Genomic DNA, 109,292 nt, shown 5'->3' with positions numbered 1-109,292 from the left:
GCGTATACCGGAATTATCCTCCCTATCCTCCCTATCCTCTACTCCTTCCCTTTTTATCCAACGAATACAGCGAACTGGAAGGAAGGGGGATCAGGGAGGATAGCTTGATGAACGTCACTTATCCTCCCGTTCCTCCCTAATCCCAGATGACCAACCACAAGACCTAGATCCCGGCTTATCAAGGCCACCACATATTGAGAAAGCCCTGCCCATGTCTCAGCATTTCAGCCTCCTCGGTCTCACCGCGCGCCCCGTCACCGGGAAGGATCGCCTCTCGGAGGAGGTGGATCGGGTGCAGGCGCTGCTTGATGGCGCTCAGCCGCCTGCGGATTGCAGCCCGGAGATCCCCGTCGCGCCCGGCCGGGGGCCGATGCGGGTGCTGCGCCAGTACGAGACGGTGATGACGCCCTCGGGGCTGCGCACCCGGCGCGCCACGGCCGAAGGCTTCCACCCGGCCGCGACCGTCGATGCTTTCGACCGGATGGAACTGCAGGCGCGGCGCCGCGATCCCGAGGGCCCCGCGCTCTTTACAGTCGCTCAGGTCGAGGCGGGCCGCGTCTATGCCGCGCTGGCCGAGCGGGTCGAGGCCGCGGGCGTCAAGTGCTCCTCGATCGAGGGGCAGGCAAAGGCGGGCGATGGCTCGTCGTCCTGGATTGATGCGGTGATCCACGACATCCAGCGCTATCGTCGGATGCTGCGCGCGATCGGCGGCGAGGTGGTGCTCGCACCCCAGCGCCGCCGGGCGGATGATCCCCGCCGTACCATCCGCGCTCGCCAGCTGGTCGACGCGGTGTGCGTGCAGAGCATGACGATCAACGAGCTTCGCAGGCAGTACGGATGGGCTGACACACAAAGGACGCGTGGCCCCCTTAGGGAGGCGCTGTGCGGGGCACTGGATCGCCTCTATGCCCTCTGACAGCAAAAAGGGGCTTTTCGATTAAGCCGACCGGATGTAGCCCTTAGGGCATCATCACCAAGTGCGCCCGGCGGGACCCGAGACCCGACCGGGCGTTTCCTTTTCCGAACATCGAAGGGCGAGCCCATGGGCCGACTGAAGCAGCTGGGGCAGCCGCTTCGGTCCTTGAAGCCGCGGCTCTCCTACGTCGAGCGTCCAAGTGAAAGCCGGGAGCGCGATGCGCGCCATGCCTGGCGCAGCTGGTACAAGACGGCGCGCTGGCAGGCGCTGCGATGGGAGGTGCTGGTCGAGGCCGCGTTCACCTGCATCCGGTGCAAGCGGGTCGAGAGCGACACCTCGCTGCTGGTCGCGGACCACAAGGTCGCGCATCGCGGTGACCCCGCGCTGTTCTGGGATCGCCGGAACCTGCAGTGCCTGTGCAAATGGTGTCACGACAGCGCGAAACAGCGCGAAGAACGGCGCGGTTCCGGCCAATCCGCGTCAAATCGGACGAAAGGGGAGGGGGGTGTCGAAACCTGGAAGGGCCGCGATCTCTAGACCGGCGCCTAATCTCACGTGGAGGTTTTTTTCGTGGCTGACGAGATTTTCGACCTGTTCGGCAATCCTGCTCGGCCCGGCAAGGGCCAGCGTGGTCGACCGCCATATGAGGCCACCGAAAAAGATCGTAACAAAGTCAAGCTGTTGCTGGCTCTCGGGTGGTCCAACACCCGCGTGGCGGCGGCGATCCCGGTCTCCGAGGCGACGCTGAAGCGGTATTTTAGAGCCGAGCTGAAGGAACGCGATCAGATGCGCGACCGCCTCGATGCCCGACGCTTCGAGATCGTCATGGAGCAGGCGAACGCCGGCAATGTCGGCGCGCTGAAAGAGCTGAGCAAGATGATCGAGCGATCCGACCTGATGCGCGCGGGCCAGCGGATGGACAAGCCCGCGGGCGGGAAGGCCAAAGCAAAGGTCGCGCGCCTTGGCAAGAAAGAGCAGGCGCAGCTCGATGCCGAAGCCGCGGGCGCCGGTGATGACGACGAATGGGGAGACGACCTGCAGTTCCCCAGCATGGTGAACTGAGGCCGGCATGGCGCACCATGTCGGCGATGCCTGGGACACCGCGCTCCCGGACTGGGAACAGCGGATCCGCAACCGCGAGAGCCTGATCCCCAATCTGCCGCTGTTCGACGTGATGGCACAGAAGGCGCTGCGGATATTCAAACGGCTGCGGGTGCCCGACATCATCGGCACTCCGACCTATGGCGAAGCCTGCGAGCAGTGGGTGTTCGACCTGGTCGCGGCGATCTTCGGCAGCTACGACCCCGAGACAAAAAGACGGGCCCTGCGGGAGTTCTTCCTCCTGATCCCGAAGAAGAACGGGAAGTCGTCGATCGCCGCGGCCATCATCGTCACGGCCGCGATCATGAACGAGCGGCCAGAGGCCGAGCTGCTGCTGATCGCGCCGACCAAGACCATCGCCGAGATTGCCTTCAAGCAGGCGAAGGGGATCATCCGCCTCGACGCTGCGCTGACCAAGACGTTCCATGTGCGCGATCACCTGCGCAAGATCGTCCATCGGGTGAGCCGTGCCGAGATCGCCGTGAAGGCGGCAGACACCGACGCGATCACAGGCGGCAAGGCGACGTTCACGCTGATCGACGAGACGCACGAGTTCGCGAAGAAGTCGAGCGCGGCGGCAGTCTTCGTCGAGATCCGGGGCGCGCTGGCCGCGCGGCCCGACGGGTTTCTGATGCAGATCACGACCCAGTCGAAGGAGCCACCGGCCGGTGTCTTCAAGCAGGAGCTCGACAAGGCTCGCGCGGTGCGCGACGGCGATCTGCGGCTGCCGCTTCTGGCGGTGCTCTACGAACTGCCCGAAAGCATGGCGAAGAGGGGCGGTTGGAAGAAGCCCGCGACTTGGGGGCTGGTGAACCCGAACCTCGGCGTCTCGGTCGATCCGCAGTTCCTGGCAGACCAGCTGCTGGTCGCGGAGCGCGACGGCCCCGCGGCGATGGCGCTCCTCGCTTCGCAGCACTTCAACGTCGAGGTGGGTGTCGGGCTCAAGACCGACAGCTGGGTCGGCGCCCGGCATTGGGGCAGCGCGGGCGAAGAAGGCCTGACCCTCGACGAGCTGATCGCGCGCAGCGAGGTCGCGGTCGCAGGCGTCGATGGCGGCGGTCTCGATGACCTTCTCGGTCTCGCGGTGATCGGCCGGGACCGCGAGACCAAGAAATGGCTGCATTGGGCGCATGCCTGGGCGCATCCCGAGGTGCTCGAGCTGCGCAAGGAGATCGCGCCGCGGCTGCATGATTTCGAGACGGCAGGGGACCTGACGATCCTGACCGGCGAGGATCCGACGCAGGATGTCGTCGATCTCGCGAACTACGTGGAACGGCTCTTCAAGGCGGACCTCTTGCCGGACAATGGCGCCGTGGGTCTCGACCCGGCGGGGATCTCGGCGATCGTCGATGAGCTCGTCGGTCGCGGCATCGATGACGATCTGCTGGTCGCGATCCCGCAGGGCTACCGGCTGTCCCCGGCGATCTGGGGAATGGAGCGCAAGCTGAAGAACGGGACGCTCCGGCACGGGGGCCAGCCCATGATGGACTGGGTTCTCGGAAACGCGAAGACCGAACAGAGAGGCAATGCCGTGATCATCACCAAGGAAACCGCGGGCAAGGCGAAGATCGATCCGCTGATCGCGTCGCTGAACGCGTTCCTGCTGATGGCGCGCAATCCGCAAGCAACGGCCCTGCGCCTCGATGACTTCCTGTCCCAGCCCGTGATGGTGGTCTGAGGTGAAGATAGTCGATCGGCCCACCTCGATCCCGGCGGTGCCCCGGGTCCGCAACAACCTGGTCGGGGGTGACTTGGGCAAAGAGCGGCGCCTGCGGGCCGATCAGGCAGGGGGCTGGGCTGCGGTCCATGGGCGTGAAAGCAATGCTGGGCGGCAGGTCTCGGTCGAGAGCGCGATGGAGCTGTCGGCAGTCTGGGCCTGCATCCGTCAGACGGCGCAGACGATCTCCGCGCTGCCGCTCAGCGTCTACGAAAAGCGCGAGGGTGGCAGCCGCCAACCGGTCGATGACCGGCTGTCCGAGATCCTCACCGTCACGCCGAATGCACGGCAGACCGCGATGGAGCACTGGGAAGGGCAGATTGCCTGGCTCCTGGCGAATGGCAATTGCTATGCGGAACGGATCCACACCGGGCGGCATCTCTCGGCGCTCGATCCCATGCCTGCTGCCCTGGTCGAGCCGATCCTCGTCGGTGGTGAACTGCGGTACCGCGTCATGGATCGCGGCCGTGAGGAAACGCTGCCGGCCGAGAAGGTTTTCCACGTCCGGGGCTTCGGCTTCGGCGGTCTGAAGGGACTGTCGGCGATCCGTTACGGGGTCCAGAGCATGGGTGCGGGCCTCGCGGCGGAGGAGGCCGCAGCCAAGCTCTTCGCCAACGGTATGCAGGGCTCGGGTTTCCTGAAGGCAAAGCAGACGCTGTCGCCGGACCAACGGGTGCAGCTGCAGGCGATGCTCTCGAATTACGCCGGATCCTCGAACGCCGGCAAAATGATGGTGCTCGAGGCCGGGCTCGAATGGCTTCCCGCGACCCTCAATCCTGAGGACGCGCAGATGCTCGAGACGCGCCAGTTCACGATCGAGGACATCTGTCGGTGGTTCGGTGTTCCTCCGATCGTCATCGGTCATTCGGCCAAGGGGCAGACGATGTGGGGCACGGGGGTCGAGCAGATCCTGATCAGCTGGATGAGCCAAGGCCTCAATCCGCTGATGCGCCGGATCGAGGCCCGCATTCGCCGCGATCTCATCCGTCCCGTGCAGCGGAACGCCTACGCGGAATGGAACCGCGAAGGCATCCTGCAGATGGAGAGCAAGGCCAAGAGCGAGTTCCTTCTCGGCTTGGTGAATGGCGGAATCATGACGCCGAACGAAGCCCGCGAGAAACTGAACCTGCCGCGCATCGAGGGCGGAGACAGCCTGCTGGTGCAGGGCGCGATGATCACGCTCGACGAACTGCTGTCGCGCGTCAACGCCCCGCAGCCGCCCAGAACCTAGGAGAGACCGATGTCCATCCGATCCCTGCGAGCGGCTCCGACCGCACGCCCCGTCAACCTGCGCACCAACATGCCGGTCGGCGCCTTCGAGCGCTGGGTCGAAAACCTTGAAGCGCGAGAGGAGGCGCCCGAGGCCTCGATCTCGATCCTCGACGTCATCGGCGAGGATTTCTGGGGCGACGGTGTCACCGTGAAACGGATCTCGGCGGCGCTGCGCTCGATCGGCACGCGCGACGTGACGGTCAACATCAACAGCCCTGGCGGTGATTTCTTCGAAGGCCTGGCGATCTACAACGCGCTGCGCGAGCACCCGGCCAAGGTCACGGTCAACATTCTCGGCCTTGCGGCCTCGGCGGCCTCATTCATCGCGATGGCGGGTGATGAGATCCGCATCCCCAAGGCCGGGTTCATGATGCTGCACAATACGCAGGTGATCGCCGCCGGCGACCGCCACGCGCTGCGCGAGGTGGCCGACTGGCAAGAGACGATGGACGAGGTGCTCGCGGAGATCTACGCAGATCGATCCGGTACCGAGCTCAGCGCGATCTCGACGATGCTGGATGGGCGCGGCGATGGCACTTGGCTGTCGGGCAAGCGCGCGATCGAGGCCGGGCTCGTGGACGGCTATCTGGCCGAGGATGCGGCGCGCGAAAGCCAGACCGCGCCGGAAGCCCGGGCCACCAACGCGATCCGCCGGCTGGAGGCCTCGCTCTCGCGCGGGGGCCACAGCCGCGGCGAAAGCCGGAAACTGATCAACGACCTCAAAGCGGCCATGCACGACGCTGGCCGGTCGAGCGGCATGCAGGACGCTGCCGCGAGCGAAGGCCTTGCTGGCCTTCTGGACTTGGCGCGCAATACGAAAGGGACTTTTCATGCCGCTGGATAACACCGAGACCCAGCTCCGCGAGCTGACGAATGAACTCAAGCGGGTCGGCGACAATGTCAGCCGTACCGCTGAAAACGCCATGGCGGAAGCCCGTCGTTCGGGGGAGGTCTCGGATGAGACCAAGGCCACCGCCGACCGGCTGCTGACCGAACAGGGCAAGCTGAGCACCAGCGTGAACGCCCTGACGTCGCAACTCGAGGGGTTGCAGACCCAGAACCTCGAGATCGAACAGCGCCTCGCGGCGCGCGGCGATGGCGGGCGCCGGGATGCCCGTCAGACCCTCGGACAGGCCGTCACTGCCAACGAGGCGGTGAAGGCCTACAGCGGGACCGGCACGGTCAAGATGGAGGTGCAGAACGCCATTACCACGGCTTCGGGTTCGGCAGGTGCGCTTGGCGACCCCTACCGCGATCCCGAGGTGGTCGGCCTGCCGATGCAGGACCGTCGCATCCGCGATCTGATCCCCTCGGTGCCGATTACCGATTCCAGCGCGAACTACGCGCGCCAGACCAGCCGGACCAATGCCGCTGCACCCGTGGCCGAAGGCGGGCTGAAGCCCGAAAGCGCGCTGGCCTGGGGCCCCGAGGATGCCATCGTGCGGACCATCGCGCACTGGATCCCGGTCTCGCGCCAGGCAATGGCGGACCTGCCGCAGCTGCAGGGGCTGATCGACACCGAGCTGCGCTATGGTCTCGACCTTGTCGAGGATGCCCAGCTTCTCGCTGGCGACGGTCTCGGCCAGAACCTGTCCGGCCTGATCACCAATGCCACCGCCTACAGTGGCGCGGCCGAAGCGAAGATCTCCAACCCGACGCTGATCGACAAGCTTCGGGTGGCGATGCTCGAGGCCACGCTCAACCTCTATCCGGCGGACGGCATGGTGCTGAACCCCGAAGACTGGATGGTGATCGAGACCAGCAAGGACGCGCAGAACCGCTACATCTTCGCGAACCCGCTGAACTTCTCCGGCCCCGTGCTCTGGGGGCGACCGGTGGTGAGCACCATGGCGATGAGCGTCGACAAGTTCCTCGTCGGTGCCTTCCGCGTCGCGGCGACGATCTACGACCGCGCCGATACCGAGGTGCTGATCTCGACCGAGGATCGCGACAACTTCGTCAAGAACATGATCACCGTGCTGGCCGAGAAACGCCTGGCGCTCGGGGTGAAGCGGCCCGGCTCGCTGATCTATGGCGACTTCGGCCTGGTGGTCTGATCCGGCACGCATGACCTGACCGGGGCGGACAAGCCCGCCCCGGCGCATTTCGATACGGAGGCATGAGGATGTCCAAGACAATGATCACCCCGCTGATGCTGCAGGTGGGTGCCTATGGCCGCGCCGAGCCTCACGTGCCGGTGTCGATCGACAGCGATCTCGCCAAGAAGCTCGTCGAGACCGGCCGCTGGGTCGAGGGCAAATCGAAGGTCGCCAGACAGCGTGAGGCCGTCGCCGCAAGGATCGCCGAGGAAAAGGCTGCGATCGAGCAGGCCGAAGCCGACCAAGCTGCGGCAGCTGAGACGGCGGCGGCCGAGAAGGCCGAGGCCGATCGGGCGGCGGCTGAAAAGGCGGCCCTTGAGAAGCAGAAGGCCACCAAGCCCGGCAACGGCGCGGCGGCAAGCTGAGGCTCGTGGCATGACCCTGTCGACGATTACCCCACCGACCGAAGAGCCGATCGATCTGGACCTGGTCAAGACGCATGTGCGGGTCGACGGGGCGGAAGAAGATGCGTTGCTGCAGGGATATATTGCTGCAGCCCGCGCCTCGGTCGAAGCCTATACGCGGCGCAGTCTGGTCACGCGGGTGGTCGAGTTGCGCCGCGATGACCTACGTTCCCAGATTTTGCTGCCAACGGCGCCTGTGCAGTCGGTCGATGCCATATCGATCGAGGGTGTCGACGGGGTCGATACGGGCCTCGCCGATGGCAGCTGGCGGCTTCTTGATCACATGACGCCGGCTCAGCTGGTGCCGGCAACCGGAACCTACTGGCCGCACGCGATGGCTGGGGTCGAGGGAGGCGTGAAGATCCGGATGACCGTGGGCTATGGCGCTGCTCAGGATGTTCCCGGAGATCTTCGCACGGCGCTGCTGCTCTACGTGGCGCATCTCTATCAGAACCGGGAGGGCGAATTGCCGACCGGTGACCGGATGCCATTGACGGTCTCGGCGCTCTTGGCGCCCCACATCCTCTGGGTCTGACATGGGTGCCGCGAAACTCGATCGGCGCGTGCAGTTCCGGCGCGCGACCTTTGCCGACAACGGCTTCAATTCGTCTCGCGACTGGAACGCGGCCGACCCGGCCGCCGACAATCTCGGATCACGGATCTGGGCCCAGAAGACCGACCTGAGCGACGGCGAGCGCTGGCGCGCTGGCGAGGTTGCGGCGCATGTCACGACGCGCTTCGTCGTGCGCTATTCGAGCTTCACCGTTTCGATCACCCCGGCGGATCGGATCGTCTGCGAGGGCGATGTGTACGAGATCACCGGGATCAAGGAAGGCGAGGGGCGTCGGCAGTGGCTAGAAATCACCTGCGCGAGGATGGTCTGACATGGGGACGTCGGTAAAGCTCTCGGGCTTTCGCGAGCTTGAACGCGAGCTGCAGAAGCTCTCGAAATCCGCGGGCAAAACCACGCTGCGGCGCTCGCTGAAGAAAGCCGCCAAACCGATGGCCGAGGCGATGCGTGATCGCGCGCCGCGTGGCGACACCGCATCGGACGATCTGGCCGAGTCGATCGCCATCTCGACCAAGCTCTCGAAGCGTCAGGCCTCGCGGCACCGGCGCATGTTTCGCAACAACCGCGCCTCGGTCGAGATGTTCGTCGGGCCCGGTCCCTTGCCTCAGGCGATCTACACGGAATTCGGAACGGAGCCGCACGTCAACAAGGGGAAATACGCCGGGTCGCAGCACCCCGGCACTGCACCCCAGCCCTACGTGCGCCCTGCCTGGGACGGGGGTCACGACGCCCTGCTCAAGCGGCTGAAGGAGGATCTCTGGGCCGAGATCCGAAAGTCGATCAAGCGTGCCGAAGCGCGCGCCGCGAAGGCGAAGGGCTGACATGGAACAAGCATTCCGCGCGCTGCTTCTGGCCAACGCCGGGGTGACGGCGCTGGCCGGATCGCGCGTCGACTTCGGCGAGGCCTCCGACACCTCCGGCCCGTACGTGGTGTTGTGGGTGATCGGCGATGCCGGGGGCCACACGCTCACCGGGTCCGATGGGCTGTCACGCGGCCGCATCCAGGCCGATTGCTACGCCCTCGGTTATCCCGAGGCCAAGCGTCTGTCGCGCGCCGTACGTAGCGCTCTCGATGCGCATCGCGGCGGCGGCTTTCGCGGCATTTTTCACGACGCGACCCGCGAGGATCGCGAGGGGGGCGGCAACGAGACCAAACGCCCCTACCGCATTTCCCTAGATTTCCTGATCCATTGGAGGGCTGACCATGCCTGAGACTCCCGAAACCAAGGCCGATATCGGTTTCGGTGCCGAATTCGGCATCGAAGGCGCGACCGCCGGAACCTATGAACCCGTGGCCGAGGTCACTGCGATCACCCCGCCATCGCGGTCGCGTGAAGCGATCGAAGCGACCCACCTCAACAGCCCCGACCAATATGCCGAGTTCATCGCCGGTATCATGCGTGGCGGTGAGGCAGGGTTCACCATGAACTTCGTGCCGAGCGCGACCGACACGCTGGTCACCGCCTTCGAAGCCGGGAAGGGCAAATACCAGATCACCTTTCCGAACGGCGTGAAGCTGCAGTTCGCCGGCGTCTTCACCAATTACGAGATCGACGAGATCACGAACGAAAAGATGAGCGCGACCTGTACTTTCCAGCAGTCGGGCAAGGCGAAGCTCGAAGCTGCGGGGGCGCCGGCATAATGGCAAACAGGTTCCTGGGAGAGGCCACGACAAAAGTCGATGGTGAGAGCTACACCTTGCGCTGCGACTTCAACGCGATGGCGCATTTCGAAGAGGAAACCGACATGCCCGCGCTGGAAGCCTTCGAGGCATTCGAGGCGGGCAAGCTGCGTGTGAAGAACATGATCGCGATGATGTGGGCGTTCCTGCAGCACCATCATCCCGATGCCGACATGAAGCTGGCCGGTGTGATCCTGTCCGAGGATGTCGGGGTCCTGCAGCGCGTGGTGGCGGCGGCTTCGCCGACAGAAGCGGAGGCTGGGGACGCGGGAAACGGGCGGGCCCCGCGTCGGCGCAAGGCGAAGGCGGCGGGCTAGACTACCTCGCAATGCTCTCTGAGTACGTCGCGGCCGGGTTCGATCCGGCCGCGTTCTGGGGCCTGACCCCGCGGCTGTATCTCGTGCAGATGCGTGGCGCGGGTGAGCGGCTCAAGCGCGAGCACGAGGGCCGTGCCTGGCTTGCCTGGCACAGCGCGGCGCTTGATCGCGCCAAGAAGCTGCCCGCGTTGCGGCGCTTCGTCACCGGCCGCGCGGCGCGGCCCCAACGGCAATCCCGCGAGACCCTGCAGGCCATGTGCGATGCGCTGGCCGCTGCTTGGGGTGCGAAGAAAGGATAGAGCATGGCGCAATCTGTCATCGGCGCGCTGCGCGTCAATCTCGGCCTCGACAGCGCGCAGTTCGAGCGGGGCGCGAAGAAGGTGCCCAAGACGGTGCAGAACATGCGCAAACAGTTCATGGCTTTGGGGGCCATTGGCGTCGCGACCTTCGCCTCGCTCTCGGCCGCCGCGCTCAAGGGGGCAGCCGATATCGACCGTGCCGCGAAATCGGCCCGGCGGCTCGATGGCTCGATCGGAGCATTCCGGGCGCTCGAGGTCACCGCTGGCGAGGCCGGCGTCTCGGTCGAAAAGCTCGCCGACGACATCCAGACGATGAACCGCCAGTTGGCGAACATCGGCACCTCGGGCAATGCGGATCGCGCCCTCGACCGGCTCGGCATTTCGGCCGAAAGCCTGCAGGGGCTCGACACCGACGAGAAGGTCGCGCGCATTGCCGATCGGGTGAAGGAGCTCGGGCTGTCGGCGGGCCAGGCGACGACCGTGCTGCAGGATCTCGGCATCCGCAATCGCGAGATGGCGCTGCTGATGATCCAGGGCGGTGATGCGATCCGCAATGCCCGCGCCGACATCGACAGCTATGGCCTCGCGCTCGGCGGCGTCGACGCGGGCAAGATCGAGGCGGCGAATGACCAGATCGCCCGGCTTGGCCTGATCGGCCAATATGCCGGTCAGCAGCTGGCGCTGGCGCTCGTGCCGGCCATGGGCCAGATGGCGCAAGCCATGACGGACAGTCTGCGCGAAGGCGGAACGCTGCGCGCGGTGATCGACGGGCTGGTCGGCAATCTCGACCGGCTGGCCGTCTACTTCGGCATCGCGGCGACGGCGCTCGGCGTGCGCTATGTGAGCGCCCTCGTCGCCGCCCGGGCGATGACCATTGCGGTCAACATCTCGACGCTGGGGCTGGTGGGCTCGCTGAAGCTGCTGCGCGGCGCGATCATGCGGACAGGCTTCGGCGTGCTGGTTATCGCCGCCGGCGAATTGGTGATGTGGTTCGGCCGGCTTGTGAAGTCGACGGGGGGCTGGGGCGCCGCGCTGTCACTTTTGGGCGACGTCGCGAGTGGGGTTTGGAAGGGTATCGGCACGAGCGCGAGTGCGCTGGTACCAGCGCTCGGCGCGGTTTGGGGCAACATCAAATCGGGATTCCTCGGGATGCTCGAAAGTCTGGCGACGAAATGGGCCGACTTTCTGCACAAGATGGGCGCTGGCTTGCGGAACGTGCCCGGCATGGAGGATGCCGCCAATGCGGTTGGAGATCAGGCTATCATGGCCGGATCGCAGGTCTATGAATTGCGGCATGCTGCCGATGAGGCCAAAGCCTCTGCTGATACACTAGCCGCCACGGCAAAAAACCGTGTCGCGCAGGGCTTTGATGAAGCCCGCGCCGCTGCCGCCAAGTTGTCGGCTATGGTTGCCGAAGCTGGCGACGAAGCCCTCAACGGCGCCGCAGCGGGCGATGCGTTGGCAGCTTCCCTTGAAGGGGCAGGCGAGGGCTTCGGCGACAGTGGCAATCTGCCCGATGTCGAAGGGGGCGGTGCTGGTGCAGGCGGCAGCAGCGCTGCGGCCAACAAGGCCAAGCAGGAGGCGGAGAAGCGCGCCCAGGTGCTGAAGGATCTGCGCGCCGAGCACGACAAGCTGCGTGCCACGATCAACATGACCGACCTGCAGGCGAAGATCTGGAACGACACGCAGGAGGCGGGCGTCACCGCGACGAGCGCGCAGGGGCAAGAGATTGCCCGTCTCAACACCGCGATCGACGACATGACGCAAGCCAAGGATCGCGCGTCGCAGATGGCCGACACCCTGAAGCAGTCGGCGGGCTCCGCCTTCTCCTCGATCGTCACCGGTGCCTCAAGCGCGAAGGACGCGATCGCGAGTCTCGCGCAGAGCCTTGCGAGCATGTTCGCCGACCAGGCCTTCAACTCGATTTGGGGCGCGCTGGCCCCCTCGATCCCCGGCGCGGTGCCGCAGGTGTCGCTCGGCTCCAACGCCAGCGGCACGAGCAACTGGCGCGGTGGCCTGACGCGGGTGCACGAGCTCGGCGGCGAGATCATGAACCTGCCGCGCGGCACACAGATCATCCCGCACGACATCAGTAAGCGGATGGCTGACGGCGCGGCAAACGGCGTGGCGAACATCCGGCTGTTCCTCGACAGCAAGATGCTGCAGGCCGAGATCCTCGGCACCGCCGGGCCGGTCGCGGTGCAGCTGATCGAGTCGAACAACGAGCAGCTCGCTCAAAACCAGCGGCGGTCCTGAGCGTGGCACTGATCACGCTGCCCGGTGGCATGCGGTTCGCGCAGCGCACGCATTGGCGCCTGCAAACCCGCACCCCGTCATCGGGGATGGGTCTCGACGGCCGCCAGCAGTTCCTGACCCGAGAGGCGCGGAGCTGGTCCTGTAGCTACCAGGTGGAAGGCGGATGGGACGTCTCGGCCGATGGGGCATGGGGCGGCTGGCTCGCGTTTCTCGACGATCTGCGCGGGCCGCTGAACAGCTTCCTGCTGCCGGTGCCGAATGGCCGCACGCCCTGGGCCGCGCCGGGCGAAGTAGTGTTCGTAACCGACTGGAACGGCGATTTCTATTACGAGAGCGGGTCCGGCTTCGTCATGGGCGAGGGCGATCCCACCGTCGCGGCGGATGCGCCCGCTGGGGCGACGATCCTGCAGCTATCGGGTTCGGCAGGCGAGTTCCTGCGCCGCGACGCCATGTTCTCGATCTCCGGCTGGCTGCACCGAGTGGCCGAAAACACCGACGGCACAGTGCGGTTCAACCCGCCGCTGCGCGCCCCCGTCACGGCCGGGACCACGGTCAAGGTCGGCGCGCCCCGCGTGCGGGTGCGCCTGCCCTCCGACGAGGCGGCCGAGTCGGCGCACGCGTTCAGCCAGCTGCGCGGGCTCTACACGCTCGACGTGGTCGAGGCCTTCGAGCGATGAGCCTCTTTCTTGCGGGCCAGCCCGATCCGGAGGCGGTCGAGGCGGCGCTGAAGGCCGAGACGGTGTCGCTGCTGCTGCTGCTCGAGCTGCAATTCGCGTCGGGCACCAAGTATCTCAGCAACTCCAACGTGCCGTTCGTCGATGCCGAATGGGGCCACGAGTGGCAGGGCATGGGTGACATGGTCTCGATCGCTGAGATCTCCGGCGGCGCCGAGGAAATGGCGCCGCTGGTCGAGTACCAGCTGGCGCTGCCCTACGAGCTGCTCGCCCCCGACGAGCGGGGCGTGAGTGGCAAGGGCCGGATTCCGGCGCTGATCGGCAGCCCAGGCGAGTACCTGAACCGTGCGGCGATCCTCTGGGGGCAGATCCTCGATCGCAGAGCCACCGACGCGCATGGCAGGCCGCTGCCGGTCGGCGTGCCCTTCGCGATCCACACCGGGCTGATGGACCGGGTGAAGGCGAGCTTCGGGCCGCTGCAGGCGCGGCTGACGCTGCCGGTCGAGGGGCCGCTGAGCCGCAAGGGCGCGCCGGTCTACGGCATGCTGACCCCGCGCGACCAGGCGCGGCGGCACCCCGGCGACCAGGGCCTGCGCTTCGTGCCCGAGGTGATCAACACGGATGTGACATGGACGACCTGGTGAGCGACTTCATCCGCCGCACCGGCGGCGATCCCTGGCGCTGGGGCCAGACCGATTGCGCGCTCTGGCCGGCGTCGCTGGTGGCCGAGATCACCGGCCGCGATCCGGCGGCGGAGCTGCGCGGCACCTACGACACCGCCTTCGGCTGTCGGCAGGTGCTCTTGCGCGCGGGCGGGCTGGCCGGGCTGTCGCGGCGGCTGATGGCGGGGTTCCGCACCGGCGAGACCGAGACCGGCGTCGCGGTGGCGCGGCTCGAGGGGCAGGTGCTGTGCGGCGTGCTGCGGCGCGGCCGGCTGGTGGTCAAGACCGATGGCGGGGTGCGCATGACCCGCGACTTCACGCTGCTGACCGGATGGGGTTTCGACTGATGCCGCAGGCGCTCGCCTTCGTCTTTCCCGCGACCTTCGCGGCCGGCGGCACCGCCGCGCTGTTCACCTCGGCCGGGACGCTCACCGCGCTCGGCGTGGTGACCAGCATCGGCACCTCGATCGCGCTATCGATGGCAGTGCGCCCCGACGCGCCGGCGCAGACCACGCCCGACAACATCAAGCTGCAGCGGGTGCAGGCAGTAGGGCCGCGCATTCGCCACTACGGCCGGGTGCGGGGCGGCGGGCAGGTGGTGTTCCGCCGCGCGCAGGAGGGGTTCATGCTCGAGGTGATCGCGCATGGCCATGGCGAGATCGACGGGGTCGAGGGCTACTTTCTCGACAAGACCGAGGTCTCGATCGACGCGGGCGGCTACGTCACCGATGACCAGTACGTGGTGAAGTCGAACGGCGCCGAGAAGGTGTCGCGGGTGCGGATCCTGACCCGGCGCGGGCTGGTGCCGTCGAACCATTACCAACCGGTCGAAACCCGATGGCCCGAATTCGACGCGGCGCACCGGCTCGACGGCATCTGGACCACGATGCTGATCTCGCGCCAGGTTGCGGCCGAGGATTTCCGCTCCGTCTATCCGAACGGCCGCCCGCCCGAGATCGAGATCGTGGCCCGCACCTCCAAGCTGCGCGACCCGCGCAGCGGCGCGATCGCCTATTCCGACAATGCGGCGCTGGCGCTGGCCGACCTGATCGAGCACCCGGACGGCTTCAACCTCGCGGGCATGGTCGACGACGCGATGCTGGCGGGCGCGGCCGATGATGCCGACGACGCGATCCCGCTAGCGGCGGGCGGCACCGAGCCGCGCTATCGCCTGGCGGGCAGCTACGCGCTGTCAGAAAAGCCCGGCGAGGTGCTGCGGCGCATGCTCGATGCCTGCAACGGCGACGTGCAGCTGCTGCCCTCGGGCAAGATCGGCGTGCATGTCGGCAAGTGGCGCGAACCGGCGGTGACCATCGGTGAAGCCGAGATCATCGATCTGCAAAGCTGGGAGGCGGGGCAGGATCGGCTCGACCGCTACACCGAACTGCCCTGGGTCTACACCGATCCGGGCTTGGGCTATCAGCAGACCACGGGCGAGGCCTGGGTCGACGCGGCGCGCGAGGCCGACAACGGCCAGATCGCGGTCGGGCCGCAGCTCGACCTGTCCTTTGCGCCGAGCGCGGGGCAGGGCGGGCGCTGCGCCAAGCACCGGATCGAGGCCGACAACCCGCGGCACCTGCTGACGCTGGCATGCAAGCCGTCGGCGATGCGGGCGGTCTACGAGCGTTACGTATCGATCGACATGCCTGAGCTGCCGGCGGTGGTCTGGCGGATCCAGCGCTACCGGATCGATCTGGCCAGCGGTCAGGTGGTGCTGCAGCTGCGCAGCTTCGACCCGGCGGCGTTGTCCTGGTCGGTGGCCGAGGAACCGGCGCCGGTGGCGCTGCCCGAGCCCGACACCTCCGCAGGCCTGCCGGTCCCGGCGAACTTCGCCGCCGCCGGCGCCGGGCGCCGCACCGCGCAGAACGCCTTCACCGCGGGGATCGGCCTGCAATGGGACGCGCCGGAATCGGACGCGCTGTCGCCGGTGGCGCAATACGCCCCCGCAGGCAGCGATGCCTGGGAGGCCTGGCCGCTGCCCGGCTCGGCCACCTCGGCGCTGATTTCGCCGCTCGATGACGGGGCCGACTATGACATCCGGCTGGCCTTCGAGACCTCCGACGAGCGCCGCGGGACCTGGGCGGTGATTACCGGCGTGACCGCCTCGGCCGATGCCAGCGCTCCGGCCGCGCCGACCGATCTGGCGGTGAGCGACGAGGGCGGCGGCTCCGCCCGCGTCTCGCTCGTCACGAGCACGAGCCCCGGCCTGTGGAAGACCATCGTCTACCGCGACGGGGTGGAGGTCGGCACCTTCTTCGATGCGCCCGGTACGGCGATCGCCTTCTTCGACAGCCCCGGTGTGGGCAGCTTCAGCTGGACCGCGCGGTCCATCAACGTTTCCGGCAAGCCGAGCGCGACCGACGCCGGCCCCGTTTCTCAAACCATTACCTGACGGAGCCCAACCCATGGCGGTATTCAAAACCCCGGTCGAGGCCAGGGGCATCCTTGGCGTGGAAACTGCGATCGCGGCTCAGGCGGCGCGGGATGCTCTGCGCGCGGAGATCGGCGCGATCACGACCGGCCTCACGCCGGCGGGCGGCTGGTCGGCGGCCTCTGGGGCGTTTCCGACCGGCGCGGTGCGGGGCGCATTCTACATCGTCACCGCTGCCGGGACTGTCGACGGTCAGGCCTTCGCGCTTGGCGATTGGTTGGTGGCTCGGGTCGCCAATGCCAGCATCTCGACCTATGCGGGGAACTGGGTGCGTGCCGACTACTCCAAGATCCTGCGTCAGCGATACAGCTCGATCGGGGCGATCAAGGCGTCCCTAGAGACGCCGCGGGGGGCGGGTGCCTTCTGGGAGGGCGGCGACGTGCTGTTCGAGGAGGTGGCGACCGGGCAGCATTTCATCACGGCCGGCGGTGCCAAGCTGAAGGCCCACGCGGGGGCAGACGGGCTGAACCTGCTGGCGGCGGGCGCGGCGGGCGATGGCGTTGCGAATGACGCGGCCAAGCTGACGGCGGCGCTGGCGGCGTCGACCACGGTGATCGTCCCGGCGGGCATCTATAACCTCGGTGGCGGCACGGTGACGGTGCCCGCCGGATCGAAGCTTGTGCTCGCGGGCGGGATGCTCACCAACGGCACGCTGGCCTGCGAGGGCGCGATAATCGAGGGCTACAAGGGGCTTTCGACCAGTATCACCCTGACCGGCGCACCGGCAACCGAGCATGGCGTGCTGTTCGATTGGTTTGACCACGAAAAGGCCACCCGCGCCAGTTATGACGCCTTTATCAACGGGAGCGCGGCGACCTTCGGACCGGTGCCTGCGATCGGCACGAAAAACCGCACGATCCTGCTGATGCTGCTGCAGAACAAGCACCGGGTTCGGTTCAATGGAGGGATTTACCCGTTCGATGCCGAAATCGTGCCGGGCAACAATAGTTATTTTTTCGAAGGCCAAAGCCGCGACGAAACCCTGTTGTGGTGCCCGAACGGCAATTTTCTGCACTACACCGCTGGTTCAGCAGTCTACCCCCACATGAAGAACCTGACAGTCGAGGCGCAGGGCTCTGTCCTGCTGACCGACGCCTGGTCCGCGAACGCGATTCACGGAACGCTCTACGACCAGTGCTTCTTTATCTCCTATGGGAGTCATTGCTTCCATAACGATTACTCGACAGCCGGCGGGACCGGCTGCCCGATCTATGGCTCCAAAATTCTGAATTGCGCGGTGTACGCCTGTGCAGGAAAGGGCGGGTTTTTCGGCTGGCAGTCTGGTTCGAATGTCTATGACAACGTGCCCGACCGGCATCTGTTCTTCAACGGGCAGGGTACTGCCAAAAAGGGAGCCATGAAGGCGATCTTTTGGAATTCCAACGTCAGGGATTACACGAATTCCAACATTGCTTATGCCTATATCGACTACGTGGCTTATTACGACCGAAATTTCTACCTGTTCAATTTCCGCGCGACAAAAAATATCTTCGAGTCGAACACGGGTAGCTTTAAGGCCATCGTGAAGACATCGGGAATTCCGAACTCGAACCTGTTTCTGGATACCCGGTTCAATCAATATGTAAACGACGTCGCCAAGGAAAACGGGCATCAATACATCCTCACTGAGATTGGCAACGTCTATCTACAAGGAACGGATAGCCCGACGCCGCTTTACGGTAGCAGTATTCGCAACTATTCTGACCAATATGTTAAGTGTATCACTCCGCTTCTGGATGCCAGCCAAACGAAATACCGACTTCGCTCTTTGTGCCCGCATTCGCATGAAGGGGTGCGCTCGACATATAGCCGGCTGCTGGCTGCAACGGCAGAACATGCGGACCTGGCGGGTATGAAGGATTACTTCGACGCGGACAGCGCCAATATCTCATACGTCGAATTTTACACGTCTATGCGCGCCACTGATTCTGAAGTCGCCTACAACGGGACAACCGCGCAGCGGCCCACGGAACGGCGCTACCCCGGCTTGCAGTATTTCGACACCACCATCGGCAAGCCGATCTGGTGGAACGGGTCGGCCTGGGTGGATCACGCGGGCGCAGCGGTCTGACGCGGGGTGTGCCCGCGCTGCGGACGCGCCCTCAATTGAGCAGGGTCGCGATGATCCTTGCCCATACGGTCAGTCCAAATAGCGCGCCAGGAATGAGCCACCAACCTTCAGGTAGCTCAGCGCGCTGTTCGAGCGCGGCGTAGTTCGATCGCTCGGTCAAAATATGGCGCATTGGATAGCCCATTCGCTGCGAGGAATGCCAATGGCCTACCTGAGCCCAATGACGCTGTCATGACGGGGGCGGCCAAGAGCCGCCCTGTTTCGAAGGATGAATCAGAAACGGCGTCATGGAGAGAGACTTGGCTTTGAAATTTTTGTACCACCAGAAAGCGTCTACATGAGCATCCTCGACGAGATCTCCCGCCTCTTGGGTGCCGCGCCCGAGCACGTCTCCGCTCTGATCCTCTCCGGCGCCGGCGGCGCGCTCGTGCGCGCGCTGTCGCTCCCGGAGGAGAGCTGGACGCGCCGGGCGCTGCACGGCGTCGTGGGCGCCGTCTCCGCGATCTTCCTGGGTGGCGTGGCCGGGCACCTGATCGATGCAATGACGGGCTCGGGGATCTACGCGTACCTCGCCGCGGGCTTTCTGATGGGCGAGGGTGGCATCGCCGCCGTGCACGCGCTCCGTCGCCGCCTTCTGCCGCCGGGAGGCAAGGACAATGCCTGACCTCATGCTCACCGCGCACACGCTGTCCTCGGGAGCGCTCGTCATCGTCTGCTGGTGGCTCGCCCATCAGAACGCGCTCCTCGCCAAGCCACCGGCGCGCATCATCGCTCTCGGTTTCGCCTGGGTCAGCCTCACGGTGCTGGTCACCGCGTTCCTGCGCTTCGGCGACGAGGCGCGCGACATCTGGATCATCGCCTCGAAGGTCGGTCTGACCTTCACCTTCTGCGCCGTGTCCTGGCGCCGACACATGTGGCGCCGGCTGCGCAGACGAGCCGCCGCGCGCCGGCAGCGCCGCCGGGGCTGACCCTACCGACATCACCAATCACCGGCCCCGCCAGCGGGGTCTCTTCGCATGGGAGATCATCATGCAGATCAGCGACCGAGGCTTGCTCGAGATCGCCGAGCACGAGGGCATCGTGCCTGCGCCCTACTACGACAGCGTGGGCGTCCTGACCTACGGTATCGGGCACACCAAGAACGCGGGCGGTATCGACCCGGCGGACCTGCCGCGCGGCATGCCGGCCGATCTCGACGCGGCCATTGACCACGCGATCGAGGTCTTCCGGCAGGACATCGCGAGCTACGAGGCGCGGGTGAACGAAGCGATCAAGGTGCCGCTCGCGCAGCACCAGTTCGACGCGCTCGGATCCTTCGATCTGAACACCGGTGGGATTTACCGCGCGATCCTGACGCGGCAGATCAACGCCGGCGACCCGAAGGCTTCCGAGCACTTTTTCGGCTGGCTGCGGCCGCCGGAGATCCGCAAACGCCGCACGGCCGAGAAGCGGCTCTTCGACACCGGCGATTACGACTGGAACGGCGACGAGATCGCGATCTGGCGCGTCGATGAGCGCGGCAAGCTGCGCGGGGTGCTGAAGACGATCACCGGCGCCGAGCTGCTGGCGCGTATGCAGCGCCCGGCGGTGGCGCCGGTCGAGCCCGGGCAGGGGGACGGCTCCCCCGAAAACCTCATTGCTCAGATCCACGCCTTGACCGCCGCGCACCTCGCGCAGTCGGCGGCCTGACATCACCCATGCTCAGAAAGGAGCAACACCATGACTAACTACAAATCCGCCCTGCAGTCCCTGACCATCTGGGGCGGCTCGGCTGCCGTCGTCGCCGCCTTGGTGCAGATCATCTGGGGCGTGGCCGTCTCGCCGGCCGACCAAGTGTCGCTCGGCCAACATTTCGCGGAGATCGCCTCGGGCGTGGGTGGCATCCTGGCAATCATCGGGCGGATCCGCGCGAGCGCGAAGATCGGTGGAGGCCGCGGTTGATGCCAGCGCGTGTCATCTCGCTCGCTCATGGCCGCAACCCTGAACCCCGCTTCGTGCAGATGGGAGCAATAGGAGTCTTCCATCTCTGACGGGCTACAATGCCAAGGAGCTCAAAAACAAAACATATGCGGTTAAAAGTTACCGGCTCTGCATCAGAAAACGTCTGATTCACATGGGATCTGCTTCACATATTTGTTCACATGTCAACCCCATGGTGCTGCGCTTTCCATCTTGATAAGGGCCGCTTGGATTACGATTGTAAGATTACTCGCCACCCTTTGGAGGGCATCTTCAAGGCGAGCAACGGGATGGGACAAGACTGTGACACAGCCAAGGTGGCAACCTCTGCATGGCGCGCATGCCATTGAACGTGCACGTCTTACCGTTTCGTTCCGGGAGCCACTTCCGCGCAAGCTATCACGCAAGCTCGCCGATAAGGTTGACGAGATCCGAGAAGAGATAGGTTTCGGGGCGAGAAACGTACGTGAGCTTCACCAAATCTCTCTAGGTCCCAATGGCGCACCAATGCCGCAGGCGGCTACCCAAACCTTACAGGGTTGGGATTTCCGTCGCTTAAATCAGCGGAACGATATCATTGAAATGCTTGTTCATGAAGGGGAAAGCATTTCCTTCGAAACGGCGGATTATGGTCGTTGGGAGTTTTTCAAAGGGCGCTTCCTCCGGGTAATGAGAGACTTGTTGGTCGCTGCTAGTGATGTGATCGACATTTCACAGGTGTCGATTGAGTATATTGATAGGTTCTCTTTTGACGGTGCTCCTAATAACGCTAGCTTGTCCAGTCTTCTGGTAGAGACCGTTCTTGGTTCGCTGCCTGAGCCCGCAACGTCGGGGGGGCAGCTTTGGCATCTTCATAGAGGGTGGTTTGAGCCCTGGGGAAGGGATCAAATTCTAATAAATCAGAATTTTGACGCACAAGATGGGCAGATTGTGAACCGTGGGGCGGTGCGCAGCGTTAGAGTTATAACGAAAGCAGATCTACGGCCTTCTGAGATTGTTGAACTCGATAGCATCGATGAGACTTTAGAGGAGCTGCATAAGCGCTCAAATAAGGTCTTCGCTGAAGCGCTACACCCTGAAGTTCGGGAAGTTATTGGGTTGGAGTTGGATCAATATGCATAGTGCCTCAACAGATGTCATTCATCCCAAACATGGTTTCCACTCCCAAGTTATGAAGGTGGTATTTGCATCCACATTGAGTGTGGCGGGGTATGCTGCACATGCTTCCGAAGTTAAAAATCCACCGCAGCGACGCTTCGAAGGAATTTCATCACCCTTCAAACCGTTTGATGGGGTTAGTACGACACTGCCGGATAAAAAGTATGCCAAGGACGATTTGTCCGGATCGTTCGTGGCTATAGACGATTTTGCAAGCGTAGAGCCTGTAGGAGGCGAGTTTTCTGGACTATGGGAGCATGTTGTATCTGCGGACTGGCAGCCGTCTGCGGTCGCTAGGGTTTTTAGGCTAGGCCATAAGAGGGACGGCTGGAAAGGGCCGGGAAGTATCGGCGCTTCGGGCCAAGCGGTTGATAGTGTTTTGGCACTTATCGATAAGCTTTCTCTCGCAGGGGTAGATGCTTCGCCGCGGATTGGTCTAGATGAAGATGGATCTTTTACTGTAAGCTGGCTGGATGAAGATTTAGTAGCAGATGTGAGCGTTTTCCCTGATGGCTCTTATTCCTTCTATGCGCAGCGCGGTGAGCTAGAGGCTATGAGTGACGAAGTAAGTATTTCCGCCCCTCTAGATCCGCAACTCGCGGAAATCCTAGTCGGCTAAGAAGAATGTCAGAGAAAGGACAGGAAGCGAAAAGCGCTTCCGAAGAGACTCCTGTCTCTGAGGGAGAAGAATTGCTTGAGCCTCCCAGTGATGTCGATCTGCACCGGCTTTGCTGGGAGCCAGATGATTTCGATAATGGCGAGCCCACCACTGCTGCTTTTCCAAGATCTGATCTAAGCGGCCGCTATTTAAGTGTGGACCGTATGGACACCCTGGTTCCCCAAGCAGTGCGAAGCATTGCTGCACAGCAAAGAGAGAATGCGCAATCTGAAAGCAATGATTTCGATCGTGAGGACGCTATGTCCCTAATACTTGATTGCCAATCTATTCGAGTGGCGGTCGATAGGGATGGTGGAAGGCCGTTTGCCGTAAAGCCGCAGTGGCTTGAGGAAAATCCAGCGCACTGCGGTGTCCATAATGTAAGCGGAAAGAAAGGTAAGGGATACGTTAACCACCTTCGTTCGCTGCTACTTCTCAGAGTTATTCGCGTAGCTCGCACGGAAGATATTCTAGGCGAGCGTGAGGATGCGGCTCACTCGTCTGACAGTCCCTCAAGCTAAAACTGAGCAGTTCTATCCTGATGCACAATTTGGTTCACATTTAGGTGCACGCATGAATGTGAACGGCATATAATTCAGGATATTAGCTGTTCCCCGCAGGTGGCGTTAATCCCTCTCGCTCCGCCATTTTCCCCCTATGAGACCTTTTTGTGCATCCAGCCATGGCCGGGTCTGTCCGGGGCTGCTTTGCGCGGCATCGCCAGAGGAGCTGGCGCCATCACGCCGGTGCGGTCCCGATCGCTCGGTCGAGACGGGCGAGCTCCGAAGCCAGTTCGGGATTTTCGAGGTCGAGGCGCTCTGCCAGCGTCTTGATCCTCCAGCGCCAGTCCAGCTGTCTCAGTGCCCGGCGATGGTTCCGCCGCGCGATGGCGGGGGACCAGTCCGCCACGGCCTCGCTCAGGGCCGCGAGGTTGTGGGACAGGTCGATGCGATCGAAATCCAGGGTCGCGCCCGGCCAGAGCAGATCCTCGGCGGAGGCGTCGCCGAAGGGCTGGACCCCGGCCACAACCGCGCCGGCGGCGAGCGCGTCGGTCCATCGGCCGGTCAGGTATTCCTTGCGCGGATGGGTGTAGGGGGCGGGGGCCGCGAGGTTGGAATGCGCCATCACGTATTTCGCCTGCGCGTAGCGGACGCAGAGGTCGCGATGCCCCGATGACGGGTCGGCCGGGGCATGCGGGAGGAAGGGCGGACGCCCCGCGAAACGCAGCCCCGCCGCTTCGCAGGCCGCCTGGCTGCGCGCATCATCCTCCCAGTCCGGCGGCTGCCGTCCGACGCGCAGAAGATCGACGGGGCGCTCGGCCGCGCGCGATCCGAGATCGAGCACATCCGCGCCCCAGCCGAGATGAAGGCTCCGCCCCGGCGCGAGGGCATCGTAGAACGCGGCCTCCCCTTTCTGCATGTAGACGACCAGATCGAAATGCCGCATCAGCCGGGCCGAGGGCGCCCATTCGGTCCAGAAGCTGTCGACGATCCAGAGCGCGCGGAAGCGCCGGGGCCTGTCGAAGCCCTCCAGCGCCATCAGGGATTTCACGTCACCGGGCGATTTGGCCAGGTAGATCGCCCCCGGTGCCGTCCCCTTGCGCGGGGGCATGAGGGCCTGCCGGGCGGCGCGAAGCCTCGATGGGCGCCAAAGCGGCGGGCGCTGGAGGTCGAGGCCGAGCAGCTTCGCCGCGAGGTGGGCGAAATGCTCGATCGGGCCCCAGCCGCGGGATCCGTCATCGCCGAACACCAGAAGCGGGCGGGGCGACCGCACCTCATGGGGGGTGGGGGAGGTGCCGTCTTGCATCGCATGTTCCGTCCTGATCGCGCCCTTGCCGGGCCGAGGCTATTGGAAGTGCTGCGACAGATGCAATCGGCCCGGCCGGTTCCGTCCTATTCCATCATATGGCTCGGGGCGCGCCGAATCCTCGCTCCTGCAGGACGTTTCGGGGGGCGGGGCCTTTACCTGTGACGGGCCGACAGGCCGACGGCTTCGGCCCCGGCGGGGCCGCTTGCCGGTCCGGCGAGAAGCACGGTGTCGTAGACCGGCGCCCTAGTCGCCAGCAGGGTCAGGATGCCGATGCCTGCGGCAAAGAGAAACAGGTAGAGAGGCCGCAAGCCCGCATCATCCGTCATCGCCGTAACCTTTTCTTGTTCAATATCAATTCTGCCTCGGCCCCATCATTTGCCCGCGCGTGGCGGGGACGCCATCGGCGACGCGGCGTTCCGAATTTCGTGACGCTGCGTTGCCGCGCGGCTGGGTGCGGCGGCGCAAAAGGGCGGCAGGCCACGCCTGCCGGGGCGGGCCGGGCCAGCGCGTGAGGCGGTCGATGGGTGCCGGCGAAAGGGCGCGCTGGCGGCAGGCCCGCGCGCGGTCGCCTTGTCCCACGGCCCGTCTCGCAACCTGTCCCGCAGATTGTGCGCCCCGGGCTTGACCCGATGCCGCGCGGCGCGCGCGGCATGCGGGTGCGCGGGCCAGGGGCGCGGGCCGGGGCCCTTGGCGGCCTCACGCGGGGCTCAGCGAAAGATGATACGTGACGTTTCGTAAATCTACGTGATTTGCGAATATGCCATCCCCACGTAATATAATGGAAAGAAAAAGATTCGCCTGAGGGACGGAACGCGCGCCGAGAGGCGCCAACCGACGAGAGAATGGGCCGATGGATGTCTTTACCCGCTATGCCGAAAGCTATGCCAGCACCCGCACCGAGGAGCTGAGCCTGCAGGAATACCTGCTGCGATGTCGGGAGGACCCGTCCGTGCGCGCCACCGCCGCCGAGCGCATGATGCGCGCGATAGGCGAGCCGGAGCTGGTCGACACCAGCCACGACCAGCGGCTGGGACGGATCTTTCTCAACCGCACCGTCAAGATCTACCGCGCCTTCGAAAGCCTCTATGGCAACGAGGAGGTGGTCGAGCGGATCGTCGGCTTCTTCCGCCATGCCAGCCAGGGCCTCGAGGAGCGCAAGCAGATCCTTTACCTGCTGGGCCCGGTGGGCGGCGGCAAGTCGACCATCGCCGAGATCCTCAAGGCGCTGATGGAAAAGGAGCCGATCTACGTCCTCAAGGCGGGCGACCAGATCAGCCCGGTCTTCGAAAGCCCGCTGGGGCTGTTCGACCGCGAGCGGTTCGGCGATCTTCTGGAGGACAAGTACGACATTCCGCGTCGCCTGCTCACGGGGCTGATCTCCCCTTGGGCGGTCAAGCGGCTGGAGGAGTTCGGCGGCGATATCAGCCAGTTCTCGGTGGTCAGGATGCAGCCCTCGCGGCTCAGGCAGATCGGCGTCACCAAGACCGAGCCGGGCGACGAGAACAACCAGGACGTCTCCGCGCTCGTCGGCAAGCTCGACATCCGCAAGCTCGAACACATGGGCCAGGACGACCCCGACGCCTACAGCTATTCGGGCGGGCTCAACCGCACCACGCAGGGGCTTTTGGAATTCGTGGAGATGTTCAAGGCGCCGATCAAGGTGCTGCACCCGCTTTTGACCGCGACGCAGGAGGGCAGCTATACCGGCACCGAGAATATCGGCGCGATGCCCTATCAGGGCCTCATCATCGCCCACTCCAACGAGGCCGAGTGGCGCCAGTTCAAGGGCAACCGCAACAACGAGGCCTTCCTCGACCGGATCTCGGTGGTGAAGATCCCCTATTGCCTGCGCGCGACCGAGGAGGCGCGGATCTACGACAAGCTGTTGCGCGAAAGCTCGCTGGGCACCGCGCCCTGCGCGCCCGAGACGCTGCCCATTCTCGCGCGCTTTTCGGTGCTCACCCGCCTGCAGGCGCATGAGAACTCCACGCTCTATGCCAAGCTTCGGACCTATGACGGCGAGACGCTCAAGCACACCGATCCCAAGGCGCGCAGCTTGCAGGAATACCGAGATGCCGCGGGCGCCGACGAGGGGATGACCGGCGTGTCGACCCGCTTTGCCTTCAAGGTCTTGGCCGAGACGATCAACCATGACGTCGACGAGGTCGGCGCCGATCCGGTGCATCTGATGTATGTGCTCGAACAGGCGGTGCGGCGCGAGCAGTTCCCCGAGGAGGTGGAACAGCGCTATCTCGATTTCCTGAAATCCGATCTCGCGCCGCGCTATGCCGAGTTCATCGGCGAGGAGATCCAGAAGGCCTATCTGGAAAGCTATTCCGATTACGGCCAGAACCTGTTCGACCGCTACATCGCCTATGCCGACGCCTGGATCGAGGATCAGGACTTCAAGGACCCCGATACCGGCCAGATGTTCGACCGCGACGTGCTCGAGTCGGAGCTCGCCAAGATCGAGAAGCCCGCCGGCGTGTCGAACCCCAAGGATTTCCGCAACGAGGTCGTCAAATTCGTGCTGCGCGCCCGGGCCGAGAACGAGGGGCGCAACCCCGATTGGCGCGGCTACGAAAAGCTGCGCCGGGTGATCGAGAAGCGGATGTTCTCCCGCGTCGAGGATCTTCTGCCGGTGGTCAGCTTCGGGGCCAAGCGCGACAAGGACACGGATGCCAAGCATGCCGAGTTCGTCGAGCGGATGGGCGAGCGGGGCTATACGCCGCGCCAGGTCAGGAGGCTCGTCGAATGGTACATGCGGGTGAACAAGGCCGGATGAGGCGGGGGCGGGCATGACGCATTTCATCGACCGCCGCCTCAACCCCAAGGGCCGCAGCACCCCCAACCGCCGCCGCTTCATCGGGCGCATCAAGGCGCATGTGCGCGAGGCGGTGGATGCCAGCGTGCGCAAGCGCGGCATCACCGACATGGAGGCGGGCACCGATGTCTCGGTGCCGCGCGACAGCCTCTCCGAGCCGAGCTTTCGCCACGCGGCGAAGGGCGGCACGCGCGAGGGCGTATTGCCCGGCAACCGCGAATACCGCGCGGGCGACGAGATCGCGCGCCCGCCCGCGGGCGGCGGCGGGGCCGGGCGCAAGGGCGCGCCCGATGGCGAGGGCGAGGATGATTTCGTCTTCGCGCTGTCGCGCGACGAGTTTCTCGACATCTTCTTCGAGGATCTCGAACTGCCCGACCTCGTGAAGCGCGCGCTGGCGGGCAGCGCGGTGCAGCGGCCGCGCCGGGCCGGTCTTTCGGTCACCGGATCGCCGGCCAATCTCAATGTCGGGCGCACCATGCGCCGCGCCATGGGCCGCCGCATCGCGCTGCGTCGCCCCTCGGACGCGGTGCTCGAAGAGCTGCGCGAGCGGCTCTTCGCGCTCGAAGCGGTGTTCGAGCCCGACGCCGCCCAGCGCGCGGAGATCATCCGGCTTCAGGCCGAGATCGAGGCGCTGACCGCGCATCGCAAGCGCGTGCCCTATCTCGACCCGCTCGACCTGCGCTACAGCCATTTCGAGCCGCAGCCCGAGCCGCGCGCGCAGGCGGTGATGTTCTGCCTGATGGATGTCTCGGCCTCGATGGGCGCGCGCGAGAAGGACCTCGCCAAGCGGTTCTTCGTGCTCCTGCACCTGTTTCTCACGCGGCGCTACGAGACGGTGGACCTCGTCTTCATCCGCCACACCCATCTGGCCTCCGAGGTCGACGAGGAGACCTTCTTTCATTCGCGCGAGAGCGGCGGCACCATGGTCTCGACCGCGCTGGCCGAGATGAACCGCGTGCAATCCGAGCGCTATCCCGCCTCGGAGTGGAACATCTACGCGGCCCAGGCCTCGGATGGCGACAACTACCAGGGCGACAGCCGCGATTGCCAGATCTGGCTCGAAAGCGAGCTTCTGAAGATCTGCCAGCACTTCGCCTATGTCGAGATCATCGGCGAGGCCGAGGCGCGCATACTGCGCGACGCGGCGCGCGGCACCGAGCTTTGGATGGCCTACCGCGAGGTGGCCGAACGCTGGCCCAACTTCGCGATGCGGCGCGTGGCGGGGGCGGGCGACATCTACCCGGTCTTCCGCGATCTCTTCGCCAAGCGGGGGGAGGTGGCCCATGGCTGAGCTGCTCTTCGACGGGCCCGATTGGGATTTCGACACGCTGCGGCGCACCACCGAGGCGATCGAGCAGATCGCGCGCGAGGATCTCGGCCTCGACGTCTATCCCAACCAGATCGAGATCATCTCGACCGAGCAGATGCTCGACGCCTATTCCGCCACCGGCATGCCGCTGATGTATCGCCACTGGTCCTTCGGCAAGCAGTTCATCCATCACGAGCGGCTCTATTCCAAGGGCGCGCAGGGGCTGGCCTACGAGATCGTCATCAACTCGGACCCCTGCATCTGCTACTGCCTCGAAGAGAACACCATGCCGATGCAGGCGCTGGTGATCGCCCATGCCGCCTTCGGCCACAATCATTTCTTCAAGTCGAACCACCTGTTCCGGCAATGGACCGATGCGCGCGGCATCCTCGATTATCTCGACTATGCCCGCAATTTCCTCAGCCAATGCGAGGAGCGGCACGGGCCGGCCCGGGTGGAGCACACGCTCGACGCGGCGCATGCGCTGATGAACGCCAGCGTGTTCCGCCACCGCCGCCCGGCGCAGCCCTCGCTCAGGGCCGAGGCCGAGCGCGCGGAGCGGCGGATCGAGGAAGACGAGCGCGCGGCGCATTACCTGTGGAGCCGGATCGAGGCCGAGCACCGCCCGCAGGACCACGAGACCGGCGCCACCCAGCGCCGCCATGCGCTCGGCCTGCCCGAAGAGAACCTGATCTATTTCCTCGAACGTCACAGCCCGGTGCTGGAGCCGTGGCAGCGGCAGGTGCTCAGGATCGTGCGCAACCTCGCGCAGTATTTCTATCCGCAGCGCCAGACGCAGGTGATGAACGAGGGCTGCGCCTGCTTCGTGCATTTCCACATCCTCAACAAGCTGCACGAGCAGGGGCGGATCGGCGACGGCGCGATGCTCGAAATCCTGCACAGCCATTCGAGCGTGCTGTTCCAGCCGGGCTACGATCATCCGGGCTATTCCGGCATCAACCCCTATGCGCTCGGCTTTGCCATGATGCGCGACGTGCAGCGGATCTGCGAGACGCCCGAGGCCGAGGACCGCGAATGGTTTCCCGCCATCGCCGGCTGCGGCGATTGGCGCGGCGTGCTGAAGGACGCCTGGGCCAATTACCGCGACGAAAGCTTCATCCAGCAGTTTCTCAGCCCCAAGGTGATGCGCGACCTGCGGCTCTTCGCGCTGCGCGATGCCGAAAAGGAAGAGGCGATGAAGGTCACCGCGATCCACGACGCGGGCGGCTACCACGCGCTGCGCGACACGCTGGCGCGCAGCTACGACCTGTCGAACCGCGCGCCCGACATCGAGGTGGTCGATGCCGATCTCGCGGGCGACCGGGTGCTGCGCCTGCGCCACGTGCTGCGCAACGAGGTGCCGCTCGACCCGCGCGAGCGCGACGCAACGCTGGCCTGCCTGCGCGAGCTTTGGGGCTACGAGGTCGAGATCGACGAAATGGTGGGCTAGGGCGCGCCGGAATGGATGCTTCAAGCACATATATTTTATACTTGAAATGAATCGGACCCGCTTCTAGCCTCTCCCCATCAGCTCGGGGAGGGGCCATGAGGATCGCGTGCATCGGTGGGGGACCGGCGGGGCTCTACTTTGCCATATCGGCCAAGCTGCGCGACCCGGCGCATGAGATCGTGGTGATCGAGCGCAACCGCGCCGACGACACCTTCGGCTGGGGCGTGGTGCTCTCGGACGAGACTTTGGGCAATCTCGCGGCCAATGACGCCGTCTCGGCGGAGGCGATCCGCGCGCATTTCGCCTATTGGGACGATGTCGCCGTGGTCAAGGACGGCACCCGCATCACCTCGACCGGCCATGGCTTTTGCGGCATCGGCCGCAAGCGGCTCTTGCTGCTCCTGCAGGAGCGGGCGCGCGAGCTGGGCGTCGAGCTGCGCTTCGAGACGGAGGTGGGCAGTGCCGCGGATTACGCCGCCGATTACGATCTCGTCGTTGCCGCGGACGGTCTGAACTCGCGCACCCGGACCGAGTTCGAGGAGGTGTTCCGCCCCGAGATCGACCGTCGCCGCTGCCATTTCACATGGCTCGGCACGACCCAGACCTTCGCGGACGCCTTCACCTTCATCTTCGAGAAGACGAAGCATGGCTGGGTCTGGGCCCATGCCTACCAGTTCGAGCCGGGCACCGCGACCTTCATCGTCGAATGCGCGCCCGAGACCTTTGCGGCCTGGGGCTTCGGCGAGATGAGCCAGGACGAGTCCATCGCCATCTGCGAAGAGATCTTCCGCGAGCATCTGGGCGGCCATCCCCTGATGTCGAACGCGCGTCATATCCGCGGCTCGGCCTGGATCAACTTTCCCCGCGTGCTGTGCGAGCGCTGGTACATCGACAACATCGTGCTTCTGGGCGACGCGGCCGCGACCGCGCATTTCTCGATCGGATCGGGGACGAAGCTCGCGCTCGAATCCGCGATCGCGCTCGCGGACGAGGTGGCCCGCGCGCCCGATCTCACCACCGCTTTCGAGAGCTACGAGGAGGCGCGCCGCGTCGAGGTGCTGCGCCTGCAATCGGCGGCGCGCAATTCGATGGAATGGTTCGAGGAGGTGGAACGCTATCTCGACCTCGACCCGGTGCAGTTCAACTACTCGCTGCTGACCCGCAGCCAGCGGATCAGCCACGAGAACCTGCGCCTGCGCGATGCCGAGTGGCTGAAGGGGGCGGAGCGCTGGTTCCAGTCCCGCGCCGGGCTGCCCGAGGATGCGCCGGTGCGCGCGCCGATGTTCGCGCCCTATGCCCTGCGCGGCATGAAGCTGAAGAACCGCATCGTCGTTTCGCCCATGGCGCAATACAAGGCGGTGGAGGGCGCGCCGACCGACTGGCACCTCGTGCATCTGGGCGAGCGGGCCAAGGGCGGCGCGGGGCTCGTCTATACCGAGATGACCTGCGTTTCGGCCCAAGGCCGGATCACGCCGGGCTGCCCCGGCCTCTATGCCCCCGAACACGAGGCGGCGTGGAAGCGCATCACCGATTTCGTCCATGCCGAGACGGATGCGAAGCTCTGCTGCCAGATCGGTCATTCGGGGCGCAAGGGCTCGACCCAGCTTGGCTGGGAAGAGATGGACGCGCCGCTGAAGGACGGCAACTGGGAGACCATTTCCGCCAGCCCGATCCCGTGGTCGAAGAACAACCCGGCACCGCGCGAGATGACCCGCGCCGACATGGACGAGGTGACGGCGCAGTTCGTCGCCGCGACGGAAATGGCCGACCGCGCGGGCTTCGACATGATCGAGCTGCACGCCGCGCATGGCTATCTCGTCTCCTCCTTCATCTCGCCCGTCTCGAACCGGCGCTCGGACGAATATGGCGGGTCGCTGGAGAACCGGCTGCGCTGGCCCTTGGAAGTGTTCCGCGCGATGCGCGCGGCATGGCCCGAGGACAAGCCGATGTCGGTGCGGATCTCGGCCAATGACTGGGTCGGCGCGGATGGCGTGACACCCGACGAGGCGGTCGAGATCGCGCGCGCCTTCTCGGCGGCCGGGGCCGACCTGATCGACGTCTCGGCCGGGCAGACCAGCGTGGAGGCCAAGCCCGTCTATGGCCGGATGTTCCAGACGCCGTTCTCGGACCGCATCCGCAACGAGGCGGGCATCGCCACCATGGCGGTCGGCAACATCTACGAGGCCGACCACGTCAACTCGATCCTGATGGCCGGGCGGGCCGATCTCGTCGCCATCGCGCGGCCACACCTGGCCGACCCCTACTGGACGCTGCACACCGCGACGCAGCTCGGGGACCGGGCCGAGCGCTGGCCCGACCCCTATCTCGCCGGGCGCGACCAGGCATGGCGGCTCGCCGACAAGGCCGATCAGGCCGTGGGGCCGGTCTGATGCGGCTCGAGGGACATCACGCGCTGGTCACCGGCGGCGGCACCGGGGTGGGGCGCGCCATTGCGCGCGCGCTGGCCGCCCAAGGCGCGCGCGTCACGATCACCGGGCGGCGCGAAGCGCCGCTCGAAGAGACCGCCGGGGGGCAGGCGGGGATGGGATGGATCACGGGGGACGTGACGCGCGCGGACGACATGGCGCGCGTCGTGAAGCAGGCGTCGCAAGAGCGCGGCCCCGTGACCATCGCCATCGCCAATGCCGGCGCGGCCGAGAGCAAGCCCTTCGCCAGGACCACGGCGCAGGATCTCGACGCGATGCTCGCCGTCAACCTGCACGGCGTGTTCAACCTGTGGCAGGCCGTGCTGCCGGGGATGAAAGAGGCGGGGAAGGGACGGCTCATCGCCATCGCCTCGACCGCGGGGCTCAAGGGCTACCCTTACGTCTCGGGCTATGTTGCGGCCAAGCACGCGGTGGTGGGGCTCACCCGCGCGCTGGCGCTGGAGCTGGCGAAGACGCCGATCACCGTCAACGCGATCTGCCCGGGCTTTGCCGAGACGCCGATGCTGGAAGAAAGCATCGACAACATCGTCACCAAGACCGGGAGAAGCCGCGAGGAGGCGGCAAAGGCGCTGGCCTCGGGCAATCCGCAGGGCCGCTTCGTGCGGCCCGATGAGGTGGCCGACGCGGTGCTGTGGCTCGCGGGCGATGGGGCGAGCGCGGTGACGGGGCAGGCGATTTCGGTGTCGGGAGGCGAGACATGAGCGTGGAACTGCACGCCAAGGCGGGCAAGACGCGGCTGCGGCTGTGGCTGAAGCTATTGAAGACCTCGAACGCGGTCGAGACGGCGCTGCGCGACCGGCTGCGCACCGAGTTCGGCACCACCCTGCCGCGCTTCGACGTGATGGCGGCGCTGGCGCGCAGCCCCGAGGGGCTGAAGATGACCGAGCTGTCGCGCCGCCTGCGGGTGTCGAACGGCAATGTCACCGGCATCGTCGACCGGCTCGAAGCCGAGGGCCATGCCGAGCGCCACGCGGTCGCGGGCGACAGGCGGGCGATGGAGGTCCGGCTCACCGGCCGGGGCCGCGCGCATTTCGGCACGCTGGCCACCGCGCATGAGGAATGGGTCAACGAGCTGATGGGCGCGATCCCCGAGGCCGAGGCCGCGCGGATCATGGACGGTCTCGACCATGTCGCCCGCGATCTGGAGGAGAAGCAATGAGCGCGCATTTCAAGCTGGAGCGCGAAGGCGCGGTCGCCGTGGTCCGGCTCGACCGGCCCGAGCGCAAGAACCCCTTCACCTTCCAAAGCTACGCCGCGCTGCGCGACTGGTTCCGCGATCTGACCTCGGACGACGAGACCCACGCGGTGGTCATCGCCCCCAATGGCGGCAATTTCAGCTCGGGCGGCGATGTCGAGGACATCATCGGCCCGCTGACCGAGATGGACATGAAGGGGCTTTTGGGCTTCACCCGGATGACCGGCGATCTGGTGAAGGCGATGCTGACCTGCGGCAAGCCGATCGTGGCGGCGGTGGATGGCGTGGCGGTCGGCGCGGGCGCGATCCTCGCCATGGCCTCCGACATCCGGCTCGCCACGCCGGAGGCGAAGACCGCGTTCCTGTTCAACCGGGTGGGCCTTGCGGGCTGCGACATGGGCGCCTGCGCGATGCTGCCGCGCATCATCGGTCAGGGGCGGGCGGCGGAGCTGCTCTATACCGGCCGCGCGATGAGCGCCGATGAGGGCGAGCGGTGGGGCTTTTACAACCGTCTCGTCGGCGCGCATGAGCTGGAGGCCGAGGCGCTGAAGCTGGCAAGCCGCATCGCCCAAGGCCCGCGCTTTGCCAACATGATGACCAAGACCATGCTCTTGCAGGAATGGGACATGGGGCTGGAGCGGGCGATCGAGGCCGAGGCGCAGGCGCAGGCGATCTGCATGGCAACCGAGGATTTCCGCCGCGCCTACCGCGCATTCATGGCAAAGGAAAAACCCGTCTTCGAGGGGGACTGACATGGCCGACAAGAGCTATCTCGACTGGCCCTTCCTCGAAGAGAAGCACCGCGAGCTGTCCGAGGCGCTGGAGCGCTGGGCCGGGCGGCGTCTGTCGGGCATCGACCACGCCGACACCGACGCGGCCTGCCGCGACCTCGTGGCGCGGCTGGGGCAGGGCGGCTGGCTGCAGCACGCGGCCTCCGAAAGCGGCGCGCTCGACGTGCGCAGCCTGTGCCTGATCCGCGAGACGCTGGCACGCCATGACGGGCTCGCCGATTTCGCCTTTGCCATGCAGGGGCTGGGCTCGGGCGCGATCACGCTCTTTGGCTCGGATGCGCAAAAGGCCGAATGGCTGCCCGCGGTGCGCGAGGGGCGCGCCATTTCGGCCTTTGCGCTGACCGAGCCGCAATCGGGCTCGGACGTCGCCAATATCGCCATGACGGCGCGGCGCGAGGGCGACGACTGGGTGCTCGACGGCGAGAAGACATGGATCTCGAATGGCGGCATCGCGGATTTCTACACCGTCTTCGCCCGCACCGGCGAGGGGCCGGGCGCCAAGGGGCTGTCGGCCTTCATCGTGCCCGCCGACACGGCCGGACTCGGCGTCGCCGAGCGGCTGGAGACGGTCGCGCCGCACCCGCTGGCGCGGCTGTCCTTCGATGGGGTGCGGCTGCCCGGGGACGCCATCATCGGCGAGCCGGGGCAGGGCTTTCGCATCGCCATGTCGGTGCTCGACGTGTTCCGCTCCACGGTGGCGGCGGCGGCGTTGGGTTTCGCCCGCCGCGCGATGGATGCGAGCTTGGACCGGGCCGGGAGCCGCGAATTGTTCGGCGCGCCGCTGTTCGAGATGCAGATGGTGCAGGGCCACATCGCCGAGATGGCGCTTGGCATCGATGCGGGCGCGCTGCTGACCTACCGCGCGGCGTGGATGAAGGACATGGGCGCGCCGCGGGTCAGCCGCGAGGCGGCGATGGCCAAGCTGTTCTCGACCGAAGAAGCGCAGAAGATTATCGACGCGGCGGTGCAGATCCATGGCGGCGACGGCGTGCGGTCGGGCTCTGTGCCCGAGACGCTCTACCGCGAGATCCGCGCGCTCAGGATCTACGAGGGCGCGAGCGACGTGCAGAAGATCATCATCGCCCGCGCGGCCATGGCCGCGCATGACCAGAGCGAAGCGGCGCACGGGACATAGGGACAAGGGACCGCGCTGCCGGGGAAGGGGAGAGCCCCGGCGGTGCGGATCAGGGAGGACGAAAAGATGCTGGGACCGACGGCGCATGAGGACAGCTTCTCGCGCGACAACCTGCCGCCATTCGATCAGTGGCCCGAGTTGCTGCTCGAGGGCTTCGACTATCCCGAGCGGCTCAATGCCGGGGTCGAGCTGTGCGACCGGCTGGTCGAGCAGGGGCATGGCGACCGCACCGCGCTCATCGGCAATGGCCGCAGGCGCAGCTACAAGGAGCTGATGGACTGGACCAACCGCATCGCGCGGGTGCTGGTCGAGGATTATGGCGTCAAACCCGGCAACCGGGTGCTGATCCGTTCGGCCAACAACCCGGCGATGGTCGCCTGCTGGCTGGCCGCGACCAAGGCGGGCGCGGTGGTGGTCAACACCATGCCGATGCTGCGCGCGGGCGAGCTGTGCAAGATCGTCGAGAAGGCCGAGGTGAGCCTTGCCTTGTGCGACACGCGGCTGATGGACGAGATGGTCGCCTGCGCCAAGCGCAGCCCGCATCTGGCCAAGGTGGTGAGCTTCGACGGCACCGCCAATCACGACGCGGAGCTCGACCGCGCGGCGCTCGACAAGCCGGTGACGTTCGAAGCGGTGCAGACGGGCCGCGACGACGTGGCGCTTCTGGGCTTCACCTCCGGTTCGACCGGCGTGCCCAAGGCCACGATGCATTTCCACCGCGACATCCTGATCATCGCGGATGGCTACGCGAAGGAGGTCTTGGGCGTCACCCCGGACGACGTCTTCGTCGGCTCGCCGCCCCTGGCCTTCACCTTCGGGCTCGGTGGCCTCGCGGTGTTCCCGCTGCGCTTCGGGGCGGCGGCGACGCTTCTGGAGACGGCCTCGCCGCCCAACATGGTCGAGATCATCGAGAAGTATAAGGCGACCGTCTGCTTCACCGCGCCGACCGCCTACCGCGCCATGCTGCGCGCGATGGATGAGGGCGCGGACCTGTCATCCCTGCGCTGCGCCGTTTCGGCGGGCGAGACGCTGCCCGCGCCGGTCTATCACGAATGGATGGAAAAGACCGGCAAGCCGATGCTCGACGGGATCGGCGCGACCGAGCTTCTGCACATCTTCATCACCAATCGTCTCGACGACAGCCACCCGGGCTGCACCGGGCGGCCCGTCACGGGCTACGTCGCACGCGTCGTCGATGACGAGATGAACGAGGTGCCGCGCGGGACGGTCGGGCAATTGGCGGTCAAGGGGCCGACCGGCTGCCGCTATCTCGCCGACGAGCGGCAGCGCGAGTATGTGCATGACGGCTGGAACCTCACCGGCGACGCCTTCGTGCAGGACGAGGAAGGGCGGTTTCACTTCGCCGCGCGCTCCGACGACATCATCCTCTCGGCGGGCTACAACATCGCCGCGCCCGAGGTCGAGGCGGCGCTCCTGTCGCATGACGCGGTCGCGGAATGCGCGGTGGTCGGCGCGCCCGACCCCGATCGCGGGCAGATCGTGCAGGCGCATGTGGTGCTGGCCGAGGGGGAGGAGCGCTGCGACGCGATGGTCAAGCTCTTGCAGGACCACGTGAAGGCGCAGATCGCGCCCTACAAGTATCCCCGCAGGGTCGTCTTCTGCGACGCGCTGCCCAAGACCGAGAGCGGCAAGATCCAGCGTTTCCGCCTGCGCGAGGAGGCGAAGTGACCGACGATCCCGTCATGCAGTTCGAGGACAAGATGTCCTACACGGATTATCTCGGCCTCGACGCCGTGCTGACCGCGCAGCATCCGCGCACGGACCAGCATGACGAGATGCTGTTCATCGTGCAGCATCAGGTGACCGAGCTTTGGATGCGGCTGGCGCTGCACGAGCTGGACGCGGCCCGCAACGCCATTGCCGAGGACCGGCTGCGCCCGGCCTTCAAGATGCTGACCCGCGTGGCGCGGATCTTCGAGCAGATGAACGCGGCATGGGACGTGCTGCGCACCATGACGCCGAGCGAATACACAAGCTACCGCGACGCGCTCGGGCAGTCCTCGGGCTTCCAGTCGTGGCAATACCGGCTGATCGAGTTCACCGTCGGCAACCGCAACGAGAAGATGCTCGGCCCGCATGAGCATCGCCCCGACATCGTGGAACAGCTGCGCGCCGAGCTGGCGCGGCCGAGCCTCTACGACACCGCCATCGGCTGTCTTGCGCGCGCGGGCTTCGACGTGCCCGAGGCGGCGACGCATCCCGACGACCGGGTCATGGCGGCATGGACCGAGGTTTACCGCGACCCCGAGACGCATTGGCCGCTCTACGAGCTGGCCGAGAAGCTCGTCGATTTCGAGGACTACTTCCGCCGCTGGCGCTTCAACCACGTGACCACGGTGGAGCGGGTCATCGGCTTCAAGCGGGGCACGGGGGGCACCGGCGGCGTGAGCTACCTCAAGCGGATGCTTGAAATCGAACTCTTTCCAGAGCTTTGGCACTTGCGTACCAATCTATGACCGGCACCAAGACCGGCATCCACAGGGAGACGAGAATGACCAAGTATCTGACGACGACCGCGCTGGCGCTGTCGATGATCGGCGGGGCCGCCATGGCCGAGCCGGTGAAGGTCGGCATGATCACCACGCTGTCGGGCGGTGGCGCCAGCCTCGGCATCGACACGCGCGACGGCTTCATGCTGGCGGTCGAGGAGGCGGGCAACCCCGATCTGGAGGTCCATATCGAGGACGACCAGCGGAAACCGGAGGTGGCGGTGCAGCTCTCCGACGAGCTGATCCAGTCCGAGGAGGTCGACATCCTGACCGGCATCGTCTGGTCGAACCTCGCCATGGCGGTGGTGCCGGGTGCGGTGCGTCAGGGCAAGTTCTACCTTTCGACCAACGCCGCGCCCTCGCAGCTCGCCGGCAAGGGCTGCCACGAGAACTACTTCTCGGTCTCCTACCAGAACGACAATTTGCACGAGGCGGCGGGGCAATACGCCACCGACGAAGGCTATGGCCGCATGTTCATCATGGCGCCGAACTACCCCGCCGGTCAGGACAGCCTGTCGGGCTTCAAGCGTTTCTACGAGGGCGAGGTGGCGAGCGAGGTCTACACCCAGCTCGGCCAGACCGACTACGCCGCCGAGATCGCGCAGATCCGCGACAGCGATGCCGACGCGCTGTTCTTCTTCCTGCCGGGCGGCATGGGGATTTCCTTCATGAAGCAATGGGCCGAGGCGGGGATCGACATGCCGGTCGTGGGCCCGGCGTTTTCCTTCAGCCAGGACATCCTGCCCGCCATCGGCGAGGCGGCGATCGGCGTGAAGAACACCGCGCAATGGTCGAAGGATCTCGACAACGAGGCGAACGCCCAGTTCGTCGAGGCGTTCGAGGAGAAATACGACCGTCTGCCCTCGCTCTACGCGGCGCAGGGCTACGACACGGCGCGGCTGATCCTCGCGGCGATGGAGAAGGCCGACGTCTCGGACGCCGACGCCTTCCGCGAGGCGGTCCGCTCGGCCGAGTTCGACAGCGTGCGCGGCGATTTCGCCTTCGGGCCGAACCAGCACCCGGTGCAGGACATCTATGTCCGCGAGGTGATCTCCGAGGACGGGACGCTCACCAACAAGATCGCCGCCACGGCGATGGAAGACCGCGGCGACGCCTACGCCGAAGAGTGCAAGATGTGATCCGCGGCGGCGGGCCTTCGCGCCCGCCGCACCCCCATTGAGAGGCGCCGCCGATGTCGATGATCCTGCTGATCGAACAGCTTCTGAACGGGCTCCAGTCCGGGCTGATGCTGTTTCTCATGGCCGCCGGGCTGACGCTCGTTTTCGGCGTCATGGGGCTGATCAACCTCGCGCATGGCTCGCTCTACATGGTCGGCGCATTCGCCTGCGCGGGCGTGGCGGCGGCGACCGGCTCCTTCTGGCTCGGCCTCGCCGCCTCGATCGCGGCGGCGGCGGCGGCGGGCGCGATCGTCGAGATCGCGGTGATCCGCAGGCTCTACCGGCGCGACCATCTCGACCAGGTGCTCGCCACCTTCGCGCTCATCCTCATCTTCTCGGAAGGCACGCGCTGGCTCTACGGCTCCTTCCCGCTCTATCTCAACGTGCCCGACGCGCTGTCGGGCAGCGTCACCCTGCCGGGCGGCATCCGCTATTCGCTGTTCCGCCTCGCCATCATCGGCGCGGGGCTTCTCGTCGCCGTCGGGCTGTTCCTGCTGATCGGCAAGACGCGGATCGGCGTGCAGGTCCGCGCGGGCGAGGCCGACCGCGAGATGATCGCGGCGCTCGGCGTCGACATCCGCCGGCTCTACACGCTGGTCTTCGCGCTCGGCGCGGCGCTGGCGGGCATGGCCGGCGCGCTGGTCGGCACGATCCAGTCGGTGCAGGTCGGCATGGGCGAGCCGGTGCTGATCCTCGCCTTCGTGGTGATCGTCATCGGCGGCATCGGCTCGATCAAGGGCGCGCTCGTCGGCGCGCTGCTGGTGGGGCTCACCGACACGATGGGGCGGGTGCTGCTGCCCTCGCTCTTCGATCTCTTCATGGAGACCTCGGCGGCCACGAGCGTCGGCGCGGCGCTGGCCTCGATGGCGATCTACATCCTGATGGCGCTGGTGCTGATCGTGAAGCCCGGCGGGCTGTTCGGGGCGCGGGCATGAGCGCGGCGGAAATGACAGCGATGCCCGAGGGGCGGGGAGGGCGCATGAACCGCGCGCAGATCGTCAACGCGGCGCTGGCGCTGGGGCTGTTGGGCTTCGGCCTCGGGGCCTGGGCGATGGGCGAGACCTTTCTCGTGACGCTGGCGACCAAGGTCGCGATCCTCGCCATCGCGGGGGCCGGGCTCAACCTCGTTCTGGGTTTCGGCGGGCTCGTCTCCTTCGGCCACGCCGCCTATTTCGGGCTGGGCGGCTACACCGCCGGCATCCTCGCGCATCACGCGCTGAACTACACGGCGATGTTCGAATGGCCCTTCGTCTACGAGGGCACCACCTCGATGCCGGTGATCTGGATCACCGCCATGCTCATCGGCGCGCTGGCCGCGCTCATGATCGGGGCGCTGTCGCTCAGGACCACGGGCGTCTATTTCATCATGATCACGCTCGCCTTCGGGCAGATGATCTTCTACTTCGCCATCTCCTGGCCCGCCTATGGCGGCGAGGACGGGCTGCCGATCTACGTGCGCAACGGCTTTCCGGGGCTGAACACGCTCGACCCGGTGCAGTTCTTCGGCCTCGTCTGCGCGGTGCTCTTCGCGGTGCTGGGGCTGATCGCCATGCTGGCGCATTCGCGCTTCGGCCTCGCGCTTCAGGCGGCACGGCAGAACCGGCAGCGGCTCATGGCGGTGGGCATCCGTCCGGGCGGCGTGCTGCTGGTGGCCTTCGTCATCTCGGGCGCGATCACCGCGCTCGCGGGTGCGCTTTACGCCGATCTCAACCGCTTCGTCAGCCCGTCGATGCTGTCATGGCACCTCTCGGGCGAGCTGCTGGTCTTCCTGATCCTCGGCGGCACGGGGCGGCTGTTTGCGCCGCTGGCGGGCGCCGGGCTCTACATCGCGCTCGAACATCTTCTGGGGGGCGTGAGCGATCACTGGCAGTTCTTCTTCGGGCTGCTGCTGCTCGGTGTTGTGCTGTTCGCGCGCGGCGGCGTCATCGGCTTTCTCGCGGGGGGCAAGCGCCATGGCTGATCCGATCCTCGACATTCGCGGCCTGTCCAAGAGCTTCGGCGCATTGAAGGCGACCGACGACGTGACGCTCGACCTGCGGCCGGGCGAGATCCACGCGCTGATCGGGCCGAACGGCGCGGGCAAATCGACGCTGATCAAGCAGATCTCGGGCGAGATCGCGCCCGATGCGGGCGAGGTGCGGCTGCGCGGGCGCTCGCTTTCGGGCATCGATGCGGCGGGACGCGCGCGCATGGGCATGGCGCGCAGCTTCCAGGTCTCCTCGGTCGCGCCCGAGTTCAGCGTGTTGCAGAACGTCGTGCTCGCCGCCCAAGGCGCGTCGGGCGCCACGTTCCGCTTCTTCCGCCCCGTGATGCGCGATGCGGGGCTTCTGGAGACCGCGCGCGACTGTATCGCGCAGGCGGGGCTTTCGGGGCGCGAGACAGTTCCCGCGGCGGAGCTGGCGCATGGCGAGCGGCGCAAGCTGGAGATCGCGATGGCGCTGGCGCTTCGCCCCGCCTTGTTCCTGCTCGACGAGCCGATGGCGGGGATGGGGACGGAAGGGGCGACCGCGCTGGGCGACCTGCTCGACGCTTTGCGCCACCGCGCGCCGATCCTGCTGGTGGAGCACGACATGGACGCGGTGTTCCGGCTTTCGGACCGGGTCTCGGTGCTGGTTTACGGCCGCGTCATCGCCACCGGCACGCCGGACGAGATCCGGACCGACCGGGAGGTGCAGCGGGTCTATCTGGGGGAGGAGGCATGAGCGCGCTTCTGGAAGTCGAGGATCTGCACGCGGCCTATGGCGCGAGCCAGGCGCTGTTCGGCGTGTCGCTCAGGGTCGAGGAGGGGCAGGCGCTGGCGCTGATGGGCCGCAACGGCATGGGCAAGACCACGACCATCGCCTGCATCACCCGGATGATGGCGGCGAAGGCCGGGCGCATCTCCTTCGCGGGCCGCGACCTCGGGCGGCTCCCGTCGCACAAGGCGGCACGGCTGGGGCTGGGGCTGGTGCCCGAGGGGCGGCGCGCCTTCGCGGGGCTCACGGTGCGCGAGAACCTGATGGCCGCCGCGCGCAAGGGGGAGTGGAGCTTCGAGAAGGTCTGCGAGCTGTTCCCGCGCCTTGCCGAGCGCGCGGGCCAGCGGGCCGAGACGCTTTCGGGCGGCGAGCAGCAGATGCTGGTGATCGGCCGCGCGCTGATGACCAACCCGCGGCTTTTGATCCTCGACGAGGCGACCGAGGGGCTCGCCCCCGTGGTGCGGGCCGAGATCTGGGCCGCGATCCGCGAACTCAAGGCGCGCGGTCAGTCGATTCTCGTGGTGGACAAGTCGCTGCGCGAACTGGCGACGGTGGCCGATGACTGCGTCGTTCTGGAGCGCGGGCGCGATGTCTGGCACGGGGCCCCCGCGGCGCTTTCGGGCGATCTCGCGCAGCGTTACCTCGGAGTTTGAGATGTCCTTCACCACCACGCGCAAGGTGCGGTTCGAGCATTGCGACCCGGCGGGGATCGTCTTCTACCCGCGCTATTTCGAGATGCTGAACGCCTGCATCGAGGACTGGTTCGACGCGCGGCTCGGCCACAGCTTCGGCGCGATCCACGTCACCGGCGGCCATGCCGTGCCGACGGCGCGCTGCGAGGTGCGCTTCAGCGCGCCGAGCCGGATCGAGGACAGGCTGACGCTGACGCTCCGGCCCGTGCGGCTCGGGCGCTCCAGCCTCGATCTCAAGATCGGAATTACCAGCGAGGGAGAGACGCGGCTGCAGGCCGATTTCACCCTCGTTCATGTCGCGCAGGCGACGGGCCGCCCGGTGGGCTGGCCCGAACCGCTGCGCCGCGCCATCGAGACCGAGATCGCCCGCGCGGGCGATGCATCAACGACCGAAGGAGGGCCCCCGCATGGCTCATGAGATCATCCACCCCGAGGGCTGGGCCCCGGCCAAGGGTTATGCCAATGGCGTGATGACGCCCGAGGGGCATCTCTTCATCGGCGGCCAGATCGGCTGGACCGCGGAACAGGTGTTCGAAAGCCATGATTTCATCGGCCAGATGGAGCAGGCGCTGCGCAATATCCTCGCCATCATCGAGGCGGCGGGCGGCGGGCCGGAGCACATCACCCGGCTGACATGGTTCGTGATCGACAAGGCCGAGTATCTGGCGCGGCAGAGGGAGGTCGGGCAGGCTTACCGCCGGGTTCTGGGCCGCAACTTCCCGGCGATGACGATGGTCATCGTCGCCGGGCTGGTCGAGGACGAGGCGCTGGTGGAGATCGAGGCGACGGCGGCGATCCCGCGCTAGGCGTCCGGTTCGGGGCGCAGCGGCACGCGCCCTTCGGGCGTCAGCAGCCAGATCTCGCGCCCCTCGATCACCGCCGCGGCGAGCGGGCGGCCATAGGCCGCGCCGCCGTCGAGATCGACGCGGTTGCCGAAATGGCGCGGGCGCTCCAGCGCGGTGTGGCCATGCACCACGAGCGGGCCGTGGTCGCGCGTGTCTTCGAGCCAGCCCTTGCGGATCCAGACGAGGTCGTCCTCGGTCTGGGCGCTCAGCGCCACGCCGGGGCGCAGCCCGGCATGGACGAAGAGCGCCTCGCCCCGGGCGTGAAACAGCGGCAGCGCGGCGAGGAAATCGCGATGCGCGCGCGGCACCTTCTCCACGGCCTCGCGGTGCACCTCGTAGAGGTCGCGCCCCTCGACCGGGGCGACGCCGTAGCTTTCCAGCGTGGTGTCGCCGCCCAGGCGTGGGTTGAGCCAGCCCAGATCCTCGCGCAGGCAAGGATCGTGCCAGTCGGGATCGTCGAGAAAGTTGCGGAACATCCGGTCGTGATTGCCGAGGATGACGATCCAGGGCGCGCCGTTCCCGATCCCGTCGATCAGGATCTCGATCACGCCCCGGCTGTCGGGGCCGCGATCGGTCAGGTCGCCCAGATGGATCACCGGGCTCGTCGCGTCGCCTTCGCGGATGCGGTCGGCGGCGATGAGGTCATGCGCCGCCCGAAGCTTTTCGGGGTGGCCGTGGATGTCGCCGATGGCGTAGCTGCGTGTGCTCATGCGACCGAGCCTAGCGCCGGGGTCGGCAGGGGCAAGATCAGCCGGGCAGGGCGGCGCGGTCGAGCGTGACGATGCGGTCGGCCTCGACCTGATGAGGCCCGGTGCGCGTGCCGTCGGGCCATTCGACGGTGACACGGGCGCGCGTCGCCGCCCCCAGCCCGACATGGATCGGCCCGAGCCGTCCGCCCGCATGGCCGCCGCCGATGCTTCGCTGCAGCACCTGCCGCCCGGCTTCGGTCTCGATGGTCACCACCGCGCCGATGGCGTCGCGGTTGCCGCCCGGCTGGGCAAGGTCGAGGCCGAGCCAGTGGCCGGTGCCTCGGCTCACGTTGCGCCACAGCTCGATGGCTGCGCGGCGGTTGACGACGACGAGGTCGAGCCGCCCGTCGCCGTCGAAATCCGCGAGCGCCGCGCCGCGCGCGCGTTCGGTGGTGGCAATCCCGGCTGCGATGGAGGCTTCGGCGAAGGTGCCGTCGGGCCGCTGCATCAGCAGGTTGTTGGGGTCGCGCATGGCATTGGTCGGCATCTGGTCGACATTGCCCTTGGCGATGAAGAGATCGGCGCGCCCGTCATTGTCGATATCGCCGAACTCGGCGTGCCAGCCGGTCGAGGGGCGGCCATCATCGCCCAGATGCGGACGCTGCGCGTAGGAGCCGATGGAGAAGGGGGCGGCGGTATAGGAGCCATCGGGTTGCGCCAGTTGCAAAAGCTGGTCGCCCATGGAGGTGAGCATCACCTCGTCGCGCCCGTCGCCGTCGAGATCGCGGCTGGCGATGCCCATGCCCCAGAGCGCGACGGTGGGCCAGCCATCGGCTTCGGACAAAAATCGCCGCTCGGCAATATCCCACATCTGCTCATGCCCGCCGCGCACATAGTAGTGCCGGTCGTTGGAGATGCGCAGCGCGGCCTGCCCGCGCGCATCGCGCGCCGCCAGCATGGAGAGCGCGCAGAAGCCGGGAGCGAGGGTCTCGGCCCGCCAGCCTTCATCGGTGGGCCGCAGTATCGCGTTGTCATCGCAAGCCTCGAAGGGGCCCTCGGGATCGTCGCGGTCGACGTAATTGCCGACCGCCATGACGGGCCGCCCGTCATCCTCCCACCATGCGGTGAAGGCGGTGCTCCATGCGTCGCCCGGGGGCAGGCCCATCGCCCCGGTCGCCTCCTCGAAGCGGCAATCGCCGAGGCCGCGCAGGAGCCGGTTCGGCCCGGCGCGCAAGACGAAGAGATCGGGGTGGCCATCGGCATCGGCGTCGATCGGATAGGCGCCGGTGACGCCGGTGAGATCGGGCAGGGGCACGGGCGCGAAATCGAACTCCCCGCGGTTGCGCCACAGCCGGGCCGGGCTCTCGCCGCCGGCGGCGAAGATGTCGGGCCGGGCATCGCCGTCGCAATCCATGACGGCGACGCCGCCGCCGACGAAATGGGTCCAGCCGCCGGTGTATTTATGCGCGCCGAGCGTGGCGGAGCGGTCTTCGAAGCGCGGCTCGGCCACCACGCCCCCGGCGGCGAGAAGGGCCGCGAGGCACAGCAGCGCGCCTGCCGTTTCATCTTTCCGAAAATACGCAAATCCCCCGGGCCGCGCCATGCGCCGCGCCTGCCGGTCGGGCGCGCTCATGCCGCCCGCGCCCCGGCGAGCACCGTCCCGGTCACGGCGGCCAGCGCCAGCGCGCTTGCCCCGCGGGCCCAGACGAGATCGCCCCAGGCGTGGATCTCGACCCGGGCGGGCATGCGCCCCTCGACGAGGGTCAGCGCGCTCATTTCCGCCAGCACCTCCTCGGCATAGAGATAGTCGTAGCGCATCCGTTCGCCCGACAGGATGATCAGTTCGGGGTCGAAGATCTGGATCACGTTGGACAGGCCGAGCGCGAGGTAGCGGCCCGCGCGGTCGAAGATCGAGCGGGCCGCGCGGTTGCCCGCCTTGGCCTCGGCATAGAGCGCATCGAGCATGACCTGCGGGCTTTGCGGCGCGCGGGCCAGCGCGGTCGCCGCCTCGCGCGCCAGCGCGTAATCGGCGACATAGGCTTCGAGGCAGCCGCGCTTGCCGCAGCGGCACAGCGCGCCGTCGAGCTGGACCTTGGTGTGGCCGAGCTCCAGCCCCATGCTGCGTTCGCCGCGATAGAGGCGGTTGTCGATGACGAGCCCCATGCCGAGCCCGTGCTCGATGGTGACCACCGCGAAATCCGACCGTTCGCGCCCGGCGCCGAACCACAGCTCGGCCAGGGTCAGCATGTTGGCGTCGTTGTCGATGATCACCGGCAGGCCGAAGCGGCGGCTGGCCTCGGGGCCGAGCGGCATGTCGGGGCCCAGATGCGGCGACCACAGCACCGTGCCTGTTTCGTGGTCGACCATGCCCGACAGGCCGACGCCGACGGCGAGCAGCTCTTCCCGCGCCCGGCCCGCCCGGGTCAGCACCGCCTCGATCAGCGCGCCGATCTCGTCGCAGGTCTGGTCGAGCGAGCGCCGCATCGGCGGGGCGGGGCGGGCGGCATCGGCGAGGATCGTGCCCGCGAAATCGACCAGCACGGCGGTGTTGCGTTCATCGGAGATCTTGATCCCGATGACCAGCCGCCCTTCGGCCACGAGTTCGAGCGCGACGCGGGGCCGCCCGCGCGTGGTGGTGGCGGGGCTGACGTTCTCGACCTCGCGCAGCAGCCCCATGGCGATGAGCTCCGAGGTCAGCGTGGTGACCGAGCCTGCGCTGATCCCGAGCGCGCGGCTGATCTCGGCACGGGCGACGCGGCCCTGGGCGCGGACATGTTCGAGGATCTGCTGGCGCAATGGCCGCACCTCGCGCTGGGCGCCGGGCAGCAGCGGGCCGACCCCCTGTGGCGGGGCGGTCACGGATCCGGCCGGATCGGCCTCAGGCGAGCCTGTCATAGTTCAGTCCCCGAATTATCTATCGGCGGCGTCAGCCGGATCGCGGCGAAATATCCCGCTCCCCTGCCGCTCGACGCCGATTGTTACCGATACTTCGGCCTTCATGGCAAAATATATTTTGACAGAAAAAGTAATTGTGGCATTGTGCCGGGCAACCGGCTTCTCATGGGGCCGGCATCCCGGTGGGACGGGAGCCATGTTAGGGAGGAAATACATGCGCAACGCAATTCTGGCCGCCGTCGCCCTGACGGCAGGCTTCAGCACGACCGCCTTCGCCCAGGACGAGGGGCTGACCGTCGGCGTCAGCTGGTCCAACTTCCAGGAGGAGCGCTGGAAGACCGACGAGGCCGCGATCAAGGCGGCGCTCGAAGAGGCCGGCGCGGAATATGTCTCGGCGGACGCGCAATCGTCCTCCTCCAAGCAGCTTTCGGATGTCGAGAGCCTGATCGCGCAGGGTGTCGATGCGCTGATCATCCTCGCGCAGGACACGCAGGCCATCGGCCCGGCCGTGGACGCCGCCTTCAACGAGGGCATCCCGGTCATCGCCTATGACCGTCTGATCGAGGACGACCGTGCCTTCTATCTCACCTTCGACAATGTCGAGGTGGGCCGGATGCAGGCCCGCGCCGTGCTCGAGGCCGCACCCGAGGGCAACTACGTGATGATCAAGGGCTCGCCCACCGATCCCAATGCCGACTTCCTGCGCGGCGGCCAGCAGGAGGTGCTGCAGGAGGCGATCGACGAAGGCCGGATCACCATCGTCGGCGAGGCCTATACCGATGGCTGGCTGCCCGCCAACGCCCAGCGCAACATGGAGCAGATCCTGACCGCGCAGGACAACCAGGTCGACGCGGTCGTCGCCTCGAATGACGGCACGGCGGGCGGCGCGGTGGCGGCGCTCACCGCGCAGGGCATGGACGGCATCCCGGTCTCGGGCCAGGACGCCGATCACGCCGCGCTCAACCGCGTGGCGCAGGGCACCCAGACCGTGAGCGTCTGGAAGGACAGCCGCGAGCTGGGCCGCGAGGCGGGCGAGATCGCGATCGAGCTGGCCTCGGGCACCGAGATGAGCGCGATCGAGGGCGCGGAGGAATGGACCTCGCCCGCGGGCACCACGCTCACCGCGAAGTTCCTCGATCCGGTCCCGGTGACGATCGAGAATCTCGACGCGGTGGTCGATGCCGGCTGGATCGACCAGGAAACGCTCTGCCAGGGCGTCTCGGGCGACGTCGCCGCCTGCAACTGACGCCTGACGCCCCCGGCCCGGCGGACCGGGCCGGGGGCTCACGCCCGATATCGCGCGCTCCCCCGCGCCAAACCTCTCCGTTCAGGAGCACCCCCGAAATGTCCAATACCGACAGCGTCCCCAACGCCGCCCCCCCGGAGGGCCGGCCGGCGGACAAGGCGCCCGCGCGCTCATTCCTCAACCAGCTGGAGCTCGACCTGCGCCTTCTGGGCATGGTCGGCGCCTTCATCGCCGTCTGCGTCGTGTTCAACCTGCTGACCGATGGCCGCTTTCTCACCCCGCGCAACATCTTCAACCTGTCGATCCAGACGGTCTCGGTGGCGATCATGGCGACCGGCATGGTGTTCATCATCGTCACCCGCCACATCGACCTTTCCGTGGGCGCACTGCTGGCGACCGCCTCTGCCGTCATGGCGATGATGCAGACCCGCTGGCTGCCCGACACGCTCGGCCTGCCGCTGGGCCATGCCGCGCTGCCGTGGCTGGCGATCCTCGCGGGCCTCGTCACCGGTGCGGTGATCGGCGCGTTCCAGGGCTGGCTGGTGGGCTATCTCACCATTCCCGCCTTCATCGTGACGCTGGGCGGGTTGCTGATCTGGCGCAATGTCGGCTGGTACATCACCTCGGGCCAGACCATCGGCCCGCTCGACGAGACCTTTCAGGCCTTCGGCGGCATCAACGGCACGCTGGGCGCGCAGTGGAGCTGGATCTTCGGCCTCGTCGCCGCCGGTATCGCGGTGCTGGCGCTGGTCTCGGCGCGGCGCAACAAGATCGGCCATGGCTTTCCGGTCAAGCCGGTCTGGGCCGAGGCGGTGGTCATCGGCATCATCGTCGCCGCGATCCTCGGCTTCGTGGCGGTTCTGAACGCTTACGAGATCCCGAGCCGGGTGCTGGCGCGCGATTTCGCGGCGCGCGGCGCGGAGATGCCCGAGGGCTATAGCGCCGCCTACGGCATTCCCTATTCGGTGCTGCTGCTGATCGCGGTGGCGGTGGTGATGACCGTGATCGCCCGCAAGACGCGGCTGGGGCGCTACATCTTCGCCACCGGCGGCAACCCCGACGCCGCCGAATTGTCGGGCATCAACACCCGGCTGCTGACGGTCAAGGTCTTCTCGATCATGGGCATCCTCGTGGCGATCTCGGCGGTGGTCGCCTCGGCCCGGCTGACCAACCACTCCAACGACATCGGCACGCTCGACGAGCTGCGCGTCATCGCCGCGGCGGTGATCGGCGGCACCGCGCTTTCGGGCGGGATCGGCACGATCTACGGCGCGATCCTCGGCGCGCTGATCATGCAGTCGCTGCAATCGGGCATGGCGATGGTCGGGGTGGATGCGCCCTTGCAGAACATCGTCGTCGGGACCGTGCTCGTGGCCGCCGTGCTGATCGACATCATCTATCGCCGCCGCGTCGGAGGGAAGTGAGATGACCATGACCGAAACCGCGAAGGCGGACCCGCGCGCCTCTGGCACCGTTGATCCGCGCGCCTCCGGCGCGAAGCCATTAGTGGAACTCAAGGACATCCGCATCGCCTTCGGCGGGGTGCAGGCGGTCGACGGCGTGTCGCTCGATCTCTACCCGGGCGAGGTCGTGGGTCTTCTGGGCCATAACGGTGCGGGCAAGTCGACGCTGATCAAGATCCTCTCGGGCGCCTACAAGGCGGATTCGGGCGAGATCCGCATCAATGGCGAGAAGGCCACGATCAACTCGCCCCGCGACGCGCGGCGCTACAACATCGAGACAATCTACCAGACCCTCGCGCTGGCCGACAATCTCGACGCCGCCTCGAACCTGTTTCTCGGCCGCGAGATCACCACGAGGGCGGGCTTCGTCGACGACGCGCGTCAGGAGGCCGAGACGCGCAAGATCATGGCGCGGCTCAACCCCAATTTCCGCAAGCTCTCCGAGCCGGTCTCGGCGCTGTCGGGCGGGCAGAGGCAGTCGGTCGCCATCGCCCGGGCGGTGTACTTCAATGCCCGCATCCTGATCATGGATGAGCCCACAGCCGCGCTCGGCGTGCATGAGACGGCGATGGTGGCGGATCTGATCAAGGAGCTGAAGGCGCAGGGGCTCGGCATCTTCCTCATTTCCCACGACACGCGCGAGATGATGGATCTGTGCGACCGGGTCTCGGTGATGAAGAACGGCCAGCTGGTGGGCACCGAGCGGGTCGAGGACGTGACCGAGGATGACATCCTGTCGATGATCATCATGGGCAAGAACCCCAAGCGCGAGCCGGCCTGAGCCACACCGGCCCTGCGATGCCTTCCACCGGCCGTCCCTTTCGCGGGAACGGCCGGTTTTTCTTTTGCTTCCAAATCAATGGCCTGCCTTGCGTTCCTTATCTTCGGGCCCGGCCCCCGGCCAAAGCCGCAGCGGAACGTCTTGCCGTCACGGCAAGGGCCGCTAGGGTCTGGCGCGGCGGCGCGCCGCGACCCGAGGAGCCATGATGCAGACCGAACAGTTTCGACAGATCGTCGAGGAGGCGCGCAGCGCGCCCTCCGCGCTCAACACCCAGCCCGCGCGCTGGCGGCTCAAGGGCGACACGATCCTGATCGGCTGCGATCCGGCGGCGACGCTGCCGGTCTCGGACCCGCATGGCATCGCCGCGGGGCTCGCTTGCGGGGCCGCCGCCGAGGCGACCATCCTCGCGCTCTCGGCCCGGCGCATGGGCACGGGCTTTACCGATCTGTGGGCGCAGGACGACCGCGAGACGCTGCCCGGCCTGCGGCTGGCCGCGCGGATCACGCTGGAGGCCGGGACCGACCCCGACCCGCTGGCCAGACAGCTCCCGCTGCGCTTCAGCCATCGCGGCCCCTACGAGCCGGGGCCCGTGGATCTTTATGGCTGGTCGCGCCGGGACGCGATCCTCGTCACCGACGGGACCCGGCGCGACTGGCTCGCCGAGCTGCACGACAAGGCCACGCTGCGGCATCTGCGCCGCGCCGATGCCCGGCGCGAGCTGGTCTCGTGGCTCAGGCTGAGCCCGCGCCATCCGCGCAAGCGCCATGACGGGCTCGACCGGGCCATGCTCGGGCTGAGCCCGCGCGCGGCGGCCGAGGCGCGGCTGGTGCTGGGGCCGCTCTGGCGCCCGGCCGAGATGCTGGGGCTGATCGAGCGGCTGGCCGGCGAATCCGCGCAGACCCGCAGCAGCGCCGTTGTGGCGCTGTTCCACCGCCCGGCGAGCGACAGCCCCGTCGCCGCGGGGCGGCCCTATCTGCGGCTGCTGCTGGAGGCCTCGAAGCTGGGGCTCGCCGCCTGGCCCATGGGGGTGCTGACCGCCGATGCGCAGGCGCGGACGGAGATCTCGCAGCGCGTCGGGCTGGGGGATGACCGGCGGCTGATGCAGGTGATCCGGCTCGGCCCGATCGGCGCGCGGCCCGAAGCCCGCGCCCGCCGCCCGCTTTCGGAGCTGATCGTCTGAGGCCTCAGTCGTGGTGCAGGTCGGCCCAGATCGGCAGGTGATCGCTCGCCGCCGGGGCGGGCTGCGCGTGCCAGACGCCGCTTTCCTCGATCACCAGCCCCGGCCCGGTGGCGATCCGGTCCAATGCGGCGACGGGGCGGCGGGCGTGATAGCTGCGCCCCGGCGCGTGGATCTCGAAGCGCTTGGCCAGCCGCCCGAGACCGACCCGTTCGGACCATTCGTTGAGATCGCCGCCCATCACCGTGGGGCGCGGCGGCAGACGGTCGAGCTCGTCGACGATATGGCTCAGCTGCAACCGCCGCGAGCCGCGCAACAGCCCCAGATGCAGCCCGCCCACCCGCAGCGGCCCGGTGGGCGTGTCGAGATCGGCGAAGATCGCGCCGCGCGGCTCGAAGCCCGGCAGCACCATCCGGTGCAGCGCGCCGATGCCGATCCCCTCGCGCACCAGCATCGCGTTGCCGTGCCAGCCGAGGCTCTTGGCCGATTGGCCGAAATCGACGACCTGCAGGCCTTCGAGATGCGCAAGCTCGGTCAGCGGCAGCGCCGTGGGCCGCGCGCCGAGCCGCAGATCCGCCTCCTGCAGCACGACGATGTCGGGCTCCATCGCGGCGATCACGTTGCAGATCCGGCCCGGGTTGCGCCGCCGGTCGGTGCCGAGCGCCTTGCGGATGTTGTAGCTCACCAGCCGCAGCCGTCCGGGGCGAAGATGGGGATCGGTCATGTCGTCCTCACAGACTCGGGCTCACAGGGTCGGGCTCACGGATACGGGCTCACAGCATCGGCGCGCCGAGGCGAAACACCCCCTCGGCCAGGCGGCGGCCCAGCCGGGGGCGGCGCACGCCCTCGCGGCACAGCGCGGTCTCGGCGGCGAACCAGTCGGCCAGAAGCGCCACCGAGGGCGCGTCGTAGACGAAGACCGCCACCTCGAAATTCAGGAGCATGGAGCGCACGTCGAAATTGGCCGAGCCGGCCCAGGCGGCGTCGTCGATCACCCCCATCTTGGCATGGTTCATCTGGCGCGGCAGCTGCAACACCCGACCGCCCGCCTCGTCGAGCGCGCGCAGATAGGCGCCGCGTGCGAAATCGGCGATGCGCTGGTTGGAGCGGGCGGGGACCATCACCCGGACATCGACCCCGCGCCGCGCCGCGGTGCACAGCGCCGCGTTCAGGGGCTCGGTCGGCAGATAGTAGGGCGTGGCGATCCAGACCCGGCGCGTGGCGGCGTGGATCATCTGCACCAGCACGTCGTGCAGCGGGTCGAGATGGGTGTCGGGCCCCGACGGGACGACCTGCACCGTGGCCGCGCCGGGCCGCGCCTCGACATGCAGCTCGGGCAGCGGCTCGGTCTCGCCCTCGGCGGTGCCCCAATCGGCGCGGAACAGGTCCCACAGCACCTCGACCGCGGGGCCCTGCAGCGTGAAGGAGAGGTCGCGCCACAGCTCGGGGTGGCCCTTCTCGTGGCGCATATGCGGCGGAAAACCCATGTATTCGCAGCCGACATTGCGCCCGCCGGTCCAGGCGCGGGCGCGGTCGGCGATAATCATCTTGCGATGGTTGCGCAGGTTCATGTGGCCCTTAAGCGGCCAGTTGAGAAAGGGCTGGTGCCAGCGCAGCTCGCCGCCCGCCGCCTCGAACCGCTCCAGCGCCGCGCGCGGGCACCAAAAGCCCCCCAGCCGGTCGATGATCAGCCGCACCTGCACGCCCGCCGCGACCCGCGCGGTCAGCAGATCGACGAAATCGCGCCCCACCGCGTCGTCATGGATGAGGTAGAAGGTGATGTCGAGCTCGTGGCGCGCGCTCTCGACCATCTCGCGCATCGCCTCGCGGGCATGGCGCGCGTCGCGGTGCAGCTCGATGAGATTGCCCCGGCTCGCCGCCGGAACGCCGTAGGCGCGAAACGCCTCCGCGGGCCCGAGCGCGGGATCGGCGGGCGCGTCGCCGGGGGGCGTGGAAAAGCGGATCGTCGGGTGGCGGTCGCTCTGCTTGCGAAAGCCGAGCGCGAAGAACAGCGGGATCGCGGCCCATGGCAGCAGGATGATCGCGAGGATCCAGGCCGCCGCCGATTGCGGCGTGCGCCTTTGCTGCAGCAGCATCACCGTGGCGAGAAGCGCAAGCCCGATGCCCAGGAGGGTCAGGAAAAAGGTGTCATAGGTAAACAAGCGCCGCGCATCCCCGGTGTCTGACCCAGATGTGATCGAAACGCCGGAATGGTGCAACGAAGTTCCACGCCGGCGCGGATGGCGCACAGGGTTTGCGCGGCCATGGCTGTTGGACCGGCGCGGGCGCGCCGCTAGCTGCATGGCACCGCAGCTTGGGGGAAGAACATCATGGAACTGGGCCTTTATACATTCGGCGACGTGGGCACCGATCCGGTCAGCGGCGCGGCGGTCGATCCCGCCTTGCGGCTGCGCCAGCTCATCGAGGAGATCGCGCTGGCCGACGAGGTCGGGCTCGACGTGTTCGGGCTGGGCGAACATCACCGCCCCGACTACGCCGTCTCGGCCCCCGCCGTGGCGCTGGCCGCCGCTGCCGGGCGGACCTCGCGCATCAAGCTTTCGAGCGCGGTGACGGTGCTGTCCTCGGACGATCCGATCCGCGTGTTCCAACAATTCGCCACGCTCGACAACCTGACCGATGGGCGGGCCGAGATCATCGCCGGGCGCGGCTCCTTCATCGAGAGCTTTCCGCTCTTCGGCCACGACCTCGAGGATTACGAGGACCTGTTCGAGGAAAAGCTCCAGCTTCTGATGGCGCTGAACGAGGGCGAGGCGATCCGCTGGCCGGGCAGCACCCATACCCATGCCATTCCCGGCCGCGGCGTCTATCCGCGCCCGGTGCAGGAGACGCTGCCGATCTGGCGCGCGGTCGGCGGCTCGCCGCAATCGGTAGCGCGGGCAGGCGCGCTGGGCCTGCCCATGGCGCTCGCCATCATCGGCGGGCAGCCCGCGCGCTTCGCGCCGCTCTTCGACCTCTATCGCAAGAGCGCGGCGCAGGCGGGGCATGACGCCGATGCGCTCAAGACCTCGCTCAACGTGCATGGTTTCGTCGCCGAGACGAGCCAGCAGGCCGCCGACATCATCTACCCCGCGCAGGCCGAGGTGATGAACCGGATCGGGCGCGAGCGCGGCTGGGGGCCGACCGATCGCGCGCAGTTCGACGCGGCGCGCGGGCCGGATGGCGCGCAATTCGTCGGCAGCCCGGCGGAGCTGGTCGACAAGATCCTGAAGATGCACGAGCTGTTCGGCTTCGACCGGATGCTGATCCAGATGGCGATCGGGGTCTATGACCACGCGCAGCTGATGAAGGCGATCGAGCTTCTGGGCACGCGCGTCGCGCCCGAGCTGCGCCGGGCCGTGGGCTGATGCGCATCGGCGTCATCTCCGACACGCATGGGCTCTTGCGGCCCGAGGCCTGCGCCGCGCTGGCCGGGGCGGACCACATCCTGCATGGCGGCGATATCGGGCGCGAGGAGATCGTGCCCGCGCTGGAGCGGATCGCCCCGGTGACGGCGATAAGGGGCAATGTCGACACCGCGCCATGGGCCGGGCGATTCCCCGAGACGGTCGAGATCGAGCTGGGGGGTGCATGGATTCACATGCGCCACGACCGCAAGACGCTCGATTTCGACCCCGCAGCGCGCGGGATCGACGTGGTGATCAGCGGACATTCGCACAAACCCCTGATCGAGCGGATCGGGAGCGTGCTCTATCTCAACCCCGGCGCCGCCGGGCCGAGACGCTTCAAGCTGCCGATAACATGGGCCTTGCTGCATCTGGGCGAGGGCGAGGCGCGGGCCGGGATCGTCGATCTTCTCGACTGACCGGCAAGGATGCCGCAGCGCGGCGTACGCGACGGGTTGCCAAGGGGAGGGGCGCTGCCATAGGTTTCAGCTAGTAGAATACAATTCCGCTATGCGAAACTTCAGGGAGGAGACTGAAATGACGCGATTTCTGAAGGCGGCGCTCGCCTCGACGATTCTCGCCGGTGCCACGCTCGGCTCCATCGCCCATGCCGAAACCACGCTGTTCTTCGGCGAGGCCGGGCCCAACCGCGGCGCCCGCGCCGAGGCGCTCAACTGGTTCGTCGACGACGTGAAGACCCGCACCGATGGCGAGCTGAACTTCGACATCCAGTGGGGCGGTGCGCTGTTCAAGGCCAACGCCGCGGCGCAGGCCGTGGCCGACGGCGTGGCCGATGCCGGAACCATCATCGGCGTCTATTTCCCGCAGGAGATGGTCGCCTACGGCATCGCCGACCTGCCGGTGCAGAACCCCGACCCCTGGGTCGGCATGAAGGCCACCGACGAGCTGATGCGCAGCTCCGAGGCGATCAAGGCCAACCTCGCCGACCAGAACCTCGTCTATCTGGGGACCTACACCACCTCGGCGGTGCATATCGGCTGCAAGGGCACGGCGATCCGCACGGTCGAGGATATCGACGGGCTCAAGGTCCGCGGCGTCGGCGCCTATGGCAAGACCTTCGCCGATTTCGGCGCGAACCTCGTCAACATGTCGATCTACGACGCCTATCAGGGCCTCGATTCCGGCCTGCTCGACTGCTCTCAGGGCTATTCCTACGCCGTGGGCGCGCTCAACCAGCAGGAGGTCATGGACAGCTACACCATGCTGAACTGGGGCCAGGTCGGCGCGCTGGGCATCTTCATGAACAAGGACGCCTACGACTCGCTGCCCGAAGACCAGCAGCAGGCGTTGATGGAAGCGGGCAAGGGGCTGTCGGACGAGTTCGGCCGGCTGGTGAGCGCCGACAACGAGGCCGCGCTCGAGAAGATGCGCGAGGCGGGCGTCGAGATCATCGAGCTGCCCGACGAGGAGCGCGCCAAGCTCGTGGAGAAGGGCAACACCTATCTCGAAGAGTGGAAGGCGCAAGCCGATGCCGCCGGCCTCGACGGCGCGGCGCTGCTCGACGAGTATCGCGGCCTGATCGAGAAGTATCAGGGCATCCGCGACGACGAGGGCTACCCCTGGGAGCGCGGCTGAAGAACCGCGCCACGGGGGGCGGGACGGCGCGCGCAACCCGCGCCGTCCCCCCTCGCATCACGACAAGATCTGAAACGAGACGACGGGGGCGCGCCCCCGGCCGGGAGGGGCGATGCTGACCCGTATCGAGAGTTTCCTGCTCAACCTCGCCGCCGCGGCGATCATCGGGCTAGGGCTTCTGATCACCACCAGCGTGGTTCTGCGCGCGACGCTGAACTCGGGCATTCCCGACACGATCAACATGGTGGGCGAGCTGATGGTGGCCGCGATCGTGCTGCCGCTCGCCGCCACCGCCGCCGCGCGCGGCAACATCGTGGTCGAGGTGCTCTCCGAGCGGCTGCCCGCGCGCACCCAGGACTGGCTGGTGGTGCTGGGCTCCTTCGTGGGGCTCCTGGCGCTGGCGCCGCTGATCTGGGCGGGCTGGAAGGAGGCCGTGCACACCATCGAGAGCGGCAGCTACTTCTTCGGCCAGCTCTCCTTGCCGAAATGGCCGGGCCGGGTGATCTTTCTCTTCGGGGTGAGCTTCTGCTGGCTGCGCCTGGCGTTGCAGATGGTGGGTGACATCCGCACCATCCGCTCGGGCGGCCGCATCCTCACCGATCCCTCCAAGCACAACCCGCACGAAGAGGTCTGAGACCATGGACGGCACTCTCATCGGCCTCGTGGCCTTCGCCGCGGTGCTCGGGCTTCTGGCGCTGCGCGTGCCGATCGCCTTCGCGCTCGCCGCGATCGCGACCATCGGCACCTTCGTCATCTTCGCCTTCCGCACCGGCGCCTTCGCGCCCGAGCGGGCGATCCGCCCGACCACCTCGCTGGTCTTCTCCAACAGCTTCGATCTCATCCACAGCTACGACCTGTCGATGATCCCGCTCTTCGTGGCGCTGGGCCATATCGCCTACCGCGCCGACATCACCACCAAGATCTACCACGCCGCCCGCGTCTGGCTGGCGCGCGTGCCGGGCGGCGTCGCCATGGCCTCGGTGGTGGGCTGCGGCGGCTTCTCGGCGATCACCGGCTCGTCGATCGCCTGCGCCTCGACCATGGGCCGGATCTGCACGCCCGAAATGCTCTCGGTCGGCTATGACAAGCGCCTCGCCACCGCCAGCGTCGCGGCGGGCGGCACGCTGGGCTCGCTCATCCCGCCCTCGGTGCTGTTCATCATCTACGGCATCTTCACCGAGACCTCGATCAGCCAGCTCTTTCTCGCCGGCATCCTGCCGGGGCTGATCTCGCTCTTGGGCTTTTTGCTCGTCATCCTGATCTGGGTGAAGCGCGACCCCGATGTCGCGCCCGCCTTCACCGGCACCATCTCCATGGCCGACCGCGGCCGCGCCGCGCTCGAAGCCTGGCCCGCCGTGCTCCTCTTCGTGATCATCGTCGGCGGCATCTATGGCGGCATCTTCACCGCCACCGAAGCCGCCGCCGTCTGCGTCTCCGCAGCCGCTCTGATCGGCCTTCTGCAACGCAAGCTGACCTTGCGCGGCATCTGGGAGAGCTTGCGCGAGACGGCGATCCAGACCACCTCCATCTTCCTGATCGCGGCGGGGGCCAAGATCTTCGTGGCCTTCATCGCGCTGACCGGCGTGGCGCCCGACATCGTCGAGGCGGTGACCGCGGCCGAACTGTCGCCCATCGTGCTGATGGCGGCGATCGCGGCGATCTATCTCGCGCTGGGCATGTTCCTCGACCCGATCGGCATCATGGTGCTGACCCTGCCGCTGATGATCCCGCTGATCGAGACCTATGGCTTCGACCTGATCTGGTTCGGCGTGGTGGTCATCAAGCTTCTGGAGATCGGCCTGATCACGCCCCCCGTCGGCCTCAACGTCTTCGTCATCGCGGGCGTGGTCGGGCGCGAGGTGCCGATCGACCGGATCTTTGCGGGCATCGCGCGCTTCCTGTCGGTGGACGTCCTCGTGCTGATCCTCATTATGGCGGTCCCGGCGCTGTCGCTGGTCATTCCCTATTCGATGTGAGGCGTCCCATGAAGATCACCGACGAAAGCCAGGACCGCCGCTTCGCCACCACCCTGGCGCGGGGCCTGTCGGTGCTGCGCGCCTTCCGCCCCTCGGATGACGGGCTGGGCAATGCCGAGATCTCCGAGCGCACCGGCCTGCCCAAATCGACCGTCTCGCGGCTGACCTTCACGCTGCAGAGCCTTGGCTACCTGACCCATGCCCGCCGCCACGACCGCTACCGCCCCGGGCCGGCGCTGCTGGCGCTGGGCAACGTGGCGAGCGCGTCGATCTCCTTCGTGGAGCTGTCGGGGCCGATCATGCAGCGCGTGGCCGACGAGACCGGCACGCTGGCGCTCCTGTCGGTGCGCGACCGGGGCCGGGTGCTGATCACCAAGACATGGCGGCCGCAGGAGGTTTCCTCGATCTGGCTGGAGGTGGGCCACAGGCTGCCCTTCAAGGGGTCGAGCTCGGGCCATGCGATGCTGGCGGCGCTGTCCGAGGAGGGCTTCACGGAGGCGGTGGCCGATGCGCAGGGGCATCGCGGCCTCGACGAGCAGAACGCCCGCGAAGCCCGGCGCGCCGCCTATACGCAGCTCGTCACCGAAGGTTTCGTGATCGCCGACCCGGCGGCCTATTTCGCCTCGAACATCCACGCCGTCTCGGTGCCGTTCCAGTCGCGCGACCTGAGCGAGCCGGTCATCTTCACCTGCGGCGCCATGCCCAAGGATCTGAGTATGGAGCGGATGCAGACCGAGGTCGGCCCGCGGCTGCGCGAGGCGGTGCGCGAGCTGGAGCGGATCATGGGGCAGGGGGCGTTTCTCACCCGTCATGATATATGAATGCGCCAAAACGACCTTGATAATTCCGCATGTCGGAATTATGGTTTGCATGTTGAAATAAGCGGTGCCGATGGATAGGTTGGCACCGGAGAAGGAGGACCACATGGCAGGTACAGTGCATTTCGAGAGCCGCGGCCGGATCGCGGTCATCACGGTGGATCATGCGCCGGTGAACGCGCTGGGCCGCGACGTGCGGGCCGGGCTGGTGGAGGCGATCGAGCGCTTCGAGGCCGACGCCGCCGAGATCGCGGTGATCCACGGCGCGGGGCGGCTCTTCATCGGCGGCGCCGACATCTCCGAATTCGGCAAGCCGCCGCAGGCGCCCTTCCTGCCCGACGTGGTCAACCGGATCGAGGCCTGCACCAAGCCCGTGGTCGCCGCGATCCACGGCGCGGCGCTGGGCGGCGGGCTGGAGATCGCGCTCGGCGCGCATTACCGCGTCGCCGTTCCGGGCGCGCAGCTCGGCCTGCCCGAGACCAAGCTCGGCGTGATCCCCGGCGCGGGCGGCACGCAGCGCGCGCCGCGTCTCGTCGGCGCGGAGGCCGCGATCGAGATGGCGACCACCGGCACGCCGGTTCCGGCCCAGAAGGCCGTCGAGCTGGGGCTCGTGGACCGTCTGGGCGAGGGCGAGGCGCTCGATGCCGGTCTGGCCTATGCCGAGGAATTGCTGAGCCAGGGCGCTGCCCCGCGCCCGGTGCGCGAGATCGCGGCGCCTGCCCATGACGCGCAGATGTTCGAGACCCGCCGCGCCGTTTTGAGGAAGAAGCTGCGCGGCGAGGTGGCCCCGCTGGCCGCGCTCGACGCGATCGAGGCTTCGACGAAGCTGTCCTTCGACGAGGGCCTCGCCGAGGAGCGCCGCCAGTTCATGAAGATGATGGAGACGCCCCAGCGCGCGGGCCTCATCCACGCCTTCTTCATCGAGCGCAAGGTCGCCAAGCTGCCCGAGATCGAGGGCGTGACCCCGCGCGACGTCTCCGCCATCGGCGTGATCGGCGGCGGCACCATGGGGGCGGGCATCGCCACCGCGGCGCTCTTGCGCGGGCTGACCGTGACGCTGGTCGAGCGCGACGACGAGGCCGCAAACCGCGCCCGCGCCACCATCGAGAAGAACCTCGCCGCGGCGGTAAAGCGCGGCAAGCTCAAGGAAGACAAGCGCGATGCGATCCTGTCGGATGCGCTCTCCTGCGTCACCAGCTACGACGCGCTGAGCAACGCCGACGTGATCGTCGAGGCGGTGTTCGAAAGCATGGACGTCAAGAAGGAGGTCTTCGCCGAGCTCGACCGGGTGGCGAAGCAAGGCGCGGTGCTGGCGACCAACACCTCCTATCTCGACATCGACGAGATCGCGCAGGCGACCTCGCGTCCTTCGGACGTGATCGGGCTGCATTTCTTCTCGCCCGCCCATGTGATGAAGCTGCTGGAGATCGTCGTCGCCGACAAGACCGCGCCCGAGGTCACCGCAACCGCCTTCGCGCTTGGCAAGAAGCTCGGCAAGGTCTCGGTGCGCGCGGGCGTCTGCGACGGCTTCATCGGCAACCGCATCCTGTCGCATTACCGCACCGCCGCCGATCACATGATCCTCGACGGCGCGAGCCCCTACCAGATCGACAAGGCCCTTCGCGATTTCGGCTTCCCGATGGGCCCCTACCAGGTGGGCGATCTCGCGGGCCTCGACATCGGCTACATGACGCGCCAGCGCAAGGCCGGTCAACGCCATGAGCGCGACCGCTACCCGGGCTGGGCCGACACGCTCTACGAGATGGGGCGCCTGGGCCAGAAGACGCAGCGCGGCTACTACATCTATGACGAGGAAAGCCCGCGCGGCCGCCCCGACCCGGAGGTCGAGGAGATCATCGCCAAGGAGCGCGAGACGCAGGGCGTCACGCCCCGCGACTTCACCGACGAGGAGATCGTCGAACGCTACATGGCCGCGATGGTCAACGAGAGCGCCCGCGTGGTCGAGGAGGGCATCGCGCAGCGCCCGCTCGATGTCGATGTGACGCTGCTCTACGGCTACGGCTTCCCGCGCCATCGCGGCGGCCCGATGCATTATGCCGACACGGAGGGCCTCGCCACGATCCGCGACCGGATCAGGGGCTACGCCGCCGAGGACGATCATTTCTGGAAGGTCGCGCCGCTGCTCGACCGCCTTGCCGACGAGAATTCCACATTCGCCAGCCTGAACGGCTGAGAGGGAGAGACGACATGACCGACGCCGTCATCGTATCCACCGCCCGCACCCCGATCGGCAAGGCCGCCCGGGGCGCGTTCAACATCACCCATGGCGCCGACATGGCGGGCCACGCCGCCCGCCACGCGGTCGAGCGCGCGGGGCTCGATCCCGCGCTGATCGAGGATGCCATCTTCGGCTGCGGCTACCCGGAATACGTCACGGGGGGCAACATCGCCCGCCAGGCGGTGATCCGCGCCGGCATGCCGGTCTCGATCGCCGCGACCACGGTGAACCGCTTTTGCGCCTCGGGCCTGCAGGCGATCGCCATGGGCGGCCACATGATCAGCCAGGAGGGCGCGAAGGCGATCCTCGTCGGCGGCGTCGAGAGCATCTCGATGGTGCAGCCGCCCGCGCGGCATTCGCGCAACGCGTGGATCGAGGAGCACAAGCCCGAGCTCTACCAGGCGATGATCGAGACCGCCGACACGGTGGCCAAGCGCTACGGCATCTCCCGCGAGGCGCAGGACGAGCTGGCGCTGCAAAGCCAGCAGCGCACGGCCGAGGCGCAGCAGGCCGGGCGCTACGACGCCGAGATCGCGCCGATGGAGGTCACCAAGGCCGTCAAGGACAAGGAGACCGGCGAGGTCTCCCATGTCACCGAGACGATCTCTATGGACGAGTGCAACCGCCCCTCGACCAATCTCGAAGGGCTGCAGAAGCTTCAGCCCGTGCGCGGCGAGGGCAACTTCATCACCGCCGGCAACGCCAGCCAGCTTTCCGACGGCGCCGCCGCGCTCGTGATGATGGACCGCAAGGAGGCCGAGCGCCTCGGGCTCGACATTCTCGGCGCCTTCCGCGGCTTTGCCGTCGCGGGCTGCGAGCCCGACGAGATGGGCATCGGCCCGGTCTTCGCCGTGCCGCGCCTTCTGGAGCGCCAGGGCCTCACCGTCGACGACATCGACCTGTGGGAGCTGAACGAGGCCTTCGCCTCCCAGGCGCTCTACTGCCGCGACACGCTCGGCATCGACAACGACAAGCTCAACGTCTCGGGCGGCTCGATCTCGATCGGCCATCCCTTCGGCATGACCGGCGCGCGGATGACCGGCCACCTGCTGATCGAGGGCCGCCGCCGCGGCGCCAAGCTCGGCGTCGTCACCATGTGCATCGGCGGCGGGCAGGGTGCTGCCGGCCTGTTCGAGATCTACTGAGAAAGGGTGCCGGGATGGACCTGAACTTCACCGAAGAGCAGAAGGCCTTTCGCGCCGAAGTGCGCGGCTTTCTGGAAGAGAAACTGCCGCAGCGCCTCTCGGACAAGGTGCGTCTCGGCCAGCGCCTGACCAAGGAAGATTACGAGGAGTGGCACGCCATCCTCAACGAGAAGGGCTGGCTCGCGGGCAACTGGCCGAAAGAGCATGGCGGCGCGGGCTGGAACGCGGTCGAGCGGCATATCTTCGAGGAGGAGACCACCGCCGCGAGCGCGCCGCGCATCGTGCCCTTCGGCCTCGCCATGCTCGGCCCGGTGCTGCAGAAGTTCGGCTCGAAAGAGCAGCAGCAATACTGGCTGCCGCGCATCCTCGACGGCTCCGACTGGTGGTGCCAGGGCTATTCCGAGCCGGGCGCGGGCTCGGACCTCGCCTCGGTCAAGACCACCGCCGAGCGCGACGGCGACCACTACGTGGTGAACGGGCAGAAGACCTGGACCACGCTGGGCCAATACGCCAACATGATCTTCTGCCTCGTGCGCACCTCCAAGGAGGGCAAGCCGCAGGAGGGGATCTCGTTTCTGCTGATCGACATGGACGATCCGGGCATCACCGTGCGCCCGATCGTGCTGATCGACGGCGAGCCGGAGGTGAACGAGGTCTTCTTCGACAATGTCCGTGTGCCCGCCGAAAATCTCGTCGGCGAGGAGAACAAGGGCTGGACCTATGCCAAGTATCTGCTGACGCATGAGCGCACCAACATCGCCGGTGTGGGCTTTGCCAATGCCGGTCTCGCGAACCTCAAGCGGATCGCCAAGCTGGAGCAGTCGGGCGGCCGCCCGCTGATCGAGGACCCGCTCTTTGCGGCCAAGATCGCCGAGGTCGAGATCGCGCTGATGGCGATGGCGACGACGAACCTGCGGGTGGTCTCGGCCGCCGCGGCGGGGCAGGCGCCCGGCGCCGAAAGCTCGATGCTCAAGGTCAAGGGCACGGTGATCCGCCAGGAGATCAACGCGCTGACCAAGCAGGCGGTCGGGCCATGGGCCATGCCCTTCGTCTCCGAGGCGCTGGAGGCGGGCTCGAACGAGGGGCCGGTCGGGCCGGACTACGCGATGGCCGCGACGCCGCATTACCTGAACAACCGCAAGCTCTCGATCTATGGCGGGTCGAACGAGGTGCAGAAGACGATCATCGCCAAGGCGATCCTGGAACTCTGAGGGAGAGCGGGACATGAACTTCCAACTGACCGAAGAGCGGCAGATGCTGCAGGACGGGCTGCGCCGCTTTCTGGCCGATGCCGTCACCCCCGAGGCGCTCAAGGCCGACGAGGCCGATGGCATCGCGCCCGAGCTGTGGTCCGGGCTCTCCGAGATGGGCGTCGCGGGCGCGCTCTTCACCGAAGAGCAGGGCGGCTTCGGCGGGCGCGGCTTCGACCTGATGACCGTGTTCGAGGAGCTGGGCCGCGCCGCTGCGCCCGCGCCGATGATCGAGATGCTGCTCGCCGGCGGGCTGATCGCCGAGCTGGGCAATGAAGCGCAGCAGGCGCTGATCGAACAGGCGGTCGAGGGCGGCGTGCAGCTGGCCTTCGCGCATGGCGAACCGGCGAGCCGCTACGACATCGACCGCATCGAGACCCGCGCCGAACGCTCGGGCGAGGGCTGGAGCCTCACGGGGCGCAAATCGGTCGTCGTCAACGGCGCGCAGGCCGATCACGTCGTCGTCTCCGCCCGCACATCGGGCGCGCCGGGCGAGCGCGAGGGGATCAGCCTTTTCCTCATGCCCAAGGGCAGCGCGGGCGTCGAGATCCGCGACTACCCGCTGAGCCATGGCGGCCACGCCGCCGAGATGGTGTTCGACGGCGCGGTGCTGCCTTCGGACGCGCTGCTCGGCGAGGAGGGGCAGGCTCATGACGCGATCGAGACCGCGCAGGCCCGCGCCACCGCGGCGCTTTGCGCCGATGCTCTGGGCGCGATGGAGACGGCGCGGGCGCTGACGGGCGATTACCTCAAGACCCGCAAGCAGTTCGGCCAGCCGATCGGCAAGTTCCAGGCGCTGCAGCACCGCGCCGCCGACATGCTGATCGAGATCGAGCAGGCGCGCTCGGCGGTGATCAACCTGTGCGGCCATCTGGAGGCCGAGCGCGACACGCGCGAGATCCACGTCTCGGCGACCAAGCACCTCGTGGGCAAGGCGGCGCGTCTGGTGGCCGAGGAGGCGATCCAGATGCATGGCGGCATCGGCATGACCGAGGAATACGACCTCGGCCGCTTTGCCCGCCGCCTGTCGATGCTCGACCAGCGCTTCGGCGATGCGACCTGGCATCTGGGCCGTTTCGTCCGGCTTCGGGCCGCCTGAGATGGCCGGGGCGGGGATCATCGAGGGCGAAACCGGGGCGCAGCGGCTCATGGGCTACGTGCTCGATGTGGGCCGGGGCGACGGGCGCGCGCGCTGCCACCTGACGGTGGGGCCGGAGCATACCAATCGCCACGGCGCGCTGCATGGCGGCATCGTCGCCACGATCCTCGACAACGCGATGGGTGCCACCGGCAGCCTGTCGCGCGACCCCGGCGGGCGTCATCCCTTCCTCACCATCTCGCTCAACACCCAGTATCTCGCCCCCGCCCGCGAGGGCGAGGCGCTGGTCGCGGTGGGGCGGATCACCGGCGGCGGGCGCAAGCTTCTCTTCATCGAGGGCGAGCTGCGCGGGCCCGAAGATCGGCTGATCGCCACTGCGACGGGCGTGTTCAAGCCCGTCTCGCACCCCCCGCGCGAGGAGCAGGCATGAGCATGGCGCGGATCGAGGATCTCGGCGACCGGCTGGTGGTGTGGAACCTCAACGCCGCGCGGCGCGGCGCGCTGACGCCCGAGTATTACGAGGCGCTGCACGAGGCGCTGGTGACGGCGGCCTACAACCCGCGCATCGTCGCGGTGATCCTCGCCGCCGAGGGCGGATTCTTCTGCGCGGGCGGCGACATGGGCGTGCTGGCGACCCGCGCGGCCCAGACCGAGGAGCAGCGCCGCGGCAATATCGAGCGGCTGCACGACCTCGTCCGCACCATCACCGGCTGCCCCAAGCCGGTCATCGCCGCCATCGAGGGCGGCGCCGCGGGGGCCGGGCTGTCGCTGGCGCTGGCCTGCGACTTCACCGTCTCCGCCGAGGGCGCGCGCTTTACCGCCGCCTATGTCAAGGCGGGGCTGGTGCCCGATGCGGGGCTCACGCATTCCCTCGCCGGGCTGGTGCCGCGCGCCATGGCCGCGCGGATGCTGCTCTTGGGCGAGCCGGTCGAAGCCGAACGGCTGCATGCGCTCGGCGCGCTGTCCGAACTCGTGCCGGAGGGGCAGAGCTTCGATGCGGCGATGGCGCTGGCCGATCGGCTCGGGCAGGGCGCCTCGGTGACCCAGGGCGCGATCAAGGGGCTGATGAACAGCGCGGCGGCGGGCGATCTCTTTGCCCAGCTCGATGCCGAGCGCGACGCCATGGCCCGCGCCCAAGGGCTGCCCGAGGCCGCCGAGGGCATCTCGGCCTTCTTGGAAAAGCGGCCCGCCGATTTCAGGAAGCTCAGGAGCGAGACATGACCGATCCGGCCTTCGACACCGCCGTCACCCGCGCCTATGGCACGCGGCTGCCCATCGTCGCGGGCGGTCTGATGTGGCTGTCGGATGCGGCCTATGTCTCGGCCTGCGCCCGCGCCGGGATCGTCGGCTTTCTCACCGCGGCGAGCTTTCCCGAGCCCGACGCCCTGCGCGCCGAGATCCGCAAGACCCGCGAGATGTCCGAGTGCGGCGCCTTCGGCGTCAATGTCTCGATGCTGCCCAAGCTGGTGCCGGGCGAGCGGACGCAAGAGATCTTCGCGCTCATCGCCGAGGAAGGCGTGCGCTTCGTCGAAACCTCGGGCCGCAACCCCGAGCCCTGGCTGCCGATGCTGAAGGAGGCGGGCATCACCGTCCTGCACAAGGTGCCGAGCGTGCGCTTTGCCGAAAAGGCGCAGTCGGTCGGCGTCGACATGGTCTCGATCGTGGGCGCGGAATGCGGCGGCCATCCCGGCCTCGATCTCGTCGGCTCCTTCGTCAATCTCGCGCTGGCCGAACGGCGGCTGAAGATCCCCTTCCTGATCGGCGGCGGCGTCGGCCATGGCGGGCAGCTGGTGGCGGCGCTGGCCGGGGGCGCGTCGGGCGTCGTCATCGGCACGCGGTTTCTCGTGGCCGAGGAGATCACCGCCCATCCCGATTACAAGCGGGCGCTGGCGGGCGCGCGCGAGACCGACACGATGCTCAGCATGTCGAGCGTGCGCAACACCATCCGCACGCTGAAGAACGAGACCGCGCAGACCGTGGCGCGGATGGAGGCCGAGAACCCCGAGATCGGGATCGAGGCGCTCCTGCCGCATGTCTCGGGCAGGATCGGGCGACGCGCCTACGAAACGGGCGACGTCTCACGCGGGATGTTGTCGGCCGGGCAGGCATTGGGGCTCACGGGCGAGATCGCGCCGCTGGCGCGGATCCTCGGCGGGCTGGAGGAAGAGGCGCTGGCGGCGCTGGCGCGGCTGCGCCCGGCGCCTGCGCGTTCAGGGGAGGAGATCGCGGTATGACGAACGCGACGAGGAAAGAGACGGCGCGGCGCTTCCATGAGCTGATCGCCCGGCAGGCGGCGGAGCGCGGCGAGGCCCCCGGCCTGATCGACAGCGACGGGCAGCTGCTGAACCACGCCGACTACCACGCCGCCATCGAGGAGATGGCGGGACGCCTGCGCGAGCGCGGCGTCGCGGGCGGCGACCGGGTGCTGATCGTGGCCGAGAACTGCGCCGCGACCGCGCTGGCGATCTTCGCGGCCTCGACGCTCGACGCCATCGCCGTGCCGGTCAATGCCCGCATGACCGGCCCCGAACTCGACCGCATCACCGCCCATGCGGCCCCGCGCGCGATCCTCTATACCTGCCACGTCTCGCCCGAGGCGCGCGCCCATGCCGAGGCGGCGGGGGCGGCACAGATCGACACTGCGACGGGCGGCATCGCGATCGCCGCCGGGCCGGGCGGCGCGCCCGAGCCGGTGGAGGAGGGCGCGGGGCAGGTCGCGGTGATCCTCTACACCACCGGCACGACGGGCGACCCCAAGGGGGTCATGCTCACCCATGCCAACCTTCTCTTCGCGGGCGCGCTCAGCGCCGAGATGCGCGGCATGGTGGCCGAGGATCGGATCTATGGCGCGCTGCCGCTCACCCATGTCTTCGGCCTCGCCTCGATGCTGATGGCGGGCGCGCACTGCGGCGCGACCGTGCAGCTCGAAACCCGCTTCGCCCCCGACCGGCTGCTCGCCGCGCTGAGGGACGGGGCGACGGTGCTGCCGGCGGTGCCGCAGATGCACGCGCTGTTGATGAAGCACACCGCCGCGCTCGGCCTCGACCGGCTGGAGCGCGGCAGGCTGCGCTACGTCTCCTCGGGCGCCGCGCCGCTCGACCCGGCCTGGAAGCGCAAGGCCGAGGCCTTCTATGGCCTGCCGCTGCAGAACGGCTACGGCATGACCGAGAGCACGGCGGGCATCTGCGGCACCAAGAGCGCGATCGGCGATCCCGACATCTCCGTCGGCCCGGCGCTGCCCGGCATCGAGATCCGCATCGACCCCGAGGCGCAGGACGCCGAAGGGGTGGGCGAGATCCACACCCGCGGGCCGCATGTGATGAAGGGCTATTACCGCAACCCGGAGGCCACCGCGCAGGTGCTCGACGCCGAGGGCTGGCTGCGCACGGGCGATCTGGGAAAGATCGACGCGCAGGGCCGGCTGCACGTGGTGGGCCGTTGCAAGGAACTGATCATCCGCTCGGGCTTCAACGTCTACCCGCCCGAGGTGGAGGCCGCGCTGAACGACCACCCGATGGTGGTGCAGGCCGCGGTGGTGGGCCGCGCGCGGGGCGGCAATGAGGAGGTGCTGGCCTTCGTGCAATGCGCCGAGCCCGCGCCCGAGCCTGCGGCGTTGAAAGCCCATGTCTCGGAGCGACTTTCGAGTTACAAGCGGCCATCGAAGATCCTGATCGTGGACCGGCTGCCCGCCGCGGCGACCGGCAAGATCCTGAAACACAAGCTGCTCGGCACCTTTGCGGATCGCCTGGCGGCACTCGATGCGGAGGAGAATTGAGATGCCCAAGGACATGAAGGGCCACGGCCCCGAACTTTCCCAGTTCGACTGGAGCGACCCGTTCCTTTTGGAAAGCCAGCTCGACGAGGACGAGCGGATGCTGCGCGATGCGGCCCGCGCCTTTGCCCAAGACAAGCTCGCGCCGCGCGTGACGCAGGCCTACCGCGAGGAGACCGCCGATCCGTCGATCTTCCGCGAGATGGGCGAGGCGGGGCTTCTCGGCGTCACCGTCGAGGAGGAGCTGGGCGGGCTCGGCGCGAGCTACGTCACCTATGGGCTGATCGCCCGCGAGGTCGAGCGCGTCGATTCGGGCTACCGCTCGATGATGTCGGTGCAGTCGAGCCTCGTGATCTACCCGATCGACGCCTATGGCTCCGGCGAGCAGCGCCGCAAATATTTGCCCGGCCTGTGCTCGGGCGAGCTGATCGGCTGCTTCGGCCTGACCGAGCCCGATGCGGGCTCCGACCCCGCCGGCATGAAGACCGTGGCCAAGAAGACCGACACCGGCTACCGGATCTCGGGCTCCAAGATGTGGATCTCGAACGCGCCCTTTGCGGATGTCTTCGTGGTCTGGGCCAAGTCCGAGGCGCATGACGGCAAGATCCGCGGCTTCATCCTCGAAAAGGGCATGGAGGGGCTTTCGGCCCCGAAGATCGGCGGCAAGCTCTCCTTGCGCGCCTCGACCACCGGCGAGATCGTCATGGAGAATGTCGAGGTCGGCGAGGACGCGCTTTTGCCGAACGTGCAGGGCCTCAAGGGTCCCTTCGGCTGCCTCAACCGCGCGCGCTATGGCATTTCCTGGGGCGCGATGGGCGCGGCCGAGGCCTGCTGGCACGCCGCGCGGCAATACGGGCTCGACCGGAAGCAGTTCAACAGGCCGCTGGCGCAGACGCAGCTGTTCCAGAAGAAGCTGGCCGACATGCAGACCGAGATCGCGCTCGGCCTGCAGGGCAGCCTGCGTCTGGGCCGTCTGATGGACGAGGGCCGCGCCTCGCCCGAGCTGGTCAGCCTGATGAAGCGCAACAACTGCGGCAAGGCGCTCGAAATCGCGCGCCACGCCCGCGACATGCATGGCGGCAACGGCATCTCCGACGAATTCCCGGTGATGCGCCACATGATCAACCTGGAAACCGTGAACACCTATGAAGGCACGCATGATGTCCATGCGCTGATCCTGGGCCGCGCCCAGACCGGCCTTCAGGCGTTCTTCTGAGACAGGAGCAAAAGATGAAGATCCTAGTCCCCGTGAAGCGGGTGATCGACTACAACGTGAAGGTCCGGGTGAAGTCGGACGGCTCGGGCGTCGATCTGGCGAATGTAAAGATGTCGATGAACCCGTTCGACGAGATCGCGGTCGAGGAGGCGATCCGGCTGAAGGAAGCGGGCACCGCCACGGAGGTCGTCGCCGTCTCGATCGGCGTGAAGCAGGCGCAGGAGACGCTCAGGACGGCGCTGGCCATGGGCGCGGATCGCGCGATCCTCGTGGTCGCCGCCGATGATCCGACGCAGGACATCGAGCCGCTGGCCGTGGCCAAGATCCTCGCCAAGGTTGTGGAGGAGGAGAGCCCCCAGATGGTGCTCTGCGGCAAGCAGGCGATCGACAACGACATGAACGCCACCGGCCAGATGCTCTCGGCGCTCTTGGGCTGGTCCCAGGCGACCTTCGCCTCCGAGGTGAAGATCGAGGGCGAGAGCGCGCAGGTGACGCGCGAGGTCGATGGCGGGTTGCAGACGATCTCGGTCAAGCTGCCGGCGATCGTGAGCGTCGATCTGCGGCTCAACGAGCCGCGCTACGCGTCGCTGCCCAACATCATGAAGGCCAAGAAGAAGCCCTTGGACGAGAAGACCGCCGCCGATTTCGGCGTCGACGTCTCGCCGCGGCTCGAGGTCGTGAAGACCGCCGAGCCGCCGGAGCGCAAGGCGGGGATGATGGTCGGCTCGGTCGACGATCTGGTCGAGAAACTCAAAGATCTGGGGGTGGTGTGATGAGCGTTCTTCTTCTGGCCGAGGTCACGGACGGCGAACTGAACCACGACGCCACCGCCCGCGCCGTCGCCGCCGTGGCACCGCTTGGTGACGTGACGCTCCTGTGCGTCGGCGCCAAGGCCAAGGACGCGGCCAACGCCGCCGCCGCGATCGAGGGCGTCGCAAAGGTGCTCTGCGCCGAGGACGCGCTCTACAGCCACCGCCTGGCCGAGCCGGTCGCAGCACTGGTGGCGCAGCTGGCCGAGGGGCATGATCACGTCGCGGCCCCCGCCACGACGGACGCCAAGAACATCATGCCGCGCGTGGCGGCCCTCTTGGACGTGATGATCATCCCCGACGTGCTGGCGATCCACGAGGACGGCAGCTTCGACCGCCCGGTCTATGCCGGCAACGCGGTGCAGACGGTGAAGTCGCGCGACGCGACCAAGGTCTTCACCATCCGCACCACCGGCTTCGAGCCGGCGGGCGATGGCGGCTCGGCATCGGTCGAGGACGTCGTCGCGGCCGCCGATCCGGGCCTGTCGGCTTGGGTCGAGGACAAGCTTGCCGAGAGCGACCGGCCGGAGCTCACTTCCGCCGGCATCGTCGTCTCCGGCGGGCGCGGCGTCGGCTCGGAGGAGAACTTCGCGCTGATCGAGAAGCTCGCCGACAAGCTCGGCGCGGCGGTGGGTGCCTCGCGCGCCGCGGTCGACTCGGGCTTTGCGCCGAATGACTGGCAGGTCGGTCAGACCGGCAAGGTCGTCGCACCTGCGCTCTACGTCGCGGTCGGCATCTCGGGCGCGATCCAGCATCTCGCGGGGATGAAGGATTCGAAGGTGATCGTGGCGATCAACAAGGACGAGGAGGCGCCGATCTTCCAGGTCGCCGATTACGGCCTCGTCGCCGATCTCTTCACCGCCCTGCCGGAGCTGACCGAGAAGCTCTGAGCCCAAAGGCAATGCGACACGAGGCCCGGCGCGGGATGCCCCCGCGCCGGGCCTTTTTCATGCGGTCCGGGCCGTTCTAGGCCGCCTCCGCCGCCTCGGGCTCGGGTTTGCGCATGCCCGGTGCCGACAGCCGCATCCGCGCCCTGATCCGGCCCGACAGCGTGTCGATCCCCAGCGTCAGCAGCGCCGAGACGACGAGCAGCAGCACCGCCCGGTCGGTGCGCAGCTCCTGCACCGCCGCATCGACGTAAAAGCCCAGCGTGGCGATGCCCAGAAGCCCGAGGATGGCGCTGTCGCGCACGATGATCTCCCAGCGATAGAGGCACAGCGCGAAGAAATTGCCCGATAGCCGCGGCAGCAGCTCCCATGCCGCAAGCCGCAGCCCGCGCGGCGCGTCGGCGCGCAGCCGGGGGACCAGCGCGTCGCCCTGCCGCCCCATCAGATGGGCGATGATCGCGCCATTGTGCAGCCCGAGCGCGAGGATGGCGGGGATCATCGACGGCCCCGTCACCTGCAGGATCAGGAAGGCCAGCATGTAATCGGGGATCGAGCGGGCCAGCACCAGCGCGGCATGGCCCATGAGCGCGCCCGCGCGCCCGGTGACCCGGCCCACGATCAGCGGAAAGCAGGTGACAGCGACCAGCGCGGCCAGCGCCAGCGCCAGCTGCGACAGCACCAGCGTGGCGATGGTGCCGGGCAGGGCCTGTTCGCCCAGCATCCGCCCGAGCCATGGCAGAAGCCCGGCCCAGTCGCCCGCGCGGATCGGCGCGGGCACCGCGTCGCCCAGAAAACGCATGAGCGCGCCGTCGCCCATCGGCGGGGCGGGGTGGCGCGCCAGCAGCCAGACGGAAACCGCGAGCCAGACGGGCGCGAGGCGCAGCCGCATCCAGTGGCGGATCGGCAGGATCAGCGCGAGATAGACCATGAGCGAAGCCGCCGCCGCGCCGTATTGCGCCTGCCGGAAATCGGTCTCCAGCAGGTAGCCCAGCGTCGGCAGCCCGACAAAGCCCAGCACGGCCGAGGAGCGCAGCCCGCATTCGAGCCGGTAGAGCGTGTAGGCGCCAAGCTCGGGCAGGGCCAGCGGCAGGCGGCTCCACAGCAGGCGCGAGAGCGGCGGGGTGCGGCGCGGCAGGGCGCGGCTGGCCGCCGGGTCGGCCTCGGCGAGGTATTCGGCAAAGACCTTGGCGAAGATGCCCGCATAGGGCAGGGCGATGGCCAGCACGCCGGTCAGCGGCCCCAGCCCGGTGACGCCCAGAAGCAGCAGCGCCCAGAACAGCTCATGCACCGACCGCACGCAGATGCACAGGCCCCGGATGGCGCGCAGGGTGTAGCCGAAGCTCAGCACGAAGCCCGCCAGCGCGCCCGCAAAGACGCCGCAGACCGCGAAGGCCACCGTCAGCGCCGCCGCATGAGCCAGCGCCGCGGGATCGGCGAAATCGGGAGAGAGCAGCCCCGCCCCGATGCCGCGCAGCGTCAGCCACGGGTCGGGGCGCGAAAGGTCGAGATCCGCCAGCGCCAGCGCCGCGAGGGTCGCAAGGCCGAAGCCCGCCAGAACGCGCCCGGCCCCCCAGCGGCGCGGCGCGCGCGTCTCAGCCCTCGTAAAGCGCATGAAGCTCCCGCAGGGACAGGCCCCGCGCCGGCCGGTCGAGAAGAATGCGTCCGCGCCCGATCCCGATGATGCGGGTGCCGATGGCCAGCGCGCGCGCCGGGTCGTGCAGCGCCAGAACCATGGTTTCGAACCGGTCGCGCAGCGCGTCCAGAAGATCGCCCGACTGGCGCGGATCGACCGCCGAGACGGGCTCGTCGGCGATCAGCGCGTCGCCGCCGCGCAACAGCGCCCGCGCCAGCGCCGTGCGCTGCTTCTGCCCGCCCGACAGCGTGCCGACTCGCCGCCGCGCGAAGCCGTTCAGCCCGACGCGGGCGATGGGGGCTGCCGCCTGCGCCCGCGCGGCGGCGGGCGGATGCAGCAGAACGCGCAGCCCGTGCAGGGCGGAGTGATCGTCGAGCCGCCCCATCCAGACGTTGTGAAACACCGTCAATTGCGGCACCAGCCCCGGATCCTGCGGCACCAGCGCCAGCCGCGGCGCAGGGCGCTGCGCCTCCAGCCCGAGCCGGATCGCGTTCAGCAGCGTGCTCTTGCCCGAGCCCGAGCGCCCGAGCAGCACCAGCCGCTCGCCGCGCGCCAAGGACAGCGCGACGCCGCTCAGCACCGCCGCCCCGTCCCATGCGAGCGTCTCGCGCTCGAGGCGCAAAAGCGGCGGGCGGCTCATCAATCGATCAGGTCGAGCTCTCGCGCCGTCCGCTCGATCGGGGCGTAGAGCGCGTCATCGGCCTCGATGAAGGCCGAGCGGGGGAAGCTCGCGAGGATCTCCGCGTCGTCGAGTTCGATCAGCGCCGCCTGCACGCGGTCGGCAAAGCCCTCGCCCCAGCGCGCATCGACATCGCCGCGAATGGTCCAGTTGTAATCGGGGTAGGGCGGGGTGCGCCAGATCACCCCGGCGGTCTCGGTCTCGAGCGCGTCTTCGGTCAGCGCCTGCTCGTAGACGCTGTAGTTCAGCGCGCCGAGATCATAGGCGCCGGAGGCCACGAGCCGCAGCGTCTGGCCGTGATCACCCGAAAAGCCCACATCGGAGAAGAATGCGCGCGGCGCTTCGCCGGTGATCTCGCGCAGATGATATTCGGGCATCAAGCGCCCGGAGGTCGAGCCCTGCGCGCCGAAGGTGAAGCTGCGGCCTTCGAGACCCTCGGGAAAGCCGCCATCCTCGGGCTCGGTCAGGCCGGTATCGGCATGGGCGATGAAATAGGTGACGAAGCTTTCATCCTCCGAGCCCTGCGCGATGGCCCGGCTGCCCGGCACCATGCGGCGCGCCTGCACGCCCGACAGCCCGCCGAACCACGCAAGCTGGATCTGGTCGTTGCGGAACGCGGTGACCGAGGCCGCATAATCCTTGACCGGCACATAGGCCACCGGGACGCCCAAAGCCTCTTCGAGATAGTCCGCGACCTTGCCGAACCGCTCCTGCAGCCGGGTCTCGTCATCATCGGGAATGGCCGAGAAATAGAGCGTGTCCGCTTCCTGCGCCGAAACCGGCAGGGCGGCGAGAAGCAGGGCGGCAAGCGGCAGGCTGCGGCGGCTGAAACGGGGGGTCATCAGAACGGCTCCGGCTGGTGTCGTGGCCCTTCTAGGCGCTGGGGCGCGCATGGCAAGCGGACAGGCGCGCCGGATGCCGCCCGTGGCCCCGGATGCCATGAAAAGAGGCGCTGCCGTCCGGGCGGGACCGGTCTGCACGAAAACGCCCGCCCGCGGGAAGCGGACGGGCGGTGTTCGATAAGGCTTTGAAGCGGTCTTGCCGGATCAGCCCTCGACCAGATCCAGAAGCTTCTTCGCGGCCTCTTCGGAGGAGGCGGGGTTCTGGCCGGTGACCAGCTTGCCGTCGGTCACCACGAAGGGCGCCCAATCCTCGCCCTTCTGGTACTCCGCGCCCTTTTCCTTGAGCATGTCCTCGAGCAGGAAGGGCACGACATCGGTCAGGCCCACGCCCTCTTCCTCGCCATTGGTGAAGCCGGTGAGCTTGCGGCCCTCGACCAGCGGCTTGCCATCCTCGGTCTGGGTGTGGCGGAACACGGCGGGCGCGTGGCAGACCGCGCCGAGCGGGCGGCCTTCGGTCACGAAGGTCTCGATGATGCGGCGGCTGTCGGGGTTCTCGGCGAGATCCCACATCGGGCCGTGGCCGCCGGGGTAGAACACCGCGTCGTATTGGGTGGGATAGATCTCGTCGAGCCGCTCGGTCGAGGCGAGCTGCTCCTGCGCCGCCTTGTCCTCCTTGAAGCGGCGGGTGGCGTCGGTCTGGAAATCCTCCGCGTCGCTCTTGGGGTCGAGCGGCGGCTGGCCGCCCTGCGGCGAGGCCAGCGTCACCTCGACGCCCGCATCCTTGAAGACGTAGTAGGGGGCGGCGAATTCCTCCAGCCAGAAGCCGGTCTTCTCGCCGGTATCGCCAAGGCGGTCATGCGAGGTGAGGATCATCAGGATCTTGGTCATTTGGGTCTTTCCTTTGAAGTCCGGGGGGCGGTGCCCGTTCAGGCGACGCGGATCACGCGCTTGCCGAAGGCCTCGCCGCGCAGCAGGCCAACAAAGGCCTCGGGCGCCTGTTCCAGACCCTCGATCATCTCCTCGCGGTAGGCGATCTTTCCTTCGGAGACCCAGCCGCCCATTTCCTTGGCGAAGTCGGGGTAGAGATGGCCGAAATCGTCGAAGATGATGAAGCCGCGCATGGTGATCCGCTTGCGCAGCATCTGCCCCATGAGCCAGTTCATCCGGTCCGGTCCATCGGGCAGGGAGGTGGCGTTGTATTGCGAGATCAGCCCGCAAAGCGGGATGCGCGCGCCGGTGTTGAGCCGCGGCAGCACCGCGTCGAACACCGCGCCGCCGACATTCTCGAAATAGACGTCGATGCCGTCCGGCGTCTCGCGCGCGAGATCCTCGGGGAAGCTGTCGGATTTGTAATCGACGCAGGCATCGAAGCCCAGGGTTTCGACCGCGTGGCGGCATTTCTCCGGCCCACCCGCGATGCCCACGGCGCGCAGGCCGTGGATCTTGGCGATCTGGCCCACGGTCGAGCCCACCGGCCCGGTGGCACCACCGACCACCAGCGTCTCGCCCGCCTCGGGCCTGCCGATCTCGCGCAGCCCCGCCCATGCGGTGAAGCCCGGCATGCCCAGCACGCCCAGCGCCCATGACGGGTTGGCCATGCCCTCGGGCAGCTTGTTGAGGCCGGTGCCGTCGGAGACGGCGTAGTCCTGCCAGCCCGAGAAGCTCACCACCCGGTCGCCTTCCGAGAAGTTGGGGTTGTTCGACTTCACCACGCGGGCCACCGTGCCGCCGACCATCGGCTCGCCGATCTCCACCGGCGCGGCATAGGAGGGCGCATCGCTCATCCGGCCCCGCATGTAGGGATCGAGCGAGAGGAACTCGGTCGCCAGCAGCACCTCGCCCTCCTTGGGCTCGGGCACCGGCGCGGTGTCGAGGCGCAGCGTGTTCTCGTCGGGCGCGCCCTTGGGGCGCTCGGCGAGGATCCAGCGGCGGTTGGTGTCGGGGGATTGGGTCATGCGGTCGGTCCTTTGCGGTCGATGAGCGCGGCCGTGGCGGCCATGGCGCTGTCATAGGGAATGGTGTCGCGCGACAGCGCACCCATCAGGCTGGCGCCCAGCCAGATCTGGTAGAGCGTGACGGCCAGCGCCGACGCGTCGTCATGCGCGGGCAGGGAGCCGTCGGCGGCGCCCTCGCGGATCACCGAGGCAAGCCGCGCGGTGATGGAGGAGACGCCGCGCGCCAGCACCTCGGTCATGCCGGGCGACAGCTCCGCCACCTCGGCCGAGAGCTTCACCACGAGGCAGCGCGCCTCGTAGGCCTCGCCCGACTGGCGCGTGCGCCAGCCCTCGAAATAGGCCATGAGCCGGGCGCGGCCGTTCAGGCCCGGCGCGTCGAGCGTGGCGGCCAGATCCTCGGCATAGCCCTCGACGAAGCTGTCGAGCAGCGCGCAGCCGAAGGCCTCCTTGGACTTGAAGAAATGGTAGAAGCTGCCCTTGGGCACCCCGGCCTCGCGCAGAAGCTCGGAGAGCCCGACGCCGGTATAGCCGCGCCGCGCCACGAGGGCGCGACCGGTGGCGAGGATGTGCTGTCGCGTATCGGTCATGGCCGCCAGATGGGGCCGATTAGACCGGTCGTCTAGTGGGGCGGCGCGCTTGCGCCGCATGACCTTGCGTCAGGGGTGGATCAGGGGCGGATCGGGGGGCGGCGGCGCGGGGCCGCCCCCCCGATCCGCCCCCCAAACATGTCTCACTGCGCAGCGAAGCGGCCCTTGCGCGCCAGAACCTCGATCTCGTAGCCATCGGGGTCGGCCACGAAGAAGAACCGGGCGACCGTCTCGCCATCGGGGGCGAAATCCTTGATTTCGCGCGGCGCATGACCGGCCTCGGCCAGCCGCTGGTGCAGCGCCTCCAGATCGTCTTCGAGAAAGGCGAGATGGCCGTAGCCATTGCCCAGATCATAGCTCGCGTCGCCCTTGTTCACCGTCAGCTCAAGTTCGAAGCCGCTTTCGGCGTTGCTCAGATAGATCAGCGAGAAGCTTTCGAAATCGAGCCGCTCGGCGATCTCGAGCCCGAACAGCTCGTAAAAGGCGAGCGAGCGGGCCTCGTCGCGCACGCGGATCATGGAATGGATCATCTTGGGCATGGGGGGCTCCTTCAGCATCGAGGTTCGAAGCCGAATGCCGCAACCGGCCCGCCGGGTCCAGCGGCAAGCTGCGGAACGAAACATGCGTTTTCGTTCCGTTTGCCGGAATTTGCCCGGTTTTTCAGGGGCGTTGACGGGCGGGCGGCGCCAGGGCCGCCCGCACCGCTTTCAGTAGAGCTTCTCGTCGGTGCCGCCCTTGCGCACCCAGGTCCCGAGCCCGATCTGGCCCAGCACCTTGAGGAAGGGCTTGGGGTCCATCTCCTCGACGTTGCGCATTTCGCGCGCGTCCCACTCGCCGGTGGCGATCAGCATCGCGGCGGCGACGGGCGGCACGCCCGCGGTGTAGGAGATGCCCTGCGATCCGACTTCCTCGTAGGCTTCCTTGTGGTCGGCCACGTTGTAGACGAAGACCTCGACCTCCTCGCCGCCCTTGGTGCCCTTCACCAGGTCGCCGATGCAGGTCTTGCCGGTGTAGTCGGGGGCAAGGCTCGACGGGTCGGGCAGGCAGGCCTTGACCACCTTGAGCGGCACGACCTCCTGGCCTTCGGCAAGCTTCACCGGCTGCTCGGAGAGCAGGCCGATGTTCTTCAGCACGGTGAAGACGTTGATGTAATGCTCGCCGAAGCCCATCCAGAAGCGCACATCGGCGTTCGGGTAGTTCGCGGCCAATGAGTGCACCTCGTCATGGCCCGACATGTAGGCGCGCTGCGTGCCCACGACCGGAAGATCCCAGTCGCGGCCCACCTCGAACATCTCGTTCGAGGTCCATTCGCCGTTCTGCCAGGCATAGACCGTGCCGGTGAACTCGCGGAAGTTGATCTCCGGGTCGAAATTCGTGGCGAAGTACTTGCCGTGGGAGCCGGCGTTGATGTCGACGATGTCGATGGATTTGACCTCGTCCATGTACTCGTCGATGGCAAAGCGGGCATAGGCGTTGACCACGCCCGGATCGAAGCCCGCGCCAAGGATCGCGGTGACGCCCTTTTCGGCGCAGCGGTCGCGGCGCTTCCATTCGTAGTTGGCATACCACGGCGGGGTTTCGCAGATCTTGTCGGGTTCTTCGTGGATCGCGGTGTCGATATAGGCAACGCCGGTCTCGATGCAGGCTTCGAGCACATGCATGTTCACGAAGGCCGAAGCGACGTTGATCACGATCTGCGCGCCGGTCTTTTCGATCAGCGCGGCCACCGCCTTGCTGTCGGTCGCGTCGACCGCATGGGCGGTCAGGGCGCCGTCGGTCTTGTGGGCCCCTTTCTCACGGACGCTGGCGAGGATCGCCTCGCATTTCGCCTCTGTGCGCGAGGCGATGTGGATGTCTCCGAGCAGGTCGGCGTTCTGGGCGCATTTATGCGCCACGACCTGGGCGACGCCACCGGCGCCGATGATGAGGACGTTCTTCTTCAAGACCCTCGAGCCTCCTTTCATGTGTTGCCGCGCCTCAGGACAGGGCGGCTTCGAAGTCACCATACCCGAATTCGCGCACGATCCTAACCGTGCCGTCGAGTTCGCGCAGCGCGATGGCGGGCATGCGCACGCCGTTGAACCAGTTCTTCTTGACCATCGTGTAGCCCGCCGCATCCCGGATCGAGACGCGGTCGCCGGGCTTCAGCGGCTCTTCGAAGCGGAATTCGCCGAAGATGTCCCCCGCAAGGCAGGAATTGCCGCAGACCATCCATTCGTGATCGCCGGTGTTCGGGGCAACCTTGGCGCTTTCGCGGTAGATCAGCAGGTCGAGCATATGCGCCTCGATCGAGCTGTCGACGATGGCGAGGTTCTTGCCGTTGTCGAGCGTGTCGAGCACGGTCAGCTCCAGCGTGGTGGAGTTGGTGACCGCCGCCTCGCCGGGCTCCAGATAGAGCTGCACGCCGTACTCGTCCGAGAAGCGCTTCAGCCGTTCGGCCAGCTTCTCCAGAGGGTAGCCTTCGCCGGTGAAATGGATGCCGCCGCCGAGGCTGATCCACTCCATGCGCGAGATGAGATGGCCGAAGCGCGTCTCGATCTGGCCCAGCATCGCATCGAAGCGGTCGAAATCGGCGTTCTCGCAATTGTTGTGGAACATGAAGCCCGAGACCTTGTCGCAGACAGTCTCGATCCGCGCGGGATCATGCTCGCCCAGACGCGAAAAGGGGCGGGCCGGGTCGGCGATGTCGAAGGATGAGGAGCTGATGCCGGGGTTCACCCGCAATCCGCGGACATGATCCTTCGCCGCCGCGCCGAAGCGCTCCAGCTGGCCGATGGTGTTGAAGATGATCTTGTCGGAATTGGCCAGCACCTCGGGGATGTCGGCCTCGTCCCAGGCGACCGAATAGGCGTGGGTCTCGCCGGGGAAATGCTTGCGCCCGAGCTTCACCTCGAAGGGCGAGGACGAGGTGGTGCCATCCATGTACTGGCTCATCAGGTCGAAGACCGACCAAGAGGCGAAGCATTTCAGCGCCAGCAGGGACTTGGCCCCCGACAGTTCGCGCAGCTTCGCGATCTTTTCGAGATTGGGCAGCAGCGCCTGCTTGTCGATGAGGTAATAGGGCGTTCGCAGCGTCATCAAGGCTCCCTCGCGTGTCGGGCCACGGGCGGGTGGCGCGAGGGGCATATAGACATGCGGCCCGCCGGGCTCAACAGCCCGCGCGCGAGGTCAGCCGTCGCGGCCCCAGCGCAGCAGCACCATCTCGTCGGTCTCGGCGGCTTCGCGCGCGGCGCGGTCCCGGGCTGTGCGCAGCCGGGCGCGGGCGGCGACGGTGGAGACGGTCTTCATCTCGCGGAAGCTCTCGCGCATCGCCTCCTCCAGCGCCTCGGCCTGCGGCTCCAGCTCTTGGCGGGCGCGGTCGAGCGCGCCGATCTGCGCGCGGGCGTCGCGGATATAGGCGCCGACATAGGGCGCGCTTTCGATGCTGGTGATGCGCCCGTCGCGGGCCAGCGCCTCCGCCGTCTCGGCGCTCTGGCGCTCCAGATCGGCCATGCGCTCGCGCAGGCCGCCAAGCTCGACCGCCCGCGCCTCGACCTCGACCCGGTGCAGCCGTTCGATCAGCCCCAGCGCCCGGTCGCGCCTACTGGCCATCGCGGGCCTGCTCCAGCGCCACGAGCGCCGCGCGCATCCGCTCCATGATCTCGGGCGGAAAGGCGTTGACCTGCTCGGGCGGCAGCAGGGGGTAGGGGGCGGGGGCCGCGCCGGGCGTCTCGGCGGGGGCCTTCTTCGCGGGGGCGGGCTCCGGCGCCGCATGGGCGGAGGAGGCCAGCGTCAGGGCGAGGAGACCGGCCCGGATCATGCCGCCGGAAGCTCCTTCTGCGCGGCCTCGACCCGGTAGAAATCGGGCTGCTTGGAGGTGGGGATGTTGCCGCGGCCGATCTCGACGCAGATGTTGGGCGGGTGGTTGGCGACCATGGCGACGAAGATGTCGCGGATGATCATGTAGAAGGCGCCGTCCTCGTCCTCGATCTGCTTGAGCCGCCCCGAGATCGGCTGGACCATGCAATAGGCGAGGAACACGCCGAGGAAGGTGCCGACCAGCGCGCCGCCGATCATCTTGCCCAGCACCTCCGGCGGCTGGTCGATCGAGGACATGGTCTTGATGACGCCCAGGACGGCCGCGACGATGCCGATCGCCGGCAGCCCGTCGGCCATGCTCTGGATCGCGCCGGCAGCGCCCAGCGCCTCGTGGTGGTGCTTCTTGATCTTGCGGTTGATCACATCCTCGGTCTGGTACTTGTCGTCGAACTGCATCGCCAGCATGCGGAAGCTGTCGGTGATCAGTTCGGTGGCGAAGTGGTCCTTGAGGATCGTCGGATAGCGCTGGAAGATCGGGCTGTCCTTGGGGGTCTCGATATGCTCGTCGAGCGCGAGGATGCCCTTCTGCTTGTAGAGCCGGCTCAGCTCGAACATCAGGTTCAGGAGCGCCTCGTAGTCGGACGCCTTCCATTTCGGCCCCTTGAGCACCTTCAGCAGGCCGCTGACCGAGCCCTTGATGACGCTCATCGAGTTGGCGATGACGAAGGCACCGAGGGCCGCCCCGCCGATCATCATGCCCTCATAGGGCAGGGCGTAGAGCACGATGTCCATCTTGCCGCCCGACAGCATGAAGCCGCCGAAGACCAGTCCGAAAACCATGACAAGTCCGAGGATTAGAGTCATCGCAGCTCTCCGAAACCTTGCGTCCGCGACACAGCATCGTGCCTTTTCCCACAAATCGGATAAGGATAATTGACACCATTTCAAGCATAAACAAGGATAGTTCCCAAGTTTGCCGGAATGGTGTTTGAAATGAGCAGCGTCGAGACTCTCGCCTATTTCCTCGAAGAGGACAGCCTGCGCGGCGTGATGCGCGACTGGCCCGAAGCCATGCAGCTGATGGTCCGGCTCGACGAGGCCGGGCGCTGCGAGCTTCTGGTGCATCACCGCGACGAGGCGGGGCGGGTGCTCGAGACGCTGCGCGAGGGGCTCGGGGAAGAGGCCGAGACGCTGGCCGTGGTGCCGCCCGTCGAGGGCTTTGCCACCCGCCGCGTGCGGTTTTCCGAAGAGCAGCAGCTTCTGGCGCTCGCCGCCTCGACCGAAGGCTTGAGCGAAAGCGCGCAGGATTACGCCATCAATTACCGCTTCGCCTGCGAGGAGGGGCTCGACCCCGAGGCCGTGGTCGGGCCGCGGGCGAGACCGCTCGCCGACGAGCCCGAGAGCGACCTGCCGCAGGTGGCCGAGCGCCGCGCCGCGCGGCGCCAGACCCAGCCCGACCCCCGGCCCGAACCCGCGCCCGCGCCCGCGCCTGAGCCGCGGCTCTTTCCCGCGGGCTTCGAGGCCGCGAACGACCCCGCGCGCCGCGAATGCAGCCTCGTGACGGCGCAGCTTCACGGCCAGGGCGCGCGCGTGCGCCTGAGCTTCGAGCCCGGCGCCCTGCAGGGCGCCGAGATCCCGGTGGTGGTCGAGAATGTCGGCCATAGCGCGGATTTCGGCTGCTTCGTGCTGCCGCGCGGCGCCCTTGCGGGCTGGCAGCCCGGCGCGCCGCTGGTGATCGACATGCCGCAAGAGCAGTTTCCCGAAGCCTGGGCCGCGCGGTTTCGCAGGCAGACGCATCACGCGCAGGTCTCGGTCACCGCCACCGGGGTCTTCGTGCGCCCGGTGCTGCCCGAGCCCGCCGCCCCGCCGGAGGCGCCGATGGTCGAGCTGGCCGAGGGCTGGAGCCTTGGCCGGCCCTTGCGCGCGGCGCTTCTGGTGGCGGGCATGGTCGCGGCCGGCGGCGGCGTCGCGCTGGGCTGGAACCCATTCTCGGTGGGCGAGGAGACCGCCGCGCCGATGATCCCGGCGCGCACCGGGCTTGCCGCCCTTGCCGGTGCGGAGACGGCGCGGTGAGCCCGCCGGCCGAGGGCGAGCCGGGGCAACGCCGCCCCGCCGTGCCGATCGAGACCAGCGTGACGCCCGATTACATCATCTGTCTCGAAACCGGGACCCGGCTGGTGCTGCTGCGCCGCCATCTGCGCGAGAGGTTGCAGCTCACGCCCGAGCAGTACCGCGCCCGCTGGGGCCTGCCGCCCGAATATCCGATGGCCGCGCCCAATTACATGCAGGCCCGGGCGGCTTCCCGCGCATGATGGCCCCTTGGCAAGGAGTTCTTGAAAACTACAACAATACCTGCAAGAATTGTATGGTTACCGTCGAAGAATTCGACTTGCAGATGCCCATGGAGGCCGTCGAGGCTGCGCCAGTCCTCGCCCGACCGCCGCAAGGGGCATGCACCCTGGATGAAAGGGCGGAAATGACGAAACCGAATTCGAAGACCGAACTGCTCAGCACCATCGTGGCCTCCTACGCCGCGCGCCCGGATGTCGACAGCGACGATATCGTGGCGCTGGTCGCCAAGCTGCGCCGCGAGCTGGGGATCGAGACGCAGGACGCGCCCGCCGCCCCCGCCGCCCCGGCGCCCGAGGGCGGCCTCGCGCCGGCCATCCCGCTGTCGCGCGCCGTGACCGAGGACAGGGTCTTCTGCCTGTGCTGCGGCAAGGGCTTCAAGATGCTCAAGCGGCACCTGGGGGCCGAGCATGGCATGACCGAGGCCGAGTATCGCGCCGCCTTCGGCCTGCCCGAGGAGATGCCGCTGGTGGCGCCGAGCTATTCGCGGCGCAAGGCCAGCTACGCGCGCAAGGTGGGCTTTGGCCGCTACAGCCGCGAGACCGCGCGGCGCGACGACGAGACCGTCGGCTGAGACCGCCCGGGGCGCATCGCCACCACATCGCAGGAGCGCACCGCGGCGCCGCATCGGCGCCGCGGGCATGACAGGCGCGCCGCCCGGCGCGCGCAGGAGGACGGGCCATGGCCGGCGGCCAGACGATCATCATCAAGAAGGTCGAGGATGACGGCCATGACGACCATCATGGCGGCGGCTGGAAGGTGGCCTATGCCGACTTCATGACCGCGATGATGGCCTTCTTCCTGCTGTTGTGGATTCTCGCGGCGAGCGAGGAGGAGACGCTCGAGGGCCTGGCCGAGTATTTCACCCCCGCGGTCAGCGCGGTGGGGGCGAGCGGCTCCGACGGCGTGCTGCGCGGGCAGGTGGTCGAACTGGCCGGGGAGATGCGCGCCTCCGAGGGCGCGCCGCCGGTCGAGGCGCCCGACCTGCCCGATTTCGGCGCGAATGATCCGCTGCAGGTCTTCGACAGCCGGCTGCGCGATGCCGAGCCGCAGGTGGTGGTCGAGTATCTGCCCGCCGAGGCCGCGCCGCCGACCGAGGAGGAGCTGCAGGCGCGCCGCATGGCCGAGGCGGCGGCGCAGATGCGCGCGGCGCAGGAGCGGCGCGAGGCCCGGCTCGACGCCATCGAGGCGGAGATCGCCGCGCGCATCGCGGCCGAGCCGGCGCTGGCCGAGATCGGCGACAACCTGCGTCTCGACCGCACGCCCGAGGGGCTCCTGATGCAGATCCTCGACGAGGAGGAGCGCCCGATGTTCGCCACCGGCAGCGCCCGCATCGTGCCGCAGACCCGCGCGCTGATCGAGATCGTCGGCGAGACGGTGCGCGAGATGACGCATGACCTCGCGATCTCGGGGCACACGGATTCGCTGCCGTTTGCACGGCAGAACGATTATGGCAACTGGGAGCTCTCCTCGGACCGCGCCAATGCCACGCGGCGTGCGCTGATCGAGGCCGGGTTCCCGCCCGAGCGGATCGCCCGGGTGAGCGGCCTCGCCGATACGCAGCCGCTTTATCCCGACCGGCCCGAAGCGCCGCAGAACAGGCGGATCGGCCTGTTGCTGGAATATCCCGATCCGGGGCAGGAGGCCGCCGCCGCGCCGCGCTGAGCGGGGCGGGGCGGCCTGTCGGGGGTGATGCAGATCGGTCACGATCATGGCGCCCGCGGGGCAGGGGCCACGCTTCTGCCCCATTTCGGCCTCATTTGGCCGACAATCTGAACAGGCCCCGAACAGGCACCGCGGACAGGCCCGCGGCGGGGCGAAAAGACCCGAGACCCGAGACACGAACCGCAAAGCGGCGTGGGGCGGGAGAGCTAACCAGACCCGGAAAACAGGGCGGATCGATGCAGAGCAGTGACCTTCTCGAAGCCATCTGGCGCGGCGATATCGCATGCGCCGAAGACAGCGACGGCGGCGCCCGCCTCGGGGCCCTTCTCGACGCGCTGGTGCCGATGCGGCGGATCGGCCTGGCGCGCGGTGGCCACGGGGCGGGCGTGCAGATCCTGCCCGAGCAGACCGAGCTTCTGCCGGCGCTGGCGCTTGGCGACGTGATAGAGGAAGAGCTGGCGGTGGACGCCCCGCAAGGGGCGCTGGTGATGATCCTCGACCAGGCCGCGCTGCGGCCCGGCGCAGGCGATGCCGCCCGCGCCGGGCTCGCGGGGCGGCTGGTGGGCGAGCTTCTGATCGATGCGGTGCAGCGCGGCCTCTTTCCCATCGAGCGCGAGACCGAGGCGCTCTACCTGATGGCGCAGGGCTACGACGCGCTGGCCCACAGCCCCGAAATGGCGCGGCTCGGCCTCATGCCCGCCCCCTTCCGCATCGGCCTTGCCACCGCGCTGGCCAGCCTGTGGACCGGCGCGGTCGTGCGCGGCTCCGAGCCCGACGCGCTTCTCTGCGGCCCCGAGTTCCTGAACAGCCCGCGCCTGCGCGACTATCTCTGCGCGCTCGATGCGAGCTTCGTGCCGCCCGCGGCGGGGTGCGCCACGGCCGATCTGGTCCGCTTCGCGCCCGAGGCGCGGACGCATGACGCCTGGCTGCGGGAGATCGGCGAGCGCGTCGATGCGGTGCTGCGCCATGCCCGCACCGCGCAGGACGAAACCGCCCGCGAAGGCTGAGCCCCGACATGATCGTGCCAGCCCCCTCCCTGCCGGCCGGGCAGACGCCGCCCCTGGCGGGGCTGCGGGCATCAGGCGCGGCCGGCGCGGCCGCTTCGGGCTTTGCCGGTCTTCTCAGCGCCCAGCAGGGCCGCGCGCCCGAAGGGCAGGCGGCGCAAGCCGCAGCACCCGCACGGGCGACAGCGGCGCAGCCGCTCGATGCGCTGCAGGCCGAGCTCGAGGCCGTGGCGCAGGACGGGCTGGCGCAGCTTGCCGCCGCCGGTGGCGACGCGGCGGCGCAGGCGGACGCCATCACGCAGATGCAGGCCGGACTGCGCGAGGCGATCGCCGGGTTCGACGCCGCCCATGGCACCGAGTTGGCCGGGGCATTGCTCCCCGCCGGGCAGGAGACCGGCCCGGCTTCGGCCCTGATCTTCGCGGTGCCGCCCGGATCGGCGCAGGCGGTCGCGGCAGTGGAGAGGGCGATGGGCGGGGCCGCGCCGGGGCGCGTGGTTGCCGCCCTGACCCGGATTTCGGACCTGCTCGACACCGCCGCGACGGCGATGGGCGGCGCTGCCGGGCGCGCGGTTCCCGCTCCGGCGCATCCTTCGCCGGTGCATGACAGCGCCGGTGCGCCGCCCGCCCCGGCCGGGGCGACCGCCACCGCCGAGCCGGGGATGGCCGCCGCCGCGCTGCCCTTTGCGCGCGCCAAGGCGCCCGATGGCCCGCCGACACCGCTTCAGGCTCTCGCCCCCGGCCACGAACGGGCGGGCGCGCCGGGCGCGTCGTCGGAAAGGAGCGCAGCCCCCGGACAGGCGGCGCAGGCCGCACCCGCCGCGATCGCGCAGGCCCCTGCGCAAGCACCCTTGAGCTTTTCGGCGCTGATCTCGGAGGCGCGGCTCATCGGCGGCGAGACGGCGGTGGGCGGGCCGGATCATCCGGGGGGCGATCTGCCCGGCGCGGAGCCGGGGGCCGCGCCCGCGCGCGGCGTCGAGACGGCCGCGCCCCTGAAGGCGCCCGCAGCGCCGCCCGCGCCGGCACCGCCGCCGAGCGGCTTTTCGCGGGCGCTGACCGCGCAGATCCGCGAAACCTCGATCGTCGAGGGCCGCACGCGGATCGCGCTCACCCCCGGGGGGCTCGGAGAGATCGAGATCGAGCTGAGCCGCGAGGCGGGCCAGCTCAAGGTGGTCATCCGCGCCGAGAACCAGACCGTGCTGCAGGCGCTGCGCGGCGACCGCGACGGCCTGATGAACCTTCTGGCCGAAAGCGGTGCCGCGCAGGACGAGAGCCAGCTCAGCTTCGAATCCTTCGAGCGGGGCGAGGGGCGCGGGCGCGAGGGCGCCGCGCCACATGCCCGGCCGCGCGGCGCGCCCGGCGAGGACGGCACCGCCGACACCGTCGACCCTGCCGCCACCCCCGACCCGTCCACCGCCGCCGCACCCGAAGGCGCCGCCGCGGGCGACGGGCAACTCGACATTCTCACCTAAGGCCGATCGGAGCCCCCAGATGGACAGCGTTTCCGCGCCCAGCGCCACACCGGCAACCGCCACCAGCGCCGCCGCCCAGAGCCGCGACAAGCTCGACGCCGATTACCAGAGCTTCCTGACGCTGCTGATCGCGCAGGTTTCCAACCAGGACCCGCTGGAGCCGATGGATTCGACCACCTTCGTGTCGCAGCTCGCGCAGCTCACCCAGGTCGAGCAGTCGATCACCACCAACGAGACGCTGGAAAAGATCGAGACCCGGCTCTCGGCCGCCAATGCGCGCGATGACGCGACGCTGATCGGGCGCGAGGTGCTGGCCCCGAGCGAGAGGGTCGCGCTGGCCGATGGCAGGGGCGTCTTTTCCTATGCGCTGAACGGCGAGGCAAAGTCGGTCTCGGCGCGGATCCTCGCCGAGGACGGCACCGAGCTGCGGCGCATCGACGGGCTGCCGGTCGCGGCGGAGGCGCGCCACGAGGTCGTCTGGGACGGGCTCGACCGCGAGGGGCTGCCTGTGCCCGATGGCAGCTTCACGGTCGAGATCGACGCGATCGACGCCGAGGAGGAGCCGGTGTTCTTCACCACCTATGCCGAGGCGCAGGTCGAGCGGGTCGCCTTCCGCGACGGCGCGGCGATGCTGCAGCTGGCCTCCGGCGCCGAGATCGCGGCCGACAGCATCGTCAGCATCCGCTGAGCCGCACCAGCCTCGGCCGGCTCAAGGCGGGGCGGCGCGCCGCGCTCAATTGGTCAGCTGTGCCTGCGGGGCCTCCGGGGCCGCGGGGGCCGTCATGGCGGCGGCCTGCTGCTGGCGCTGCGGAATGTCCTGCCGGGCCACGTCCTGCTTGAAGAGATTCGGAAACAGCACCTCCTCGACCGGCATGCCGATCGCCTTGAGATCGCCCAGCACCCGCGCGGAGAGCGCATCGGTGTCGATTGCGGGGCCGGTCATCGCCGGGGAGGCGGCCGCCTCGCTCAGCGAGGCGAGCACCGCGTCGCGCATCCGCATCAATGTCGCGGGGCTGTCCTCGACCTGCGCGACCAGATCCGCCGCCGGCAAGGCAAGCGCGATGTCGGCCACGACATAGGTGATGCTGCGCGGCTTCAGCACCGGCACCGTCAGCCGCCCGATCTGCAGGAGCTGTGCCGCCTGTGCCGGATCGGGGCCGGTCTCGGCATGGGCCGCGTCTTCGGCCGCGTGCGCCTCGCTGTCGCCATCTGGATCGACCGGCGCGGGGGGGATGCCCGGGGCCGCCTGGGGGGCCGCCCCCTCCGCTGGCGGCTCGGCCGCGGCGGCCTCGCTTGCGAGACCGGCTTTGTCGGGCACGAGATACACCCCGGCCGCGTAGCCGCCCGCGAGGGAGGCCAGCGGCAGGGAAACGATCAGGATCATGGATTTCATCGGACCATCGCGTGTTGTGCGTTCGGTCCTTGATGCCCCCTCTTCGTGGCGGCATTTGCCTGTCAGTAGGGCAAGATGATGTCCATCGCATCCTCGCCATAGCCGCGCTCTTGGGTGCGCGACAGCTGCCCGCGCCCGCCATAGGTGATGCGCGCCTCGGCGATCTTCTCATAGGGAATGGTGTTGTTCATCTGGATATCCTCGGGCCGGATGATCCCCGCGACACGCAGCTCGCGCAGCTCCTGGTTCACCTTGACCTCCTGACGGCCCGCAATGACGAGATTGCCGTTGGGCAGCATCTGCACCACCAGCGCCGCGACCTTCAGCTCGATCGATTCGGTGCGGGTGATCGAGCCCGAGCCCGAGACGTCGGTCGAGGAGCCGATATCGACGAGGTCGCCCTGCGGCAGGTCGTCGGGGCCGACGCCGGGCAGGATCCGGTCGATCTGGGTGCCGTAGCCGAACAGGGCCGGGAAGGCGAGCGTGCTCTGCCCATCGCGCGAGCGCTGGCCCGCATTCCTGAGCTGGGCGCGGTCGTCGATCTCGATGTCGACGGTGAGGATGTCGCCGACCTGGCTGGCGCGCTGATCGGCGAAGAAGCCGCCCGAGCCGCTGCGCTCCCAAAGCGAGGCCGCCTCGGCGCGCTGGTAGACGCGCGGGGGGGCAGGCGGCGGCATCGGCACAGAGACGGCGGCCGCCTCGGGGATGGTCGCCGGGTTCACCGCGATGGCGGTGGTCTGCGGCTCGCGGTCGAAGCGGTCGCGCGCCGCGCCGCAGCCCGACAGCAGCGCCGCCCCCAGCATCAGGACGGGCAGGGGGCGCAGATGGCTCAAGCTCAACGGGTGACCTCCACGATGCCCTCGGCCATGGCGGTGCCGGTGAGGGTGGTGTTGCTCGACGTGTTGACGATGCGGACCTCCTGTCCGCGATGCGCGTCCGACAGCGCCCGGCCCGGCGCGGTGAGACGCATCGCGCCGTCCGAAAAGGTGATGGTGACCTCGTCGCCGCGGTCGATCACGAGGGGCTGCATCACCGATTGCACCATGACGGGGCGGCCCTCGGGCAGCATCCGGCGCACCTGCATGCCGATCACCGCCTCGGGCTCGATCACCGCATAGGGGCCGAGCCGGGCCTGCGGCAGACGCAGCTCGGTCAGATCGGCCTCCGCGACGATGTCGCCGGGCATCAGCCGCCGGTTCGGGACCGGCAGCGGCACCATCACGGCGGCGAGCCCGCTGACGCGGTGCAGCCCGCCGGTCTCGTCGACGGCATTGGCGACGAAGCGGCCCGAGGCCGGGTCCATCCAGAATTCGGCGATGAAGGCGGCCTCATTGGGCGGCTGACCGGCAAAGCCGATCTCGAACTCGGCCCGCCCGGGCAGGGCGGGGCCCAGATGGTCGCGCGCGCGCTCTTCGACCAGCACCGGCAGCGGCGCGGCGGTGCCGGCCGCGGGCAGCGCGAGCGGGGCGGCGAGCGCCGCGAGAAGGGCCAGCGCGCGCATCACTTGATCTGGTTGGCGGCGGTCATCATCTGGTCGGCCGTCTCGAGCGACTTGGAGTTCATCTCGTAGGCGCGCTGCGCCGAGATCAGGTCGGTGATCTGCTGGATGATGTTGACGTTGGAGTTCTCCAGATAGCCCTGCCGCAGGATGCCGATGCCTTCGTCGCCGGGATTGGCGGGCACCGCATCGCCCGAGGCGGTGGTGGCCTCCAGCAGGTTGCCGCCGAGCTGGCGCATGCCGGCGGCGTTGGTGAAGGTCGACATGGTGATCCGCCCCAGCTCGACCGGCGCGGGATCGCCGCCGACATAGGCCATGACCACGCCCTGCTCGGAGACCTCGATCTGGGTGGTGTTGTCGGGCACGACGATGCCGGGGTCGAGCTCGTAGCCCTGCAGGGTGACGAGCTGCCCCTCGGCCGAAAGCTGGAAGGCGCCGTCGCGGGTGAAGGCCTGGCCGCCATCGGGCAGGTTGACCGCGAAGAAGCCGCGCCCGTCGATCGCCAGATCGAGCTGGTTCTCGGTCGCCAGAAGCCCGCCTTGGGTGTTGAGCCGCACGGTTCCGGCGGTCTCCACGCCAAAGCCGATATCGACGCCGGTGGGCCGCGCGGTCCCGGCTTCGGAGGTGAGCGCGCCCTCGCGGCGCACCGTCTCGTAGATCAGGTCCTGGAACGCCGCCCGGCTCGATTTGAAGCCGGTGGTGTTGGCGTTGGCGATGTTGTTGGAGATGACATCGACATTGGTCTGCTGGGCCAGCATGCCGGTCGCGGCGATTCCGAGGGCTTTCATGGTCGGGCTCCTGTGTCGGGTCCGTGAAAAGGGATCAGCTGACGCTGCCGATGCGGCGCAGCATGTCGCGCGTGAGGTCGTCCTCGCCGCTCACCAGCTTGAGCGCGCGCTCATAGGCCTGCTGGATCGACATCAGCCGGGTCATCTCGACCACCGGCTGGATGTTGCTCGCCTCGATCATGCCTTGCATGACGCGGGTGCCGTCGGTGGCGGCGCGCGCCCCCTCGGCCCCCTCGGGCGGAAGGAACATGCCCGCGCCGAGGCGCTCGTAAGATTGCAGGTCGGGCAGCTCGAACAGGCCGATCCGGCCGATCACCCCGCCCGCCATGGTCGAGATCGCGCCGTCCTGGCTGATCGAGACATCGCCGCCCAGATCGGGCGGCAGCGCGATCGGCGCGCCGCCCGCATCGAGCACCTTGGCGCCGTTGAGGGTGACCAGCGTGCCGTCGGGGTCGAGCGCGAAGCGCCCGTCGCGGCCATAGGCGGTGCGCCCGTCGCCGGTCTCGTAGCCGAACCAGGCATCGCCCTGCAGCGCAAGGTCGAGCGGGTTGCCGGTGCGGGTCATCGCGCCCTGCTCGGGGTTCATGTAGGAGCCCCGGTCGATCAGGAAGTCGGTGTCCTGGCCGCCATCGAGGCCGGTCTCGCGGTGCAGGTAGCTGTCGAACACCACCCGCTCGCCCTTGAAGCCGGCGGTGTTGGCATTGGCGATGTTGTTGGCCGTCACGTCGAGCGCGTTGTGCATCGCCGTGGCCAGCGACAGCGAAACATAAGTGCCGTTGTCCATCGCCCGCTGTCTCCCGTTTCCCACGATTCCCGGCGCTTGTTGGCCGGTGCCGAGGCTGTTGTTGCTTCGTTGCGGGATTCGATCAAGGATAACTCAAATCAATTCATGGGGTCGTGGCGGATTTGCCAAGATTACTGAGCATATGCCTGGGGATGGCCTTGCTGGCGGATCCGGCGGCGGCGGCGGCAGAGATGCCCGCCGCCGCCACGACCGAATCCGGCCCTGGCGCGGCGGCGGGGGCTCTGGATTACCTCGATCGGCGCGGCGCGCTGATCGCGGCGCTCGGCGCCGCGCCCGGCCCGCGCGCGCGGGCCGATCTGCTGCTCGATCTCGCCGCGCTTTCGGTCGGCGCGGCGCTGGCGCCCGAGGCGCGCTCCTATCTCGACGGCCTGCCGCAGCCCGGCCCCGAGGGGCTCGACGCGGCGCAGCAGCGGCGGCGCGACCGGATCATGCTCGCGGCCTGGGGGGTCGATGGCGGCACGCTGTCGCCGCCGCTTCCGGCCCGGCGGCAGATCGAAGCCGAGGCGGGCGACTGGGCCGAGCGGCCGGTCTGGCGCGCGCTGGCGCTGGCCCGCGAGGGCGAGCCGCAGGCCGCCAGCGCGGCGCTGTCGCGGCTCGACCCCGCGCTCGATGCGCTGGCGCCCGCGCTTCGCGCGGCGGTGCTGCCCGAGCTTCTCGAAGCGGCGATCGACGCCAAGCTGTGGGAGGCGGCGCATGGCCTGGCGCAGCGCTTCGACGCCCATGCCGAGCTGCGCGGCGGCAGCGCCTACCGCTTTCTTCTGGGCCGGGCCGCGCAGGCGGGCGGCAATCCGGTGATGGCCTTCGACAGCTATGCCATGGCGGCGGGCGGCAGCGATGCCTGGGCGCAAAGGGCGCGGCTGGCGCTGATCGATCTGGGCCGGGCGACCGGCACGCTGCCGCCCGAGGACGGCGCGGCGCTCCTGCGGCAAAGCTGGCACCTGTGGCGCGGCGACGCGCTGGAGATCGCCACGCTGGAGCGGCTGGCCGAGGTCGAGCATGGCCGCGGCGAGACCGAAGCGGCGATCCGGGCGCTGACCGAGATCCAGCGCCGCCACGGCGACAGCGATGCGGCGCGCGACAGCGGCGCGCGGCTCGACGAGATGGTGGCCGAGCTTTACGCCCGCGGCGGCTCCGGCGCGCTGCCGATCGGGGCCTTCGTGGCCGCCCATCGCAGGGTGTCGCCCGACCTGATGTTCCGCCCCGGCTTTGCGGCGCAGGCCGAGAAGCTGGCGGCGCGGCTTTACGAGATCGGCGCGACGGATGCGGCGGCGCGCGAATACGCCGCGCTGCGCGACCAGCTCGCGGTGATGCGCGACCTCGGGCTCGAACCCGTGCCGCAGGCCCGGCTCGATGCGCTGCGGCTGGCGCAGGCCGAGGCGCTGCTGCGCGGCGGCCAGACCGCGCAGGCGGCAGCGGCGCTGGGCACCGCGCCCGCCTCCGCCCCCGAGCTGCGCGACCGCATGGCTTACTTGCGCGCCCGGCTGTCGAGTGCGGCGGGCGACGGGGCCGGGGTCATCGCCACGCGGATGGATGTCCCCTCCGAGAGCTACCGCCGGCTGCGCGCGACGGCGCTGTTCGATCGCGGCGACTGGGCGGCGGCGCGCGACGATTACCTCGCGCTGTGGCGCGAGGCGCCCGCGCGTCTCGGCCCGGCCGAGGCGATCCGGCTGCTGCTCTCGGCGCATCGCGCGGGCGATGCCGACTTGGTCGACGAGCTTCTGGCCGAGCTGCCGCGCCTCGCGCGCAGCCCCGAGCTGGCCGAGATCGCCCGCTCGCTGGCACCGGTGGCGCCGCTGGCGCTGCCGATCGGTCAGAAATCCGCCACGGACCGGATGCAGGATGCCGATGCGGCCCTGCGCCGGCTCGAACGCGTCGCGAAGGATGGCTGATGGCCGTCGCCGCTTCACCCTGCCGGCGCAGGCCGGCACCACTCACAGGCCCGGGCGGCAACGGCCCCGGCGGCACAACGAATGAAGGACAGGCAGGATCATGAGCATTTCCTACGCCATGCAGACCGGGGTCAGCGGTCTGCGCGCCAACTCGACGGCCGTCGGCCGGATCTCGGAGAACATCGCCAACGCCAACACCGACGGCTATCGGCGCAGCTTCGTGCAGATGGTCACCACCAGCACGCTGAGCGACGATGCGAGCTTCTCGTCCTCGGGCGTGCGCGCCGTGCAAGGGGCCGATGTCAGCACCGAGGGCGCGCTGCGCGCCACCAACAGCAGCACCGATCTGGCGATCGGCGGCAGCGGCTTCTTCGTGGTCTCGAAAGAGCCCAACGAAACCAATGAAACGAACTTCATGCTGACCCGTGCGGGCTCCTTCCTGCCCGACGAGAACGGCGATCTGCGCAATGCCGCGGGCTATTACCTCGCCGGTTTTCCCTATGATCAGACCGCCTCGATCGGCACCGTCGACCGCAACCAGTTCGGCGATTTGAAGACCGTCAACCTGGGCAGCCTGTCGCAGACCGGCTCGCCGACCGGGCAGATGAAGGTCAGCGGCAACCTGCCCGCCCAGCAGACCGGCCTCGACGCGCCGGGCGAGCCCTTCCTCAGCTCGGCCGAATATTACAGCCCGCTGGGCGAGGCCGAGCGGATGCAGTTCTCCTGGCAGCCCTCCGAGACCGAAAGCCGCTGGACGCTCAGCATCTCGGGCTCCGACGGCACGGATTACGGCAGCGTCGATGTCGATTTCCACGACAGCGGCCCGCTGGCCGGCGCGCCGAAGGCCTATTCGGAGGGGAGACCCGCCGATGAGAACACGCCGAATTTCGCCTTCGATCCCGCGACCGGCACCGCGACGCTGACGGTCGACAACGGCACCGAGCCGCAGGTGATCGAGGTGGCGCTCGGCGCGCCCGACGAGCATAACGGCATGACCCAGTTCGCGGGCGATTACTCGGCGCTCAAGATCGGCTCCGACGGGGCCGAGAGCGGCGTGCTGGTGCGCACCGAGATCGACGAGCGCGGCGATGTCTACGGCGTCTTCAACAATGGCAGCCGCAAGCCGCTCTACAACATTCCGCTGGCCGAGGTCGCCAATCCCGACGGGCTGCTGGCGGGCGACGGCAACGCCTATGCGCTGTCGCGCAGCTCCGGCAAATTCAGCCTGAACCAGGCGGGGCAGGGCTCGGCCGGCTCGCTGACGGCGGGGGCGCTCGAAAGCTCGAATGTCGAGGTGGCGCAGGAGCTGACCGACCTGATCAGCACCCAGCGGGCCTATTCGTCCAACGCCAAGATCGTCACCACCGTCGACGAGATGCTCGACGAGACGATGCGCCTGAAGCGCTGAACGCGCAAAAGGGGGCAGGGCGGCCGCAGAACGCGCCGCGCCCCCGGCTTTTGGAGATATCGAAATGAGCATCACCAGTGCCTTCGCCATGGCCCGCAGCGGGCTCGCCGCCACGGAAAGCCGGGCCGGTCTCACCTCGGGCAACATCGCCAATGCCACGACCGAGGGCTATGCCAAGCGCAGCGCGCCGCTGACCTCGCAGGGCGGCGGCGGGGTCGCCGTTTCGGGCATCCAGCGCGCCACCGAGGCCCGGCTCGAACAGGCGCACCGGATCGAGATCTCGCGCGTGGCGGGCCAGCAGGCCACCGCCGCCGCGCTCGAAAGCTATGCCGCCACGCTGGGCGGGATCGGCGAGGGCAGCAACCTGTCGGACCGGCTGTCCAAGCTTCAGGTGGGGCTCGACGCGCTGGCCGCCAACCCGGCCGAGCCCGCCATCCAGCAGGACGCGCTGCGCGCCGCGACCGGCTTTGCCACGGGGCTGGCCGACACCGCGGAGGCGCTGGAGCGGGTGCGCGAGCAGACCGCCTCGGCGGTCGTTTCGGATGTGGCCACGGTCAACGAGACGCTGCGCGAGGTCGTCGAGCTCAACACCCGGATCAGCGCGGAGCCCGGCGCGACGCCGCGCCGCGCCGGGCTGGAGGACAGCCTGTCGAAGACGCTCGACGGTCTGGCCGAGATGCTCGACCTGCGGGTCAGCCGCGATGAACGGGGGCGCATTTCGGTCGCCATGCCGGGCGGCGCGATGCTGGTCGAGAACGACGCGGCGCATGAGCTGGAATACGATGTCACCGAGGCCAGCCTGTCGGTGAACGGCGTCGATGTGACCCCGGGCGTGGCCGGGGCGCGCGGCTCGCAGGAAGGACGCCTTGCCGGGCGGCTCGAACTGCTCGGCGACGCGCTGCCGCGGATGCAGGCGCAGCTCGACACGCTGGCCGGTGCGGTGATCCAGGGCTTCGAAGCGGCGGATGCGTCGCTCGCGCCCGGCCAGCCGGGGCTGTTCACCGATGGCAAAAACGCCTTCGATCCCGAACAGGTCGAGGGCCTCGCGCGGCGCATCGCAATCAACCCCGCCGCGCGCGAGGATCAGGGCGGCGGCGCCTGGCGGCTGCGCGACGGCATGGGGGCCGCGGCGCCGGGCCCCACGGGATATACCGGGCAGGCCGATGCCTTCTCGCAGGCGCTTGCGGGCGAGATGAGCTTCGACGCGAAGGCGGGGCTGGGGGCTTCGGCCACGGCGTCGGATTTCGTCGGCTCGCTCCTGTCCGAGCAGCAGGCGCTGCGCAACGACGCGCGCGACCGCGCCGAATCGCTCGGCGCCGGGCGCGACGCCGCCGCCCGGACCCGCGCGGCGGTGCAGGGGGTGAACATCGACGAGGAGCTGCAGCAGCTGATGCTGATCGAGCAGAGCTATGCCGCCAACGCCACCGTCATGCGCACGCTCGACGAGATGATGGACACGCTTCTGGCCGCGGTCCGATAGGAGGGACTTGCAATGATCTCGACAAGGATGACGGCCACGCTGCAAAACGCCCTGACCAGCCGCCGCAACATTTCCGAGCTGTCGCAGCGGCTCGACAAGGCCGGGCAGGAGGTCAGCACCGGCAAGCATGCGGAGATGTACCGCACGCTCGGGCCGCGCGCGGCCGAAACCCTGGCGGTGCGCAGCCAACTCACCCGGCTCGATGGCTTCGTCCAGTCCAACGACGCGCTGGCGCGCAAGCTCGAATCGGGCAGCAGCGCGCTGAACGACATCCGCGCCAGCGTCCAGCCGGTGATCGAACTGGCCTTGCAGTCGGGCAGCGCCCGGCAGTTCTCGGGCAGCTTGCAGCAAAGCGCGCGGATGGCGCTCGAACAGGTCATCGGCACCGCCAATCGCAGCCATGTGGGCGAGGCGCTGTTCTCCGGCATCGACACCGACCGCGCGCCCTTGCAGCCCTTCGACGAGGCCAACCCGAATGGCGGCCGCTCGCCGCGCGAGATGGTCGAGACGGTGATCGGCACGGGCCCGGGCAGTGCCGCCGAGGCCGAGACCATGGCCGCGGCGCTGGCCGAGGCCTTCGCGCCCGGCACCGGCGATTTCGAGGGCAGCTTCTACAACGGCACCCCGGCGGCCACGCCCGACCGGCTCTCGGCGCGGATCGACGAGAACGAGACGATCACCTACGGCGTGCAGGCCAATGATCCGGGCTTCACCGATCTGCTGCGCGGCCTGTCGATGCTGGCCACCACCGACATCTCGCAGATCGCCGATGAAGGCGCGGCGACGGCCTGGCTCAGCGAAGCGGTCACCGCCATGACGGGCGGCAGCGACGCGCTCTTGCAGGCCGAGACCCGGCTCGGCGCGCAGCAGGCGCGGCTCGAGACGGTGATGGAGGCGCAGGCGGCCAAGCGCGATCTCTACACCAGCCAGATCAACGCCATCGAGAATGTCGACCCCTTTGAGGCAGCGACCCGGCTGACCGAGCTGCAGACCCAGCTCGAAGCGAGCTACATGGTCACCTCGCGGCTCTCCAAGCTGTCCTTCCTCAACTATCTCTGACAGCCCTCCATGCACAGTTTGCATTAATGCAACCTGTGCATGGATTGATCCCGCCTATCCTTGCTAGGCCGTGGCGGGTTTCGCTAGGGTCGGGGCGGAACACGGCAGGAGAGCGGATCATGGCAGCACGGATGTTCGGGCTTCGGCCCGCTCTCGCCCTCGCAGTGTGCCTGCTGCCCTTCGCCCCCATGCCCGCCATGGCCGAGGTGCGGATCAAGGACATCGCCCAGTTCGAGGGCGTGCGCGAGAACCAGCTCGTCGGCTACGGCCTCGTGGTGGGCCTCGCCGGGACGGGCGATTCCTTGCGCAACTCGCCCTTCACCCAGCGCTCGATCGAGGGGATGCTGGAGCGCTTGGGCGTCGGCAACCTGACCGACGAGCAGATGCGCACCCAGAACACCGCCGCCGTCATGGTCACCGCCATGCTGCCGCCCTTCGCGCGGCGCGGCTCGACCATCGACGTGGTGGTCTCGTCGCTGGGCGACGCCTCGAGCTTGCGCGGCGGCACGCTGATCGTCACGCCGCTGACCGGCGCGGATGGCGAGGTCTATGCGGTGAGCCAGGGGCCGATCGCGGTGGCGGGATATGCCGCCCAAGGCGCCAATGCCAGCATCGTCGAGGGCGTGCCGACGGTGGCGCGGATCGAGAACGGTGCCACGGTCGAGAACGAGATCGACTTTGCGATCAACGAGATGAACAGCATCCGCATCGCGCTGCGCACGCCCGATTTCACCACCGCCGAGCGGATCGAGCAGGCGATCAACGACCGGCTCGGCGGCGGCGCCACGGCGCTCGATTCGGGCACGATCGAGGTGCGCCCCACCGGCAAGTCCGACATTCCCGGCCTTCTGGCCGAGATCGAATCGCTGCGCGTGCAGCCCGATGCCATCGCCAAGGTGGTGATCGACGCGCGCTCGGGCACCATCGTGATCGGCGCGGATGTGCGCATCGCCGAGGTGGCGGTGAGCCAGGGCGGGCTCACCGTGATCGTCAAGGAGGAGATCGAGGTCAGCCAGCCCGAGCCGATCTCCATCGGCAACACCGTGGTGGTGCCGCAGACTGAGGTGACGGTCGAGGAAGAGGAGGCGCAGTTCTCGATCCTCGAAGGCGATGTCAGCCTGCAGCGCCTCGTCGACGGGCTCAACGCCATCGGCGTCACCGCCAGCCAGACCATCTCGATCCTGCAGGCGATCAAGGCCGCGGGCGCGCTTCACGCCGATCTGGAGATCATCTGATGCAGATCACCCCCGGACCGCTTTCGATCGCGCCGCTGGCGCGCACCCGCGAGCCCGATGCCGAGACGATGGAGACGGCCAGGCAGTTCGAGGAGATGTTCCTCGCCCAGACGGTGGACGAGATGCTCAAAAGCGTCGGCACCGGCGCCTTCGGCGGCGGCCATGCCGAGGAGCAATGGCGCAGCTTTCTGGCGCGCGCCTTCGCCGAACAGATCGCCGATCAGGGCAGCACCGGCATCGCGCAGAGCGTGGCGCGCGCGATCGGCGCCTATGAGGATGCAGGCCAGGGAGAGGGCGCATGAGCGAGACGAGCAGCGAGGCACGGGCCGATGGCGTGATGGAGGACATCGCGGCGCTGACGGCATTGCTCGACCGGGAGGTCGCGGCGATCGGGTCGGGCGATCTGTCGGGCGTCGCGGCGCGGCTCGACGAGAAGAGCCGCCTCGGGGCCCGGCTCGAAGCGCAGACCGCCTGGATCGAAGCCGCGCTGGGGCAGGGCGACGAGGCGGCCTCCAAGCTGCGCGACAGCCTTGCCGATCTGTCGGTGCTGATCGCGCGCGATGCGGCGATGCTGGAGCGGATGCGCGAGACCACCGCCAGCGTCGCGCGCGATCTGGAGCGGCTGCGCGCGAGGCACGGGCTGGGCGGGCTCTATGGTGCGAACGGGCACCGTAACCCGAAGGACACGCTTTCCCGCGCGCCCATGGATAAATCGGTCTAGCGCCACAAACGCGCCCCAATTGAGGGCTTTAACCATAGTTACCGCGGCGGATGCCGACTTCGTCAGAAAGACGATCGAACAGTAAGAAACTGGAGCAGTAAAAATGTCTTCGATCCTCACCAACAATTCCGCGATGTCCGCCCTCTCGACCCTGCGGGGCATCAACAACAACCTCAACCAGACCCAAGACCGCATCTCGACCGGTCTCAAGGTCGCCTCGGGCAAGGACAATGCCGCCTACTTCGCGATCTCCGAGACGATGAAGGGCGACAGCGGTATGAATAAGGCCATTAACGAAGGCCTTACGATGACGAAGAACGCTGTGGCTACTGGCCGTGTAGGCGCTGAGTCTATCGCTGATCTTGCCAATCAAATTGGCGAGCGTATCGCTTTCGCAATGGAAGGAACTGAAGCGGTTCGTGCTAAAGTTCAGGAGGAGATCAAAGAGAAGGTCGCGCAAGCGAAAACCATTCTCGATCAATCTTCTTTCAACGGCCAGAATATGATCAAGGCTGGCACTAAAGGAACCCCCGATTCTTATACCATAACTACAGGTATCACTCGTACAAGCGCCACGGCTGTGTCGCAAACGACCATGACTGTTACTGGTCTCGATCTCGAGAAGGTATATGATGACCTCGCTGCTATCAACATTACTGGTGCGACACCGGATATGGATGCTCAGCTGACTGCTGCGGTCACTGCCAAGAGTACCGCTCTTGATGGTGCAACGTCCATGGGCGTCGCCGAAAAGTCTCTGGGAACGCAGCAGGACTTTTTGAGCACGCTGACAGATACCCTTGATTCGGGCGTCGGCGCGATGGTCGATGCGAACATGGAAGAGGAAGCGGCCCGTCTGCAGGCGCTGCAGGTGCAGCAGCAGCTGGCGTCGCAGTCGCTCTCGATCGCCAATCAGGCGCCGCAGCAGATCCTGAGCCTGTTCCGTTAAACAATGATGCGGCCCGCCCCTTTGGGCGGGCCGTTTCCCCACCGGGCCTAGGTCCCGCTTCCCCTGACCGATTTCGACCGGCTGACGCGCCCGCGCGATCCTCGGGTCATGCCCGCGTCCGCCTCCACCACACCCCGCGAGAAGAGCGGGGCCCAGAGCGAGAGCAGAACGCATGAGCATCGCCGCCTACAAGACCACCATCCGCGAAAGCGAATCCCCCCGCCAGATCGAGCGCCGTATCCTCAGCCGCGTCACCGGCCAGCTGGCCGCCCGCGCCGAGGCCTATGACCGCGCCGAAAGCAAGCTCGACCGCGGCGCGATCCTGGCCGATGGGCTGCGGGACGATCTTGCCACCAACCAGAAATTCTGGCACGAATTGCAGTTCGACCTCGCCCAGCCGGGCAACGGGCTGCCGGCGGAGCTGCGCGCCGGGCTCATTTCGCTCGCGCTCTTCGTCGACCGCCAGACCAGCGCCGTCATGGGCGGCAATGCCGGTGTCGGCGCGCTTGTCGAGATCAACCGCTCGATCGTCGCCGGGCTCGCGGGGCAGGCCCCCCAAGTGGCCGAGGTGGCCTGAGATGCCGCTGAAGCTCACCCTCAAGCCCGATGAGCGCATCGTCGTCAATGGCTGCATGATGCGCAATTCCTCGCGCCGCCACGTGCTGACCATCGAAAGCCATGCCGACGTGGTGCGCGGGCACGACCTGCTCGATGACGACGCGCCCGCGACGCCGGTGACGCGGGTCTATTACCTGATCCAGACCGCGCTGATCAAAAGCGCGCTGCGCGACGACCTGCTGCCGCTGATCCAGAAGCAGCTCGCCGATCTCGCCACGACCTTCGGCCATCCCAGCCTCGGCCATGTCTTCGAAGCGGCGAATTACGTCTCGATCGGCGATTACTACAAGGCGCTGCGCGCGCTGCGCCCGGTGATCGCGCATGAGGCCGATCTGTTCGCGCATATCGCCGCGCGCGACAAGGCCGCCATGGCGGCGCTTGCGCCAGAGGCGCATGAAGCCGGGCGGCGGGCGGTCGGATGATCAGCCTCACGGGGCTCAACACCCGGATGGGCCTGCAGCTGGTGGACGCCACGCGCGACCGCCAGATCGAGATGATCCGCGACGGCGCGCAGGACAAGCGCGCCATCGCCGCCTTCGAGGAGCGCATCGGCGAGGTGCAGTCGGTCGAGCAGCTGATGGAGGACCGCGAGCTCTATGTCTTCGTGATGAAGGCCTTCGATCTCGAGGACCAGATCTTCGGCAAGGCGATGGTCAGGAAGATTCTCGAAAGCGATGCGAGCAAACCGGACGCTCTGGTGAACCGGCTGACCGATCCGCGCTTTCGAGAGATGCACAAGGTCATGGGCTTCTCGAAGGAGGGTGACGCCAACGAGAACACCGGCGATGTCGCGTGGCGCGCGCAGATGGTCGAGCGCTATGTCGGCCAGCGCTTCGAAAGCGCCCAGGCCGAGCAGAACGAGAAGGTCGGCACGGTGCTGGAATTCCGCCGCAAGGCGGGCGAGGTCAGGTCCTGGTTCGACATCCTGAAGGACAAGGATCTGAGCGAGTTCATGCGAACGGCGCTCGGCGTGCCCGCCAGCGCCGCGGGGCTCGACATCGACAAGCAGGTCGAGCTGTTCAAGCAGAAGTTCGACCTCGAAAAGCTCAAGGACCCGGCCGAGCGCGAAAAGCTCGAGCGCACCTATGTCGCGATCTCGGACGCCAAGGCGGGGGTGCAATCCTCGGCCAATGCCGCGCTCTCGCTGATGAACGCGGCCGTGAACGCCGGCGCGGGCGGGCGGTTCGCGCCGATCACGCTCGACATCAGCGCCATCACCGCGCTGCCGCGCCGCACCTACTAGGCGCCGCGCGGCGCGCGCCGCCTCACTCCAGGATTTCCTCGTCCTCGTCGCCCGCGCTCGGCAGCTCGATCGCGCCTTCGTCGGCAAGCTGGCGGGTGTAATCGACGATCATGGTCTGGGCGGCGCGCGCGTCGCGGCCCCGGACCGGGCCCATGGTGCTCATCTCGTCGAGCAGCATGTCGCGCGCCCGCGCGGTCAGCGCGTCGAGGAAATGGCTGCGCATCTCCTTGCTGGCGCCGCGCAGCGCCAGCGGCAGGGTGTTGCCGGTCAGCCCGCGCATCACCCGCGCGAGGCTCTGCGCGTCGAGCCGGATCAGGTCGTCGAAGGTGAACATCTTGGCGGTGATGGCATCGAGCGCGCCGGGCTTGCGCGCGTCGAGCGCGGCTTGCAGCCCCTCGAACACGTCGCGGTCGAGCTTGTTGAACAGATCCGCCATGCGCTGTTCCATCTCGACGCCGTTCGACTGGCCGCCCGCCGAGAGCATGTCGGCCTGCAGCGTCTCCTCGATCTGCGCCATCATCCGGGGCGGCACCGCCTCCATGCGGATCATCCGCTCGACCACCTCGCCCATCTTTTCCTCGCCCAGGAGCGGCAGCACCTTGGCCGCGACCTCGGTGTCGACATTCGACAGGATCGCCGCGGCGGTCTGCTCGTGCTCGCTCTTGAGATAGGTGGCGATGGTGTTTTCGTTCATCGCCGAGAACCGCGCCCAGAGATCGCGCTCCTTCAAGGGGCCGCGAATGTCGCGCAGGATCACCTCGACCTGCTCCTCGGGCAGGAAGGCGCGCAGCATGCCCTCGGCGGTGGCGAGGGATCCCACCACGCCGCCGCCGGTGTCGACCCCTTCGGAGAACTCGGCCAGCACCGCCTCGACCAGCTCGGCCTGCACCACGCCGAGCCGCGCCACCGCGCGGGTGATCTTGCTGATCTCCTCGGGCGGCAGCTTGCGCATCAGCTCGGAGCCGCGCTCTTCGCCCAGGCATAGAAACAGGATCGCCGCCTTTTCGGGGCCGCGCAGCCGGCGCAGCGGCGGGGTGGGCGCCGTCGCGGCGGCGCGCACGGGGCTCGGCTCGGGGGCGCCTGCGGGGGTCATCGCGTTCATCGTCATCCTCCGGCCAGGGGCACGTAGCTTTCCATCAGGCTGCCCGCCAGCATGTACCAGCCGTCGATCAGCACGAAGAAGATCACCTTGAACGGCAAGGAGATCAACACCGGCGGCAGCATCATCATGCCCGCGCTCATCAGCACCGAGGCGACGATCAGGTCGATCGCCACGAAGGGCAGGTAGATCAGGAAGCCGATCGAGAAGGCCCGGCGCAGCTCCGAGATCATGAAGGCCGGGATCAGCGCGCGCCAGCCCGCCTCTTGGGCCGTCTCGGGCAGGGGCAGGGGCTCGGCGCCGTCGGCGCGTGCAGCCAGCCCCTGGAACAGCTCGAGATCGCGCGGGCGGGTGTTGGCGAACATGAACTCCTTGAACGGATCGCCGATCCGCGCCAGCGCCTGCTCCTCGGTGATGGCGTTGTCCATCAAGGGCTCCAGCCCGTTTTCCCAGGCCTGTTCGAACACCGGCTGCATGACGAAGAAGGTCATGAACAGCGCCATCGAGGACAGCACCACATTGGGCGGCGACTGGTTGAGCCCCAGCGCCGAGCGCAGGATCGAGAAGACGATCACGAAGCGGGTGAAGCTGGTCATGATCATCAGCAGCCCCGGCGCGATCGACAGCACCGTCATCAGCGCCACGAGCTGGATGATCCGCCCCGACAGGGTCGCCCGCTCGTCCGAGCCGGGGGGCGCATCCGAGAAGACGTCGCCCAGCGCGTCGAGCACGCCCGCGCCGTCCTGCGCCTGGGCGGGCAGGACGGGCAGGGCGATGAGCGCGAGGGCGGCGGCGCTCGCGAGGAGGAGGGGGGCGCGGGGCATGGGCGGCGTCAGTCGTCCGAGACGTAGTCCTTGACGATCTCGGTGAGCGAGACGCCGATCCGCGCCTCGCCCAGCTTGACGAGATCGCCGCGCGCCACCAATCGGTCGTTGATCATCACCTCGACCGGCTCGCCGATCTTCTTGTCGAGTTCGATCACCGAGCCGCGGCCGAATTTCAGAAGCTGCGCGATCGGCAGCCGCGCATGGCCCAGCACGATCTGCACGTCGAGCCCGACATTGAGCATCGCCTCGATGTTGCGCCCGCCCTTCGGGGTCTCGGCCTGCGGCGCCTCGTCGAAGATCGCCGCGGCATCGTCCTCGATCTCGGGAAACTCGGCGCCGGTGGTCTTGGTGGGGGTGTCCGTCATATGCGGTCCTCCGTCTGCGGGGTGGCGCGGGCGATGGCCCGCAATGTGCCGAGGATCTCGTCGCAGATCGCGGCAAAGCTGTAATCGAGGCGTCCGCCCTCCCAGGCGACGCGCGCGTCGCCGGGGGCGAGGGCGGGGTCGGTGCGCAGCACGGCGCGCCCGGCGAGGCCCTGCGCCTTCACCAGCCGCGCCACCTCGGCCCGCAGGTCATCTGCCCCTTCGGGCAAGGCGATCTCGAGCCGCGCCGCGTCGAGCCCGAGCCGCAGCCCGCGGCGGATCTGGGCCAGGGCGCGCGCATGGGCGCGCGCGTCGAGGATTTCGGGCAGCACCTTTTCGGCGGTGACCGCGGCATAGCCCAGAAGCTGGCGTTCGAGCGCGGCGCGGTGGGTGTCGCGCGCCGCGATCATCTCGTCGAGCCGCTGCGCGATCTGCTCCAGCCGGGCCGAAAGCGCCTCGGCTTCGGCGGCGCGGGCCTCGGCCTCGGCCTCGGCGCGCCCTTCGGCGCGGCCCTGCGCGAGCGCCTCGGCGCGGGCTTCGGCGACGGCGGCCAAGAGCGCCTCATCGGTGTGGCGGGCCTTGTCCACCTGCGCGACCGCGCGGCGTTCCTCGGCCAGCTCGCGGTCGAAATCCCGATCGAACAGCGACATCTCAGGCCCCCTCGGCCAGCCAGCCCTGGACCACCTTCAAGGAGGCCTCGGGCTCGTTCTCGACCATCTCGCCGACCGAGACGAGGCGGCGCTTGCCGACCGGCCCGTCGATCGAGGCGAGGGTGACCATCTCGTCGCCCTCATAGGTGGCGAGCTGGCTTTCATGCGGGAAGGTCGCCTGCTGGGCGGGCAGGCGGGGCAGGCCGGCCTCCGCGGCCTGCGGCAGCGCGCCCACGCCATGCGGCAGCCCGCTCTCGGCCGCCTCGAAGCCCAGCGCCTGCGCCCCGTTCGCACCGGCCCCCGCCGCCCCGGCACCCGCGAGAGCGAGCCGCGTATCCGTCTCGGGCAGCACCCGGCGCAGCATCGGCCGCAACCCGAAGCCCAGCACCGCCGCCACCAGCGCCAGCGCGAAGGTGCCGCGCAGGATCGCGCCGAAATTCTGCGCGATGGTCTGGCCCAGCGACAGGCCGATCGGCGCGCCGACATCCATCGAGTAATCCATGAAGCGCAGGCTGTCGACGGAGACGAGATCGCCGCGCGCCTCGTCATAGCCCACCGCCGAGCGCACCAGCGCCTCGAGCCGCGCCAGCTCCTCGGCGCTGCGCTCCTCATAGACCGTCTCGCCGTTCGGGGCGACGTTGTAGATGCCGTTGACCAGCACCGCGACCGAGATCCGCTCGACCGCGCCCGGCTCGCGCACCGTCTCGCTCTGGGTCGAGCCGATCTCGTAATTGACGATCTCGTCGGTGCGGGTCGAGGTCGAGGCGGATTGCTCGCCGCCGACATCGCCGCCCAGCTCTGGGGGCAGGTTGTTGCCGACGCCGACCTCGGGTTCGGTGCCCGCGCGGTCCTGGCTTTCCTCCTGCCGGGTCTCGGTCGAGCGGACCACCTGCTGGTCGGGGTTGAAGCTCTGCTCGCGGATCACCTGCCGCTCGGTCGACAGGTCGACATTGACCTGCACCCGCGCATTGCCCGCGCCGACCCGCGCGGTCAGCATCTCGGTGATCGAGCGTTGCAGCCGCTCCTGCATCGAGGCGCCCGCCGCCTGCACGCTTGCGTCGCCCTCGGTCTCCTCGGAGAGGATCGTCTCGCCCGAGGCCGAAAGCACGGTGACGCGCGAGGGCGCAAGCTCGGGCACCGCCGAGGCGACGAGCGCCCGGATCGCGAGGCCCTGCCTGCGCGAGATCGAGGAGGTGGCGCGGCCGCGCACGATCACCGAGGCCGAGGGCTCGGGGCGCGAGCGCGAAAACGCCTCGCGCTCGGGCAGCACCAGATGCACGCGCGCCGCGTCGATGCCATCGATGGTCTGGATCGAGCGCGCCAGCTCGCCTTCGAGCGCGCGCAGCCGGCTGACCTGCTGCATGAAGCTGTTCATGCCGAGCCCCGAGGACTGGTCGAAGATCTCCCAGCCCGCGCCGCCTTCGCCCGGCAGCCCCTGTTCGGCCAGCGCCATGCGCGCGCGCGCCACGTCGTCCTGCGGCACGCCGACGATGGTGCCGCCGCCCGACAGCTCCACATCGAAGCCCTCCTGCTCCAGCGCCGAGACCACGCGCCCGGCGGTGGCGAGCGTCAGGTCGGAATAGAGCGGCGCATAGCTCGGCGCGAGCGCGACATTGAGCCCCACCAGCAGCGCCAGCACCAGCCCGAGACCGGTGGCCGCCAGCGCGATCAGCCGCGGGCGGCCAAGCGCCGAAAGATTGTCGATGATGGATTGCACGCAAGGCCTCGCCGCTACGGGTCTTTGTGTCGAAACTATCCGCAATTCCGGTGATGGAACAAGTATAGTCATGGATAAGTTCTTGCCTGTTGGGCGCAAAGAACACATATTGTCCATGTTCCGATGACCGGATGGGAACCGATATGACGGATGCGACCCCGAATGCGATCGGCGCGAAAACCAAGGCGCGGCCGGGCCGGTTGCGGCTGATTTTGCTCGTGGCGCTGTCGGTGCTGTCGCTGGGCGGCGGGCTCGTGGCGGCGGTGGGCCCGTCGCGCGTGATGCAGCTGGCGGGGCTCGGCGGCGAAGCGCAGGAGGCCGCGGCCGAGGCCGCGCCGGAGGACGAGGCGGCCGGCGAGGTGCTGCGCGCGGCGCTGGCCGGCGATCCGGCGCGCATGGCCATGCCGTTCGAGGAGATCATCGTCAACATCACCGCGACCACCGCCTCGGGCCGGCAGACCAGCCGGTTTCTCAAGCTCGACCTCGCGCTGATCTACGATGCCTCGCAGCCCGGGGCGGAGCGGCTGGAGGAGCGCCGCATCTACCTGCGCGACAGCTTCCAGGATTATCTGCGCACGCTCGACGAGCGCGACCTGCGCGGCAGCCTCGGGCTGGCGGATCTCAAATCCGAGCTGCTGCGCCGCGCCCGCGCGGTGGCGGGGGCAGACATCGCGCATGAAATCCTCGTGTCAGACATGATCGTCCAGTAGGGCCGCAAGAATGAGCCGCATGAACCAGCGCACGCTTCGAGAGCCAGAGGGCGGCCTGCCCGATGGCAGCATCGAGGAGCAGATCATCCAGATGGCCTCGCTCAGCTATGAGCGGCTGCCGCTGCTGGAGGCGATCTTCGATCGCTTCGCCCTCGCGCTCGGCAGCGCCTTCAAGAGCTACACCACCATGCCCTCGGAGGCGGTGCTGACCTCCTTCGACTACCTGCTTTGCGGCGCCGCGCTCGAGGGCATCGGCGCGCCGACGCTGACGGCGGTGGCGCGGGCCGAGCCCTGGGACGGGCGGATCGGGCTGGCGATGTCGCCCGATTTGCTGTTCTCGGTGCTCGAGGTCATGCTGGGCGGGCGCAGCGGCGACAGCCGCCCCTGGACGCCGCGCAGCTTCACCGCGATCGAGCGGCGCTTCGGCCAGCGCCTCGCCGAGCTGGTGCTGGGCGAGCTGGAGCCCGCCTTCGAGCCGGTGGGCGGCGTGCGGTTCCGGGTCGATCATCTGGAGAGCGCGCCGACCAATGCCGTGCTCGCCCCGCCGCATGCGGCGGCGGTGCGCATCACGCTCAAGGTCAGCTTCGAGGGGCGCGGCGGCACGCTTGATTTCGTCATTCCCGACAGCGCGCTCGACACCGTCCGGCCGATGCTGTCGCAGAGCTTTCCGGGCGGCGAGCTGGCCGGCGACAGCGGCTGGCGCGAGGCGGTGGGCCGCTCGATCGAAGGCTCGGAGGCGCGGATCACCGCCGTGCTGCACGAAATGCGCATCGGCCTGCGCACGGTGCTCGACTGGGCGCCCGGCGATGTCATCGACCTCGGGGTCGACATGGATCACGAGGCCACGGTATCGTGCAACGGCCAGGCGATGTTCCGCGCCGCGATGGGGCGGCGCAAGAACGGCGCCGTCGCGCTGCGCGTGACCGATGACCTGGGCGAGCGGAAAGAGGAGCGCGCCGGTGACCCTGCTGATTGACGCGATGATCCTGGCCATGCTGGCGGGCGTTCTCGCCTATGCCTGGATGGTGGACCGGCGGGTGCGGTTCCTGATGGAGACGCTGCGCGAGTTGCAGCCGATGATCACCGCCTATGCCGCGGCGGTCGACAAATCCGAGGAATCGGTGCGCGACCTCGCCTCCGCGACGCGCAGCCTGACCGAAGCGCCGGCCGCGCCCCGCGCCCAGCCCGCCCCGCCGGCCAAGCCCGCGCCGCGCACGGGCGACAAGGCCGCG

117 protein-coding genes are annotated in these 109,292 nt (G+C 68.2%); 87 read left to right on the top strand and 30 right to left on the bottom strand.

Translation table 11 applies throughout. From position 1 onward, the window contains the following. Nucleotides 1–211: 211 nt before the first annotated feature. The 21 genes from CJ301_RS08485 to CJ301_RS19005 all read left to right on the top strand — a co-directional run bounded on the left by CJ301_RS08485 (nt 212) and on the right by CJ301_RS19005 (nt 18,471). Nucleotides 212–916 carry a hypothetical protein gene (locus CJ301_RS08485; protein ID WP_099276301.1) on the top strand — a complete coding sequence of 235 codons (705 nt, stop codon included), beginning with the start codon at nt 212–214 and terminating at the stop codon, nt 914–916. Between the two features lie 126 nt (nt 917–1,042). Further along, nucleotides 1,043–1,453 (top strand): HNH endonuclease, encoded by a 411-nt coding sequence (locus CJ301_RS08480; protein ID WP_099276299.1) that lies wholly within the window; start codon nt 1,043–1,045, stop codon nt 1,451–1,453. A gap of 33 nt (nt 1,454–1,486) precedes the next feature. Then, on the top strand, nt 1,487–1,978 hold the full coding sequence (locus CJ301_RS08475) for a helix-turn-helix domain containing protein (protein ID WP_099276425.1): 492 nt from the start codon (nt 1,487–1,489) through the stop codon (nt 1,976–1,978). Between the two features lie 7 nt (nt 1,979–1,985). Further along, nucleotides 1,986–3,695, top strand: coding sequence for a terminase large subunit (locus CJ301_RS08470; protein ID WP_099276297.1), 1,710 nt, complete (start codon nt 1,986–1,988; stop codon nt 3,693–3,695). 1 nt (nt 3,696) lies between these two features. Further along, a complete protein-coding gene (locus CJ301_RS08465; protein WP_099276295.1) occupies nt 3,697–4,965 on the top strand; it encodes a phage portal protein in 1,269 nt (422 codons plus the stop codon). Between the two features lie 9 nt (nt 4,966–4,974). Then, entirely contained in the window at nt 4,975–5,850 is an 876-nt protein-coding gene (locus tag CJ301_RS08460; protein WP_099276293.1) for a head maturation protease, ClpP-related, read from the top strand. Beyond that, nucleotides 5,837–7,063, top strand: coding sequence for a phage major capsid protein (locus tag CJ301_RS08455; protein ID WP_099276291.1), 1,227 nt, complete (start codon nt 5,837–5,839; stop codon nt 7,061–7,063). Before CJ301_RS08460 ends, CJ301_RS08455 begins: the two co-directional genes overlap by 14 nt. Nucleotides 7,064–7,131: 68 nt before the next feature. Continuing rightward, the gene (locus CJ301_RS08450) at nt 7,132–7,470 is read left to right on the top strand and encodes a hypothetical protein (RefSeq protein WP_099276289.1); all 339 of its coding nucleotides are present in this window, start codon (nt 7,132–7,134) and stop codon (nt 7,468–7,470) included. Between the two features lie 10 nt (nt 7,471–7,480). Next, on the top strand, nt 7,481–8,044 hold the full coding sequence (locus tag CJ301_RS08445) for a head-tail connector protein (RefSeq protein ID WP_099276287.1): 564 nt from the start codon (nt 7,481–7,483) through the stop codon (nt 8,042–8,044). Between the two features lies 1 nt (nt 8,045). After that, the gene (locus CJ301_RS08440; protein ID WP_099276285.1) at nt 8,046–8,393 is read left to right on the top strand and encodes a head-tail adaptor protein; all 348 of its coding nucleotides are present in this window, start codon (nt 8,046–8,048) and stop codon (nt 8,391–8,393) included. Between the two features lies 1 nt (nt 8,394). Further along, the gene (locus CJ301_RS08435; RefSeq protein ID WP_099276283.1) at nt 8,395–8,901 is read left to right on the top strand and encodes an HK97-gp10 family putative phage morphogenesis protein; all 507 of its coding nucleotides are present in this window, start codon (nt 8,395–8,397) and stop codon (nt 8,899–8,901) included. Nucleotide 8,902: 1 nt separating this feature from the next. Then, nucleotides 8,903–9,292 carry a DUF3168 domain-containing protein gene (locus CJ301_RS08430; RefSeq protein ID WP_099276281.1) on the top strand — a complete coding sequence of 130 codons (390 nt, stop codon included), beginning with the start codon at nt 8,903–8,905 and terminating at the stop codon, nt 9,290–9,292. Continuing rightward, nucleotides 9,285–9,722: a phage tail tube protein gene (locus CJ301_RS08425; protein ID WP_099276279.1), complete on the top strand. Its 438-nt coding sequence runs from the start codon at nt 9,285–9,287 to the stop codon at nt 9,720–9,722. The genes CJ301_RS08430 and CJ301_RS08425 overlap by 8 nt, the downstream gene beginning before the upstream one ends. After that, nucleotides 9,722–10,078: a gene transfer agent family protein gene (locus tag CJ301_RS08420; protein WP_216823267.1), complete on the top strand. Its 357-nt coding sequence runs from the start codon at nt 9,722–9,724 to the stop codon at nt 10,076–10,078. The genes CJ301_RS08425 and CJ301_RS08420 overlap by 1 nt, the downstream gene beginning before the upstream one ends. Nucleotides 10,079–10,089: 11 nt before the next feature. After that, nucleotides 10,090–10,377 (top strand): hypothetical protein, encoded by a 288-nt coding sequence (locus CJ301_RS08415; protein ID WP_099276277.1) that lies wholly within the window; start codon nt 10,090–10,092, stop codon nt 10,375–10,377. 3 nt (nt 10,378–10,380) lie between these two features. Further along, nucleotides 10,381–12,633, top strand: a complete 2,253-nt coding sequence (locus tag CJ301_RS08410; RefSeq protein WP_099276275.1) for a hypothetical protein — start codon at nt 10,381–10,383, stop codon at nt 12,631–12,633. A 2-nt stretch (nt 12,634–12,635) separates the two neighbouring features. Next, nucleotides 12,636–13,310: a hypothetical protein gene (locus CJ301_RS08405; protein ID WP_099276273.1), complete on the top strand. Its 675-nt coding sequence runs from the start codon at nt 12,636–12,638 to the stop codon at nt 13,308–13,310. Beyond that, nucleotides 13,307–13,951 (top strand): hypothetical protein, encoded by a 645-nt coding sequence (locus CJ301_RS08400; RefSeq protein WP_099276271.1) that lies wholly within the window; start codon nt 13,307–13,309, stop codon nt 13,949–13,951. The genes CJ301_RS08405 and CJ301_RS08400 overlap by 4 nt, the downstream gene beginning before the upstream one ends. Next, nucleotides 13,936–14,316 (top strand): DUF6950 family protein, encoded by a 381-nt coding sequence (locus CJ301_RS08395; protein WP_099276269.1) that lies wholly within the window; start codon nt 13,936–13,938, stop codon nt 14,314–14,316. Before CJ301_RS08400 ends, CJ301_RS08395 begins: the two co-directional genes overlap by 16 nt. Further along, a complete protein-coding gene (locus tag CJ301_RS08390; protein ID WP_099276267.1) occupies nt 14,316–16,361 on the top strand; it encodes a hypothetical protein in 2,046 nt (681 codons plus the stop codon). Before CJ301_RS08395 ends, CJ301_RS08390 begins: the two co-directional genes overlap by 1 nt. A gap of 13 nt (nt 16,362–16,374) precedes the next feature. After that, nucleotides 16,375–18,471, top strand: a complete 2,097-nt coding sequence (locus tag CJ301_RS19005; protein ID WP_099276265.1) for a hypothetical protein — start codon at nt 16,375–16,377, stop codon at nt 18,469–18,471. Between the two features lie 31 nt (nt 18,472–18,502). Here the strand turns inward: CJ301_RS19005 and CJ301_RS18695 are convergent, their stop codons facing one another. Further along, nucleotides 18,503–18,643: a hypothetical protein gene (locus CJ301_RS18695; RefSeq protein ID WP_162620467.1), complete on the bottom strand. Its 141-nt coding sequence runs from the start codon at nt 18,641–18,643 to the stop codon at nt 18,503–18,505. 165 nt (nt 18,644–18,808) lie between these two features. Here CJ301_RS18695 and CJ301_RS08380 point away from each other — a divergent pair, with 165 nt between their 5' ends. The 7 genes from CJ301_RS08380 to CJ301_RS18685 all read left to right on the top strand — a co-directional run bounded on the left by CJ301_RS08380 (nt 18,809) and on the right by CJ301_RS18685 (nt 22,767). After that, entirely contained in the window at nt 18,809–19,135 is a 327-nt protein-coding gene (locus CJ301_RS08380; RefSeq protein ID WP_099276263.1) for a hypothetical protein, read from the top strand. Beyond that, complete coding sequence (locus tag CJ301_RS08375) at nt 19,128–19,439, top strand: hypothetical protein (protein ID WP_162620466.1); 312 nt, start codon at nt 19,128–19,130, stop codon at nt 19,437–19,439. The genes CJ301_RS08380 and CJ301_RS08375 overlap by 8 nt, the downstream gene beginning before the upstream one ends. 61 nt (nt 19,440–19,500) lie before the next feature. Next, a complete protein-coding gene (locus CJ301_RS08370) occupies nt 19,501–20,160 on the top strand; it encodes a lysozyme (protein ID WP_099276259.1) in 660 nt (219 codons plus the stop codon). Between the two features lie 30 nt (nt 20,161–20,190). Beyond that, nucleotides 20,191–20,412: a hypothetical protein gene (locus CJ301_RS08365; protein WP_099276257.1), complete on the top strand. Its 222-nt coding sequence runs from the start codon at nt 20,191–20,193 to the stop codon at nt 20,410–20,412. 321 nt (nt 20,413–20,733) lie between these two features. Next, nucleotides 20,734–21,552, top strand: a complete 819-nt coding sequence (locus tag CJ301_RS08360; protein ID WP_162620465.1) for a TIGR04255 family protein — start codon at nt 20,734–20,736, stop codon at nt 21,550–21,552. Further along, entirely contained in the window at nt 21,545–22,207 is a 663-nt protein-coding gene (locus CJ301_RS18690; RefSeq protein ID WP_162620464.1) for a hypothetical protein, read from the top strand. Before CJ301_RS08360 ends, CJ301_RS18690 begins: the two co-directional genes overlap by 8 nt. A 5-nt stretch (nt 22,208–22,212) precedes the next feature. Continuing rightward, a complete protein-coding gene (locus CJ301_RS18685; RefSeq protein ID WP_162620463.1) occupies nt 22,213–22,767 on the top strand; it encodes a hypothetical protein in 555 nt (184 codons plus the stop codon). A gap of 217 nt (nt 22,768–22,984) precedes the next feature. Here CJ301_RS18685 and CJ301_RS08355 read toward each other — a convergent pair whose 3' ends face one another. Beyond that, a complete protein-coding gene (locus tag CJ301_RS08355; RefSeq protein ID WP_099276253.1) occupies nt 22,985–24,052 on the bottom strand; it encodes a glycosyltransferase family protein in 1,068 nt (355 codons plus the stop codon). A 155-nt stretch (nt 24,053–24,207) separates the two neighbouring features. Beyond that, nucleotides 24,208–24,381, bottom strand: coding sequence for a hypothetical protein (locus CJ301_RS18680; RefSeq protein WP_162620462.1), 174 nt, complete (start codon nt 24,379–24,381; stop codon nt 24,208–24,210). A gap of 524 nt (nt 24,382–24,905) precedes the next feature. Between CJ301_RS18680 and CJ301_RS08350 the strand changes: the two genes are divergently transcribed. The 17 genes from CJ301_RS08350 to CJ301_RS08270 all read left to right on the top strand — a co-directional run bounded on the left by CJ301_RS08350 (nt 24,906) and on the right by CJ301_RS08270 (nt 43,127). Then, nucleotides 24,906–26,840 carry a PrkA family serine protein kinase gene (locus CJ301_RS08350; protein WP_099276251.1) on the top strand — a complete coding sequence of 645 codons (1,935 nt, stop codon included), beginning with the start codon at nt 24,906–24,908 and terminating at the stop codon, nt 26,838–26,840. A 13-nt stretch (nt 26,841–26,853) separates the two neighbouring features. Next, nucleotides 26,854–28,170 carry a YeaH/YhbH family protein gene (locus CJ301_RS08345; RefSeq protein WP_099276249.1) on the top strand — a complete coding sequence of 439 codons (1,317 nt, stop codon included), beginning with the start codon at nt 26,854–26,856 and terminating at the stop codon, nt 28,168–28,170. Next, nucleotides 28,163–29,638 carry a SpoVR family protein gene (locus tag CJ301_RS08340; RefSeq protein ID WP_099276247.1) on the top strand — a complete coding sequence of 492 codons (1,476 nt, stop codon included), beginning with the start codon at nt 28,163–28,165 and terminating at the stop codon, nt 29,636–29,638. Before CJ301_RS08345 ends, CJ301_RS08340 begins: the two co-directional genes overlap by 8 nt. A 95-nt stretch (nt 29,639–29,733) precedes the next feature. Next, entirely contained in the window at nt 29,734–32,028 is a 2,295-nt protein-coding gene (locus CJ301_RS08335; protein ID WP_099276245.1) for a bifunctional salicylyl-CoA 5-hydroxylase/oxidoreductase, read from the top strand. Further along, nucleotides 32,028–32,786, top strand: coding sequence for an SDR family NAD(P)-dependent oxidoreductase (locus CJ301_RS08330; RefSeq protein WP_099276243.1), 759 nt, complete (start codon nt 32,028–32,030; stop codon nt 32,784–32,786). Before CJ301_RS08335 ends, CJ301_RS08330 begins: the two co-directional genes overlap by 1 nt. Next, on the top strand, nt 32,783–33,244 hold the full coding sequence (locus tag CJ301_RS08325; protein WP_099276241.1) for a MarR family winged helix-turn-helix transcriptional regulator: 462 nt from the start codon (nt 32,783–32,785) through the stop codon (nt 33,242–33,244). The genes CJ301_RS08330 and CJ301_RS08325 overlap by 4 nt, the downstream gene beginning before the upstream one ends. Then, nucleotides 33,241–34,032 carry an enoyl-CoA hydratase family protein gene (locus tag CJ301_RS08320; RefSeq protein WP_099276239.1) on the top strand — a complete coding sequence of 264 codons (792 nt, stop codon included), beginning with the start codon at nt 33,241–33,243 and terminating at the stop codon, nt 34,030–34,032. The genes CJ301_RS08325 and CJ301_RS08320 overlap by 4 nt, the downstream gene beginning before the upstream one ends. A 1-nt stretch (nt 34,033) precedes the next feature. After that, nucleotides 34,034–35,206 (top strand): acyl-CoA dehydrogenase family protein, encoded by a 1,173-nt coding sequence (locus tag CJ301_RS08315; RefSeq protein WP_099276237.1) that lies wholly within the window; start codon nt 34,034–34,036, stop codon nt 35,204–35,206. A 66-nt stretch (nt 35,207–35,272) separates the two neighbouring features. Then, on the top strand, nt 35,273–36,895 hold the full coding sequence (locus CJ301_RS08310) for an AMP-binding protein (protein ID WP_099276235.1): 1,623 nt from the start codon (nt 35,273–35,275) through the stop codon (nt 36,893–36,895). 14 nt (nt 36,896–36,909) lie between these two features. After that, complete coding sequence (gene kynA / locus CJ301_RS08305) at nt 36,910–37,683, top strand: tryptophan 2,3-dioxygenase (RefSeq protein ID WP_099276423.1); 774 nt, start codon at nt 36,910–36,912, stop codon at nt 37,681–37,683. Nucleotides 37,684–37,718: 35 nt separating this feature from the next. Further along, the gene (locus CJ301_RS08300; protein ID WP_099276233.1) at nt 37,719–38,855 is read left to right on the top strand and encodes an ABC transporter substrate-binding protein; all 1,137 of its coding nucleotides are present in this window, start codon (nt 37,719–37,721) and stop codon (nt 38,853–38,855) included. Between the two features lie 53 nt (nt 38,856–38,908). Continuing rightward, entirely contained in the window at nt 38,909–39,829 is a 921-nt protein-coding gene (locus tag CJ301_RS08295) for a branched-chain amino acid ABC transporter permease (RefSeq protein WP_099276231.1), read from the top strand. A 44-nt stretch (nt 39,830–39,873) separates the two neighbouring features. Next, on the top strand, nt 39,874–40,854 hold the full coding sequence (locus tag CJ301_RS08290; protein ID WP_099276229.1) for a branched-chain amino acid ABC transporter permease: 981 nt from the start codon (nt 39,874–39,876) through the stop codon (nt 40,852–40,854). Beyond that, nucleotides 40,847–41,596, top strand: a complete 750-nt coding sequence (locus CJ301_RS08285) for an ABC transporter ATP-binding protein (RefSeq protein ID WP_099276227.1) — start codon at nt 40,847–40,849, stop codon at nt 41,594–41,596. Before CJ301_RS08290 ends, CJ301_RS08285 begins: the two co-directional genes overlap by 8 nt. Next, the gene (locus tag CJ301_RS08280) at nt 41,593–42,282 is read left to right on the top strand and encodes an ABC transporter ATP-binding protein (RefSeq protein ID WP_099276225.1); all 690 of its coding nucleotides are present in this window, start codon (nt 41,593–41,595) and stop codon (nt 42,280–42,282) included. Before CJ301_RS08285 ends, CJ301_RS08280 begins: the two co-directional genes overlap by 4 nt. A gap of 1 nt (nt 42,283) precedes the next feature. Further along, nucleotides 42,284–42,739 carry an acyl-CoA thioesterase gene (locus CJ301_RS08275; RefSeq protein ID WP_099276223.1) on the top strand — a complete coding sequence of 152 codons (456 nt, stop codon included), beginning with the start codon at nt 42,284–42,286 and terminating at the stop codon, nt 42,737–42,739. Next, nucleotides 42,729–43,127, top strand: a complete 399-nt coding sequence (locus CJ301_RS08270) for a RidA family protein (RefSeq protein WP_099276221.1) — start codon at nt 42,729–42,731, stop codon at nt 43,125–43,127. The genes CJ301_RS08275 and CJ301_RS08270 overlap by 11 nt, the downstream gene beginning before the upstream one ends. Here the strand turns inward: CJ301_RS08270 and CJ301_RS08265 are convergent. Genes CJ301_RS08265 through CJ301_RS08255 form a run of 3 tightly spaced genes read right to left on the bottom strand, consistent with a single transcriptional unit; the run spans nt 43,124 to nt 46,750 of the window. Then, the gene (locus CJ301_RS08265) at nt 43,124–43,876 is read right to left on the bottom strand and encodes a metallophosphoesterase (RefSeq protein ID WP_099276219.1); all 753 of its coding nucleotides are present in this window, start codon (nt 43,874–43,876) and stop codon (nt 43,124–43,126) included. The two genes, CJ301_RS08270 and CJ301_RS08265, sit on opposite strands and share 4 nt — an antisense overlap. 37 nt (nt 43,877–43,913) lie before the next feature. Next, nucleotides 43,914–45,488 carry a CRTAC1 family protein gene (locus tag CJ301_RS08260; RefSeq protein WP_254050108.1) on the bottom strand — a complete coding sequence of 525 codons (1,575 nt, stop codon included), beginning with the start codon at nt 45,486–45,488 and terminating at the stop codon, nt 43,914–43,916. After that, complete coding sequence (locus CJ301_RS08255) at nt 45,485–46,750, bottom strand: ROK family transcriptional regulator (protein ID WP_099276217.1); 1,266 nt, start codon at nt 46,748–46,750, stop codon at nt 45,485–45,487. Before CJ301_RS08255 ends, CJ301_RS08260 begins: the two co-directional genes overlap by 4 nt. A 214-nt stretch (nt 46,751–46,964) precedes the next feature. On the opposite strand from CJ301_RS08255, the gene xylF reads away from it, so the two are divergent. The 4 genes from xylF (at nt 46,965) to CJ301_RS08235 (ending at nt 51,420) form a co-directional block, all read left to right on the top strand. Further along, nucleotides 46,965–47,996, top strand: coding sequence for a D-xylose ABC transporter substrate-binding protein (gene xylF, locus CJ301_RS08250; protein ID WP_099276215.1), 1,032 nt, complete (start codon nt 46,965–46,967; stop codon nt 47,994–47,996). Between the two features lie 98 nt (nt 47,997–48,094). Next, nucleotides 48,095–49,420 (top strand): sugar ABC transporter permease, encoded by a 1,326-nt coding sequence (locus tag CJ301_RS08245; RefSeq protein WP_099276213.1) that lies wholly within the window; start codon nt 48,095–48,097, stop codon nt 49,418–49,420. A gap of 1 nt (nt 49,421) precedes the next feature. Further along, the gene (locus tag CJ301_RS08240; protein WP_254050106.1) at nt 49,422–50,240 is read left to right on the top strand and encodes an ATP-binding cassette domain-containing protein; all 819 of its coding nucleotides are present in this window, start codon (nt 49,422–49,424) and stop codon (nt 50,238–50,240) included. A gap of 205 nt (nt 50,241–50,445) precedes the next feature. Then, entirely contained in the window at nt 50,446–51,420 is a 975-nt protein-coding gene (locus CJ301_RS08235; RefSeq protein WP_099276211.1) for a hypothetical protein, read from the top strand. A gap of 4 nt (nt 51,421–51,424) precedes the next feature. Here the strand turns inward: CJ301_RS08235 and CJ301_RS08230 are convergent, their stop codons facing one another. Both CJ301_RS08230 and CJ301_RS08225 read right to left on the bottom strand, forming a co-directional pair. Beyond that, entirely contained in the window at nt 51,425–52,141 is a 717-nt protein-coding gene (locus tag CJ301_RS08230; protein WP_099276209.1) for an endonuclease/exonuclease/phosphatase family protein, read from the bottom strand. Between the two features lie 49 nt (nt 52,142–52,190). After that, nucleotides 52,191–53,579: a phospholipase D-like domain-containing protein gene (locus CJ301_RS08225; RefSeq protein ID WP_254050105.1), complete on the bottom strand. Its 1,389-nt coding sequence runs from the start codon at nt 53,577–53,579 to the stop codon at nt 52,191–52,193. Nucleotides 53,580–53,747: 168 nt separating this feature from the next. Here CJ301_RS08225 and CJ301_RS08220 point away from each other — a divergent pair, with 168 nt between their 5' ends. The 17 genes from CJ301_RS08220 (at nt 53,748) to CJ301_RS08140 (ending at nt 71,631) form a co-directional block, all read left to right on the top strand. Then, nucleotides 53,748–54,782, top strand: a complete 1,035-nt coding sequence (locus CJ301_RS08220) for an LLM class flavin-dependent oxidoreductase (protein ID WP_099276207.1) — start codon at nt 53,748–53,750, stop codon at nt 54,780–54,782. Continuing rightward, entirely contained in the window at nt 54,782–55,240 is a 459-nt protein-coding gene (locus tag CJ301_RS08215) for a metallophosphoesterase family protein (RefSeq protein ID WP_099276205.1), read from the top strand. Before CJ301_RS08220 ends, CJ301_RS08215 begins: the two co-directional genes overlap by 1 nt. A 118-nt stretch (nt 55,241–55,358) precedes the next feature. Then, nucleotides 55,359–56,417, top strand: a complete 1,059-nt coding sequence (locus tag CJ301_RS08210) for a C4-dicarboxylate TRAP transporter substrate-binding protein (protein WP_099276203.1) — start codon at nt 55,359–55,361, stop codon at nt 56,415–56,417. Between the two features lie 112 nt (nt 56,418–56,529). Then, nucleotides 56,530–57,051, top strand: coding sequence for a TRAP transporter small permease (locus CJ301_RS08205; protein ID WP_099276201.1), 522 nt, complete (start codon nt 56,530–56,532; stop codon nt 57,049–57,051). Between the two features lie 4 nt (nt 57,052–57,055). After that, nucleotides 57,056–58,393, top strand: coding sequence for a TRAP transporter large permease (locus CJ301_RS08200; protein WP_099276199.1), 1,338 nt, complete (start codon nt 57,056–57,058; stop codon nt 58,391–58,393). 8 nt (nt 58,394–58,401) lie between these two features. Next, nucleotides 58,402–59,214, top strand: a complete 813-nt coding sequence (locus tag CJ301_RS08195; RefSeq protein ID WP_099276197.1) for an IclR family transcriptional regulator — start codon at nt 58,402–58,404, stop codon at nt 59,212–59,214. Nucleotides 59,215–59,317: 103 nt separating this feature from the next. Beyond that, entirely contained in the window at nt 59,318–61,405 is a 2,088-nt protein-coding gene (locus tag CJ301_RS08190; protein ID WP_173812337.1) for a 3-hydroxyacyl-CoA dehydrogenase NAD-binding domain-containing protein, read from the top strand. Nucleotides 61,406–61,419: 14 nt separating this feature from the next. Then, nucleotides 61,420–62,595: an acetyl-CoA C-acyltransferase gene (locus CJ301_RS08185; RefSeq protein WP_099276193.1), complete on the top strand. Its 1,176-nt coding sequence runs from the start codon at nt 61,420–61,422 to the stop codon at nt 62,593–62,595. A gap of 14 nt (nt 62,596–62,609) precedes the next feature. Then, nucleotides 62,610–63,806: an acyl-CoA dehydrogenase family protein gene (locus tag CJ301_RS08180; protein ID WP_099276191.1), complete on the top strand. Its 1,197-nt coding sequence runs from the start codon at nt 62,610–62,612 to the stop codon at nt 63,804–63,806. 13 nt (nt 63,807–63,819) lie between these two features. After that, nucleotides 63,820–64,944 (top strand): acyl-CoA dehydrogenase family protein, encoded by a 1,125-nt coding sequence (locus tag CJ301_RS08175; protein ID WP_099276189.1) that lies wholly within the window; start codon nt 63,820–63,822, stop codon nt 64,942–64,944. 1 nt (nt 64,945) lies between these two features. Beyond that, nucleotides 64,946–65,374: a PaaI family thioesterase gene (locus CJ301_RS08170; RefSeq protein ID WP_099276187.1), complete on the top strand. Its 429-nt coding sequence runs from the start codon at nt 64,946–64,948 to the stop codon at nt 65,372–65,374. Further along, entirely contained in the window at nt 65,371–66,165 is a 795-nt protein-coding gene (locus tag CJ301_RS08165; protein WP_099276185.1) for an oxepin-CoA hydrolase, alternative type, read from the top strand. Before CJ301_RS08170 ends, CJ301_RS08165 begins: the two co-directional genes overlap by 4 nt. After that, nucleotides 66,162–67,178, top strand: coding sequence for an NAD(P)H-dependent flavin oxidoreductase (locus CJ301_RS08160; RefSeq protein WP_099276183.1), 1,017 nt, complete (start codon nt 66,162–66,164; stop codon nt 67,176–67,178). Before CJ301_RS08165 ends, CJ301_RS08160 begins: the two co-directional genes overlap by 4 nt. Next, nucleotides 67,175–68,719 carry a class I adenylate-forming enzyme family protein gene (locus CJ301_RS08155; protein WP_099276181.1) on the top strand — a complete coding sequence of 515 codons (1,545 nt, stop codon included), beginning with the start codon at nt 67,175–67,177 and terminating at the stop codon, nt 68,717–68,719. The genes CJ301_RS08160 and CJ301_RS08155 overlap by 4 nt, the downstream gene beginning before the upstream one ends. A 1-nt stretch (nt 68,720) precedes the next feature. Then, nucleotides 68,721–69,932 (top strand): acyl-CoA dehydrogenase, encoded by a 1,212-nt coding sequence (locus CJ301_RS08150; RefSeq protein ID WP_099276179.1) that lies wholly within the window; start codon nt 68,721–68,723, stop codon nt 69,930–69,932. A 14-nt stretch (nt 69,933–69,946) separates the two neighbouring features. Next, nucleotides 69,947–70,705, top strand: a complete 759-nt coding sequence (locus CJ301_RS08145) for an electron transfer flavoprotein subunit beta/FixA family protein (protein ID WP_099276177.1) — start codon at nt 69,947–69,949, stop codon at nt 70,703–70,705. Next, nucleotides 70,705–71,631 (top strand): electron transfer flavoprotein subunit alpha/FixB family protein, encoded by a 927-nt coding sequence (locus tag CJ301_RS08140; RefSeq protein ID WP_099276175.1) that lies wholly within the window; start codon nt 70,705–70,707, stop codon nt 71,629–71,631. Before CJ301_RS08145 ends, CJ301_RS08140 begins: the two co-directional genes overlap by 1 nt. Before the next feature lie 76 nt (nt 71,632–71,707). On the opposite strand, the gene CJ301_RS08135 is transcribed toward CJ301_RS08140, so the two are convergent. The 12 genes from CJ301_RS08135 to motA all read right to left on the bottom strand — a co-directional run bounded on the left by CJ301_RS08135 (nt 71,708) and on the right by motA (nt 81,986). Next, nucleotides 71,708–73,240 carry a PhnE/PtxC family ABC transporter permease gene (locus CJ301_RS08135; protein ID WP_099276172.1) on the bottom strand — a complete coding sequence of 511 codons (1,533 nt, stop codon included), beginning with the start codon at nt 73,238–73,240 and terminating at the stop codon, nt 71,708–71,710. Beyond that, complete coding sequence (locus CJ301_RS08130; RefSeq protein ID WP_099276170.1) at nt 73,221–73,901, bottom strand: ATP-binding cassette domain-containing protein; 681 nt, start codon at nt 73,899–73,901, stop codon at nt 73,221–73,223. The genes CJ301_RS08135 and CJ301_RS08130 overlap by 20 nt, the downstream gene beginning before the upstream one ends. Continuing rightward, on the bottom strand, nt 73,901–74,782 hold the full coding sequence (locus CJ301_RS08125; protein WP_099276167.1) for a putative selenate ABC transporter substrate-binding protein: 882 nt from the start codon (nt 74,780–74,782) through the stop codon (nt 73,901–73,903). Before CJ301_RS08125 ends, CJ301_RS08130 begins: the two co-directional genes overlap by 1 nt. 204 nt (nt 74,783–74,986) lie before the next feature. Next, nucleotides 74,987–75,670, bottom strand: coding sequence for a type 1 glutamine amidotransferase domain-containing protein (locus CJ301_RS08120; protein ID WP_099276165.1), 684 nt, complete (start codon nt 75,668–75,670; stop codon nt 74,987–74,989). Nucleotides 75,671–75,708: 38 nt separating this feature from the next. After that, a complete protein-coding gene (locus CJ301_RS08115; protein ID WP_099276163.1) occupies nt 75,709–76,737 on the bottom strand; it encodes an NADP-dependent oxidoreductase in 1,029 nt (342 codons plus the stop codon). Next, nucleotides 76,734–77,324 carry a TetR/AcrR family transcriptional regulator gene (locus CJ301_RS08110; RefSeq protein WP_099276161.1) on the bottom strand — a complete coding sequence of 197 codons (591 nt, stop codon included), beginning with the start codon at nt 77,322–77,324 and terminating at the stop codon, nt 76,734–76,736. Before CJ301_RS08110 ends, CJ301_RS08115 begins: the two co-directional genes overlap by 4 nt. Nucleotides 77,325–77,467: 143 nt before the next feature. Continuing rightward, on the bottom strand, nt 77,468–77,863 hold the full coding sequence (locus CJ301_RS08105) for a VOC family protein (protein ID WP_099276159.1): 396 nt from the start codon (nt 77,861–77,863) through the stop codon (nt 77,468–77,470). Between the two features lie 168 nt (nt 77,864–78,031). Continuing rightward, nucleotides 78,032–79,267 (bottom strand): saccharopine dehydrogenase family protein, encoded by a 1,236-nt coding sequence (locus CJ301_RS08100; protein WP_099276157.1) that lies wholly within the window; start codon nt 79,265–79,267, stop codon nt 78,032–78,034. A 34-nt stretch (nt 79,268–79,301) separates the two neighbouring features. Further along, a complete protein-coding gene (locus CJ301_RS08095; RefSeq protein WP_173812336.1) occupies nt 79,302–80,402 on the bottom strand; it encodes a carboxynorspermidine decarboxylase in 1,101 nt (366 codons plus the stop codon). A 90-nt stretch (nt 80,403–80,492) separates the two neighbouring features. Further along, entirely contained in the window at nt 80,493–80,915 is a 423-nt protein-coding gene (locus tag CJ301_RS18675; RefSeq protein WP_162620461.1) for a hypothetical protein, read from the bottom strand. Then, the gene (locus tag CJ301_RS18670) at nt 80,905–81,123 is read right to left on the bottom strand and encodes a hypothetical protein (protein WP_162620460.1); all 219 of its coding nucleotides are present in this window, start codon (nt 81,121–81,123) and stop codon (nt 80,905–80,907) included. The genes CJ301_RS18675 and CJ301_RS18670 overlap by 11 nt, the downstream gene beginning before the upstream one ends. Further along, nucleotides 81,120–81,986, bottom strand: coding sequence for a flagellar motor stator protein MotA (motA, locus tag CJ301_RS08085; protein ID WP_099276155.1), 867 nt, complete (start codon nt 81,984–81,986; stop codon nt 81,120–81,122). Before motA ends, CJ301_RS18670 begins: the two co-directional genes overlap by 4 nt. A 129-nt stretch (nt 81,987–82,115) precedes the next feature. On the opposite strand from motA, the gene CJ301_RS08080 reads away from it, so the two are divergent. The 7 genes from CJ301_RS08080 to CJ301_RS08050 all read left to right on the top strand — a co-directional run bounded on the left by CJ301_RS08080 (nt 82,116) and on the right by CJ301_RS08050 (nt 88,297). Further along, a complete protein-coding gene (locus tag CJ301_RS08080) occupies nt 82,116–83,195 on the top strand; it encodes a hypothetical protein (protein ID WP_162620459.1) in 1,080 nt (359 codons plus the stop codon). Continuing rightward, complete coding sequence (locus CJ301_RS08075) at nt 83,192–83,434, top strand: MucR family transcriptional regulator (RefSeq protein WP_254050104.1); 243 nt, start codon at nt 83,192–83,194, stop codon at nt 83,432–83,434. The genes CJ301_RS08080 and CJ301_RS08075 overlap by 4 nt, the downstream gene beginning before the upstream one ends. 164 nt (nt 83,435–83,598) lie before the next feature. Then, on the top strand, nt 83,599–84,045 hold the full coding sequence (locus tag CJ301_RS08070) for a MucR family transcriptional regulator (RefSeq protein WP_099276149.1): 447 nt from the start codon (nt 83,599–83,601) through the stop codon (nt 84,043–84,045). Nucleotides 84,046–84,152: 107 nt separating this feature from the next. Further along, nucleotides 84,153–85,136: a flagellar motor protein MotB gene (locus CJ301_RS08065; protein ID WP_099276147.1), complete on the top strand. Its 984-nt coding sequence runs from the start codon at nt 84,153–84,155 to the stop codon at nt 85,134–85,136. 236 nt (nt 85,137–85,372) lie between these two features. Then, complete coding sequence (locus CJ301_RS08060; protein ID WP_099276145.1) at nt 85,373–86,143, top strand: hypothetical protein; 771 nt, start codon at nt 85,373–85,375, stop codon at nt 86,141–86,143. 8 nt (nt 86,144–86,151) lie between these two features. Beyond that, nucleotides 86,152–87,609: a flagellar hook-length control protein FliK gene (locus CJ301_RS08055; RefSeq protein WP_099276143.1), complete on the top strand. Its 1,458-nt coding sequence runs from the start codon at nt 86,152–86,154 to the stop codon at nt 87,607–87,609. A gap of 19 nt (nt 87,610–87,628) precedes the next feature. Then, nucleotides 87,629–88,297 (top strand): flagellar hook assembly protein FlgD, encoded by a 669-nt coding sequence (locus CJ301_RS08050; RefSeq protein WP_099276141.1) that lies wholly within the window; start codon nt 87,629–87,631, stop codon nt 88,295–88,297. A gap of 45 nt (nt 88,298–88,342) precedes the next feature. On the opposite strand, the gene CJ301_RS08045 is transcribed toward CJ301_RS08050, so the two are convergent. The 5 genes from CJ301_RS08045 to flgF all read right to left on the bottom strand — a co-directional run bounded on the left by CJ301_RS08045 (nt 88,343) and on the right by flgF (nt 92,072). After that, on the bottom strand, nt 88,343–88,993 hold the full coding sequence (locus CJ301_RS08045; RefSeq protein WP_162620458.1) for a hypothetical protein: 651 nt from the start codon (nt 88,991–88,993) through the stop codon (nt 88,343–88,345). Between the two features lie 71 nt (nt 88,994–89,064). Continuing rightward, nucleotides 89,065–89,841, bottom strand: a complete 777-nt coding sequence (flgH, locus tag CJ301_RS08040) for a flagellar basal body L-ring protein FlgH (RefSeq protein ID WP_099276137.1) — start codon at nt 89,839–89,841, stop codon at nt 89,065–89,067. After that, nucleotides 89,838–90,503, bottom strand: coding sequence for a flagellar basal body P-ring formation chaperone FlgA (gene flgA, locus CJ301_RS08035; RefSeq protein WP_099276135.1), 666 nt, complete (start codon nt 90,501–90,503; stop codon nt 89,838–89,840). Before flgA ends, flgH begins: the two co-directional genes overlap by 4 nt. Then, nucleotides 90,503–91,288, bottom strand: coding sequence for a flagellar basal-body rod protein FlgG (gene flgG / locus CJ301_RS08030; protein WP_099276133.1), 786 nt, complete (start codon nt 91,286–91,288; stop codon nt 90,503–90,505). Before flgG ends, flgA begins: the two co-directional genes overlap by 1 nt. Nucleotides 91,289–91,322: 34 nt before the next feature. Further along, nucleotides 91,323–92,072: a flagellar basal-body rod protein FlgF gene (flgF, locus tag CJ301_RS08025; RefSeq protein ID WP_099276131.1), complete on the bottom strand. Its 750-nt coding sequence runs from the start codon at nt 92,070–92,072 to the stop codon at nt 91,323–91,325. Nucleotides 92,073–92,224: 152 nt separating this feature from the next. Here flgF and CJ301_RS08020 point away from each other — a divergent pair, with 152 nt between their 5' ends. The 11 genes from CJ301_RS08020 to CJ301_RS07970 all read left to right on the top strand — a co-directional run bounded on the left by CJ301_RS08020 (nt 92,225) and on the right by CJ301_RS07970 (nt 102,695). Beyond that, the gene (locus CJ301_RS08020; RefSeq protein ID WP_099276129.1) at nt 92,225–93,982 is read left to right on the top strand and encodes a hypothetical protein; all 1,758 of its coding nucleotides are present in this window, start codon (nt 92,225–92,227) and stop codon (nt 93,980–93,982) included. 100 nt (nt 93,983–94,082) lie between these two features. Continuing rightward, nucleotides 94,083–95,390, top strand: coding sequence for a flagellar hook protein FlgE (locus tag CJ301_RS08015; RefSeq protein WP_099276127.1), 1,308 nt, complete (start codon nt 94,083–94,085; stop codon nt 95,388–95,390). Nucleotides 95,391–95,454: 64 nt separating this feature from the next. Next, the gene (flgK, locus tag CJ301_RS08010) at nt 95,455–96,870 is read left to right on the top strand and encodes a flagellar hook-associated protein FlgK (RefSeq protein ID WP_099276125.1); all 1,416 of its coding nucleotides are present in this window, start codon (nt 95,455–95,457) and stop codon (nt 96,868–96,870) included. A 12-nt stretch (nt 96,871–96,882) separates the two neighbouring features. Next, nucleotides 96,883–97,929: a flagellin gene (locus CJ301_RS08005; protein WP_099276123.1), complete on the top strand. Its 1,047-nt coding sequence runs from the start codon at nt 96,883–96,885 to the stop codon at nt 97,927–97,929. Nucleotides 97,930–98,048: 119 nt separating this feature from the next. Further along, nucleotides 98,049–99,164, top strand: coding sequence for a flagellar basal body P-ring protein FlgI (locus CJ301_RS08000; protein WP_099276121.1), 1,116 nt, complete (start codon nt 98,049–98,051; stop codon nt 99,162–99,164). Beyond that, entirely contained in the window at nt 99,164–99,466 is a 303-nt protein-coding gene (locus CJ301_RS07995; RefSeq protein WP_099276119.1) for a rod-binding protein, read from the top strand. The genes CJ301_RS08000 and CJ301_RS07995 overlap by 1 nt, the downstream gene beginning before the upstream one ends. After that, nucleotides 99,463–99,885: a hypothetical protein gene (locus CJ301_RS07990; RefSeq protein ID WP_099276117.1), complete on the top strand. Its 423-nt coding sequence runs from the start codon at nt 99,463–99,465 to the stop codon at nt 99,883–99,885. Before CJ301_RS07995 ends, CJ301_RS07990 begins: the two co-directional genes overlap by 4 nt. Before the next feature lie 103 nt (nt 99,886–99,988). Then, a complete protein-coding gene (locus CJ301_RS07985; RefSeq protein WP_099276115.1) occupies nt 99,989–100,834 on the top strand; it encodes a flagellin in 846 nt (281 codons plus the stop codon). A 172-nt stretch (nt 100,835–101,006) separates the two neighbouring features. Further along, a complete protein-coding gene (locus CJ301_RS07980; RefSeq protein WP_099276113.1) occupies nt 101,007–101,411 on the top strand; it encodes a flagellar biosynthesis regulator FlaF in 405 nt (134 codons plus the stop codon). 1 nt (nt 101,412) lies between these two features. Beyond that, complete coding sequence (locus tag CJ301_RS07975) at nt 101,413–101,874, top strand: flagellar biosynthesis repressor FlbT (RefSeq protein ID WP_099276111.1); 462 nt, start codon at nt 101,413–101,415, stop codon at nt 101,872–101,874. Further along, on the top strand, nt 101,871–102,695 hold the full coding sequence (locus CJ301_RS07970) for a DUF1217 domain-containing protein (protein WP_099276109.1): 825 nt from the start codon (nt 101,871–101,873) through the stop codon (nt 102,693–102,695). The genes CJ301_RS07975 and CJ301_RS07970 overlap by 4 nt, the downstream gene beginning before the upstream one ends. 22 nt (nt 102,696–102,717) lie before the next feature. Here CJ301_RS07970 and CJ301_RS07965 read toward each other — a convergent pair whose 3' ends face one another. Genes CJ301_RS07965 through fliF form a run of 5 tightly spaced genes read right to left on the bottom strand, consistent with a single transcriptional unit; the run spans nt 102,718 to nt 107,350 of the window. Continuing rightward, a complete protein-coding gene (locus CJ301_RS07965; protein WP_099276107.1) occupies nt 102,718–103,797 on the bottom strand; it encodes a flagellar motor switch protein FliG in 1,080 nt (359 codons plus the stop codon). Nucleotides 103,798–103,799: 2 nt separating this feature from the next. After that, nucleotides 103,800–104,618, bottom strand: a complete 819-nt coding sequence (gene fliP / locus CJ301_RS07960) for a flagellar type III secretion system pore protein FliP (RefSeq protein ID WP_099276105.1) — start codon at nt 104,616–104,618, stop codon at nt 103,800–103,802. Nucleotides 104,619–104,626: 8 nt separating this feature from the next. Further along, the gene (locus CJ301_RS07955; RefSeq protein ID WP_099276103.1) at nt 104,627–104,986 is read right to left on the bottom strand and encodes a FliM/FliN family flagellar motor switch protein; all 360 of its coding nucleotides are present in this window, start codon (nt 104,984–104,986) and stop codon (nt 104,627–104,629) included. After that, nucleotides 104,983–105,633, bottom strand: coding sequence for a FliH/SctL family protein (locus CJ301_RS07950; RefSeq protein WP_099276101.1), 651 nt, complete (start codon nt 105,631–105,633; stop codon nt 104,983–104,985). Before CJ301_RS07950 ends, CJ301_RS07955 begins: the two co-directional genes overlap by 4 nt. Before the next feature lies 1 nt (nt 105,634). Then, on the bottom strand, nt 105,635–107,350 hold the full coding sequence (gene fliF, locus CJ301_RS07945; protein ID WP_099276099.1) for a flagellar basal-body MS-ring/collar protein FliF: 1,716 nt from the start codon (nt 107,348–107,350) through the stop codon (nt 105,635–105,637). Nucleotides 107,351–107,493: 143 nt separating this feature from the next. Here fliF and CJ301_RS07940 point away from each other — a divergent pair, with 143 nt between their 5' ends. The 3 genes from CJ301_RS07940 to CJ301_RS07930 all read left to right on the top strand — a co-directional run. Beyond that, the gene (locus CJ301_RS07940) at nt 107,494–108,060 is read left to right on the top strand and encodes a flagellar basal body-associated FliL family protein (protein WP_099276413.1); all 567 of its coding nucleotides are present in this window, start codon (nt 107,494–107,496) and stop codon (nt 108,058–108,060) included. A 10-nt stretch (nt 108,061–108,070) separates the two neighbouring features. Then, nucleotides 108,071–109,036: a flagellar motor switch protein FliM gene (locus tag CJ301_RS07935; RefSeq protein WP_099276097.1), complete on the top strand. Its 966-nt coding sequence runs from the start codon at nt 108,071–108,073 to the stop codon at nt 109,034–109,036. Then, nucleotides 109,020–109,292 (top strand): flagellar motor switch protein (locus CJ301_RS07930; RefSeq protein WP_099276095.1); only part of this gene is annotated, 273 nt, incomplete at its 3' end. The genes CJ301_RS07935 and CJ301_RS07930, both read left to right, overlap by 17 nt.

It is taken from the genome of Limimaricola cinnabarinus (genome assembly GCF_002723615.1).
GTDB lineage: Bacteria > Pseudomonadota > Alphaproteobacteria > Rhodobacterales > Rhodobacteraceae > Limimaricola > Limimaricola cinnabarinus_B.
Note: the sequence above shows the minus strand (reverse complement) of the source record. Positions and strands in the feature narration are given on the sequence as shown.

Excerpts from the sequence above, each read along its gene's own strand:
- CJ301_RS08470 (WP_099276297.1), top strand. The coding sequence starts at position 1,986 with ATGGCGCACCATGTCGGCGATGCCTGGGACACCGCGCTCCCGGACTGG.
- CJ301_RS08310 (WP_099276235.1), top strand. The coding sequence starts at position 35,273 with ATGCTGGGACCGACGGCGCATGAGGACAGCTTCTCGCGCGACAACCTG.
- CJ301_RS18675 (WP_162620461.1), bottom strand. The coding sequence starts at position 80,915 with ATGGCCAGTAGGCGCGACCGGGCGCTGGGGCTGATCGAACGGCTGCAC.
- CJ301_RS08235 (WP_099276211.1), top strand. The coding sequence starts at position 50,446 with ATGCAGACCGAACAGTTTCGACAGATCGTCGAGGAGGCGCGCAGCGCG.
- CJ301_RS08000 (WP_099276121.1), top strand. The coding sequence starts at position 98,049 with ATGGCAGCACGGATGTTCGGGCTTCGGCCCGCTCTCGCCCTCGCAGTG.
- CJ301_RS07950 (WP_099276101.1), bottom strand. The coding sequence starts at position 105,633 with ATGTCGCTGTTCGATCGGGATTTCGACCGCGAGCTGGCCGAGGAACGC.
- CJ301_RS08370 (WP_099276259.1), top strand. The coding sequence starts at position 19,501 with ATGCAGATCAGCGACCGAGGCTTGCTCGAGATCGCCGAGCACGAGGGC.
- flgG (WP_099276133.1), bottom strand. The coding sequence starts at position 91,288 with ATGAAAGCCCTCGGAATCGCCGCGACCGGCATGCTGGCCCAGCAGACC.
- CJ301_RS08290 (WP_099276229.1), top strand. The coding sequence starts at position 39,874 with ATGAACCGCGCGCAGATCGTCAACGCGGCGCTGGCGCTGGGGCTGTTG.
- CJ301_RS07970 (WP_099276109.1), top strand. The coding sequence starts at position 101,871 with ATGATCAGCCTCACGGGGCTCAACACCCGGATGGGCCTGCAGCTGGTG.
- CJ301_RS08005 (WP_099276123.1), top strand. The coding sequence starts at position 96,883 with ATGATCTCGACAAGGATGACGGCCACGCTGCAAAACGCCCTGACCAGC.
- CJ301_RS08065 (WP_099276147.1), top strand. The coding sequence starts at position 84,153 with ATGGCCGGCGGCCAGACGATCATCATCAAGAAGGTCGAGGATGACGGC.
- CJ301_RS18695 (WP_162620467.1), bottom strand. The coding sequence starts at position 18,643 with ATGCGCCATATTTTGACCGAGCGATCGAACTACGCCGCGCTCGAACAG.
- CJ301_RS07990 (WP_099276117.1), top strand. The coding sequence starts at position 99,463 with ATGAGCGAGACGAGCAGCGAGGCACGGGCCGATGGCGTGATGGAGGAC.
- CJ301_RS08335 (WP_099276245.1), top strand. The coding sequence starts at position 29,734 with ATGAGGATCGCGTGCATCGGTGGGGGACCGGCGGGGCTCTACTTTGCC.
- CJ301_RS08045 (WP_162620458.1), bottom strand. The coding sequence starts at position 88,993 with ATGATCCTGATCGTTTCCCTGCCGCTGGCCTCCCTCGCGGGCGGCTAC.
- CJ301_RS19005 (WP_099276265.1), top strand. The coding sequence starts at position 16,375 with ATGGCGGTATTCAAAACCCCGGTCGAGGCCAGGGGCATCCTTGGCGTG.
- CJ301_RS18670 (WP_162620460.1), bottom strand. The coding sequence starts at position 81,123 with ATGATCCGGGCCGGTCTCCTCGCCCTGACGCTGGCCTCCTCCGCCCAT.
- CJ301_RS08070 (WP_099276149.1), top strand. The coding sequence starts at position 83,599 with ATGACGAAACCGAATTCGAAGACCGAACTGCTCAGCACCATCGTGGCC.
- CJ301_RS08210 (WP_099276203.1), top strand. The coding sequence starts at position 55,359 with ATGACGCGATTTCTGAAGGCGGCGCTCGCCTCGACGATTCTCGCCGGT.
- CJ301_RS18685 (WP_162620463.1), top strand. The coding sequence starts at position 22,213 with ATGTCAGAGAAAGGACAGGAAGCGAAAAGCGCTTCCGAAGAGACTCCT.
- CJ301_RS08120 (WP_099276165.1), bottom strand. The coding sequence starts at position 75,670 with ATGACCAAGATCCTGATGATCCTCACCTCGCATGACCGCCTTGGCGAT.
- CJ301_RS08140 (WP_099276175.1), top strand. The coding sequence starts at position 70,705 with ATGAGCGTTCTTCTTCTGGCCGAGGTCACGGACGGCGAACTGAACCAC.
- CJ301_RS08110 (WP_099276161.1), bottom strand. The coding sequence starts at position 77,324 with ATGACCGATACGCGACAGCACATCCTCGCCACCGGTCGCGCCCTCGTG.
- CJ301_RS08175 (WP_099276189.1), top strand. The coding sequence starts at position 63,820 with ATGAACTTCCAACTGACCGAAGAGCGGCAGATGCTGCAGGACGGGCTG.
- CJ301_RS08230 (WP_099276209.1), bottom strand. The coding sequence starts at position 52,141 with ATGACCGATCCCCATCTTCGCCCCGGACGGCTGCGGCTGGTGAGCTAC.
- CJ301_RS08265 (WP_099276219.1), bottom strand. The coding sequence starts at position 43,876 with ATGAGCACACGCAGCTACGCCATCGGCGACATCCACGGCCACCCCGAA.
- flgA (WP_099276135.1), bottom strand. The coding sequence starts at position 90,503 with ATGCGCGCGCTGGCCCTTCTCGCGGCGCTCGCCGCCCCGCTCGCGCTG.
- CJ301_RS08460 (WP_099276293.1), top strand. The coding sequence starts at position 4,975 with ATGTCCATCCGATCCCTGCGAGCGGCTCCGACCGCACGCCCCGTCAAC.
- CJ301_RS08450 (WP_099276289.1), top strand. The coding sequence starts at position 7,132 with ATGTCCAAGACAATGATCACCCCGCTGATGCTGCAGGTGGGTGCCTAT.
- CJ301_RS18690 (WP_162620464.1), top strand. The coding sequence starts at position 21,545 with ATGCATAGTGCCTCAACAGATGTCATTCATCCCAAACATGGTTTCCAC.
- CJ301_RS07940 (WP_099276413.1), top strand. The coding sequence starts at position 107,494 with ATGACGGATGCGACCCCGAATGCGATCGGCGCGAAAACCAAGGCGCGG.
- CJ301_RS08430 (WP_099276281.1), top strand. The coding sequence starts at position 8,903 with ATGGAACAAGCATTCCGCGCGCTGCTTCTGGCCAACGCCGGGGTGACG.
- CJ301_RS08195 (WP_099276197.1), top strand. The coding sequence starts at position 58,402 with ATGAAGATCACCGACGAAAGCCAGGACCGCCGCTTCGCCACCACCCTG.
- CJ301_RS08285 (WP_099276227.1), top strand. The coding sequence starts at position 40,847 with ATGGCTGATCCGATCCTCGACATTCGCGGCCTGTCCAAGAGCTTCGGC.
- CJ301_RS07965 (WP_099276107.1), bottom strand. The coding sequence starts at position 103,797 with ATGAACGCGATGACCCCCGCAGGCGCCCCCGAGCCGAGCCCCGTGCGC.
- CJ301_RS08295 (WP_099276231.1), top strand. The coding sequence starts at position 38,909 with ATGTCGATGATCCTGCTGATCGAACAGCTTCTGAACGGGCTCCAGTCC.
- CJ301_RS08255 (WP_099276217.1), bottom strand. The coding sequence starts at position 46,750 with ATGACAGGCTCGCCTGAGGCCGATCCGGCCGGATCCGTGACCGCCCCG.
- CJ301_RS08345 (WP_099276249.1), top strand. The coding sequence starts at position 26,854 with ATGACGCATTTCATCGACCGCCGCCTCAACCCCAAGGGCCGCAGCACC.
- CJ301_RS08390 (WP_099276267.1), top strand. The coding sequence starts at position 14,316 with ATGCCGCAGGCGCTCGCCTTCGTCTTTCCCGCGACCTTCGCGGCCGGC.
- CJ301_RS07995 (WP_099276119.1), top strand. The coding sequence starts at position 99,164 with ATGCAGATCACCCCCGGACCGCTTTCGATCGCGCCGCTGGCGCGCACC.
- CJ301_RS08420 (WP_216823267.1), top strand. The coding sequence starts at position 9,722 with ATGGCAAACAGGTTCCTGGGAGAGGCCACGACAAAAGTCGATGGTGAG.
- CJ301_RS07955 (WP_099276103.1), bottom strand. The coding sequence starts at position 104,986 with ATGACGGACACCCCCACCAAGACCACCGGCGCCGAGTTTCCCGAGATC.
- CJ301_RS07935 (WP_099276097.1), top strand. The coding sequence starts at position 108,071 with ATGAGCCGCATGAACCAGCGCACGCTTCGAGAGCCAGAGGGCGGCCTG.
- CJ301_RS08185 (WP_099276193.1), top strand. The coding sequence starts at position 61,420 with ATGACCGACGCCGTCATCGTATCCACCGCCCGCACCCCGATCGGCAAG.
- CJ301_RS08015 (WP_099276127.1), top strand. The coding sequence starts at position 94,083 with ATGAGCATTTCCTACGCCATGCAGACCGGGGTCAGCGGTCTGCGCGCC.
- CJ301_RS08300 (WP_099276233.1), top strand. The coding sequence starts at position 37,719 with ATGACCAAGTATCTGACGACGACCGCGCTGGCGCTGTCGATGATCGGC.
- CJ301_RS08180 (WP_099276191.1), top strand. The coding sequence starts at position 62,610 with ATGGACCTGAACTTCACCGAAGAGCAGAAGGCCTTTCGCGCCGAAGTG.
- CJ301_RS08200 (WP_099276199.1), top strand. The coding sequence starts at position 57,056 with ATGGACGGCACTCTCATCGGCCTCGTGGCCTTCGCCGCGGTGCTCGGG.
- CJ301_RS08350 (WP_099276251.1), top strand. The coding sequence starts at position 24,906 with ATGGATGTCTTTACCCGCTATGCCGAAAGCTATGCCAGCACCCGCACC.
- xylF (WP_099276215.1), top strand. The coding sequence starts at position 46,965 with ATGCGCAACGCAATTCTGGCCGCCGTCGCCCTGACGGCAGGCTTCAGC.
- CJ301_RS08315 (WP_099276237.1), top strand. The coding sequence starts at position 34,034 with ATGGCCGACAAGAGCTATCTCGACTGGCCCTTCCTCGAAGAGAAGCAC.
- CJ301_RS08440 (WP_099276285.1), top strand. The coding sequence starts at position 8,046 with ATGGGTGCCGCGAAACTCGATCGGCGCGTGCAGTTCCGGCGCGCGACC.
- CJ301_RS08095 (WP_173812336.1), bottom strand. The coding sequence starts at position 80,402 with ATGACGCTGCGAACGCCCTATTACCTCATCGACAAGCAGGCGCTGCTG.
- CJ301_RS08105 (WP_099276159.1), bottom strand. The coding sequence starts at position 77,863 with ATGCCCAAGATGATCCATTCCATGATCCGCGTGCGCGACGAGGCCCGC.
- CJ301_RS08280 (WP_099276225.1), top strand. The coding sequence starts at position 41,593 with ATGAGCGCGCTTCTGGAAGTCGAGGATCTGCACGCGGCCTATGGCGCG.
- CJ301_RS08275 (WP_099276223.1), top strand. The coding sequence starts at position 42,284 with ATGTCCTTCACCACCACGCGCAAGGTGCGGTTCGAGCATTGCGACCCG.
- CJ301_RS08115 (WP_099276163.1), bottom strand. The coding sequence starts at position 76,737 with ATGACCCAATCCCCCGACACCAACCGCCGCTGGATCCTCGCCGAGCGC.
- CJ301_RS08365 (WP_099276257.1), top strand. The coding sequence starts at position 20,191 with ATGACTAACTACAAATCCGCCCTGCAGTCCCTGACCATCTGGGGCGGC.
- CJ301_RS08425 (WP_099276279.1), top strand. The coding sequence starts at position 9,285 with ATGCCTGAGACTCCCGAAACCAAGGCCGATATCGGTTTCGGTGCCGAA.
- CJ301_RS08150 (WP_099276179.1), top strand. The coding sequence starts at position 68,721 with ATGCCCAAGGACATGAAGGGCCACGGCCCCGAACTTTCCCAGTTCGAC.
- CJ301_RS08485 (WP_099276301.1), top strand. The coding sequence starts at position 212 with ATGTCTCAGCATTTCAGCCTCCTCGGTCTCACCGCGCGCCCCGTCACC.
- CJ301_RS08170 (WP_099276187.1), top strand. The coding sequence starts at position 64,946 with ATGGCCGGGGCGGGGATCATCGAGGGCGAAACCGGGGCGCAGCGGCTC.
- CJ301_RS08330 (WP_099276243.1), top strand. The coding sequence starts at position 32,028 with ATGCGGCTCGAGGGACATCACGCGCTGGTCACCGGCGGCGGCACCGGG.
- CJ301_RS08190 (WP_173812337.1), top strand. The coding sequence starts at position 59,318 with ATGGCAGGTACAGTGCATTTCGAGAGCCGCGGCCGGATCGCGGTCATC.
- CJ301_RS08375 (WP_162620466.1), top strand. The coding sequence starts at position 19,128 with ATGCCTGACCTCATGCTCACCGCGCACACGCTGTCCTCGGGAGCGCTC.
- CJ301_RS08325 (WP_099276241.1), top strand. The coding sequence starts at position 32,783 with ATGAGCGTGGAACTGCACGCCAAGGCGGGCAAGACGCGGCTGCGGCTG.
- CJ301_RS08395 (WP_099276269.1), top strand. The coding sequence starts at position 13,936 with ATGGACGACCTGGTGAGCGACTTCATCCGCCGCACCGGCGGCGATCCC.
- CJ301_RS08165 (WP_099276185.1), top strand. The coding sequence starts at position 65,371 with ATGAGCATGGCGCGGATCGAGGATCTCGGCGACCGGCTGGTGGTGTGG.
- CJ301_RS08155 (WP_099276181.1), top strand. The coding sequence starts at position 67,175 with ATGACGAACGCGACGAGGAAAGAGACGGCGCGGCGCTTCCATGAGCTG.
- CJ301_RS07975 (WP_099276111.1), top strand. The coding sequence starts at position 101,413 with ATGCCGCTGAAGCTCACCCTCAAGCCCGATGAGCGCATCGTCGTCAAT.
- motA (WP_099276155.1), bottom strand. The coding sequence starts at position 81,986 with ATGACTCTAATCCTCGGACTTGTCATGGTTTTCGGACTGGTCTTCGGC.
- CJ301_RS08410 (WP_099276275.1), top strand. The coding sequence starts at position 10,381 with ATGGCGCAATCTGTCATCGGCGCGCTGCGCGTCAATCTCGGCCTCGAC.
- CJ301_RS08340 (WP_099276247.1), top strand. The coding sequence starts at position 28,163 with ATGGCTGAGCTGCTCTTCGACGGGCCCGATTGGGATTTCGACACGCTG.
- CJ301_RS08435 (WP_099276283.1), top strand. The coding sequence starts at position 8,395 with ATGGGGACGTCGGTAAAGCTCTCGGGCTTTCGCGAGCTTGAACGCGAG.
- CJ301_RS08130 (WP_099276170.1), bottom strand. The coding sequence starts at position 73,901 with ATGAGCCGCCCGCCGCTTTTGCGCCTCGAGCGCGAGACGCTCGCATGG.
- CJ301_RS08245 (WP_099276213.1), top strand. The coding sequence starts at position 48,095 with ATGTCCAATACCGACAGCGTCCCCAACGCCGCCCCCCCGGAGGGCCGG.
- CJ301_RS08400 (WP_099276271.1), top strand. The coding sequence starts at position 13,307 with ATGAGCCTCTTTCTTGCGGGCCAGCCCGATCCGGAGGCGGTCGAGGCG.
- CJ301_RS08445 (WP_099276287.1), top strand. The coding sequence starts at position 7,481 with ATGACCCTGTCGACGATTACCCCACCGACCGAAGAGCCGATCGATCTG.
- CJ301_RS08160 (WP_099276183.1), top strand. The coding sequence starts at position 66,162 with ATGACCGATCCGGCCTTCGACACCGCCGTCACCCGCGCCTATGGCACG.
- CJ301_RS08215 (WP_099276205.1), top strand. The coding sequence starts at position 54,782 with ATGCGCATCGGCGTCATCTCCGACACGCATGGGCTCTTGCGGCCCGAG.
- CJ301_RS08240 (WP_254050106.1), top strand. The coding sequence starts at position 49,422 with ATGACCATGACCGAAACCGCGAAGGCGGACCCGCGCGCCTCTGGCACC.
- CJ301_RS07980 (WP_099276113.1), top strand. The coding sequence starts at position 101,007 with ATGAGCATCGCCGCCTACAAGACCACCATCCGCGAAAGCGAATCCCCC.
- flgK (WP_099276125.1), top strand. The coding sequence starts at position 95,455 with ATGAGCATCACCAGTGCCTTCGCCATGGCCCGCAGCGGGCTCGCCGCC.
- fliP (WP_099276105.1), bottom strand. The coding sequence starts at position 104,618 with ATGCCCCGCGCCCCCCTCCTCCTCGCGAGCGCCGCCGCCCTCGCGCTC.
- CJ301_RS08380 (WP_099276263.1), top strand. The coding sequence starts at position 18,809 with ATGAGCATCCTCGACGAGATCTCCCGCCTCTTGGGTGCCGCGCCCGAG.
- CJ301_RS08355 (WP_099276253.1), bottom strand. The coding sequence starts at position 24,052 with ATGCAAGACGGCACCTCCCCCACCCCCCATGAGGTGCGGTCGCCCCGC.
- CJ301_RS08020 (WP_099276129.1), top strand. The coding sequence starts at position 92,225 with ATGGCCTTGCTGGCGGATCCGGCGGCGGCGGCGGCAGAGATGCCCGCC.
- CJ301_RS07985 (WP_099276115.1), top strand. The coding sequence starts at position 99,989 with ATGTCTTCGATCCTCACCAACAATTCCGCGATGTCCGCCCTCTCGACC.
- CJ301_RS08050 (WP_099276141.1), top strand. The coding sequence starts at position 87,629 with ATGGACAGCGTTTCCGCGCCCAGCGCCACACCGGCAACCGCCACCAGC.
- CJ301_RS08320 (WP_099276239.1), top strand. The coding sequence starts at position 33,241 with ATGAGCGCGCATTTCAAGCTGGAGCGCGAAGGCGCGGTCGCCGTGGTC.
- CJ301_RS08060 (WP_099276145.1), top strand. The coding sequence starts at position 85,373 with ATGCAGAGCAGTGACCTTCTCGAAGCCATCTGGCGCGGCGATATCGCA.
- CJ301_RS08135 (WP_099276172.1), bottom strand. The coding sequence starts at position 73,240 with ATGCGCTTTACGAGGGCTGAGACGCGCGCGCCGCGCCGCTGGGGGGCC.
- CJ301_RS08145 (WP_099276177.1), top strand. The coding sequence starts at position 69,947 with ATGAAGATCCTAGTCCCCGTGAAGCGGGTGATCGACTACAACGTGAAG.
- CJ301_RS08055 (WP_099276143.1), top strand. The coding sequence starts at position 86,152 with ATGATCGTGCCAGCCCCCTCCCTGCCGGCCGGGCAGACGCCGCCCCTG.
- CJ301_RS08260 (WP_254050108.1), bottom strand. The coding sequence starts at position 45,488 with ATGAGCGCGCCCGACCGGCAGGCGCGGCGCATGGCGCGGCCCGGGGGA.
- CJ301_RS08220 (WP_099276207.1), top strand. The coding sequence starts at position 53,748 with ATGGAACTGGGCCTTTATACATTCGGCGACGTGGGCACCGATCCGGTC.
- CJ301_RS18680 (WP_162620462.1), bottom strand. The coding sequence starts at position 24,381 with ATGACGGATGATGCGGGCTTGCGGCCTCTCTACCTGTTTCTCTTTGCC.
- CJ301_RS08270 (WP_099276221.1), top strand. The coding sequence starts at position 42,729 with ATGGCTCATGAGATCATCCACCCCGAGGGCTGGGCCCCGGCCAAGGGT.
- flgF (WP_099276131.1), bottom strand. The coding sequence starts at position 92,072 with ATGGACAACGGCACTTATGTTTCGCTGTCGCTGGCCACGGCGATGCAC.
- CJ301_RS08455 (WP_099276291.1), top strand. The coding sequence starts at position 5,837 with ATGCCGCTGGATAACACCGAGACCCAGCTCCGCGAGCTGACGAATGAA.
- CJ301_RS08080 (WP_162620459.1), top strand. The coding sequence starts at position 82,116 with ATGAGCAGCGTCGAGACTCTCGCCTATTTCCTCGAAGAGGACAGCCTG.
- CJ301_RS08415 (WP_099276277.1), top strand. The coding sequence starts at position 10,090 with ATGCTCTCTGAGTACGTCGCGGCCGGGTTCGATCCGGCCGCGTTCTGG.
- CJ301_RS08480 (WP_099276299.1), top strand. The coding sequence starts at position 1,043 with ATGGGCCGACTGAAGCAGCTGGGGCAGCCGCTTCGGTCCTTGAAGCCG.
- CJ301_RS08205 (WP_099276201.1), top strand. The coding sequence starts at position 56,530 with ATGCTGACCCGTATCGAGAGTTTCCTGCTCAACCTCGCCGCCGCGGCG.
- kynA (WP_099276423.1), top strand. The coding sequence starts at position 36,910 with ATGCAGTTCGAGGACAAGATGTCCTACACGGATTATCTCGGCCTCGAC.
- CJ301_RS08125 (WP_099276167.1), bottom strand. The coding sequence starts at position 74,782 with ATGACCCCCCGTTTCAGCCGCCGCAGCCTGCCGCTTGCCGCCCTGCTT.